At 69.3% G+C, this 115,343-nt stretch carries 99 protein-coding genes and 1 tRNA gene (1 of these 100 running past the window's edge); 59 read left to right on the top strand and 41 right to left on the bottom strand.

Annotated features, from left to right (window positions below; translation table 11 throughout):
- The 9 genes from ACFU5G_RS00500 to ACFU5G_RS00460 form a co-directional block, all read left to right on the top strand.
- A protein-coding gene (locus ACFU5G_RS00500; RefSeq protein WP_377239622.1) for a trypsin-like serine protease crosses the window boundary here: on the top strand, window positions 1-1,379 show its end. It extends 1,855 nt beyond the left edge of the window; only the last 1,379 of its 3,234 coding nucleotides appear in the window; its start codon lies beyond the left edge, outside the window; it ends in the stop codon at window positions 1,377-1,379.
- Window positions 1,380-1,554: 175 nt separating this feature from the next.
- The gene (locus ACFU5G_RS00495; protein ID WP_377239620.1) at window positions 1,555-5,316 is read left to right on the top strand and encodes an ALF repeat-containing protein; all 3,762 of its coding nucleotides are present in this window, start codon (window positions 1,555-1,557) and stop codon (window positions 5,314-5,316) included.
- A 797-nt stretch (window positions 5,317-6,113) separates the two neighbouring features.
- Window positions 6,114-6,482, top strand: a complete 369-nt coding sequence (locus ACFU5G_RS00490; RefSeq protein WP_377239618.1) for a hypothetical protein — start codon at window positions 6,114-6,116, stop codon at window positions 6,480-6,482.
- 87 nt (window positions 6,483-6,569) lie between these two features.
- Window positions 6,570-6,935 carry a TetR-like C-terminal domain-containing protein gene (locus ACFU5G_RS00485; RefSeq protein ID WP_377239616.1) on the top strand — a complete coding sequence of 122 codons (366 nt, stop codon included), beginning with the start codon at window positions 6,570-6,572 and terminating at the stop codon, window positions 6,933-6,935.
- A 212-nt stretch (window positions 6,936-7,147) separates the two neighbouring features.
- Window positions 7,148-7,519, top strand: coding sequence for a hypothetical protein (locus ACFU5G_RS00480; protein ID WP_377239614.1), 372 nt, complete (start codon window positions 7,148-7,150; stop codon window positions 7,517-7,519).
- A gap of 443 nt (window positions 7,520-7,962) precedes the next feature.
- Window positions 7,963-8,757, top strand: coding sequence for a hypothetical protein (locus ACFU5G_RS00475; RefSeq protein WP_377239612.1), 795 nt, complete (start codon window positions 7,963-7,965; stop codon window positions 8,755-8,757).
- A 72-nt stretch (window positions 8,758-8,829) separates the two neighbouring features.
- Window positions 8,830-9,120, top strand: a complete 291-nt coding sequence (locus tag ACFU5G_RS00470) for a hypothetical protein (protein ID WP_377239610.1) — start codon at window positions 8,830-8,832, stop codon at window positions 9,118-9,120.
- A 428-nt stretch (window positions 9,121-9,548) separates the two neighbouring features.
- A complete protein-coding gene (locus ACFU5G_RS00465) occupies window positions 9,549-11,543 on the top strand; it encodes a SigE family RNA polymerase sigma factor (protein WP_377239608.1) in 1,995 nt (664 codons plus the stop codon).
- Window positions 11,544-12,128: 585 nt separating this feature from the next.
- Window positions 12,129-12,665 (top strand): hypothetical protein, encoded by a 537-nt coding sequence (locus tag ACFU5G_RS00460; RefSeq protein WP_377239606.1) that lies wholly within the window; start codon window positions 12,129-12,131, stop codon window positions 12,663-12,665.
- Between the two features lie 785 nt (window positions 12,666-13,450).
- On the opposite strand, the gene ACFU5G_RS00455 is transcribed toward ACFU5G_RS00460, so the two are convergent.
- Both ACFU5G_RS00455 and ACFU5G_RS00450 read right to left on the bottom strand, forming a co-directional pair.
- Entirely contained in the window at window positions 13,451-13,732 is a 282-nt protein-coding gene (locus tag ACFU5G_RS00455) for a hypothetical protein (RefSeq protein ID WP_377239604.1), read from the bottom strand.
- A gap of 233 nt (window positions 13,733-13,965) precedes the next feature.
- Complete coding sequence (locus ACFU5G_RS00450; RefSeq protein WP_377239602.1) at window positions 13,966-14,448, bottom strand: hypothetical protein; 483 nt, start codon at window positions 14,446-14,448, stop codon at window positions 13,966-13,968.
- Between the two features lie 523 nt (window positions 14,449-14,971).
- On the opposite strand from ACFU5G_RS00450, the gene ACFU5G_RS00445 reads away from it, so the two are divergent.
- The gene (locus ACFU5G_RS00445) at window positions 14,972-15,445 is read left to right on the top strand and encodes an NUDIX hydrolase (RefSeq protein ID WP_377239599.1); all 474 of its coding nucleotides are present in this window, start codon (window positions 14,972-14,974) and stop codon (window positions 15,443-15,445) included.
- A 430-nt stretch (window positions 15,446-15,875) separates the two neighbouring features.
- Here the strand turns inward: ACFU5G_RS00445 and ACFU5G_RS00440 are convergent, their stop codons facing one another.
- A complete protein-coding gene (locus ACFU5G_RS00440) occupies window positions 15,876-16,412 on the bottom strand; it encodes a TetR/AcrR family transcriptional regulator (RefSeq protein WP_377239596.1) in 537 nt (178 codons plus the stop codon).
- 72 nt (window positions 16,413-16,484) lie between these two features.
- Here ACFU5G_RS00440 and ACFU5G_RS00435 point away from each other — a divergent pair, with 72 nt between their 5' ends.
- A complete protein-coding gene (locus ACFU5G_RS00435; protein ID WP_377239594.1) occupies window positions 16,485-17,528 on the top strand; it encodes an aldo/keto reductase in 1,044 nt (347 codons plus the stop codon).
- Window positions 17,529-17,551: 23 nt separating this feature from the next.
- Window positions 17,552-17,905 carry a VOC family protein gene (locus ACFU5G_RS00430; protein ID WP_377239592.1) on the top strand — a complete coding sequence of 118 codons (354 nt, stop codon included), beginning with the start codon at window positions 17,552-17,554 and terminating at the stop codon, window positions 17,903-17,905.
- A gap of 200 nt (window positions 17,906-18,105) precedes the next feature.
- On the opposite strand, the gene ACFU5G_RS00425 is transcribed toward ACFU5G_RS00430, so the two are convergent.
- Entirely contained in the window at window positions 18,106-18,390 is a 285-nt protein-coding gene (locus ACFU5G_RS00425; protein ID WP_377239589.1) for a hypothetical protein, read from the bottom strand.
- A 992-nt stretch (window positions 18,391-19,382) separates the two neighbouring features.
- The gene (locus tag ACFU5G_RS00420; protein ID WP_377239587.1) at window positions 19,383-20,453 is read right to left on the bottom strand and encodes an acyl-CoA dehydrogenase family protein; all 1,071 of its coding nucleotides are present in this window, start codon (window positions 20,451-20,453) and stop codon (window positions 19,383-19,385) included.
- A gap of 97 nt (window positions 20,454-20,550) precedes the next feature.
- Here ACFU5G_RS00420 and ACFU5G_RS00415 point away from each other — a divergent pair, with 97 nt between their 5' ends.
- Window positions 20,551-21,486, top strand: coding sequence for an AraC family transcriptional regulator (locus ACFU5G_RS00415; protein WP_377239585.1), 936 nt, complete (start codon window positions 20,551-20,553; stop codon window positions 21,484-21,486).
- 310 nt (window positions 21,487-21,796) lie between these two features.
- Here ACFU5G_RS00415 and ACFU5G_RS00410 read toward each other — a convergent pair whose 3' ends face one another.
- Together ACFU5G_RS00410 and ACFU5G_RS00405 are read right to left on the bottom strand one after the other, a co-directional pair.
- Window positions 21,797-22,570 (bottom strand): SDR family NAD(P)-dependent oxidoreductase, encoded by a 774-nt coding sequence (locus tag ACFU5G_RS00410; protein ID WP_377239583.1) that lies wholly within the window; start codon window positions 22,568-22,570, stop codon window positions 21,797-21,799.
- A gap of 26 nt (window positions 22,571-22,596) precedes the next feature.
- On the bottom strand, window positions 22,597-23,169 hold the full coding sequence (locus ACFU5G_RS00405) for a TetR/AcrR family transcriptional regulator (protein ID WP_377239581.1): 573 nt from the start codon (window positions 23,167-23,169) through the stop codon (window positions 22,597-22,599).
- Window positions 23,170-23,493: 324 nt separating this feature from the next.
- Between ACFU5G_RS00405 and ACFU5G_RS00400 the strand changes: the two genes are divergently transcribed.
- A complete protein-coding gene (locus ACFU5G_RS00400) occupies window positions 23,494-24,255 on the top strand; it encodes a DUF427 domain-containing protein (RefSeq protein WP_377239579.1) in 762 nt (253 codons plus the stop codon).
- Between the two features lie 90 nt (window positions 24,256-24,345).
- Here the strand turns inward: ACFU5G_RS00400 and ACFU5G_RS00395 are convergent, their stop codons facing one another.
- Both ACFU5G_RS00395 and ACFU5G_RS00390 read right to left on the bottom strand, forming a co-directional pair.
- Window positions 24,346-25,632 (bottom strand): MFS transporter, encoded by a 1,287-nt coding sequence (locus ACFU5G_RS00395; protein ID WP_377239577.1) that lies wholly within the window; start codon window positions 25,630-25,632, stop codon window positions 24,346-24,348.
- Between the two features lie 102 nt (window positions 25,633-25,734).
- Window positions 25,735-26,415 carry a TetR/AcrR family transcriptional regulator gene (locus tag ACFU5G_RS00390; protein ID WP_377239574.1) on the bottom strand — a complete coding sequence of 227 codons (681 nt, stop codon included), beginning with the start codon at window positions 26,413-26,415 and terminating at the stop codon, window positions 25,735-25,737.
- A gap of 81 nt (window positions 26,416-26,496) precedes the next feature.
- On the opposite strand from ACFU5G_RS00390, the gene ACFU5G_RS00385 reads away from it, so the two are divergent.
- Window positions 26,497-29,589: an alpha-mannosidase gene (locus tag ACFU5G_RS00385; RefSeq protein WP_377239571.1), complete on the top strand. Its 3,093-nt coding sequence runs from the start codon at window positions 26,497-26,499 to the stop codon at window positions 29,587-29,589.
- 198 nt (window positions 29,590-29,787) lie between these two features.
- Window positions 29,788-30,282: a gamma subclass chorismate mutase AroQ gene (gene aroQ, locus ACFU5G_RS00380; protein WP_377239677.1), complete on the top strand. Its 495-nt coding sequence runs from the start codon at window positions 29,788-29,790 to the stop codon at window positions 30,280-30,282.
- 40 nt (window positions 30,283-30,322) lie between these two features.
- On the opposite strand, the gene ACFU5G_RS00375 is transcribed toward aroQ, so the two are convergent.
- A complete protein-coding gene (locus ACFU5G_RS00375) occupies window positions 30,323-31,129 on the bottom strand; it encodes an alpha/beta fold hydrolase (RefSeq protein ID WP_377239569.1) in 807 nt (268 codons plus the stop codon).
- Between the two features lie 67 nt (window positions 31,130-31,196).
- On the opposite strand from ACFU5G_RS00375, the gene ACFU5G_RS00370 reads away from it, so the two are divergent.
- The 3 genes from ACFU5G_RS00370 to ACFU5G_RS00360 all read left to right on the top strand — a co-directional run bounded on the left by ACFU5G_RS00370 (window position 31,197) and on the right by ACFU5G_RS00360 (window position 34,014).
- The gene (locus ACFU5G_RS00370) at window positions 31,197-31,619 is read left to right on the top strand and encodes a MarR family winged helix-turn-helix transcriptional regulator (protein ID WP_377239567.1); all 423 of its coding nucleotides are present in this window, start codon (window positions 31,197-31,199) and stop codon (window positions 31,617-31,619) included.
- A 748-nt stretch (window positions 31,620-32,367) separates the two neighbouring features.
- The gene (locus ACFU5G_RS00365) at window positions 32,368-33,021 is read left to right on the top strand and encodes a hypothetical protein (RefSeq protein ID WP_377239565.1); all 654 of its coding nucleotides are present in this window, start codon (window positions 32,368-32,370) and stop codon (window positions 33,019-33,021) included.
- A gap of 519 nt (window positions 33,022-33,540) precedes the next feature.
- Window positions 33,541-34,014: a hypothetical protein gene (locus ACFU5G_RS00360; RefSeq protein WP_377239562.1), complete on the top strand. Its 474-nt coding sequence runs from the start codon at window positions 33,541-33,543 to the stop codon at window positions 34,012-34,014.
- Window positions 34,015-34,277: 263 nt separating this feature from the next.
- On the opposite strand, the gene ACFU5G_RS00355 is transcribed toward ACFU5G_RS00360, so the two are convergent.
- From ACFU5G_RS00355 to ACFU5G_RS00320, 8 genes are all read right to left on the bottom strand, one after another.
- Window positions 34,278-34,739, bottom strand: a complete 462-nt coding sequence (locus tag ACFU5G_RS00355) for a hypothetical protein (protein WP_377239559.1) — start codon at window positions 34,737-34,739, stop codon at window positions 34,278-34,280.
- Window positions 34,714-35,322 (bottom strand): PH domain-containing protein, encoded by a 609-nt coding sequence (locus tag ACFU5G_RS00350; RefSeq protein WP_377239557.1) that lies wholly within the window; start codon window positions 35,320-35,322, stop codon window positions 34,714-34,716. Before ACFU5G_RS00350 ends, ACFU5G_RS00355 begins: the two co-directional genes overlap by 26 nt.
- A 70-nt stretch (window positions 35,323-35,392) precedes the next feature.
- The gene (locus tag ACFU5G_RS00345) at window positions 35,393-36,286 is read right to left on the bottom strand and encodes a hypothetical protein (RefSeq protein ID WP_377239554.1); all 894 of its coding nucleotides are present in this window, start codon (window positions 36,284-36,286) and stop codon (window positions 35,393-35,395) included.
- Window positions 36,283-37,308: a hypothetical protein gene (locus tag ACFU5G_RS00340; protein ID WP_377239551.1), complete on the bottom strand. Its 1,026-nt coding sequence runs from the start codon at window positions 37,306-37,308 to the stop codon at window positions 36,283-36,285. The genes ACFU5G_RS00345 and ACFU5G_RS00340 overlap by 4 nt, the downstream gene beginning before the upstream one ends.
- Before the next feature lie 23 nt (window positions 37,309-37,331).
- Window positions 37,332-38,819: an Hsp70 family protein gene (locus ACFU5G_RS00335; RefSeq protein WP_377239549.1), complete on the bottom strand. Its 1,488-nt coding sequence runs from the start codon at window positions 38,817-38,819 to the stop codon at window positions 37,332-37,334.
- The gene (locus tag ACFU5G_RS00330; protein ID WP_377239547.1) at window positions 38,806-39,375 is read right to left on the bottom strand and encodes a hypothetical protein; all 570 of its coding nucleotides are present in this window, start codon (window positions 39,373-39,375) and stop codon (window positions 38,806-38,808) included. Before ACFU5G_RS00330 ends, ACFU5G_RS00335 begins: the two co-directional genes overlap by 14 nt.
- A gap of 2 nt (window positions 39,376-39,377) precedes the next feature.
- A complete protein-coding gene (locus ACFU5G_RS00325) occupies window positions 39,378-40,403 on the bottom strand; it encodes a hypothetical protein (protein ID WP_377239545.1) in 1,026 nt (341 codons plus the stop codon).
- 263 nt (window positions 40,404-40,666) lie between these two features.
- Entirely contained in the window at window positions 40,667-41,689 is a 1,023-nt protein-coding gene (locus ACFU5G_RS00320) for a serine/threonine-protein kinase (protein WP_377239543.1), read from the bottom strand.
- A gap of 137 nt (window positions 41,690-41,826) precedes the next feature.
- Between ACFU5G_RS00320 and ACFU5G_RS00315 the strand changes: the two genes are divergently transcribed.
- Complete coding sequence (locus ACFU5G_RS00315; protein WP_377239540.1) at window positions 41,827-43,650, top strand: serine/threonine-protein kinase; 1,824 nt, start codon at window positions 41,827-41,829, stop codon at window positions 43,648-43,650.
- A 71-nt stretch (window positions 43,651-43,721) separates the two neighbouring features.
- Window positions 43,722-44,516 carry a hypothetical protein gene (locus tag ACFU5G_RS00310; protein ID WP_377239538.1) on the top strand — a complete coding sequence of 265 codons (795 nt, stop codon included), beginning with the start codon at window positions 43,722-43,724 and terminating at the stop codon, window positions 44,514-44,516.
- 1,180 nt (window positions 44,517-45,696) lie between these two features.
- Here ACFU5G_RS00310 and ACFU5G_RS00305 read toward each other — a convergent pair.
- Window positions 45,697-46,089: a hypothetical protein gene (locus ACFU5G_RS00305; protein ID WP_377239536.1), complete on the bottom strand. Its 393-nt coding sequence runs from the start codon at window positions 46,087-46,089 to the stop codon at window positions 45,697-45,699.
- Window positions 46,090-47,108: 1,019 nt separating this feature from the next.
- On the opposite strand from ACFU5G_RS00305, the gene ACFU5G_RS00300 reads away from it, so the two are divergent.
- A complete protein-coding gene (locus tag ACFU5G_RS00300) occupies window positions 47,109-47,645 on the top strand; it encodes a hypothetical protein (RefSeq protein WP_377239534.1) in 537 nt (178 codons plus the stop codon).
- Between the two features lie 382 nt (window positions 47,646-48,027).
- On the top strand, window positions 48,028-51,468 hold the full coding sequence (locus ACFU5G_RS00295) for a DEAD/DEAH box helicase (RefSeq protein WP_377239532.1): 3,441 nt from the start codon (window positions 48,028-48,030) through the stop codon (window positions 51,466-51,468).
- Window positions 51,469-51,621: 153 nt separating this feature from the next.
- Here ACFU5G_RS00295 and ACFU5G_RS00290 read toward each other — a convergent pair whose 3' ends face one another.
- Complete coding sequence (locus tag ACFU5G_RS00290; protein WP_377239530.1) at window positions 51,622-52,449, bottom strand: DUF1963 domain-containing protein; 828 nt, start codon at window positions 52,447-52,449, stop codon at window positions 51,622-51,624.
- A gap of 367 nt (window positions 52,450-52,816) precedes the next feature.
- Between ACFU5G_RS00290 and ACFU5G_RS00285 the strand changes: the two genes are divergently transcribed.
- A complete protein-coding gene (locus ACFU5G_RS00285; protein WP_377239528.1) occupies window positions 52,817-55,120 on the top strand; it encodes a LuxR C-terminal-related transcriptional regulator in 2,304 nt (767 codons plus the stop codon).
- 55 nt (window positions 55,121-55,175) lie between these two features.
- Here the strand turns inward: ACFU5G_RS00285 and ACFU5G_RS00280 are convergent, their stop codons facing one another.
- From ACFU5G_RS00280 to ACFU5G_RS00270, 3 genes are all read right to left on the bottom strand, one after another.
- Window positions 55,176-55,607 carry a hypothetical protein gene (locus ACFU5G_RS00280; RefSeq protein ID WP_377239526.1) on the bottom strand — a complete coding sequence of 144 codons (432 nt, stop codon included), beginning with the start codon at window positions 55,605-55,607 and terminating at the stop codon, window positions 55,176-55,178.
- Window positions 55,608-55,765: 158 nt separating this feature from the next.
- Entirely contained in the window at window positions 55,766-56,245 is a 480-nt protein-coding gene (locus tag ACFU5G_RS00275) for a hypothetical protein (RefSeq protein WP_377239524.1), read from the bottom strand.
- A 475-nt stretch (window positions 56,246-56,720) separates the two neighbouring features.
- Complete coding sequence (locus ACFU5G_RS00270) at window positions 56,721-57,275, bottom strand: hypothetical protein (RefSeq protein WP_377239521.1); 555 nt, start codon at window positions 57,273-57,275, stop codon at window positions 56,721-56,723.
- 257 nt (window positions 57,276-57,532) lie between these two features.
- Between ACFU5G_RS00270 and ACFU5G_RS00265 the strand changes: the two genes are divergently transcribed.
- From ACFU5G_RS00265 to ACFU5G_RS00255, 3 genes are all read left to right on the top strand, one after another.
- The gene (locus tag ACFU5G_RS00265; RefSeq protein ID WP_377239519.1) at window positions 57,533-58,786 is read left to right on the top strand and encodes a helix-turn-helix domain-containing protein; all 1,254 of its coding nucleotides are present in this window, start codon (window positions 57,533-57,535) and stop codon (window positions 58,784-58,786) included.
- Between the two features lie 139 nt (window positions 58,787-58,925).
- A complete protein-coding gene (locus ACFU5G_RS00260) occupies window positions 58,926-59,819 on the top strand; it encodes a hypothetical protein (protein ID WP_377239517.1) in 894 nt (297 codons plus the stop codon).
- Between the two features lie 151 nt (window positions 59,820-59,970).
- Window positions 59,971-60,723, top strand: a complete 753-nt coding sequence (locus ACFU5G_RS00255; protein ID WP_377239515.1) for a hypothetical protein — start codon at window positions 59,971-59,973, stop codon at window positions 60,721-60,723.
- A 113-nt stretch (window positions 60,724-60,836) separates the two neighbouring features.
- On the opposite strand, the gene ACFU5G_RS00250 is transcribed toward ACFU5G_RS00255, so the two are convergent.
- Entirely contained in the window at window positions 60,837-61,793 is a 957-nt protein-coding gene (locus ACFU5G_RS00250; protein WP_377239513.1) for a replicative DNA helicase, read from the bottom strand.
- Between the two features lie 404 nt (window positions 61,794-62,197).
- On the opposite strand from ACFU5G_RS00250, the gene ACFU5G_RS00245 reads away from it, so the two are divergent.
- The 5 genes from ACFU5G_RS00245 to ACFU5G_RS00225 all read left to right on the top strand — a co-directional run bounded on the left by ACFU5G_RS00245 (window position 62,198) and on the right by ACFU5G_RS00225 (window position 68,596).
- On the top strand, window positions 62,198-62,746 hold the full coding sequence (locus tag ACFU5G_RS00245) for a hypothetical protein (protein WP_377239511.1): 549 nt from the start codon (window positions 62,198-62,200) through the stop codon (window positions 62,744-62,746).
- Window positions 62,747-62,939: 193 nt separating this feature from the next.
- The gene (locus ACFU5G_RS00240) at window positions 62,940-63,989 is read left to right on the top strand and encodes a hypothetical protein (protein WP_377239508.1); all 1,050 of its coding nucleotides are present in this window, start codon (window positions 62,940-62,942) and stop codon (window positions 63,987-63,989) included.
- A gap of 35 nt (window positions 63,990-64,024) precedes the next feature.
- A complete protein-coding gene (locus ACFU5G_RS00235) occupies window positions 64,025-64,690 on the top strand; it encodes a hypothetical protein (protein ID WP_377239505.1) in 666 nt (221 codons plus the stop codon).
- Window positions 64,691-64,730: 40 nt separating this feature from the next.
- Window positions 64,731-65,372: a hypothetical protein gene (locus ACFU5G_RS00230; protein ID WP_377239502.1), complete on the top strand. Its 642-nt coding sequence runs from the start codon at window positions 64,731-64,733 to the stop codon at window positions 65,370-65,372.
- 143 nt (window positions 65,373-65,515) lie between these two features.
- A complete protein-coding gene (locus ACFU5G_RS00225; protein WP_377239500.1) occupies window positions 65,516-68,596 on the top strand; it encodes a BTAD domain-containing putative transcriptional regulator in 3,081 nt (1,026 codons plus the stop codon).
- A gap of 194 nt (window positions 68,597-68,790) precedes the next feature.
- On the opposite strand, the gene ACFU5G_RS00220 is transcribed toward ACFU5G_RS00225, so the two are convergent.
- Window positions 68,791-69,879 (bottom strand): hypothetical protein, encoded by a 1,089-nt coding sequence (locus ACFU5G_RS00220; protein ID WP_377239498.1) that lies wholly within the window; start codon window positions 69,877-69,879, stop codon window positions 68,791-68,793.
- Window positions 69,880-70,022: 143 nt separating this feature from the next.
- Window positions 70,023-70,469, bottom strand: a complete 447-nt coding sequence (locus tag ACFU5G_RS00215) for a hypothetical protein (RefSeq protein WP_377239496.1) — start codon at window positions 70,467-70,469, stop codon at window positions 70,023-70,025.
- Between the two features lie 39 nt (window positions 70,470-70,508).
- Here ACFU5G_RS00215 and ACFU5G_RS00210 point away from each other — a divergent pair, with 39 nt between their 5' ends.
- The 3 genes from ACFU5G_RS00210 (at window position 70,509) to ACFU5G_RS00200 (ending at window position 73,370) form a co-directional block, all read left to right on the top strand.
- Window positions 70,509-71,579, top strand: a complete 1,071-nt coding sequence (locus ACFU5G_RS00210; RefSeq protein ID WP_377239494.1) for a DUF2971 domain-containing protein — start codon at window positions 70,509-70,511, stop codon at window positions 71,577-71,579.
- A gap of 444 nt (window positions 71,580-72,023) precedes the next feature.
- The gene (locus ACFU5G_RS00205) at window positions 72,024-72,641 is read left to right on the top strand and encodes a hypothetical protein (RefSeq protein WP_377239492.1); all 618 of its coding nucleotides are present in this window, start codon (window positions 72,024-72,026) and stop codon (window positions 72,639-72,641) included.
- Between the two features lie 129 nt (window positions 72,642-72,770).
- On the top strand, window positions 72,771-73,370 hold the full coding sequence (locus tag ACFU5G_RS00200) for a TetR/AcrR family transcriptional regulator (RefSeq protein WP_377239490.1): 600 nt from the start codon (window positions 72,771-72,773) through the stop codon (window positions 73,368-73,370).
- 296 nt (window positions 73,371-73,666) lie between these two features.
- Here the strand turns inward: ACFU5G_RS00200 and ACFU5G_RS00195 are convergent, their stop codons facing one another.
- From ACFU5G_RS00195 to ACFU5G_RS00185, 3 genes are all read right to left on the bottom strand, one after another.
- Window positions 73,667-74,887, bottom strand: coding sequence for a tyrosine-type recombinase/integrase (locus ACFU5G_RS00195; RefSeq protein ID WP_377239487.1), 1,221 nt, complete (start codon window positions 74,885-74,887; stop codon window positions 73,667-73,669).
- Between the two features lie 245 nt (window positions 74,888-75,132).
- Window positions 75,133-75,206: transfer RNA gene (locus ACFU5G_RS00190), tRNA-Pro, on the bottom strand.
- A gap of 143 nt (window positions 75,207-75,349) precedes the next feature.
- Window positions 75,350-76,222, bottom strand: coding sequence for a hypothetical protein (locus ACFU5G_RS00185; protein WP_377239485.1), 873 nt, complete (start codon window positions 76,220-76,222; stop codon window positions 75,350-75,352).
- A gap of 126 nt (window positions 76,223-76,348) precedes the next feature.
- On the opposite strand from ACFU5G_RS00185, the gene ACFU5G_RS00180 reads away from it, so the two are divergent.
- Entirely contained in the window at window positions 76,349-76,762 is a 414-nt protein-coding gene (locus ACFU5G_RS00180) for a hypothetical protein (protein WP_377239483.1), read from the top strand.
- 37 nt (window positions 76,763-76,799) lie between these two features.
- Here the strand turns inward: ACFU5G_RS00180 and ACFU5G_RS00175 are convergent, their stop codons facing one another.
- Together ACFU5G_RS00175 and ACFU5G_RS00170 are read right to left on the bottom strand one after the other, a co-directional pair.
- Window positions 76,800-77,702 carry an alpha/beta fold hydrolase gene (locus ACFU5G_RS00175; RefSeq protein ID WP_377239480.1) on the bottom strand — a complete coding sequence of 301 codons (903 nt, stop codon included), beginning with the start codon at window positions 77,700-77,702 and terminating at the stop codon, window positions 76,800-76,802.
- Window positions 77,703-77,723: 21 nt separating this feature from the next.
- The gene (locus tag ACFU5G_RS00170; protein ID WP_377239478.1) at window positions 77,724-78,749 is read right to left on the bottom strand and encodes a LacI family DNA-binding transcriptional regulator; all 1,026 of its coding nucleotides are present in this window, start codon (window positions 78,747-78,749) and stop codon (window positions 77,724-77,726) included.
- 133 nt (window positions 78,750-78,882) lie between these two features.
- Between ACFU5G_RS00170 and ACFU5G_RS00165 the strand changes: the two genes are divergently transcribed.
- Together ACFU5G_RS00165 and ACFU5G_RS00160 are read left to right on the top strand one after the other, a co-directional pair.
- Window positions 78,883-79,593, top strand: a complete 711-nt coding sequence (locus tag ACFU5G_RS00165) for a ThuA domain-containing protein (RefSeq protein ID WP_377239475.1) — start codon at window positions 78,883-78,885, stop codon at window positions 79,591-79,593.
- Entirely contained in the window at window positions 79,578-80,669 is a 1,092-nt protein-coding gene (locus ACFU5G_RS00160) for a Gfo/Idh/MocA family protein (RefSeq protein ID WP_377239473.1), read from the top strand. Before ACFU5G_RS00165 ends, ACFU5G_RS00160 begins: the two co-directional genes overlap by 16 nt.
- Before the next feature lie 41 nt (window positions 80,670-80,710).
- Here the strand turns inward: ACFU5G_RS00160 and ACFU5G_RS00155 are convergent, their stop codons facing one another.
- Complete coding sequence (locus ACFU5G_RS00155; protein ID WP_377239470.1) at window positions 80,711-81,274, bottom strand: TetR/AcrR family transcriptional regulator; 564 nt, start codon at window positions 81,272-81,274, stop codon at window positions 80,711-80,713.
- Between the two features lie 119 nt (window positions 81,275-81,393).
- On the opposite strand from ACFU5G_RS00155, the gene ACFU5G_RS00150 reads away from it, so the two are divergent.
- Complete coding sequence (locus tag ACFU5G_RS00150; RefSeq protein WP_377239468.1) at window positions 81,394-83,298, top strand: ABC transporter ATP-binding protein; 1,905 nt, start codon at window positions 81,394-81,396, stop codon at window positions 83,296-83,298.
- 85 nt (window positions 83,299-83,383) lie between these two features.
- A complete protein-coding gene (locus ACFU5G_RS00145; RefSeq protein WP_377239466.1) occupies window positions 83,384-84,409 on the top strand; it encodes a phosphotransferase enzyme family protein in 1,026 nt (341 codons plus the stop codon).
- Window positions 84,410-84,430: 21 nt separating this feature from the next.
- Here ACFU5G_RS00145 and ACFU5G_RS00140 read toward each other — a convergent pair whose 3' ends face one another.
- Window positions 84,431-85,423: a LacI family DNA-binding transcriptional regulator gene (locus ACFU5G_RS00140; RefSeq protein ID WP_377239464.1), complete on the bottom strand. Its 993-nt coding sequence runs from the start codon at window positions 85,421-85,423 to the stop codon at window positions 84,431-84,433.
- Between the two features lie 158 nt (window positions 85,424-85,581).
- On the opposite strand from ACFU5G_RS00140, the gene ACFU5G_RS00135 reads away from it, so the two are divergent.
- Complete coding sequence (locus ACFU5G_RS00135; protein ID WP_377239462.1) at window positions 85,582-87,168, top strand: sulfatase-like hydrolase/transferase; 1,587 nt, start codon at window positions 85,582-85,584, stop codon at window positions 87,166-87,168.
- Between the two features lie 27 nt (window positions 87,169-87,195).
- Here ACFU5G_RS00135 and ACFU5G_RS00130 read toward each other — a convergent pair whose 3' ends face one another.
- Window positions 87,196-90,120, bottom strand: coding sequence for a CBM35 domain-containing protein (locus ACFU5G_RS00130; protein WP_377239460.1), 2,925 nt, complete (start codon window positions 90,118-90,120; stop codon window positions 87,196-87,198).
- Between the two features lie 185 nt (window positions 90,121-90,305).
- Between ACFU5G_RS00130 and ACFU5G_RS00125 the strand changes: the two genes are divergently transcribed.
- Window positions 90,306-91,340 carry a LacI family DNA-binding transcriptional regulator gene (locus tag ACFU5G_RS00125; protein ID WP_377239458.1) on the top strand — a complete coding sequence of 345 codons (1,035 nt, stop codon included), beginning with the start codon at window positions 90,306-90,308 and terminating at the stop codon, window positions 91,338-91,340.
- A 43-nt stretch (window positions 91,341-91,383) separates the two neighbouring features.
- Here the strand turns inward: ACFU5G_RS00125 and ACFU5G_RS00120 are convergent, their stop codons facing one another.
- Genes ACFU5G_RS00120 through ACFU5G_RS00110 form a run of 3 tightly spaced genes read right to left on the bottom strand, consistent with a single transcriptional unit; the run spans window position 91,384 to window position 94,606 of the window.
- Complete coding sequence (locus tag ACFU5G_RS00120) at window positions 91,384-92,271, bottom strand: carbohydrate ABC transporter permease (protein WP_377239456.1); 888 nt, start codon at window positions 92,269-92,271, stop codon at window positions 91,384-91,386.
- Window positions 92,268-93,224 carry a carbohydrate ABC transporter permease gene (locus tag ACFU5G_RS00115; RefSeq protein ID WP_377239454.1) on the bottom strand — a complete coding sequence of 319 codons (957 nt, stop codon included), beginning with the start codon at window positions 93,222-93,224 and terminating at the stop codon, window positions 92,268-92,270. Before ACFU5G_RS00115 ends, ACFU5G_RS00120 begins: the two co-directional genes overlap by 4 nt.
- Window positions 93,221-94,606 (bottom strand): ABC transporter substrate-binding protein, encoded by a 1,386-nt coding sequence (locus ACFU5G_RS00110; protein WP_377239452.1) that lies wholly within the window; start codon window positions 94,604-94,606, stop codon window positions 93,221-93,223. The genes ACFU5G_RS00115 and ACFU5G_RS00110 overlap by 4 nt, the downstream gene beginning before the upstream one ends.
- A 122-nt stretch (window positions 94,607-94,728) precedes the next feature.
- Here ACFU5G_RS00110 and ACFU5G_RS00105 point away from each other — a divergent pair, with 122 nt between their 5' ends.
- From ACFU5G_RS00105 to ACFU5G_RS00090, 4 genes are all read left to right on the top strand, one after another.
- Entirely contained in the window at window positions 94,729-95,763 is a 1,035-nt protein-coding gene (locus ACFU5G_RS00105; protein ID WP_377239450.1) for a LacI family DNA-binding transcriptional regulator, read from the top strand.
- A gap of 45 nt (window positions 95,764-95,808) precedes the next feature.
- Window positions 95,809-97,347 carry a glycoside hydrolase family 32 protein gene (locus ACFU5G_RS00100; protein ID WP_377239448.1) on the top strand — a complete coding sequence of 513 codons (1,539 nt, stop codon included), beginning with the start codon at window positions 95,809-95,811 and terminating at the stop codon, window positions 97,345-97,347.
- 162 nt (window positions 97,348-97,509) lie between these two features.
- Complete coding sequence (locus ACFU5G_RS00095; protein WP_377239446.1) at window positions 97,510-97,887, top strand: ArsR/SmtB family transcription factor; 378 nt, start codon at window positions 97,510-97,512, stop codon at window positions 97,885-97,887.
- Entirely contained in the window at window positions 97,884-98,375 is a 492-nt protein-coding gene (locus tag ACFU5G_RS00090) for an SRPBCC family protein (protein ID WP_377239444.1), read from the top strand. Before ACFU5G_RS00095 ends, ACFU5G_RS00090 begins: the two co-directional genes overlap by 4 nt.
- A gap of 10 nt (window positions 98,376-98,385) precedes the next feature.
- Here the strand turns inward: ACFU5G_RS00090 and ACFU5G_RS00085 are convergent, their stop codons facing one another.
- Together ACFU5G_RS00085 and ACFU5G_RS00080 are read right to left on the bottom strand one after the other, a co-directional pair.
- Complete coding sequence (locus ACFU5G_RS00085) at window positions 98,386-98,835, bottom strand: SRPBCC family protein (protein WP_377239442.1); 450 nt, start codon at window positions 98,833-98,835, stop codon at window positions 98,386-98,388.
- A 198-nt stretch (window positions 98,836-99,033) separates the two neighbouring features.
- Window positions 99,034-99,432: a nuclear transport factor 2 family protein gene (locus tag ACFU5G_RS00080; RefSeq protein ID WP_377239440.1), complete on the bottom strand. Its 399-nt coding sequence runs from the start codon at window positions 99,430-99,432 to the stop codon at window positions 99,034-99,036.
- 64 nt (window positions 99,433-99,496) lie between these two features.
- Here ACFU5G_RS00080 and ACFU5G_RS00075 point away from each other — a divergent pair, with 64 nt between their 5' ends.
- Window positions 99,497-99,931 carry a winged helix-turn-helix transcriptional regulator gene (locus tag ACFU5G_RS00075; protein ID WP_377239438.1) on the top strand — a complete coding sequence of 145 codons (435 nt, stop codon included), beginning with the start codon at window positions 99,497-99,499 and terminating at the stop codon, window positions 99,929-99,931.
- Window positions 99,932-100,058: 127 nt separating this feature from the next.
- A complete protein-coding gene (locus ACFU5G_RS00070) occupies window positions 100,059-100,709 on the top strand; it encodes a hypothetical protein (protein WP_377239436.1) in 651 nt (216 codons plus the stop codon).
- Here the strand turns inward: ACFU5G_RS00070 and ACFU5G_RS00065 are convergent.
- Window positions 100,706-101,803 carry a hypothetical protein gene (locus ACFU5G_RS00065; RefSeq protein WP_377239434.1) on the bottom strand — a complete coding sequence of 366 codons (1,098 nt, stop codon included), beginning with the start codon at window positions 101,801-101,803 and terminating at the stop codon, window positions 100,706-100,708. The two genes, ACFU5G_RS00070 and ACFU5G_RS00065, sit on opposite strands and share 4 nt — an antisense overlap.
- Window positions 101,804-101,979: 176 nt before the next feature.
- On the opposite strand from ACFU5G_RS00065, the gene ACFU5G_RS00060 reads away from it, so the two are divergent.
- Together ACFU5G_RS00060 and ACFU5G_RS00055 are read left to right on the top strand one after the other, a co-directional pair.
- Window positions 101,980-102,612 (top strand): DUF4240 domain-containing protein, encoded by a 633-nt coding sequence (locus ACFU5G_RS00060; protein ID WP_377239432.1) that lies wholly within the window; start codon window positions 101,980-101,982, stop codon window positions 102,610-102,612.
- Between the two features lie 95 nt (window positions 102,613-102,707).
- Window positions 102,708-103,238: a histidine phosphatase family protein gene (locus ACFU5G_RS00055; protein WP_377239429.1), complete on the top strand. Its 531-nt coding sequence runs from the start codon at window positions 102,708-102,710 to the stop codon at window positions 103,236-103,238.
- On the opposite strand, the gene ACFU5G_RS00050 is transcribed toward ACFU5G_RS00055, so the two are convergent.
- Window positions 103,239-104,072, bottom strand: a complete 834-nt coding sequence (locus ACFU5G_RS00050; RefSeq protein WP_377239427.1) for a TIGR02452 family protein — start codon at window positions 104,070-104,072, stop codon at window positions 103,239-103,241.
- 176 nt (window positions 104,073-104,248) lie between these two features.
- Between ACFU5G_RS00050 and ACFU5G_RS00045 the strand changes: the two genes are divergently transcribed.
- The 9 genes from ACFU5G_RS00045 to ACFU5G_RS00005 all read left to right on the top strand — a co-directional run bounded on the left by ACFU5G_RS00045 (window position 104,249) and on the right by ACFU5G_RS00005 (window position 115,293).
- Window positions 104,249-104,701, top strand: coding sequence for a hypothetical protein (locus ACFU5G_RS00045; protein ID WP_377239425.1), 453 nt, complete (start codon window positions 104,249-104,251; stop codon window positions 104,699-104,701).
- A gap of 174 nt (window positions 104,702-104,875) precedes the next feature.
- Entirely contained in the window at window positions 104,876-106,537 is a 1,662-nt protein-coding gene (locus ACFU5G_RS00040) for an ABC transporter substrate-binding protein (protein WP_377239423.1), read from the top strand.
- Window positions 106,538-106,539: 2 nt separating this feature from the next.
- On the top strand, window positions 106,540-107,610 hold the full coding sequence (locus ACFU5G_RS00035) for an ABC transporter permease (RefSeq protein WP_377239420.1): 1,071 nt from the start codon (window positions 106,540-106,542) through the stop codon (window positions 107,608-107,610).
- A 5-nt stretch (window positions 107,611-107,615) separates the two neighbouring features.
- On the top strand, window positions 107,616-108,524 hold the full coding sequence (locus tag ACFU5G_RS00030) for an ABC transporter permease (RefSeq protein ID WP_377239418.1): 909 nt from the start codon (window positions 107,616-107,618) through the stop codon (window positions 108,522-108,524).
- Complete coding sequence (locus ACFU5G_RS00025; protein WP_377239416.1) at window positions 108,524-109,687, top strand: ABC transporter ATP-binding protein; 1,164 nt, start codon at window positions 108,524-108,526, stop codon at window positions 109,685-109,687. The genes ACFU5G_RS00030 and ACFU5G_RS00025 overlap by 1 nt, the downstream gene beginning before the upstream one ends.
- The gene (locus tag ACFU5G_RS00020) at window positions 109,684-110,769 is read left to right on the top strand and encodes an ABC transporter ATP-binding protein (protein ID WP_377239414.1); all 1,086 of its coding nucleotides are present in this window, start codon (window positions 109,684-109,686) and stop codon (window positions 110,767-110,769) included. The genes ACFU5G_RS00025 and ACFU5G_RS00020 overlap by 4 nt, the downstream gene beginning before the upstream one ends.
- Window positions 110,766-111,848, top strand: coding sequence for a LacI family DNA-binding transcriptional regulator (locus ACFU5G_RS00015; protein ID WP_377239412.1), 1,083 nt, complete (start codon window positions 110,766-110,768; stop codon window positions 111,846-111,848). The genes ACFU5G_RS00020 and ACFU5G_RS00015 overlap by 4 nt, the downstream gene beginning before the upstream one ends.
- Window positions 111,845-113,449 carry an FAD-dependent oxidoreductase gene (locus tag ACFU5G_RS00010; protein WP_377239410.1) on the top strand — a complete coding sequence of 535 codons (1,605 nt, stop codon included), beginning with the start codon at window positions 111,845-111,847 and terminating at the stop codon, window positions 113,447-113,449. Before ACFU5G_RS00015 ends, ACFU5G_RS00010 begins: the two co-directional genes overlap by 4 nt.
- A gap of 161 nt (window positions 113,450-113,610) precedes the next feature.
- Window positions 113,611-115,293, top strand: coding sequence for a cellulase family glycosylhydrolase (locus ACFU5G_RS00005; RefSeq protein WP_377239408.1), 1,683 nt, complete (start codon window positions 113,611-113,613; stop codon window positions 115,291-115,293).
- Window positions 115,294-115,343 lie beyond the last annotated feature (50 nt).

The raw sequence follows: 115,343 nt of genomic DNA, 5'->3' as shown, positions 1-115,343 counted from the left end.
ACTTCGACCACAGCGGCCGTGCGGACCACGTGGTCTTGTACCGGCCCGGCGGGCGGCTCGTCGTCATCGCCGAACGTCGTCCGGACGGCGCGTACGCGGAGGTCTACCGCGGCACAGGCATCGGAGACTGGCCGCTCGACAACACCGCGGACAAGATGGTCGCGTTCGATCTGGAGGGTGACGGGAAGCTGGACGATCTGCTGGTCTACCGGCCGGGTGTGGGTTCTGCCGAGGTGCGGAACGTCGCGGTGTACAGCCGGGACACGTCGGGCCAGTTCGTCAAGAAGTACCAGAACGCGTGGGGCATCGTGAACGGTGGGACCGACCCGCAGCTCGTCCCGGTCGACTACGACGGTGACGGCCGCCTGGACGAGATCATGCAGTACGACCCGCGAGCCGGCGGCACCGCCGCCGTGGTGGCCGGCCCGGACTTCGCGTACGTGTTGCCGCACACCACATCGCTGGGTGGCTGGACCTTCGCTGCGGGCGACCGGGTGGTGCCGTTCGACCGGGATCACGACGGGAAGCCGAACGACCTGTTCGTCTACCGGCCTGGTACCGCGCAGAAGTACGCGGTCGTCAGCCGTGACGACTCCTCCGCGTACACCAAGGAGAACGAAGGCACCTGGTCCGCGCTGGGCAGCACGACCAGCCAGGTGATCGCGACCGCGTACGACGATGACGGGAAGCAGGACGACCTCGTTGCGTACACGCCGGGCACGACCCGGACCGGGATCCGGACGGCCACCGCGAGCGGATTCACCGAGATCCGACCCGACCAGGCCGGCGGACTTGGTGGCTTCACCCTGCGGTCCACGGCGGACCGACTGCTCAGCGTGGATGCCGCAAGCACCGGCAAGGCGCACATCCTTGCGTATCGCCCGGCCCAGAAGGTGGCGGTGGTCCTGGACCGCACCCGACAGCCGGACTCGGCCGCCACGGTCTCACGACCGATGGGGGACACGTCGCTGGTCGAGCGGTTCGCCTACCCGGACGCAGAGCGGATCGGGCAGCAGCTCGGCATCGAGCTCATCTCAGGCGACGGGCACATCGTCGTCGACGTCGACTGCGCCACGGTGCCCGACGAGGACGGCGTGGGCGCGATGCGGGTCAGATACACCGTCGAATCAGGCGGCGCCCGGACCCTCTGCCTCGTGGTCCGAGGCGACCACGGCCGGATCGACCTCCGTGTGCCGAACGTGTTCTCCATCCGCGGCGACGGGTACGAGACCGGAACGGGCCACGACTTCACCGCGGTCGTGGACACGCCGTCGGACGAGCCGGTCACCATCACCGGTGACCCCGACTCGTACACCCCGGTTGGAATCGGTGCTGATCCTGCGTCTGAGCCCACGGTTCTCCTGCAGATCAAGGTCTGACACCACCCGATCAACGAACCGACGGTCGCCGCGTCGAGGGAGGACGGACTTCCTCGGCGCGGCGCCACCCTGAAGTCACAAGAACGAGAAAGGGCCCACAGTGGGAAACAACCCCGTTCGAAGAAAGAGTCGCACGGTCTCGGGACTTGCGGCACGTACGGCTCTCGTTGTCGCCGTGGCAGCCTGCCTGATCGTTCCCGGTGTCGCGCCACGGTCCGTTCAGGCCAGCGCCGCCGAGCCGTCGCCAGTTTGTTCACGGGCTGCGGTGCTTGCGGCACGCGACGCGGGCGCTCCGCAGGTGCGGGCAGCTGCTGAGCAGGCCCTCCTGGGAACAGAGGCGGAGGTGTGCGCCTTCGTCCACGGCCAGTGGAGCACCCGTGAGCTCGTTGACCGTGAGATCCTGGCGACCCAGTTGTTCGCCAGCGGTGGCCCGGCGATGCAGCAGACCCTCACGCCGCTCCTGGACGCCGAGGACCCCGAAGCCCTCGGTTCGTTCCTGACCGAAGGCTGGCGCGAGCCGTGGCAGTCCGACCAGGAGATCCGGATCAACCAGCTGGCCGCCATGGGTGGCCCGCAGGTGAAGCAGGCGGCCCAGGTGGCGCTGGATGCGGGCACTCCCGAAGCCCAGGAGCAGTTTCTCCAGAGCGGCTGGGTGACCGCCCAGGAGGTCGACGTCGAACTCCGCGTCAACCAGGCCCATGCCGCCGGTGGCCCCCGGGTCAAGGAGGCTGCCGCCGCGGCACTTGACGACGGCCGGCAGGAAGCACTGATCCGGTTCCTCGACGTCGAGTGGGGCGTGGCCGCGGCCAGGGATCACGAGCAGGCGACCGTTACCGACCTCCTGCACGCCGCGGAGCACGCTGGCAGTCAGGCCCGGGCCGCGATGGGTGCCGCCACCGCGGAGGCTGACCGCGCCGAGGAGGAAGCGGCACTGGCGAAGAAGGCCGCAGCCACGGCGCGCCAGGAGGCACAGGCGGCCGGAGACGACCGGCGTCGGGCGGAGGCCGCGGCGGCAAAGGCGGCGCAGGCTGCGCGTCGCGCCGCGAGTGCCGCAGGCGCCGCTGTGGGTGCGGCTAACGACGCCGCCGCGGCGGCACGCACTGCTGCCAGTGCGGCAGTCCGGGTTGCGATGGCGGCTTCTCTGGCCGAACGCAAGGCAGCAGAGGCATCTTCCGCGGCCGCGGCAGCGCGCACCGACCGGGACGCTGCTGGCACCGCCCGGCAGAAGGCGTACGAGGCGCGCAGAGCAGCCGACTATGCGGACGACGCCCAGACGGCCATGGACGAGGCATTGGCGGCACTGGATCAGGTGACGGCCGCGATCACCGCTGCCGGTTCCGCCGTCAGTCATGCCATTGATGCGGCGTCCGCCGCGCAGCAGGCCGCGGAGGCTGCGGTTGCTGCCGGTGCTGACGCGGCAACGGCGTACGCGGCGGCCGAGCGTGCGCGAGCGGCCGCTGCGCGCGCCCAGCATGCGGCCGAGGAGGCTGTGTCCTTCGCCAGGTATGCCCGGGATCAGGCCGTCAAGGCCCGAAACGCGGCCCGGGACGCCGCAGTACATGCGCGCGCTGCAGCCGAAGCTGCGGAGGACGCCGCCGAACATGCTGGCGAAGCCGCGGACGCGGCAGATCGTGCCCGGCAGCACGCGGACGATGCGACCACTGCTGCAGAGGCTGCGCGAGCCGCCGCACAACAGGCGCAGGAGATCTTCGCGGAGGCACGGCGTCAGGACCGGCTGCGTCTGGACCGTGAACGCGAACAGCTTGTCGAGGCCGCTCGTGACGCGGCCCGGTTCGTCCAGGAGGCGGAGCAGATCGACGTACCGACTCTGAGCACGCCGCGGACGCAGCAGCGTCCGGCGGGGGTAGTCGCCGCGATCGAGGTCGCGACGAATCCGGACACGCCAGGCGAGACCGCGGTCGCTCGGGCACGTGAGGCGGCGCTGGGGCTGGTGGACTCGAGTGGGTCGTGGACGCGGGAAGCGGCGCGGACGGCTCTGGTGGGTCACGACGAGCAGGTCCTCGCGTTCGCTCAGGGCGGGTTGCGTGCGGCAGAGGGCATGGATGACCGCACCACGCTCGCCGGTGTGGCGGCCTCCCGTTCACTGGCGATGCTTGCTGCGGCGCAGGCCGTGTCCGCTCGATCCGATGCAGAGGTCGCGGCATTCCTGGCACACCCGGACTACCCGGAGCGACGCGAGGAGGACGAGCTCGAGACCACCCGGGTCCTGGCAGCGGCGCGCGAAGCGGGCGACGCGCACACGATCGATGCAGCAACGGTCGCTCTCGACGACGGCTCGGCGGCGGTGCTGCACGAGTTCCTGGAGACGGGGCAGTACGCAGCGCGGGAGGCGGACGCCGAGATCAAGGTGTCCCAGATCTTCCAGAGCGCACCTGAGGGTAGCGAGCTGCGGATCAATGCGGAGGTGGCGCTGGAGGGACCGCCGGCCTACCGGAAGCGATTCCTCGAGGTCGGTCGCTATGAGGCCGCAGCCCGTGATCGTCGGACCACCAGTCACGAGGAGACGATGAGCTCCCTGGTGCTCCAGGTTGCCGAGGTGGCGGCTGAAGCGACCGAGAACGAGAAGTACGCCTGGGCGGAAGCCGCGCGGGCCGCCGGTGCGGCCGAGGAGGCTGCGGTGTACGCGGACGAGGCGGCCGACGCGGCATCCACGGCCGGTCGGCATGCCCAGGCGGCGAATGAGGCCGCGGTTCGCGCGAGCGAGTCGGCGGTGGCCGCGAAGAACTCGGCCAACATCGCACAGAAAGCAGCCGCCCAGGCCAGAGGATCGGCAGAAGCGGCCGCGCGCTCGGCCACCTGGGCAGCGGCCTCCCACAGCAGGGCCATCGGGTTCGCCCAAAAGGCGTCCGGAAGTGCGCTGCAGGCGTGGAACGACGCGATCGAGGCGGGTGAACACGCCAGGGAGGCTGCGGTTCATGCCGAGCTGGCCTACCAGTTCGCGTACGACGCGATGATCGACGAGGTCATGGACGACGCGGCCCAGAAGATCAATCTCCCAGCCCTGCACGGCGGATGCTTCGACCGTCCAGCCGAGGAGGCAGAGGCATGCGAGAAGAAAATCTGGGAAGGGGTCGTGAAGTTGGTCGAGGCTGACTTCGAGCCGTACTACATGGTCTACATCAACGCGGACCTGTGCACGGCGATCTTCGGAGAAGGGCTGGTGGCCGAGAGATGTCTCTCTCACGCCGGGGACTACGGGTTCCTGGACTCCGTGTTCGCCGGCCTCCTGGGGGACTCCATCTGGTCAGCCGTTCACCTCGCGGAACCGTTCGCACTGTTCTTGCTGGACATCGAGCTCAGGTACTTCCCTGACGAGCTGTGTGGGAAGTCCAAGGCGTGCAGCGATGCGATCGGTGAGGTCATGGGGTACGCAACCGGCGAACTGCCTGATATCTATTCCCAGGAGTACTGGGACGCCTGGCACGCCGCCTGGAAGGAGTACTGGACCACACCCGGCCTGACGGGCCTGGCCCGGGACAACGCCCTGCTCATCGCGAGCTACCGGGCCAACGCCTGCCTGGATGTCGAGGACAGCGGCGGGATGTCGCCGGCCCAGTGCGTTCAGCAGCGCATCCGTGACGCCCTGGACGATCTGTCATGGTCCCCGCCGACCTTCGATGTCGGCGGGCGAACCGTCCACATGTCGACCGACCAGATGGTCGACGTGCTCAGCCGCCAGACATGGGACTATTTCGGGGCACTGCCCTCCAACGTGCAGCGGTACTTCGCACCCACCGACACCGTCACGGACCTGGACCGCTACCTGGCGCAGGTCGTGCAGCACAACGAGGCCGGGATCCGCGAGTTCCTCGAGGGGCACAGCTCGGTCTCGGCGTTCAGCTACCAGATCGACGGATACATCTACGTGATCTCGTTGCAGCGGGACGGGACGATCGTGCAGTTCTATCGACGGTGACGACCAAGAGCGTGTCCGACAACCTGCTCCCGAAAGCACATATGGTGCTGGGGGCAGGTTGTCCGTCGCTAGGTGGATAGCCATCTGGGGGGATCGGACGGTCACGCCAGTCCACGTCGTGTGGCCAGCACCGGCAGCAGCCGACTCCAGATCGGCAACGCACGTCGTGACTGCTTGGCCCGCGGGAGAGCAGCGACGACAAGAGAGATCAGGGCGAGCAGGATGTCCGACGCTGACAGGGCGCATGTTGGGCTACAGCACGGACGTGTGAATCCGGAGTGTCGAGCCGAATGGATCTGAGTCTCGTCGTGGTCTTCGACACTGTGGCCAGTTGCCATCAGTGTGAGCACACACGGGTCCTGCTCGTCGAGGATCACGACAGCACGTCGCAGTTCCCAACTACTGCCCTCGTGGTGCCGGCACGCCGGTTCGATTCCCCACGGTTCCCCACGGGTGTCAAGCCAACTGGCGAACCGCGAGGCCAGCGCCACGTGACACGCTGGGACTGCCCCAGGAACGGTTGACGTGTCTTCTGAAGGTTCAGGCCGCGAGGGCCAGGGCTGGTCAGCATGACGGTCTTGTACTCGATAGGTGCCATCCTGCCCAGGTGGCGTTGGCGCGCGGGGGCGGTGCGCAGCGCCGAGCGCGGGTCGAAGCCGCTCGTTGTGCCTGCAATGAGACGTAACAGTGCCTATCGGCCCTGGATTGATGCAGGACCGGCACTTCAGTCGCTGCAGGGGTAACGTGCGAAGCACGTCAGAAATCACGCGACCGACCCTCGAAGCACAGGAGGAATCGTGACTGAGACGACGGGCAAGACCCCTGCCGAGCGCATAGCGGAACTCGAGAAGGAACTGCGCACAGAGCGGGTACTGCGAAGAGCTGACCACGAGGTCATGATGGTGGCGCTGGAAGAGCACCCCTTCGATGACGCCCTCTCCAGGTTCTTCAATCAGCGCGACTCTTCGGATCCTGCGGACTCCCAGGCGGAGTTCGCACTGCCTCCGGGTGAGCAGGCGCCATCCTCGTGCCGCAAGCTGTGCAGGGAGCGATACCTGAACGGATCGTTCCTCAGTAGTACCCCGGCGAACTGGATCCGCGCGCGCCAGGAATACCTTTCCTGCGTGCTGCGATGCGAGACACCGGGCCGCCTGGCGCCCGAGTAGCTGGCGCTGAAGCCGCAGCGCTCGTCCATCGGAATCCTGCTTGGCTGGTGGATCGTCGCGAGTCTCGTCGCGAACCCGATGTAGCAGGTGCTCCGTGTCCCAGTTCGCGTCATCCGAAGTGCCGCGTTTGCCGGGAGCGGCGCCGACCTCGCCGGGGTCTACCGCGAGTGGCTGGACGGGCCGATACAGGAGCTCAAGAAGCGCAGGCTGGGCCGGGCGCAGGAGCCGGGGCAACTCGACCCGGACTCGGACCTCGACCTGGCCGTGGACCTGGTGTTCTCGCCGATCGCCCAGCGGCGGTTGGGCGACCTGGGGGTTGACGGTGCGCGGGCGGTCGGGCGGCACGCCCTGCGAGGTCCTGCCGTCCGATGCCGCTGGCCGACACGGGTGGCCGTGACGAGGTGCTCGCAGTCCTGCTATGTATCACATCAAGAAATACTGCCTGACGCGTGACCTGAAAGTGGTCTTGTCATGACTGTCGCCTGAGGCTAGCATGTGTCCGATATGTTCCACGTCTTCGCAAGAGAGGAGCTACATGAGTCGACGTGCTTTGCACCACATCCTCGGCGCACTCATGGTTGATGTGTGCTGTCGTGGCAAGCTCTGCCACGCCCGCAGCGGCGAGTGCTGATCTCGCCCCGGGCGGATCGGATGGCGTCTATGTGTTGAGCAGCGACGAGCGCGCAGTTCTTGAGCAGAGGTTTATCGATCTGGGCATCGACAACGAGGCCCGCCCGCGCCTGCTCGCGCAATTGGAACGGGGTGAGCTCCCAGACTCAGCCACGGGCTCCAATGAAGTGAGATCTTGGACCGAGGAACGCGATGGTGGTACAGCCACGATCGTCGAATACGCAGACGGCTCTCGCGCGATCTCCGGTTCACGGCCGGCTACGAGTGCCGATGGAGTCATCGTTCCCTGCACCCATAACTGCGAATCGCGAGATGGCGCGGGGATCTGGATCCATGGTCGTTGCCAGATCTACCTCGAAGACGTGATCGCAGACCTGATTCCGGAGTGCCCCAGATTGCATCGTTGATGCAGAGTGTCGCAGAAACTACTCACCAGCCCTGCGGGATGAAGCGCCCGAAGCCCGTGCCCTCAACAGGAGGGGATGGCTCGTATCTTGGCGAGTCAGTCCTCTCGCAGATCTACCCGCGCGATGGCTCGGAGCGGCACGAGGCAAGTGGCGCCACTTGATGTTGTGATGCGAAGGCAGGGCTCATCCCATGTCTCCACCAGGCCGAACGTGAGCCGGTCGAGTGTGGCACTTCGAACCTTAATTTTGGAGCCCGCCACCGTCTCGACCCAGGTTATGCGCGAGAGGTCCATCTGGTCGGGCGCGCGGTTCGCTGCCATAAAATCAATCCTCCGTCAAGGGGCTGCAATCCTGCCATGTCCGGTACATCCTAATTGTACAGTCTGTGAGCGAACACAACGACGACCGGGGGATGGATGGGGAAACGATTGATTGTCACGGGCGTGACGGCGGCGTTGCTTGCTGTGGCAACGGCGTCGGCGGCTAATGCGAGCCAACCGCCGACCGGGGATCAGCACGCTGGCGCTGGCCTGTCCTTCGTAGAGTACATGCGCGCGAACCCAGGAGACTGGGAGGGTGCTGCAGCCCTTGTCGAGAGCTACGGTGGATCGATCAATATCTCGGATGGTACGGGGCGGTCGGTCACCCCGGACGAGGCCGCTGACCTCTCGAACAGGCTACCGTCAGGGGTGGCTGGCCCGCTGGACTGGCCGGCCAACGCCTTCACGACCCTGGTGTCAGTCGTCGATCTTGGGTCTTTCGATCCGAACACGGTGCAGATATACGGTGAGTGGAACTGGCGAGATGACTTCATCGGCCAAGGTTCGCCCGAGGACATAGCCTCTCTTCAGTTGAACAAGAACTGTGGGACGTATAGCAACTACTTTGGCTCAGCCGCGACGTGGAACGGCTTCTTCACGACTGATCGTCTCTCGCTGCGAAGCGGGGGAACCGGCACGGCTGGTCCGGTCTGGAACGTCTACGATCAAGTCTCGAACTTCGAGAATCTCACCGACCGAGGTATGCTTGGGGTCGATTACGACATCAGTTCATGTCCTGCCAACGTCAAGGAGTCGTTGCAGGCTGAGACTCTGTTCGAAGGGAACGACGGAGGTACCGTTGTTTCGGTGTCGATCGCCTGGGGCCTGATCAATATCGGATACAACAGCCCTGGATTCTCTCAGACTCGTTCGAGCGGCGCCGCCAGCGTTGGCGAAGTCTCGGGTACCGGCTGGTAACTCAACTTGGCGCGGGCCTGGCTGTGAACCGGCTAGGTCCGCGCCCTGTCCCACCCGCAGTGGATATCCCTCATGCTGGTCTCATACGCAGGATTCACCACTTCGTGGAAGTTCAGTCTCGTTGATGGCGTCTCCAACGAGATCCTGCGCGCCGATTCGGACGATTGCCACGTCTTTCTCGGTTCCGTTAGCGAGTGCGAGTTGACTGTCAATCGCGAAATCCCAATCCCCGGAGATTCGGCGATCGCCAAGCTGGATTACACGGCGTCCCCGCTCGACGATCTCGGCAGTGTGTCGGGTTCGATCTGGCTCGAGATCCTCGTTGATGGCTGGGGAATCAACTGGACCAATCCGCCGCTCTGACGATCGGCACCCTCCCGAAGAGGCTGGCATGAGGGGGAGAGCGGGGCAAGCGTGGATGACGTCGGGGCGGGCACGCTGTGCTCGTCGAAGTGCCGCGGACCTGTGATGCTGAGTTCACGGCGTTGCGCGGGGACCGGGACCGGCGGAGGAACTGGTCCATTCGACGTTCGAGCGTGTCTACCGCACGTGGGCGAAGGTCCGTCCGACGGCGACCACGAAGGGAGTCCAGGCTGCGCGCATGCCGACCGGGTACTACCACGCTGCCTACATGATCTCCGGCGTCTTCGCTAGTGGACCGCTCGCCCGGGACCCTCGACGCCACCGAACCGACCATGTCTTCGATCGAGGTGCTGGCGCAACCTTTGTCAGAAGCTTGCCGTAGTGGAGGGTATGAGGCGGGAGAGCGTAGCGATGACGAGCGAGTTCGGGTGAGCGCGCCAGCGAGCGACGGCGCGGCAGGCGGCGATGCGCCGCTCGACGTGCGAGTCGAGGTGCCGCGGACTCGGGACGCGGAGTTCACCGCGTTCGTCCGCGACTGCAGTACCTACCTGCACCGCACCGCGTACCTGCTGTGCGGTGACCGGCACCGGGCGGAGGAGATGGTGCAGTCGACGTTCGAGCGGGTCTATCGCACCTGGGCCAGGGTCCGGCCCGGCACGGAGCGTGCCTACGCCCGGCGGATCCTGGTGAACCTGCGCATCGACGCCTGGCGCCACGCACACCGTGAGTCGTTCCCGGGCGACGACAACATCCCCATCGCGCCGACGGCGGACCATGCCGGACACGTACTGCTGCGCGACGAGCTGGTCCGCGGGCTGGCACAGCTGCCGGTCAACCAGCGGCGGGTCGTGGTGCTGCGGCACCTGCTGGACCTGCCCGAGGCGGAGGTCGCCCGCGAGCTCGGGATCGCCGTCGGCACGGTGAAGGCGGCCAACTCGCGCGGGCTGGCCCGTCTGCGGGACCTCCTCGTCGCGCAGGCCGAGGTGGTCGAACCGGTGGTCGTCGACGAGCAGGCCGTGCTCGACCGAAGCCGGGACGCGCTACGGCGACGCCGGAAGCGGCAGGCCGCCGGGGTCGTGTGCATGGCGGCCCTGCTGGCGCTTGGGATGCTGACCGGTGGGCCGGTCCCGCTGCCCTGGGTCGGCCCGGTGGTACTCCCGGGCGGGGAGCTTATCGCCCGACTGCTGGACGGCCGCATCCCCGGACCCGACCTCGACCCGACGGGGAACACGCCCGTCGTTTGCCCGGAAGAGCTGCCCAGGCCCACGCCGACCCGTCCCTCGGAGACGGGCGAGGACGTCGGCCCGCTGGGCGATCCCGTAGTGGTGGACGCTGCTGATGCGCGCTCTCTGAGCTGCTACGACGTCGACGTCGAGCCGGCGACGCCCGGCTACCGTGACCGGTCGGGGGTGCCGGTCTCCGCTGACGGGGAACCACTGCCCGAGCCGCGAGGGCTGACCGATGCGGGCCTGCTCTGGCAGTTCGGCGAGAACCGCAGGACCGGCAGCCCGAGCATCGTGCAAAACTCCTGGGCGCTGGGCGCAAGCAGTTCGGGTACCAGCTTGACGTCATACCAGGGCGCTACCGTGACCCCGACCGATCTCACCGTCACCGGGAACAGAGTGGTCTGGAGCGAGTACGCGGCCGAGAACACCTCGCCCCGCGCGAGCTTCGTGCGCACCTTGATCGACTCCGACGGATTCCTGACCACAGTGGTCGACCCCCTAACCACCACGGAGGAACGGCTGTGGCTGATCGCCACCACCCAGGAGCACGCCCTGTGGACGGCCGGACCAACGGCCGACGACACCCGCCTGTACGCCACCACGCTCGACGGTGACGGAACCCCGGTCGAGCTCGCGATCGGGGTCACCGCGCTCGCCGCGGACGACGACGAGGTGATTGCCGCGGTCCGGACCCCAGGGGGCGAAGGGACCAGCACGACCTCGATCCGGCTGTTCGACGGCCTAGCCGGTGGGGACGTGACGGGAACCGTGCTGGTCGAGATCGACCATGACCCGTCCGCCGAGGTCACCGCAGCGGCCGTCTCGGACGACGTCGTCGCGTGGACGGTCGTACCCATCGGCACCAGGACCGGCGGCGCCCTCTACGTCCTGGACCGCACCAGTGACGGTGACAGCGTCGTGCGGCTCGACGGCGGCGCCGTCGACAACCTGCGCGCCTCGGGCAGCCTGCTCTCCTGGACCAGCACGGACATCGAGTCCGACAACCCGGCGGACACGTCCTACCTGTACCGCGCCAAGGCGTCCGCATCCGGCTACGACGGCCCGGACCTCGCCCGCTACCCGGGCAGCTCGGTGGCGGCGAGCCTGTCCGGCGACCGCACAGCCTGGCTCGAGGACACGGGCTCACGCCAGTGGCTCGTCGAGGCCACCGTGGTCCCTACCCTGGGGCGTGGCTGAGCCGGCGAACACTCAGGACACCGGGGAGCAAGCCGCGGAGCGGCGAGGTGCACGAGGCAGGGGCAGATCCCGGGCAGGGACCGCGTTCTTACCTCGGGCGGACGACAGGACACTGATCGCCAAGAAATCACCCACTACCGACCACTCACTACCCGCGTGTGATTCTGCCCTGGTGAGTGATTTTGGGTGCACTCGTGCGGTGGGCTCGTTTAGCCTCTTTACCGCAACCGCCGAGCGCTGCGGCCCCGCCGCGGCATTTGGATCTGGTGTGCGTTTGGAACTGCCCAGCTGCTGTCCTTGTTCGCCATGTCAGGGCGGCGTGAGGTGTGGAGGTAGTGGTGCGTCGTTCAGGGGCCCTCAGTGGGTTGGTGGTTGCCTCACGGGGGTTCGCATGGCAGGTGCCTGTCGCGGCACCTGCCGCAGCAGTACAGGTCGCCGCAGAGAACGAGCGGGTTGAAGCTGTCCCGACTACACCGCCGGCCGGTGGCACGCGCGCCCTAGCTCCCGCCGTCCCGACGTTGCCAGCGGGGTCTTAATCCGCGCCCAGCATCAAGTGATGGCCTAATGTTTGGCTGGAGATAATTCGTGGAACCCTTTGTTGCTAAGCTGGTTGAGAGCGATCTGCCTAAGACTCAATATTCTATCGACCTCGATTGGGCTGAGGTTCGGCGGGTACTAGAGATGGAAGTTCCGCAGGACTTTCGGGAACTATTGGAGGCCGGAGGTGGTGGCGTTTGGTTCGATTACATTGCTGTCTACGTCCCGGGTTCTCAATGGGGGGACAATAACCTGCTGGACTCGGTCTACGGTTTTGGCGATCTGGAGGATTTCTGGCAGGGAGGCGGGTCTCCCCCTGCCGATCCGATGCCCGAAGGCGTCCGGCTCATTTCGTGGGCGTCGACGGCTGGTGGCGAGGAAATATACTGGTGGGTCGACGCTCGTGAGTCTCGGGCTACGTATCCGATACTGATCGGCAGCGAGGAGGGGTTGCGCTGGGAGCGGTATGAAATGGGGGTCGCAGAGTTCCTCTGGAAGATTAAGGCGCGGCAGATCGAGCCAGGCTTGTTCTCGACTTTTTTGCTCGACCTCGACGGCCCTGCGTTCAGGGCTTACGAATCGTGAGGTATGGTCAATTTTTTGCCCGCATAAATCGCCAAGAAATGATCGTCGTCAAGCCCGCGGGGTGCGTCGTTGGCCCTGACCCTGCGCAGCCGCAAGTCCCGACCAGGCAACTAGTTCGACCTCTTCTTCCTGGACCCAAGTAGTACTTCCGTCTGGGACGCGGTCACGGCCGACGACCAGGAGTTCGGCATCGTGATCCCGCATGCCTGCGGGCCCGCAGGCCCGCAGGCCCGCAGGCCCTCGTCGCCGAGCAGCTACCGGTCGCGGAGCTGGCCACAGCGTAGCCGGACGGGTTGGCGCACGAGTAGAGCCCGGCGGCAGGCAGACGCCTCGCCGCCGGGCCCTACTTGTACGAGCGAGCAGCCTTACGCCGACCCGACCAGGGCGGCGGCCTACCGGGCTATCGCCAGTTCCTCGTTGGTGGGGACGACCATGACTACGGGGTCTCGATAGGCTCGACCAGCAATGGCCCGGCCTGCGGGGTCTGGGACTGTACGTTTTCCGGCTCTGTCGCACTTTCGGCGGTCGGTCCTGGGCGGGCTTGATCGCGTGTCGTGATCTGCCGTGGGTGATGCGAAGGCGCCGGTCAGAGTGGCCCTCCGGGATCTGGAGGGCCCTCGATGAGGCGTAATGGACGCGGAATCGGAAACTCAGCGCATAGAGGGCTTGAGTCGAGACACACGAACCCGGGTACCGGCTGGTAACTCAACTTGGCGCGGGCCTGGCTGTGAACCGGCTAGGTCCGCGCCCTGTCCCACCCGCAGTGGATATCCCTCATGCTGGTCTCATACGCAGGATTCACCACTTCGTGGAAGTTCAGTCTCGTTGATGGCGTCTCCAACGAGATCCTGCGCGCCGATTCGGACGATTGCCACGTCTTTCTCGATTTCGTTAGCGAGTGCGAGTTGACTGTCAATCGCGAAATCCCAATCCCCGGAGATTCGGCGATCGCCAAGCTGGATTACACGGCGTCCCCGCTCGACGATCTCGGCAGTGTGTCGGGTTCGATCTGGCTCGAGATCCTCGTTGGCGGCGCCGTGATCTCCGTCCGTCAGGTCCTGAACCACACCAGCGGCCTATTCACAACTACACGAAGGGCGAGGGCTGGTCTATCAACCGGTAACGCAGCGATGCCCGGCTCATCACCTACACGCTCGGGGAAGTCCGCCCGGACGGCCGACGGCGCGAGGGGTAACCATCCGAGAAGGTCGCGCCGTCAGCCGCCCGAGATCATCGGACCAGCCGCTAATTGAGGCATCCCGGCTAGGGATCTCTCTTGTGCGTCGCGGCTGGGAAACCGTCAGCCGCAGAGCGAGTGGACGGTTACCACCCGTGTCTTGCCGCGCCACTTGATCGAGCCCTTTGCGCCGGCGCAGACGCCGTTGACGCCGCCGACCGATGCTGGACCGGTGTTGTATCGGTAGTCCCCGCCCACACTCGACGCGCTGCTCCTCGTCCAGATATCTACCTGCGTGTAGGCCCACTTGCCCCAGGTCCGGCTGCTGTGCGAGGTGATCGCGCACTTGGTGCCGCTGCTGCGGTCGTGGAACACGTTCAGCCACGCGACCGTGGCCGAACCCACCTTGATCGCCTTGTGCACGATGCGGTTGCCGGAGCACGCGGTGGCCATCGCCGCGGCGGGCGTCGTCTGCGTCGCCACGCTCTGTACCGGGGACGCCGCTGCTGGGACCGCTGCGGCGGCGGTCACAGGCAGCGCGACGGTAAGCGCTGTCACCAACGTCACAGCCTGCCGTCCCCATGTCCTGCGAAGTGCGGTGATCATGCCAGTCTCCTTCGATCGACGTACGTGCCGGTCGCACGCGCAAGCACCGTAACGACGCGCTCTCGGGACCGCTCCCGGGCAGCTCGGTACCGCACATTCATCAGCCCACGCAGGTCGTCGAGGCGGGCGGCAATCTGCTACAGCATGTGACGAGCGCGAAGTTCAAGTTGCAGGGTGGTTCTTTGGCTGACAAGAGCAGTCCGCTATGCGGTCACCTCGACGTGCGATGCCCGAACCTCAGGCCGGTCCAGGCCGACTACCCGGCCGGTGTCTGACCGTGGCCTCCTCAGCCGCTGGAACGGGAGGTTTCTGGCAACCGGTCAACCGTGGCCGTCTCGCAGCGGTGCAGCATCAGCAGGTCGACCGGGTTGTCCTGCAACGGTGCTTGGTGGAGCGTGCCGGCGGGCGGCTACGATCTGGTCGGCGTGCTTGGCGATCGAGCGTTTGCCATGTATCTCGACAGCTTCGTGAGGGTCTGGGCTCTCGGATCCTCCCTTACGCGCCCCGCGAGAGGGTGAGTTCCATGGCGCGCATCGACTATTTCAACGATCCGTCCGCTCCCAAGCCGAACTCAATCGTTCCAGCGGTGAGCGTGATCGCACGCGATGAGGTGGACCGCATCTTGCTGATCCACCGCACGGACAACGACCTCTGGTCGATCCCTGGTGGTGCCATGGAGCCGGGGGAGTCGGTCCGCCAGGCGGCAGTCCGCGAGACGAAGGAGGAGTCAGGCTACGACGTCGAGATCACTGGGCAGGTCGGCATCTACACAGATCCGAACCACATCGTGGCGTACTCCGACGGAGAGGTCCGTTCCCAGTTCTCGATCTGCCTGACCGGAAACGTGATCGGTGGTCAGGCGCGAACGTCGTCTGAGTCGTCGGAAGTGGTCTGGCAGCCGCTCGATCGCCTCGACGCCCTCAATATTCACTCGTCGATCAGGCTCAGGATCACTCACATGCTCGACAACTCGCGAATGCAGCCCTGGTTGAGCTGACGGGCGTAACCCGACACAGTCGTGCCGGCCCTGTAGCGGGAATGATGCGGGTGGTTTCGCCGCTGGCGACCTTCGGCGCTTCCAACCATGGCAGTGCCTCCGGCTACCACGGGAAGATCGTCCGCATTCATGTTGCGCGATCCAGGTGGGCGTCGCGCGAGCGCACCCAAGCGAGGCCAGGCTGGGCGATCATGTGCGGCAGATGCGGCAACGCGCGTCCTGACCAGGACCTCGCCGACCGGTTCCACACCGCCGAGCCCATCAGCGAGGAGCTCGGCCCGTTGTGGAAGTGTCGCCTCGCCCGGCGATGTCCGCGCGGTGCTGGAGCGCGACGAGGACGGCCCCACCATGCGGCAGCTGCGCAGCCTGTGCTGGGGAGTGGTGCCGTCCCGGCGCCCAGATGATCGACTGCTGCGTCGAGACCAGTGCCTCACGGGGCCGTGAGCGTGTTCAGTGCGGCAGCGAACGGGGTTGGGTCGAGATCACCGCGAACGGCGAGCTGTCCGATGTACCCCTGGCACAGAGCCACGAAGACTTCCGCGAGCTGCTTCCTGGGAGCCTCCTCATGGCGCGGCAGGAGTGCCTCGATCGCGTCACGAAGGTCATCGAGCTGGCCCGCGACGAGTTGCGCGAGCACTGGCGTGACAGCTGCCTCGGCGTAGATCTGGGCGATCAGCCGGGCATGATCCTCGTCCCGCGCTCGGGCGCGGATGTGCTCGAAGAAGTCACTGATCGCCTCTGGTGTGAGCTCGGTAGGAAGCGCCTGTCTCGACTGCTCGCAGATGGCGACGATGACGTCGTCCTTGCTCTCGAAGTATCGGTAGATCGACCCGACCGAGAGCCCGAGTGCGTCCGCGACGTCGGCCATCGAGGTCCGAGCGAAACCGCGGGACGCGAACAGCACGCGGGCGGCGTCGATGATCTGCTGACGGCGCGCGTCGAGGTGGGCCTGACTAACTCTTGGCATAGTGAATGAGCCTTCATTTTATTTGCTAGGGTCCTCAGGGTAACCACAACCGTGACCCAGGAGGCGACCACGATGCGCTATCAGACCTTCGGACGACGAGTGGGCCTGCGGGTCTCGGAGTACGTGCTGGGCACGGCCAACTTCGGCACGGGGCCCACCGCGACGGGCGCGGAGGGCGCGCGGGCGATCTTCGAGAGGTTCGTGGAAGCCGGCGGCACCACCTTCGACGCCTCGAACATCTACCGGAACGGGGAAGCGGAGACCCTGCTCGGCGAGCTTCTGGGCAACCGGCGCGACGACTTCGTCGTGATCACCAAGTACACCGGCAGCCGGAGCCACGAGGTGCGACCGGGTACTACGGGCAACAGCCGTAAGGTCATGATTCGGTCGGTCGAGGAGAGTCTGCGCCGCCTGCGAACTGATTACATCGACGTGCTCATGCCGCACTTCCCGGACGGGGTGACGCCGATGTCGGAGATCCTGTCCGGGTTCGAGGACCTGGTTCGAGCGGGGAAGATCCGCTACGGCGGGCTGTCGAATTTCCCGGCATGGCGGACCGCTGGTGCGGCCGTCCGCGCTGAGCTGACCGACCCCGCACTGCTGGTTGGTATCCAGACCGAGTACAGCCTGGCCGAACGGTCCGCCGAGCGGGAGATCTTGCCCATGGCGCAGGCTCACGGGCTCGGGGTGGTGCTCTATTCGCCGCTGGCCGGTGGGTTGCTGACTGGGAAGTACCGTCGTGGCGAGTCCGGCCGGCTCACAGCCGAGGGAGCGGTCGACGAAGGCGGGCAGCGTGCCGCTGTCGTCGACGTGGTGCTCAGGGTCGCTGATGAGGCGGGGTTGAGCCCGATCCATGTGGCCCTGGCGTGGCTGCGCCGGCGTGCCGGGCTCGCACAGACATCGTTGATGCCCATCGTGGGGCCGCGCACGATTGAACATCTGGAGACGTACCTCGGCGCGCTGGACGTCGACCTTGATCCTGAGCACTACCGGCTGCTCGACCAGGTGAGCATGATCCGGCTCGGCGCGCCGCACGAGGACGTGGCCGCCGCGTTGTCGCACGGCACCGATGGGGACCGTTCCCTTCTCGACGTCCCCACCATCCCGGTCGCCTGACCGCTCTCTTCGAAGGAGTCACCATGTCTGCTGCTGTCGCTGCCATCAATGTCGACTGTGCCGATCCGTCCAGCCTTGCCTCTTTCTGGGCACGCCTCCTTGGCGCGGACGTAGTCGTCGAGACCCCCGACTACTGCGCCGTCCAGGCGGGAGGTCTTTTCCTGGGCGCTGTCCGCGTCGAGGGTTACCAACCCCCGACCGGGCCCTCGTTCGGTGGCTCCCGGCAGATGCATCTGGACGTGACTGTCGACGATCTCGACGCCTCCGAGCGCGAAGCCCTCGCCTTGGGCGCTACCAAGGAGGAGCGCCAGCCGAACCCCGAGCGGCACCGTGTTCTGCGTGACCCTGCCGGACACCCCTTCTGCATCCGCGCTTGAATTGGCGGCTCGGGTTTCTGCGCTGGCACGATCACCCATCTCTGGGCGTCTGCGCCGGTTCTGCAGGGATCGCCGTGCGCCTGGTGCGGCCCATGGCCCAGATCCTTGCTCGGGCTTCTCGCTGCACCATTGGGTCGAGCCTTGAGCACAGCTGTCCTGCACGCGCACCCCGCACGTGCCGGTTCAGAAGCCCACCAAAGTCACAGTGTTAGGACAAGGGCGCCGATCATGGCCACCATTTCGAGGACGCCCAGGACGGCGAGAGCGAACCCACCATCAACTGGTCTGTTGTTGCTCCGGCGGATGTCGATTCTCCACACCACAAAGATCCATACCGCGAACAGCAGGCACATGAACACCGCGGTGTCGAAGGCCCTGCGTTCACCGGGCGTGGCGCCCTCGATGCGATTGCTCAGTCCGGATCCGGACCACAGGCTGATGTACCAGACGAACGGCCCGACAAGGAACATCGCGATGCCGAGCAAGCACGCCACCCCGTAGAACCAGTCGACGGACGGTGATCGCTTCCTGTAGGGGCTCTCAGACATCTGAAGTCATCGCCCTTCTCATTCGGAGGTTCTTCACTTCAACCCTGATCGGTCGGTGGGAGACGTCCGCGAAACCCGACACCATGGCTGCTGTCGCTTGCTCGGCGCGGTGCTTCCGTGTCTGAAATGTCGTGGCGCAACGTAACGTTGCCCACCCTGCACGGTCGAGCAATCTCCGCAGACTTCACCCCGCTGCGTACTGAACGGCATCCACCGCGGGACGCATCCCGGGACCAGACGAGCAGGACCTGCTCAGACAGCACAGCCCAGGGGTGTCAGGGCCGTGTGGTCGGCCTCCGCCCGGCGCGCCACCCCAGTTGCCGGTCTGGGGGATGCCGAGGACTGCCACAACCCGTCCACGTCCCATTGGTTGACCAACCGTACATAGCCCGTCCCCTCGAGTCCTCTTCCGCGGCACCGCGCGGTGGTGTGCTCCTGTCGGTGGCAGCCCCTGGGCTGAATGCGCCGTTTGTCCTTGATGGGCCCTTCTCAGAACGAGGTCGCTGTCGATGCCGTCGTCGCCTGCCGCACCGGAACCATCGGCACCACCCGCGGAACCCGGGTCGGAAGGTGCTACGCGCCGGGTCCCGCACGAGCACTGGATGGCGATCGTCACGGCGGTCGCCACCATTGCGACGGTGGTCAGCGAGACGCTCGTGGCCGTGGACGCAGGGACCGTGGAGGTTCGCGTGGTGGGCGACAGCCCGGGCAGCGCGGACCTGCAGTCCGCCGTGGACCGTACCGCTGGGGTGCGGGTCGCCGTAGGTCGCCGCCGACCCGCATCGCGCTCCTGCTCTCGCCCGGGCGGGTATCTTCGGTGGACGCGCGGTTCGCACGTCGCAGTGCCCCCAGGTGAGGCTGTGTCGCTGCCAGAACCGAGTGCAACCAGCGATGCGCTCGCCCGCGGCCAGTACGAACGGACTGGTCGCCTAGTCTGGGAGCTGTGCCACCAGCGCCGCCCCCAGGTTCTCGGTGGCGAGGTACGGGTTCAGGTGGGGGTGGCGGCTGCCGACGGCGACGTCCCGCCAGAGCCGCTGGAGCCGGCTCGTGGTGCGGAAGCCGCTCGCGCCGTGCAGGTCGAGCATCAGCTCGACTGCAGCACGGCAGTCCCGTGCGGCATCGGCAAGATCCAGGTGCAGCCGAGGACTGTCCAGGTCGGACAGCCCGCCCGTGTCCGCCCTGCTGGCGGCCGCGAGCATGGTGTTCTCTGCGCGGTGCACAAGATAAGCCGCCTCTGCTAGCCAATGCCGTGCGCCGGGCGATTCTCCCATCCGAGAGTACGCAGTCATGAACGGCTTGCGGTCCGAACCGAACATCGCGGTTGTCGCGTCGAGCGCTCCCTGCGCAGCCCCTACCACTGGGCCCAGCACGGTCATTGCGTACAGAATCCGGTCGCTGGGCCCGAACGGAACCGCTGCCGCCAACCGCTCGTCCGGCACCATCAGGTTCTCCGCGACCAGGGTGTGGCTACCTGTTCCTCGCATGCCTGCCATGTGCCAGGTCCGGTTCACGCTGAGCTCTGCCACCGGTACGACGGCGAAGCGGACTGCACCGTCGACTATCAGCGCGACGCCGGCCCATACGGCGTCCTCGCACCCGGAGACGTTCGGCCAGCGACCGGTGACGCGTATGCCGCCGGGCACGCGCTCGCCGCGGCCGCCCGGGCTGCCGGAACCGCAGAACAAGGTGTCCGGATCGGCGAACAGCTCCGCTGCCGTAGCCTCGGGATAGGAGTGGGCGGCGAGATTCTTCGCGGTCGCCGAAGTCCCGGCCACCCAGGCAGACGACGGGCATGCTCGCCCGATGGCGGTCAGCTGCCGGGCGACGGCCACCGTGTCCGCCCAGGCGCCGCCGTGGGCACGTGGCGCTCGCAACGCGAGAGCCCCGAGGGCCCGCAAAGCGTCCAGGCTCTCCGGCGAGGGGCGCTCGTCCTGCTCGGTCTTCTCGGCGTGGGCACGCAGGACCTCGAGGAGGCCGGCCTCCGTGGCGTCTTCTGTCACAGTCCGACTCAATCAGCCGCGACGCAGAGGCGCCATACGCGATCAGTGCGGGTCCATACGAGGCCGTGCGCCGGGCCCGCGCCGTAACATGCGATATATGGATCTGATCGGCGAAGTAATCCGCTCGGTCCGTGTGGGCTACCCGGGCGCGCGCCTTATGCGCCAGACCGACCGGCGTGGTGTCCGGTTCTCCGCCTTCGACGGCAGCGGATTCCACATCATCGTGAGCGGCAGCTGCTGGCTGATCACCGAGCATGACGACCCGGTCGAGCTGCGACCCGGCGACGTGGTGCTCGCCTCGTCAGGTGCCGCGCACGGCCTTGCCCCCGTCCCGGGCCAGCTGCGGGACCTGCCTGCCGTCGTGCTGGGCCCGTTGCCGCCGGAGCCGGGACCCGCAGCCTTCGAGTTCTTGTGCGGTGCCTACCGTCTTGAGCACGGACCGGCCCCGCAGTACCTACGCTCGCTCCCCGACCTTGCCGTCGTGTCACCGGACCACCGCGGCAGCCCGCGGCTGCGGGCGCTGACCGACCTGCTGGGCGCGGAGGTGTCCGCCACTCCGGAAGGGGACGACACGACGCTGCCGGCGCTCCTTGACCTGGTCCTCGTCCACGTGTTGCGGCAGTGGCACGAGGAGCACGACCTGGCGGGCCGGCCACTCACCGACGACCCGGCTGTCGCTACCGCGCTTCAGCAGATCCACCAGAAGACCCAGCACCCGTGGACCGTGGACAGCCTGAGCCGGGTCGCCGGGTTGCCCCGGAGCGCGTTCACCCGGCAGTTCGCCGCGGCCGTCGGGCAGCCGCCGATGCGCTACCTGATGGGCTGGCGGCTGGAGCGTGGCGCCAGCCTGCTACGGGAGACAGATGCCCCCCTGGCAGCCATCGCCCGACAGGTCGGGTACTCGACCGAGTTCGCCTTCTCCGCCGCGTTCCGCCGTGAGTACGGTGTGCCGCCGGGCAGCTTCCGACGTAACCCGCCTGGCGTTAGGCCCGAGAACGCTCAGCCACCGTCCGGTTTCGCGGACGGCACCTGAACCTAGCCCCCGGGCCCGCCAGCCGTGCCCGGCAAGGCCCGGGAGGAAACGGGCGGGGCTATGCGCCGGCAAGGTCGAGCTGTGATCAATTACGCAGGAGCGCCTCGCGAGGCCAAGGACCCCGAACGAGGACGAGAGCGATGCGGTCGCAGGGGAACCCGCCCGCGTTGTCGTCAATGGCCTGCTGAACTGTTCTGGTGCAGCGTTAGCAGACCTGCACGAAGGGTCGCCGGCTCGCTGGCGGCCTGGGGCCCGGGTCGGCGGCTGTGGCGCGCTGTCTGAACTGGGCGGCGGTGCGGCTCACACTGACTCAGTGCGGCCAGGGGGCTGTGCCTCCGTCAACACCGAGCGTCATGCCAGTGACATAGCTCGCTCGGTCGCTGAGGAGCCAGGCCGCAGCTTCGGCGATCTCCTCAGGTTGGCCGGGACGACCGAGGGCGGAGAGAGAGCTGAGGCGCTCGACGATGCCTGGGTCCCGCTCCTGCCAAGCGGTCATCATCTCGGTCATCGTGGCGCCGGGCGCGATGGCGTTGACGCGGACACCATCGCGGCCGTACTCGGCGGCGGCAGCTCGGCTCATGGCGATGACAGCGGCCTTCGTCGCCCCGTACACACTCTGCCCGGCAGCACCGAAAGTGCCGCCGATGCTCCCGATGTTAACGATCGACCCGCCAGGCGTGCCTTCCGCGGTCATCGCCCGCAGCTCGGCGCGCATTGCCAGCCACACGCCCTTGAAATTGGTCTCCAGTACAGCGTCGAAGGTCTCGCCAGTGACCTCGGCGAGCCGCCCGCCGCCCTGGGTACGGCCAGCATTGTTCAGCGCACCGTCGAGACGCCCCCACCTCTCGACCGCGGCAGCAACTGCTCGTTGAGCGTCACCGGCGTCGGTGGTGTCAGCCTGGACGGCCAAGACGTTGCCTCCACCGGCCGCGATGTCCCCGGCGACCCGGTCGAGCTCAGGCTTGCGGCGGGCAGTGATGACGACGTTCGCGCCTTCGCGGGCGAACAGGCGCGCGGCGCACTCGCCAATGCCGGCCGAGGCGCCGGTGATGAGGATGGTCTTGCTTGCGAGCAGATCGGTCATAATGTCGGTCCCTAGTGAAGGTCGGGTCATTGATCCGCGACGAGCGCCCGGATCAGCGCGTCACGGACGACGGCAGACATTGCGACGTTGTCGGCGTTGTCGGGGTTCGCGGTGACGGCGTGCGCAACACCGCGGAGAGCTGCGCGGAGCGCACTCGTCGCCAGCGCCGCAGTGATCCCTGGCCGAAGCGCACCTACCCCCTCAAGGTCGTCGAAACCGGCGCGCAGAAGCGCGCCACTTCGTTCTACCTGGCTCGGCAGCGAGCCCGATGTCGGGTACATCGCCGAATAGAGACCCGGGTAGGCGAGCGCAAAGCCGATGTGCGCATCCCATCCAGCAGCAATGCGGGCACGCGCGTCCCCACCATCCGCTGCTGTGGCCGCGTCCTTGCTGCGGAAATACTCCTCGAACGCCGCATCGACGACCGCGCGGACCAATCCCGACCGGTCACCGAAGTGGTGGTACAGCGACGGAGCCCGCACACCCGCAGCGGTGCAAACCGCGCGCGTAGAGACCGCGTCGACACCGTCACGGGTAGCGATCTCGAACGCGGCAGCGAGTAGGCGCTCGCGGGTGTCGCCATGAGCGTTCTGTAGCACCGCTATAGGGCCGTGGCAACACCGTGTTCTCGTTGTTCCTGCAACTCGTGCACTGCGCCAAGACACGCCGCATCGCGCTCGCAGCACTCTGGTTGCCTGGTGTCGGGCTCGGCCTGGCTGCTGACGTGTCGTCCGCGCGTTGTCCGGCACTGGCAATGGGTGAGCGCGCGGCGAGCCGGTGCTGGCGCTGACTGCTGGTGAGGGGTGGGGCGCGTCGCCGTCGGGTGAAATAATGGGATGGTTTGTCCGGTTGGTGTCTGGGTGAGGTGTCCGTGGCCGTGTTGGTGAGGTCGCGTGACGCAACCGACATCGAAAGGCGAAGAAGTGCCCGACATCGTGCAGAGCCCGTTCGTGATCCAGCCAGGGGCGGTCCAGCGCGGCCAGACCCGGATTCGCGCCTTGAGTGCGGGCGAGACAGTCGCGGACGCCGCCATACCGCTGCTGGTGTGGGAGTACTCGTACGCTCCGCAGTACTTCTTCTCACCCGGTGACGTCAAAGCCGAGTTGCGCCCAGCTGGCCCGGGCAAGACGTCTCGCGTCCTCGGGCCGAGCGAGCTGTTCGACGTCGTGCTCGGCAATCGCGTGCTCGCGGGCGCCGCCCAACGGTTTCCCGAGGCGCCTGTCGCGGGCATGCGCAGCACTTACCGGCTGACCTGGTCGGCCATGGACACCTGGCTCGAGGAGGACGAAGTGATCCACTTCCACGGGCGCAGCCCATACGTGCGGGTCGACGCCCTGCACTCCAGCCGCCACGTGCGGGTTGTGGCGAACGGCGAGGTTGTCGCCGACTCGCACCGGCCAGTGGTCCTGACTGAGACTGGCCTGGTGCCCCGGTACTACCTGCCACGGGTTGACGTGCGTATGGACCTGCTCAGCCCGACCGACGCCGTGAGCTACTGCCCCTACAAGGGGACGGCGCGGTACTGGTCGCTGACCGTGGGTGACCTCGTGGTCCCCGACGTGGTCTGGGGGTACGAGTCCCCGCTGCGCGAGGCGGAGAGGGTTGCGGGACTGGTCTGCTTCTGGCCGGAGATGGGTGCCGGCGTGGAGGTCTACGTCGACGGGGAGCGGATCGGCCAGCCGTAGCCCCGAGATCACCCCGCCCTAGACGGTCCGATCAGTCCTGTTGCTGGACTGCCAAGGGCGGAGCGGCTCTCCCGTGGATACAGGGCAGGGTCAGCGCACCTGCTTGACCCGGGTGACGCTGATCGCGCCCAGGACGCCGAGGAAGGCGCCGGTGAGGAAGAGACCCGGATAGCCGAACGCGGCGATCAGGCCGGGCGCCGCGACCGGGATCAGCGACTGGGGGAGCGACTGCGCGAGGTTGGCCACGCCCAGGTCCTTGCCCGCGGTGTCCGAGCTGGGCAGCACGTCCGCGATGAGGGCCAGCTCGACGGCGAAGAACGCGCCCAGGCCAGCGCCGAGCACGAGCTCGCCGAGGAACACCACCTCGATCGACGGCGCCAGCGCGATCACCGTGAGCCCGACGATGGCGATCGCCGCCGAGATGATCACGAACGGCTTGCGGCGCCGGAGCCGGTCGGAGAGCCAGCCGAGCAGGGGCGCGACGAGGACGATGCCGACCGCGTTGGCGAGGATCGCCTGGAAGACCAGGGTGGGTGCCTCGGCGTCGGACACCCCGAACTGGGCGATGAGGAAGTACGTGAGGTAGCTGGTCGCGGTGAACTGCGTGGTGGTCAAGAAGAACCGCGTGAGCCACGCCCAGCCGAAGTCCGGGTTCTTGCGCGGGTCGAAGACGAACGAGCCGAGCAGGGCCCGCAGGCCGAAGGGCTCCCGGGTGCGCTCCGTGCGGACACGGTCCTTGACGGGTGCCACCATGACGACCATCAGCACCACGCCGATCAGGCTGGGTACCAGGTACTGCACCAGCCCGGCCGGGAAGAGCTGCACGAGGAACGTCGCGGCGACGCCGCCCACGTTCTGCGCCAGGCTGATGAACGACGCCACCCGTCCGCGCCGCTCGGGACCGACCTGGTCCGGGAGCATGGCCACGAGCGCCGCGAGCGCGAAGTTCAGGCCGACCTGCGCGATGCTCCAGCCCACGAGCACCAGCGGCACGCTCGGGGCGAAGGCGATGATGACGATCCCGGCGTAGCCGACGGCGGCACCCGAGAAGATCCACGGCTTGCGCATGCCGAGGCGGCTGGTCGTCCGGTCCGAGAACCGTCCCGCCAGGGGGTTGGCGATCAGCGAGAAGACCGCGCCGACGCCGAGGATCAGGCCGAGGTCGGCGGCGGAGTTGTCCAGGTCCAGCTCGCGCAGCCGCAGCGCGATGGTGATGACGAGCGGCGGGACGAGGGCGATCGAGAATCCGAGGATCGCCAGCGGGATCGCGACCTGGGGATAGCGCGAGCGCAGTGTCCCGGCGGACGCCGGGGTCGGGGGAGCGGCGACGGCCGTCGGGCCGGCGTCGGTGGGCACGGGATGGGGGTTCTCGTCCACGTCGACTTCTCTCTGCGAGCATTCCGGGCTGCGGTGCCCGGGCAGGAGTCAACGTAACACCAAAAAGTTCCGCGTGGAACTTTTTGGTTGGCCCGGCTGGTTCTACCCCTCGGCCGGCCCCGCTGCCGGCTGCAGGAGCTCCTCCAGGAGCCTCATCCCCTCGAGCATGTCCACGTCCGGGTCGAGCAGCCACTGCGTGGAGAGCCCGTCCATGGCGGCGATCACCAGGGAGGCCGCCACCTGCGGCGAGATGTCGGACCGCACCGTGCCGGCGGCCTGCGCGACGCGCAGGATCGCCAGCGCCTCGTCGCGCAGCGACCGGTAGCGCTCGACGAAGAACGTGCGGGAGTGCTCGTTGTCGGACTCCAGCGCCCGGGCCACCATGCTGTGCCGCAGCGCCATGAGGCCCGGCGTCCGCCGGGCGTAGGCCTCCAGGTGCGCGGTGAAGTCGGTCGGGGCGGCGCCGCTGTCGCGGGCGTCGGCCAGGGCCTGGCGGTCCTTCTCGCGGAGCACCTCCAGGAAGAGCTCCTCGCGGGTCTCGAAGTACCGGCGCAGGGCGGCGTGGCTCACGCCGATCGCCTCGCCGATGGCGCGCAGGCTGGTGCCCTCGGACCCCAGCTCGGCGAACACCCCGATGGTGCGGTCGAGGATCTGTTGCCGGCGCAGGATCCCCTTGGGGTACCTGCCGCGCGGTCGTGACCGGCCCTCCGGTCCTGTGCTCCCTGGCCCCGTGCCCTCCGGTCCCGTGCCCTCCGGGGCCTCGGCGCGCTCGCTCTGCGACACGTCCCACCTCCTGTTGCTCGCCGGACCTCAACCTATCAGCGCGAAAAGTTCCACGTGGAGCTTTTCTGTTACGGTGCCCTCATGAACGACAACGCCGTCCAGGTCGAGCACCGGGTCAACAACACGGTCCGCGACCTCCTCGTCCCCGCCCTCTTCCCGCACCGGGCGCCCGTCCAAGTCACGGCCTGGGAGGTGCCCGACGAGCCCGTGCCCTTCGCGGAGGCCGTAGAGCACGAGTTCACGCCGTTCGAGGTGGGCCAGGCCTGGAGCAAGCCCTGGGGGACCACGTGGTTCCACGTCACGGGCTCCGTCCCGGACGGCTGGGGGCGGGCGGGCACGACCGTCCAGCTCTTCGTCGACCTCGGCTTCTCGCGCCTGATGCCCGCCTTCCAGGCGGAGGGCCTGCTGTACCGTCCGGACGGCACGATCATCAAGGGCGTCGAACCGTTCAACCACGTCATGGACGTCGACGGCGGCGCGGTCGACGTCTTCGTGGAGGCGGCGTCCAACCCGAACATGCTGGAGCACTTCTTCGCCTCGGCCCCGCCCACCCCTGCAGCGGGGATGGCGGCGGCGCTCCCGGGGACCTTCCTGCCCGCCGGCACCTCCCGCATCGCGCGCCTGGGCCACAAGGCGACGGCCGGCACCGAGCCCGTCTACACGCTGCGCGACGTCACGCTCGTCGAGCGCGACCTCGACGTGGACGCGCTGCTTGCCGACATCACCGCGCTCGTCGGCCTCGTGCGCGAGCTCGACGCGGGCCTCCCGCGCCGGGCCGAGATCCTGGCCGCGCTGGACCGGGCGTGCGACGCGATCGACCCGGACGAAGTCACGGCGACCGTCGCGGCCGCCCGGAGCGAGCTCGCGGGCGTGCTCGCCGCCCCCGCCCACGCGACCGCCCACTCGATCGTCGCCGTCGGCCACGCGCACCTCGACTCCGCCTGGCTGTGGCCCACACGGGAGACCGTGCGCAAGGCCGCCCGCACGTTCTCCAACGTGCTCGACCTGATGGACGCCGACCCCGAATTCGTCTTCGCCTGCTCCAGTGCGCAGCAGCTCGCGTGGGTCAAGGAGTTCTACCCCCAGCTCTTCGAGCGTATCCGGGCTCGGGTCGCCGAGGGGCGGTTCGTCCCCGTGGGCGGCATGTGGGTCGAGAGCGACACGAACCTGCCCGGCGGCGAGGCGCTGGTGCGCCAGTTCCTGCACGGGCAGGGGTTCTTCCTCCGCGAGTTCGGGACGCTCTCGCGCGAGGCGTGGCTGCCCGACTCCTTCGGGTTCACCGCGGCCTTCCCCCAGATCGCGCGCTCGGCCGGCACGGACAGCTTCCTCACCCAGAAGATGTCCTGGAACGACACCAACCGGATGCCGCACCACACCTTCCTCTGGGAGGGCCTGGACGGCACCCGCCTCTTCACGCACTTCCCGCCGAACGACACCTACGGCTCGGACCTGGGCGCCGCCGACCTCGCCAAGGCGCAGCGGCAGCACGCCGAGAAAGCGACGTCGAACACGTCGGTCACCCTGTTCGGCTGGTCCGACGGCGGCGGCGGGCCCACCCGCGAGATGATCGCCGCCGCGCGCCGCACCCGGGACCTCGAGGGCTCCCCGCGGGTGACGCTCGGCGCGCCGGCCGACTTCTTCGCGGCGGCCAAGGAGAACCTGCCGCACCCCGCCGTCTGGACGGGGGAGATGTACCTGGAGACCCACCGGGGCACCTACACCTCCCAGGCCCGGACCAAGCTCGGCAACCGGCGCAGCGAGCACCTGCTGCGCGAGGCCGAGCTGTGGAGCGCGACGGCCGCCGTCCGCGGCCTGCTCGACTACCCCTACGAGCGGCTCGACACGATCTGGCACACGGTGCTGCTCCAGCAGTTCCACGACATCCTCCCCGGCTCGGCAATCGCGTGGGTCCACGAGGAGGCCGAGGAGGCCTACCGGCGAGTCGGCGAGGAGCTGGAGGGCATCATCGCGACCGCCCAGCGGGCGCTCGCCGGCGACGGAGAAGCCACCGTCGTCTTCAACGCAGCGCCGTTCGCGCACGGGGACGTGCCGGCGCTGGGCGCCGCGGCCCTCGCCCCGCAGGACGACGCCGCCGGCCCGACGTCGGACGTGACCCCAGCTGCCGTCCCCGGCGGCTACCGCCTCGACAACGGCCGCCTCTCCGCGCGCTTCGACGCCGCGGGCCTGCTGGTCTCCCTGGTCGACCTGGCGTCGGGCCGCGACGTCGTCCCCGACGGCGAGCAGGCCGCGCTGCTGCAGGTCTTCCGGGACCGCCCCAACATGTTCGAGGCGTGGGACATCGACCGCTCCTACGCCAACGCCGTCACCGAGCTCCGCACGCCGGACGCCGTCGAGATTGCGGGCGACGCCCTGACCGTGACGCACACCCACGGCGGCTCCACGATCGTCCAGCGCTTCCGGCTCGCCGCCGACGCCGCGGAGCTGCAGGTCGAGACTGAGGTCGACTGGCACGAGCAGGAGAAGCTGCTCAAGCTCGCCTTCCCCGTGGACGTGCGCGCCGACGACTTCGCCTCCGAGATCCAGTTCGGGCACGTCATGCGGCCCACCTTCGCGAACACGTCCTGGGACGTCGCGCGGTTCGAGGCCGTCGCCCACCGGTGGGTGCACGTCGGCGAGCCGGGGTTCGGCGTGGTCGTGGCCAACGCGTCCACGTACGGGCACGACGTGACCCGCTCCACGCGCGCCGACGGCGGCACGACGACCCTGGTCCGGCAGTCCCTGCTGCGCGCGCCGAAGTTCCCGGACCCCGAGGCCGACCAGGGGTCCCACGTCTTCCGGACCACGATCGGCCAGGCCGCGACGGTGCTCGACGCCGCGGCCGCCGGCTACCGGCTCAACCTTCCCGTGCGGCACGTTCCGGGGGACCCGGGCGCCGCCGTCGATCCGATCGTGACGGTCTCGGCGCCGTCGGTCCTGGTCGAGTCGGTGAAGCTCGCCGAGGACCGGTCGGGCGACCTCGTCGTCCGGTTGTACGAGGCGGAGGGCGCGCGGACCGCGGTCACACTCGGGCTCGGCACGCCCTTCTCGACGGCGTGGCGCACCGACCTCCTGGAGCGCGACCTCGGCGAGCAGACCTGGACGGGCGGAGAGCCGATCGACCTGGAGCTGCGCCCGTTCCAGATCGCGACAGTTCGGGTGCGGGCGGCCGCCTAACATCAATACACGATCGGTACCGAGTTCAAGCCGGCGTCGCGGGCCGATGGCAGGCACCTCAGTCACTGGAGTCGCTGGTAGCCGACTCGACGGCAAGTCAGCCCGGTCCGGCGGCCTCGACCAACTGGACCCATGTTCAACGTGAGAAGAAGACGACCGTGACCGCTCAGCCGCTCTCGGTGCCCGATGGGCTGATCTCTGGTCGGGATCTCGGCCCAACGGGTCCTGCTTGCTGACCAGGTAGCCGTCGCCAAGTTCGGTACCGACTCCTCAATCGAGGAGACTGGTCGGGAACGGCGAGTACTTGATGATGCGGTGGCCCGCGCCGCGGAGGCGGGAGTCAGCAGACAGGGAGTGCTTGAGTTCTTTCGGGCGCAGATCGAGGCGAGCGAGTTCATCCAGCGTGGCCTGCGCGACCCGTGGGCGTGGAGTCCCGGGCTGGCGCCGACCCGACACCCCGATCTGGCCATCGAGGTCCGGCCAGGGCTGGATCGGATGACGGTCGCGCTCATCGATCATCTGGCTGCGACCGAAGGGCTCCGACGACTCACTCGTCTCTGCGAGCACTCGCTCGCGCGTGCCGAGATGGAGACCAGGGTCGCCTTTGGTCTGGACCAGCTGCATGCGGGGGTGCCGCAGGGCGCGACCTCAACGGTGTGTGGCCGATCCGGACCGAACTGCGCCCGGCAGTGATGGGAGGCGTCCTGGTCAAGGCTGTCGGCGGCGGGTTGAGCTATGCGCGCAGGGTGTCTCGTCCCCGCTCCCAGATCGCGTCGAAGAGCTCTTGGGGGGTCTCGAGCTGCGGGAGATGTCCGGTGCCGGGCAGCAGGGTGAACGATGATCCCGGGATGGCCGCGGCGTAGGCCCGTCCGTAGCCGGGATCGACGATCCCGTCGCTCTCGCCCCACACGACGTGCACGGGCAGGTCGAGGTTCCTCAGGCGCCCGAGCAGGGTGGGGTCTGCCATCTGGGGCCCCGTGTAGGCCAGGAGCGCCGGTAGGTCAGGACTCGGTGCGGGGGCGCCGGCCGGGGCCACGGGGATCTTGCTTGAGTCGTGCCAGGAGATCGCGGTGATCTCGGTGGGCGAGAGACCGCTGACGTCGGTCACGGGATGGCCCGGGATCTCGACGCCGATGCCGTCGACGATCACGGCACCACTGACGCGAGGGCTGCCCAGCAGGGCGATCTCGGCTGCGAGCCAGCCGCCAAACGAGTTGCCGACAAGCGTCACGTCGGAGAGGTCGAGCCGTTCGACGAGATCGACGTACATCGCGGCCAGGTCGCGCGTGGAGCCCAGTTCCTCGGGCCGTGGTGTGCCGGCGAATCCGGGGTGGGTGGGTAGCAGGACGCGCGAGTGGGTGCGTTCGGCGAGAAGGTCGGCGAAGCCGCTCATGGTGCGCGGGCCGCCACCACCGTGCAGGAGCACGAACGGCCGAGTCCGATCCCGGTCCTCGACGGTCACTGGTGTTCGTCCGGCGGCGACCGAGACGGTGACGTTGCGGGTGAGGCGAAGGTCCTTGACGGACGCGAGAGGCGGCATATCAGGAACCTTAGATCAGGAGACTGATATAAGCAACCATAGATAAGTAAGTTGATACGATGGGCGGGTGAACCACAGTCCTGCCGAGGTGGCCCTGGCCGTCAAGCGCCTCCAGTACCGGCACCACCGCGCACTCTCCGCCGTGCTGGCGCCGCTCGGGCTGTCGCTGGTGCAGTGGGACACCTTGCGCCATCTGCATCAACTTCCGCAGTCATCCCTGCACGACCTGGCGGTCCTGACGTTCCAGACGGATCAGTCCTTCGGTACGCTCGCGGCCCGGATGGTCGACAAGCGTCTGATCGAACGTGTGCCGGGTCCTGGGCGTGCGGTGCGGCACCGGATCACTGTCGAGGGCGAGCGTCTACGCGCGGCTGGGCAGGAAGTTGTCGACGGGGTTTTCTCCGCCTCGATGGGGGAGCTCAGCGGCGCCGAACTGAACCGGCTCGGAGATCTGCTGGACAAGGCGCTGGGTTCTGGCTCGAGTCGGTAGCGCACCGTGGCCGCCGCCGACGCTTAGGTTGCCTGGAGTGCGGGGGCAGCGGATCGCGGAATGGGGGCTGCGGAGGATCGAGGTGCGTACGTGCGTGCTGGCGTGGCAGTTGGCAGGCGACCTCCACGCGCTCGACCGGGAGAAGCGGACCGTACAGCTGATCGATCTCGACGGGGAGACCACGGGGATCGACACAGGCGGCCGCGCGGTGGTGTGGACCAGTGTGCTGGACAACGTGGGGACCGGGTATGTCTTGCTCGACGGCCAGCCGCATCGGCCAGGGAGTAATGATGTGGCCGAGGCTGATGGCCCGGGCGTTGAGAAGTCCATGTCTTGCACGACGTCTCGTGGCGACACAAGTGAACGCCTGGGGCGTATCCCTGGCGCGAACACCCCTGACGTGGGCGGACGGTTGCGCGCGCCCTTCGGGTGCATAGAGATCGCCCGGCGCCCGTGCCGCCACGTGCGACGGACCTGACCCTTTCGGGATCTTGGTGACTGGTGCGGCGCGATCGCGCGCCAGACGCCCCAATGCTGTGGCCAAGGTAAGTGGTGGGGCCCGACGAGCGACGTCGGCTCCGCGAAATTCTGCCGGCGCACGGGTGTGTTCGTGTCGGTGGCACCCCCTAGGCTGAATGCGCCATTTGTCCCCAGTGGGTCGTTCGAAAAGAGGTTGGTGCCGATGTCGCTGTCGCACTCCGCACCGGAACGGTCGGCGCCACCCGCAGCACCAGCTTCGGAACGCACCGTGCGGCGGGTCCCTCACGAGCTCTGGATCGCGATCGTCACGGCGGTCGCCACCATCGTCACGGCGGTCATCGGCACGCTCGTGGCCGTGGACGCAGGGACCGTGGAGGTCCGCGTGGTGGGCGACGGCCCCGGTAGTGCGGAGCTGCAGTCCGTCGTGGACCGGCTGGAGGCAGAGAACGCCGAGCTCAGGTCCGCCAACGAGGACTATCGCGCGCAGGTCGACGAGCTGCGCGGGGAAGCGGATGCGACGCCGGCTGGGTTGGGTGAGAGTGCGGCGAGCGGTGGGGATGAGGACGGTGTTCGGCGCGCGACGACTGAGCCCATCACCCTGGCCGAGTCGGGGTGCCTCGACCTCGACTCGCTCGAGGCCGACGCGCCCAACTGGGACGTCGGCGACGAGGGCGACGTCTGCGTCGACATCCTCTACAACTTCATCGGCACGGACCTCACCGTTCTGGACGAGGAGCCGTCACTGGCCGACTGTGAGGCGCAGACGTACCTGCGTGACGACGTGGGCGACGTCGCGGCGGTCGTCGGCAGATACATCTGCGCGTCGACGGACGGCGGGCGCCTTGCCCGCATCGAGGTAGTCGGCTCGGAGCGGTCGGAGCGGACCGACCTGTCCGTCACGGTGTGGGAGACGCGACACTGAGGTGGTCACCCACCTCTCCGAGTTCGCACTCCATCGCGTTCGCCCAGTTGTTCCGCGAACCAGCTGGCATCGCCTAGTACTACAGCTATGAGGCGTCCGGCTACGCCCTCCCTGGGCAAACGGACTCAGATCGTCCTGTAGGGCCTGCTCGCCCACGGACAACAGCAACAAGTCTGGTCTGTTCGTGGTCTCAAACGTGGACGTGGACGAAGTCTCCCGCCCGTCATGCCGCACCCGTGAAAGTTCCCGTCCTTGCTGGGGTGCAGGCCGAGCAGATCGATCGCTGCGCCACTACCGGGGTCTTGGCTCCTGCTGCCCGAGGAGGTGGGCCGGTGTCTGTATCCGGGGTCCGGCCCGATCCGCCCCGGACGAGGCTCCCGACGGGCTTGCAGGTTCCTGCAATCTGCCTGGGCCCCGCTGGTATTCACTGCGGCTCTACGAAGCAACGGCCAGGTCGACCGCGTTCTGCCGGCCGCTACATCCCCTATGTCACGAATCGCACACAATCAAAGGAACAACGTGAGCACACCCCGCACCGCACTCACTTCTTCAGGCCGACGCCTGCCCTCGGCCGCCCTCTCGCTGGTCATGGCGGCCACCATGCTGCTCATGGCGCCGTCCAGCGCAGATGCCGCGGGCAGCAGCGGCGGAGACGGTCGGTACGTGAACAGTACCTGCGGAGCCCTCGGGTACACCACCGACAACCGGATCCGAAACGAGACGGTGTCGAACGGCGCAGCGCGGCTCCAGGTCTTCTACAGCCGTTCGAAGAATGCCAACTGCGCCCAGCTCATCAACCTGACCGGCAGCAGTACGCACATGACTGTACGGATCGAGCGCTCCAGCAACACTGGGGACTACGCCGTGGACAGCGGGTCCTACTCGAGTTACGCAGGTGCCGTGATCCTCACCGACGCCGGATCAAGCTGCATCAACCTCGGCTGGTACATCAACAGTGGCGGCGGTTGGCGCTACAACGTCCACTGCGGCTGACCTCGTCGAAGCCGTGTGAGTGGCAGGGCGCGGAAATCTTTCCCCTCCCAGTCCCACCTGAACAGCCTTTCGCCCCCAGGGTCTCCGTCCATCTGGACCAGAGATCCTGAGGGCGAAAGAGCGCTCGGACCGGCGCGATCAGACTGCATGGTGCTCGGCCGACGAGCGCCGATCGTGTCGCTCGGGATGCGACCGCCGAGCAGGCTGGTGTCGCGGCCGACCCAGTGGGGTGTTGACCGACGCTGTGGATGAGGACGTCGGCGTCACTGGTCCTGAGGATGGTTTGAGGGTTGAAGACCTTCGCGTCGTTGGTAGTGGGCGCGTCGGGCGCGGTGTTGGTGTCGTCTTCGCTGGCCGGACCAGGCCAGGACGCGATCGCTGGTGATGGTGACCGTGGCGGCTAGGGCGGCGAACAGTCTTCGCGCCTCGCCGAGGGTGATCGCTAGCAGGCCTGCGACGTCGTCGACAGGTTCGGCGTCGTTCATCACTGTGGCGAGGATGGTCAGGAAGGCGTGGGCGAGCATCGCCAGGGTGGTCCACCGGTGCCAGGAATTCCAGCGGCGGACCGGGTGCTCGTCCAGGCCGGCGTGGCCCCTGGCAGCTTGGAAGTTCGCCTCGACGGTCCATCGGCGTCCCACGACCCGCACGAGGTCGCCGATCCCGGCCGGGCATGGGGTCCAGCAGCGGTACCAGGCCAGCTCACCGGTGGTGTCGTTGCGGCGCACCAGCAGGCCGTGGTGACCGGACCCGAGGTCGGGCCCGTCGGCCCCAGGCTGCAGCAGGTAGCGGCGGTTTCCGCCGACGTTTCACTTCTGCCGTGACCACACCGGACGGCTCCCATACCTGTCCGCGTCGGGCACGCCACGCCTCCTGCAGGTCGGCCACAGCCCACTCGACATCGGCGGTGCCACGATCGTTGAGGTACGGCAGCACGATGCGCTTGCTCGTGGCGTCATACATCACTGCCTGTACGGTCGGCTGGTTCTTGACGGCCGCTGCGGCAGGGTTCGGCTCCAGCTCGACCGCCTGCACCTCCCGCCACGGGACCGACCGGCTCCTGAACACGCCGCGCACCGTGAGGTGGTCTTCGTCGGCAACCGTCGCGGTGCTGACGATCACCCGGATCACGAGACCGAAGAAGAGCACGAAGAACAACCCGACCAGCAGTGCTACCCAGCTCGGCGCTTTGTCGTCGGAAGCGATGTCCCAGACGAGTGCGACGGCGCCGACGGCGGGCACCGTGAGGGCAGCGAGGACCTTGCCGAGCGCGCGGATCCGGTACGTGCGGCGGTAGCCAGAGTTCGTCATTGAGTGAATCCTCGTGTGGTGGAAGGGGCCGCGAAGGGTACGGCGTTGCGCGGTGCCGTGAGCGCCATGGTCAGGGAAGCAGCTCTATCGTCACGGTGACTGTCTGGTTCCTGGCCTGGTTCGTGCCCGGGTGCGGTGGGTCGGTGTCGCCGGCCGTCGCGAGGTCCAGTGCACCGAGCGGTATCCCGCCGCCGTCTGAGATCACCTGCGCGGCGGCGAGCGCGCGTGCCAGGCCGACCTCGGCATTGCTGGTGTACGGGCTGGTTGCGACGGGTGTGGTGCTGCTCGTGTGTCCCACGACGGTGAGCGTGGTGGCGGTCAGGTCTGCGAGCCGTGCGGCGAGGTCGGTTAGGGCGTCGGCTCCGTCGGTGGTGGTGTCGGCGCCGCCTGCCTGGAAGACTGGGTCGCGGAACGTGACGACGACGGACCGGGTAGTGCGCGTGACGGCCCACTGTGGGTCGGCGAGGTCGTCCTGGATGGTCCGCAACCGGTTCGTCGCGTCGTCCGACGGCGGTGGGGGAGTGGGGTCGGCCGGAAGGTTGGTGGCGAGCTGGGCCATGTCTTCGCGGAGCGAGGCGAGCTGCTCGGCCGTTGCCGCATCGCCATGGACGGGCTCCGTCGATGCGGACACCGACCAGCTGATGGCAGCTCCGGTGGCCACCAGGAGCACGCTGAGGCCCGCCGCGCCGGCGGCTGTCAGGATTCCGGGTCGCCGGCCGGACCAGATCTCGTGGATCTTCCGCCGGCCCTCGCGTGCGCCGAGGTGCTCCGGGTCGAGACGTTCCACCCTGGCCCAGCAGGTGTCGGCCTGCCTGAGGTCGCCGGTCTGGGCGTGGACGCGTGCCAGGAGGTCGACGACCTCGACGTCGTCGCTCTCCTGGCCGCCGAGGTCTTCGAGCAGGTGACGTGCGGCGTCGTACCGGCCTTGCAGGGCGTGCCGGGCCGCCGTGTCGACGGCGGTCATCGCCGGCGGCCCTCTCGACCAAGACGGCCCTCGTGCTCAGGGCGGTGTTGCGGGGCAGGTTCGTGGTCGATGAAACGGGCGAGCCGAGCGTTGATCCGCTCGATCTGGGCGACGTCCCCGGCCGCGACCGCCGTCCGGCCGTCGGCCAGCAGTCGTTGCACCTCGTGGCGGGGGTCGGCGTCCAGCTCGCCGGCGAACCCGCTGAACCGTGCGAGCGGAAGCTGTCCGCTGTCGTGGAGCGCGATGATCGCGATCTGCCGGATCGCTGCCGTGCGCCGTTCGATCACCGTGCGGTTGCCGTCGGCGATGGCTTCTTCGAGGTCTGCCTCTGCTCGACGTAGCTCGGCTGCACGGGCTCCGCCGCCGGAGTCTTCCACGACTTCCCGCGCGATGTCTTGCGCGGTACGCCCCTCTTCGATGGTTCGGGGCAGCGCGAGCAGCTCGTCCACCTCGTCGAGCGCGGTATCGGCCTGGAGCAGCCGGCTCTGGCACGTCGCAACGGCGTCCTGGTCGGCCTCGGCCTGTCGGAGCAGGCGGTCGATCTCGTCCAGCAGACCGTCCGAGTCCACGCGGTCAAGGCGGGCGGCAGCCACGACCGCTCCGATCTCGTCCGCCTGGCCGCGCAGATCGTGGTAACGCGCCTCGAGCGCTGCGCGGGCGGTCGTCAGCTCCTCGAAGGTCGGCAGCACGGGGCGTGCGAGGTCCACCTCGATGGGGAACTCGGCGTCCAGGAACGGGATGAACGCGTCAGCCTTGATCCGGAAGCTGGTATCGACGTGCACGGTCACCTCGACCTCCGTACCACGCGGGACGTCACGCACCATGTCGTGCGCGCGCAGGTCGAGCTGGCCGATCACCGTGTTGCGGTCGGCCCGGGAGTGCTCGCCGGACAGGATCGGGATACTGATCAGACCGGCACCGGACTGCCGGTCGACGGCCTGGGTGGTGCGCAGGCCGTGGATCAGCCCAGTGGTCGGCAGCGGAGTGTTGCGGAGCACCAGCGGCTCGACCGTACCGTCCACGAGGCCGATGCCGATCGTGTGGCTCATGGTCGTAGCGCCACCCATCCCGCCGCTCTTGCGCTGGTAGGTGAGGTGAGACCGGTGGTATCCGTCTCCACCGGAGAACCTGCGGGGTCATGGAGCACCACGGTGACCGTGTGGGTCGTGAACTCTTCGGCACGGATCCGGACCGCGAAGGTGCCGTCGGGCCGAAGCGGCAGCGACCCGGTGCTCCACACGGGGGCAGCCGTGGTGTTGCGGAGTTCGACGGTCCACCCCGACCAGTCCTGGACACTGTCGGCCCTGGCCCGGCCGCCGACCAGCGGGTCGGGATCCAGCCCCGCCGGCTCGTACTCGAGGTACAGATGGGTCTGACCGGCGGCCACAAGCATGCTCTTCCGGACCTCCGAGGGGATGCGTCGGGTCGCGGCGTAGACGGCCGCGCCCCGGGCCACGACCGTCATCGGGTCAAGGCTGTGGTCCAGCGGGATGCCGAGGCCGTCCACGGGGTCGGCGAGCATCTGGCGGACCAGCGCGAGCTGGGAAGAACCACCGACCAGCAGAACACGGTCGAACGACTCCGGCCCGAGCCCGCTCTCGGCCAGCGACTGCCGGCACAACCGGACCGAGCTGGCCACCAGCGGTCTCGCGACGGCGTCGAGGTCGGCCTGCGTGAGCACGCAGGAGAGCTCGACGGCGCGGCCGGTCGTGATCGTGATCTCGGCCTCGACCTCGACGGACTCCTGCTGCGACAGCTCGACCTTCGCGCCTTCCGCGAGCTCCTTGAGCTGGGCCAGGACGCCGCGATACCGAGGATCGTCCAGCGTCACGTCACCGAGGTCAGATACCTGACGTAGCCGCGGGAGCAGGTGGTCCTCCACGAGTGCCCAGTCGATCCGCTTGCCACCCAGCGAGTTGTCCCCGGCATGGTTGACGACGAGGAACTCGCCGTCCTCGATCTTCACGACGGCGGCATCGAAGGTGCCGCCACCGAAGTCGTAGACCAGCGAGAACCCCCGGTCCGGCAGATCCGTGGCATCTGCGGTGTAGGCCCATACCGCGGCCGCGGGCTCCTGCAGGAGCAGCGCGGCGCGCAGTCCGGCAAGCTCGGCGGCCCGGCTGGTCGCAGCCGTCTGGTCCGCGGTGAACGCCGCAGGGACGGTGATGACGGCGGTCTCGATCTGATCACCGGTGCGGCGGGCCACGTCAGCCCGCATGGCCTTGAGCACCTCGGCCGACATCTCCTCCGGGGACATCGAGCGGCCCGAGTCCTCGAAGAGCTTGTCCTGGTCGAGGCGGCCCATCCGCAGCTTGAACTCAGCACAGGCGTTGCCCGGGTCGGCCACCACGCGGTCGCGGGCGGCCTGACCCACCCGGACGCTACCCGAACCGCTCAGGTACACGGCCGAGGGCGTGAACTCCAGGCCCCGGCTGTTGCGCACCACCTCGGCGCTCGCCCCCCTCGCGACGGCTACCGCGCTGTTGGTGGTGCCCAGGTCGATCCCGACGTCGATGGTGTCACGCATCGTCATGTCCCCTCTGCTCAGTCACTGCTCGTCCTGCCCCTGCCTGCCGCGTCTCTGGCGCGTGCGTGCGTTCCACGTTCGCCGGCACCGCCACGATGACCTCGCCCTCCTGAATGACCCGGCCCTCGCGGCGCACCGACGGCCGCACGGTCTCGATCACCGTCTCCTCGGTCACGTCGGCGGCGTCCTGATAGGCCAGGACACGCAGCTCCATCCCGACGTCGAACCGGAGCCCGTCGTGGCCGTCCGCCTCGATCCCGGCGGCGGACAGCCGGTCCGCCGCGGCGCTCAGGTACCGGCTCGCCCAGCGCACCGCACGTGGCGCGTCCTGTTCCGCATCCGGGCCATCCACCTTGCGACGGGCGCGCCAGATCTCGGTAACAAGGTCGGCCACGGTCTCGTCAGCCAGCTCGCCGGGGGCCGCACCTGCCTCGGGCTCCTGGTCCGACGGTGGGGGCGTACCGCCCACCACAACGGCCGCGTTCGCAGCGCCCTGCGCGGGTGGCCGTATCCGGAACTCAGCGGGGACCTGCCGCTGCCGAAACCAGGCTCTCAGGTTCACGGTCACCTCCTGGATCGATCCACGAAGAAGTCGACGATCTCGCCCAGAACGCCCAGGACTATCAGGCCTCCGAGGAGAGAACCGCCGATCGACCAGCCGAGCCCCAGGTCGAGCCGGCCGGACAACACCCAGAAGGCCGCCGCCGCCCCCGCGACGAACAGGACCAGGTATGCCAAGCACCCCCCCAGAGCTGCCGAAGCCGACGGGTCGGCGACGGACGGTACGACGACGGCGCCGGAACGCCCCGCCGTCCGTCGGTGGTACTGGAACTGCAGAAGATCGGCGATGTTCGAGTCCAGGAGCGCATTGAGCGACGACGAGTGGGCGAGATGACGAGCTCGGCGTAGAAGCTCGACAGCATCCGTGACGTGGATCTCGTCCGATCTCGAGGATGCGGCCACTGCGTCGTTGAAGTACGCGATCACCCTGTTGTTGATCGTTTGCGCCACCTGGTCCCTGCAGGCACCCACCAGGTCGTCCTCGCTGCTCAGGAGCATCGACAGCGTGGCGAGCGCATCGGACGTCCCGAAGAGCAGACCTCGCGAGTCCGGCAGTCCGGACTCGGGACTCGAGTGCTCCACGGACTCGCAGGCGTCCTGGATCAGGGCGACGATCGGCTCGGTGGCCGCGCGGGCGGCCTCCCGCACCTGACGGGTCTCGAACCCGGCCGAACGTACGAGTGCCATGTGCCGCTGTGCCTGGTCACGGTCGACGGCTGAGGCACGGACCGCCAGCGCGGCGGACACACCGATGACGTGCTCCGGCAACCGCCTGCGCAACGCCCTGAGCACGGCGACCGTCAGCCGGGGGTCGTCGATCTGCGCCGCGCGGCGCCAGACCCAGTCCCAGGTGGCCTCCGCCGTGAGCGCCCGTGCCATGAGCTCGAGGCCGGTCGTCCAGTCTGCCCAGGTGGCTGCGTCTGTGACGGTTCCGTCCGCGTTCGTGTTCTCCAGCGCCCGAGAGTGGGTGACGAGCGCGTGCTCGTGCCAGCCGGGTTGGTCAGGCTGGAACCAGAGCAGCTCGTGCACCAGCCGTGCCACGGGGTCGCGCAGCACCTCGATTGCTGCTCGGCCTGCGTTGGCAAGGTCGGACGGCGACAGCGGGCGGTCGGCATCGGGAGCGGGTGACACGTGGTACGGGTTTGCCAGCTCCGCCTGGTAGCGGCGGATCTGTCGGGACGTGGCGTCGGTGGGCAGGCCGGTGACCCGGAACGCGTTGTTCAGGTAGAGGTTGTGGCCTTCGAGAGGGCGTAGCACGCGGCCGATCTCGCGTGTGGTCTCGGTCGAGCTGTTCATGACATCAGCCCGCGGTCGGGTGCGGGAGCGGCGTCGGCGCGGCGTCGGGCGCACCAGGCCGTGAGGACGTCTGCGAGCTCGGCTGCGTCGGCTGGTCGGTCCGCAGGGTGCCGCTCGAGGGCGTGGAGCACGGCTTGCGCCAGGTGTTGGTCGACGTCGTGGTTCAGGTCGTGGGGCGAGATCGGCGGCGGGCGGTGCCGCGCCCCGAAGACGGTGACAGCAGTCTCGGCGTAGGGCAGGACATCGGTCAGCAGGAGATAGGCGAGGGCACCGATGGCATAGACGTCCGCTGCCGGGGATGCTCCCTGGCCGAACCGCAGTGCCTCGGGTGCCATGAACGCGAGCGTCCCTTCCGAGCCGGCCAGCCCGGAGCGGGCGTCGACGCGGCGGGCCAGGCCGAAGTCGCCGACCCGGACGCGCAGTCCATGTGGCTCGTCGCCGACCAGGACGTTCCAGGGGGTCAGATCACGGTGCACGATCGGCGGTTGCTCCCTGTGCGCGACGGCGACTCCGGCGCAGATCTGCCGGACGATCTCGACGGCGTCGTCGATGTTCGCTCCCCGGCCGGGACGCGACCGGCGATAGTCGTCGAGGTTTCCCGCGGCTACGTACTCCATGGTGAAGAAGCCACGGTTGCCTGCCGCCGTGGTCACGGTGCCTGCGTCGAAGACGCGCACGACGTTCGGGTGGCCGAGCTTCGAGAGCAGGATGGCCTCCTCGAGCATGCGGCGGGTCTGGGCGAGGGTGCCGACGCGCTTGAACACCTTCATGGCCTGACGGCCCAGAAATCGGTGACGTACGCGGTAGACCTCGGAGTAGGCCCCCTGCCCGAGATAGCGCTCCACCTCGTAGGTGTCGCCGATGTGCAGGCCAGCGGTGAGCAGGCGCACTGATTCCTCCTTCCGAGTCAGGTCCCGGATCGTGGTTCGCAGATCTTTGCCTGGCTGATCCGGGACCCCTCCCGGGTGGTGCGGCTGACGTCGGCGATGGTGGGGGAGGATTCGGGTGTTCTGGATCAAGAGTGGTCCCCGAAATCCTGTTGCCGCCGGTCGCAGTGCACTAACGTCGGTCCGGCACAGCGCCAGGCGGGGCGCGTCATCCAAGGGGGACATGGCGGGTGTCAACGGGACAGGTCATCGGCGGCAGGTACCGGCTGGTGGAACGCCTCGGGGCGGGCGGCCATGGCGAGGTGTGGCGTGCCGCGGACCTGCGTCTGGACGAGCGCCCGGTGGCGCTCAAGCGCACCCACCAGGACGGTGACGCCAAGGGCGCAGACCGGGTCAGGCGCGAGGCTCGCAGTCTGGCCCGGATCAGCCATCCGCACGTGGTCGCCGTGCACGACGTCGTCGACGACGACGGCGAGGTCTGGGTGGTGATGGAACATGTCGCCGGTAGGCCGCTGTCCGAGCTGGGGCAGCTCTCGGTCACCGAGACCGCCCGGTACGGCGCTCAGCTCGCCGGTGGCCTGGCAGCGGCGCACGCCCAGGGCATCCTGCACCGCGACGTCAAACCTGCCAACGTGCTCGTTACCGAGAATGGGTTCGCGAAGCTCGCCGACTTCGGCATCTCACGTCCCCTGCACGCCGAGGAGACCGTGACCGCGACCGGTGCCCTTACCGGCACACCGGGGTATCTTGCCCCGGAGGTCGTCAAGGGTGGCCGGTTCACCGAAGCGGCCGACATCTGGTCGCTCGGCGCCACGCTTTACCACGCGCTCGAAGGCACCACCCCGTTCGGTGACGACAACGCTCATGCCCTGTTGTGGAAGGCCGCCACCGAGGAGATCCGGCCACCTCGCCGGGCCGGTGCGGCCGGCCCGATCCTGCTCTCGATGCTCGCGAGGAAGGCGGGAGACCGACCACACCTCGAACGGGTGCGTCAAGACCTCGCGGGCCTCGCCGGCGACCCGTCCGCAGGCAAGGGGGCTGACCGCGACCGGGACTCCAAGCGCCGCGGTAAGGCTCTCCTCGTCGCCGGGATCACCGTCGTGTCACTCGTGCTGCTCTCGGTAGTGGCCCGGGTCGCCTTCGACAAGTACGAGGGCACATCAGCTGCACAGGCAGGGGCGAACGGCACCGCCGGTACCGAAGCCTCGGCCCTCACCGCTCCGGTTGGCGACCCAGCGACCGCGGACCTGTGCGCGGTGCTCGACGTCGAGGCGCTCGGTGCGTTCGGCGCGACCCGCATCCGTACCGACAGCGGCGCCCTCAATACCTGCGATGTCGTCGTGACGAGAGATGACGGCGCGCTGATCGCGGTCAGCGCCATGTTCAAGAACACAGGGGAGCGGCCCGAGGAACCGAACCGGCAGTTCGGGTCGGTCACCGTGGTGGACAACGAGTACGAGATGCCCGATCAGTGCAGCCGTGATCTGTTCCTGGCGGACAGCGACTACAGCATCTCGGTGGACGTGTGGCAGGAGACGTGGGACCAGACGTCGCAGACGGCGGGCGAGGTCGACAACCTCTGTGAGATCGCCCAGTCGAACGTCGCCCACGCCACCGCAGTGCTGAACGCAGGCGAGCTCCCACGTCGAGCCCGGCCGTTCGCGCAAGGCTCGCTCTACACCCAGAGCGCCTGTGACCTGCTCGAAGGAAAACAGCTCGAGGTGCTGCCCGGTGCCGAGGCCGCGCGGCCACTTGCCGGGTTCGCGGGGTGGGACTGCCGGTGGACGACCGACGACGGCACGGAGCTGCATGTGCAGTTCGAGTACGACCGCCCGCCCACCGAGAGCGACGGCGATCGGTACGTCTTCAGCGGGCGCGAGGTGTTCGAACGGGGCAGCCTGTGGTCCGAGGACTCCTGCTTGGTGGACGTTGTCAACCGTGTCGCGATCAGCGTGGATGGTGACGGCTCCATCCGAGCTGAACTGGTGCGGATCCAGCTCACGGCGGGCGGGAACGAATCGGTCGACGAGCTGTGCGGTCTCGCTCTCGACATCGCAGAACCAGTGGCGGCCGCACTCCCACCAGTGTCCTGAGGCCCGGCCGGGAGGGGTCCCCGAGCCGTGATGCGATGATCACGTTCCACAGCACTCGGAGGCAGATCGCCATGAGGGACATCTCCCGGCCGGACCGCGTCGAGCCACTGGCGAACCACCATGCGAGCTTGGCATTCGGCGTACCGGACTCGGCGCCCGGCACCATCTACGCGTTGTCGGTCTCCGGGGGCGTCCGCCTCAGTGCGGGGGAGGAGCGGGCCGTCGTGTTCGGCCGCAACCGGCCTGATGTTGACGTCTGCGTCGGCGAGGACGACCTGCGCATCAGCCGCAGCCAGGGGGCGGTGACGTACCGAGCCGGCCTGTGGTGGCTCACCAACACCGGCCACCGCGCACTCCAGCTACCTCATTCATTGATGCTGTTCCCTGAGGACGACCCCCACCCCGTCGACCCCGGGTACACCCCCGTCTTCGTCAGCGGTACCGCCCGCAGACAACACCTGCTCGAGCTCTATGTCACGGGCGACGACGGCCGGCGCCCTCGTCCCGCACCCAACTCCGCCACCCTGCGGGACAAGCCATGGGCACTCAGCAGCGACGAACGGCTGGCACTAGTCTCCCTCGCCCAGAAGTACCTGCTACACGAGGCCTACCCACAACCGTGCACGTGGCAACAGGTTGCGGCGGACCTGAGCGGCATGCAACCGTCACAGCAGTGGACCTCAAAGCGTGCCGAGCACCTCGTCGCCGGCGTCAGGCGGCGGCTATCACGCGGGGGAGTGCCTGGCCTGACCCGCGAGGAGGTCGGCGAGCCCGTGGGCAACATGCTCAACCACAACCTCGTGATGGAACTACTCCAGACACGCACCTTGGTTCCACCTGATCTGCTGCTCCTGGACGACATCTGACGGAACGCCCCTGAACCAGACGGCGCCGTGCCGGCCAGAACATCCGCCCGGGCGGACACGTGCTCGATGGAGAAGCAGGTCCGGGAAGACGACCGGCTCGGTCCGACCGGAGTCGTCACCTCAACTGTTTCCGTGTGACGGCTCAGTGGTTCGGCACCACCGGCGAGCGCTGCCTGCCGGGAGGACGCCCTGCGCGGTTCAGCGTTTCCCTTTCTTTGGTCTGCGTCTGGGTGGCCAACGGTAGGACGCCAGAGCCGTCCCGCCGGCAAGTTCTCCACGTGCGGCGCGTAGGCGGCGAACTTGTCGATAATGCCGGACTCCAGCCGTAGAGAATCCGACAATGCTGGTGGTGGCAAACCCGATCCCTGTGTACCCAATGGCGAGATCCAAGGGCTTTACGTCGGCCTGCTCGGTGTACGACCGCTCGTCGACGAGACCACGGTCTGAACTCACCAGCTGGCAAGTGTCGCCCATTTGCATCACGTCGTCACCGCACATGACCGCGTCCGGGTTGAATACCGTTGAAGTCGTGCTGAATAGACACCCGAGGCCAACGGCGAGCGCGACCCCCGAGATCTTGGCCAGTGTTGCTGGCGTCAGGCTCACGGAACCGGACGATAGTGCACGGATTTCGCCATCGGCAAGAGATGTATGCGGACACGGACACCGCACTCTCATGCTCTTTGGGATGAGTCCGTTGGTGGCGGGCCATCCCCGGACCGTATGTGGGTCATGGCTGGCGTGGCGAGCACACCTGGTTGGCGAGACCCGCTGGTGACGATGTTCGTCGGCAAGTCCTACTCCTTGTTAGCCGAGGCCTTTGCCCCGTCAAGCCGACCTGCGAGTCGTTGTGTGACGAGTCGGCGTAGGCGAGGTCACATGCGGCGTAGGTAGTCGCCGCGGTGGTACCGAAGGTCTGAGCTGGCAGGCGGGTCAGCCGCTGGCGGCGTTCCGCCACGCCTTGGCGGCAGTTGTCCGGGTGTGCGTGAGGACCGTCTCATGTGTGTCCGGCACGATCTCCCGTTCGATGTCGATCCGGGCGGCAATCTCTGCACCGGGCGCGGCGAAGGCCTGGTCCCGTTCGGCCAGGACGTAGCTCAGGGGAACACCGGGGGCATTTGCGGCCTACCTCGTCCAGCGCGTCAACGTAGCTGCCGGGCTGCTGGAGGGGCTCTGGAGGTTACGGCGTGGCGATCTCCTTCACGTACGCATGAACTACCGCCACCTTATGCGTCAGCTTCACGAGCGCCTTGTTTACGCTGCGACGTTGCAGCCATCGGAGGAGGCGACCGGGCGGAACGACCGCGCTGTGGGCCTGAATCATCCGGAGTGTGCCTCTGCCGACATTCGCGACCGCGTCGATCAGGGCAATAAGGGCCTCGGCATATTCGATGTCGGACTGCAGTGCCCTGCTCAGCTGCGTCGCGAGCGCGCTGGACAACGCTTCACTGAGATCTGTCAAGCGGGCTGTCCCTTCCTGAGCCAGATTCGTGAGCTCGCCATCAACGCCAACGCCTGGTGCCGAATTGGGGAGCGCTTTCGCGTCTTGCGTGATCGTCGCGATGTCGTTCATCACAGTTGAGTGTCGAGTTCGCATCTTGGACGCCACACGTTCCATCCGTGCGCGATCTGCGTCGATACGTTGCAGTGTTGCCTCGGCGTCGTGTGCCGCACTAGCGATCCATGACGTGTGCGCCATTCTGTCCACGGCGGAACCATATGAAGACCCGCTTGGGACCGGTCCCGGCTTTCGCCGTGATTCACCACAAGGAGCGTCGGGCGCCTGGCCGCGGCTTCCCGAATCTGCCGCGAGGTGCCTATCGCTCCCGTCCTCGTGCGCGGCTTTGCCTTGACTGGTCACGTGGACCGTGGTGGCTGGCGTGCGCGCCGAGCTCGGCACGCAGGACCTGGACCTGGGACCTCCGACCCCGGGCCGACGACGACGTGCCGGGCCCACAACCACACAGCCGACGTTCCCGCGGGAACGACGTCTTCAGACCGGGCACCCCAGTACGGGGACGGCGCCCGGAGCTTCGCGATAGTGCGTCCGGCGAAAGTCGAGCAGTGCCCAGCCTTGGTCTCCGCAAGCGGCGCAGGCGCCCGAAGGGCCACACGAGTTGTGACTCTGTCGAGCCTGGCCCGAATGGCACGTCCGTCGGCGTTGCGACTTCAGACATTTGGTGTGGGCGCCTGATTGGGCAAGAGCGTCCGACGGGGCTGACGAGGACTCGCGGCTCACGCCCTTGGGCATCCTCCGTGCGAACTGTATCTCGAGTCCGAAAGTCTCAGGGCATCGCCCTTGGGGTCGTCGAGCAGGATCCTGATCTTTCGCACTGGGTGTCGGCCTGTGCTGCCGACGCGGGTGGCGTCGACCCCACACGTCGTGCACCATTCGCGCGACGGGAACGGCCTGGGGCGAGTGCGCGACGATTGTCCCGAGAACACCACGGCAACGTGCCGCAGCTACTGGGGCCCAAGTCATGCCGTCCGAGCTCGACGGTGCCGAGGACTCTTATCCGCATCAGACGCTCCCATCAGTGCCTGGCTAGCGACCCCCTAACGAACGGCCGGAGCGCCGGGCAAGTATGCCGGATGGCGATGACCCTGATTGTCTTCGATCCGCGCAGGTCAGAGGTCGCCGCGAGTGATGGGGAGAAGCTGCGCCCGCAGCTCACCGACAAGCCCTCTGTGGTTCTCGATCTGTCGGGTTTCGACCCCGCCCGGCTCACAGGATGGTGGCCACGGACAGCGCTGCGGTGCATGCTGGGAGGCGTGAACGTCACCGACTGGCAAGGTCAGATCCGGGCCTTGCAGGACCAAGTTGCCATCTTGGAACAACTGGCCGACTTGGCCAAGCGCGAAGCCTCAGGCTTTCCAAGTGGCCACCCCAGCTGCGAGGTACCGCTCTCCCGAGCGGAGGCCGACCTGGAGGAAGTGCGCCAGCTGCTGGTGGCGGCGCAGGTGTTCGGCGTGACCGAACGCGATGGCCCCGGGCCGTATCCGTTCGCGGAATTGATTGCGATGACTGGCGCGGACCCGGACCGCTTGCGGGAAGTGCTGGGTCAGATGGTTGCTGACGGCGTGATGGGATCATCTGCCGACGGCCACAACTACTCTCTCGTGCTCTAGTTGGAGCGCCTGGGCACGGACGCCGTCGCCGGTCGTGACCACGGCGTCATTCGTGCCAAAGCGCTACAAAGACCGGAGCCGAGTCGGTTACAAGCCTGCCGGTCGGCGCGACAGCTACCGCTGTGCCCAAGGGGGTCCCTGGTCAACCCGCTCGAGTGATGGCGCCGATCCCGAAGTCCCTCTACCTTTGGCGCGGGTGGGGTGGAAAGGGGCCGGGATGGGTTCGGGAACTGTTGCGCAAGTCGCACGTACCTTGTGGGGCGTCGAGCTACCGCCAGCTCCGGTCGCGCGCTTTGCTGAAAGTGGCTGGACCTACGAGGGAGCGGTCCCTCACCCCTGTCCGAGGTGCGGCGGTGAGCTCCACGTCCTGCGCAAGCCATACATGACCAACGGCAGGCAGCAGCGCTACGTCGCCGTCGTGTGCCCGACGTGCCCGGAGTCGTTCAGGCTCCACGACCTCGGGCTGAAGACAGCCCGGGAACTGCACCTTCCCCAACCGTCGGCGGTGCACCCAGTCGGCCAGCCGGCAGCTCCCGTGATGGAGACGGCTCACGCGGACGTCGACGCGCCCCGGCGTGCCCGCGTCCTGAGGTTTTGGCGGGCAGTCGAGTTCTTCGGGGCACAGGAGGTCAAGCCTGCGAACCCCGGGAAACGCCGCTATGACATCGGCTGGGACGGGCCTCTTCCGTGGCAGACCGGGCACCACCTGCAGCGAGTGAAGAAGTCGAAGCCCGAGAATGTGTGGCGCCACACGGTCTACGGCGGGATCTTCGGGCGGGACCGGATCCACGACCGGATGGCCGAGGTGTTTGGCGAGAGCGGGTTCGACGTCGACGAGCGCACCCCGCGCGGCCAGAGCGCCTTGTTCGCGGTCGAGGTGTCACCGGACGGGCGGTTGCTGCTGGATTCGTTCACGCTGTCACAGGCCGCGTGGGCGCTGGGCAGAACCGTCGGCGGTCCTGGGCCTCGCGCGTCGGACTGGCTCGATGAGTTCGACAAGGCTCAGAAGCAGTTCGCGTCCGACGTCGAGGAGGTCGTGCAGGCGCACGTCGACGACAAGCAGGCTCGTGATCTGGAGGAGAAGGGCATCGCGGTGAGCCGCCGGGCGGACACGCGGCTGCTGTACGCGCTCGTCCGGCTGGCGGCGCAGACGCTCGGCGTCGTCGATCTCCTGGCACCCAGAGGGCTGCGGGTGCAGAGCATCGAGGTGTCGCCGCGGCGGGCGTATGAGCCAGATGCCGACTTCTTGAACAGCTTCCTGGCCGAGGACCTCGGCAGAGTCGCTGACGCCGTGCTGGCCGGCGAGGCCGGACCTGCGTTGGCAACGTATCTTGCCGAGACGCCGAACGGCGACAGGTTCGACGTACGCGCACCGCAGAACCTCGACGCCGTGCTGGACATGTTGGCGCCCCGCCACGTCCCGCCAGGGCGCTGGCCGACGAACCCCGAGCACTCGCTGGCCACGTCTCAGCAGCTGGCCGTGAACCAGTCCCTCGCACGGCTGGGCAAGTCGGCCGGGCTCTTCGGTGTGAACGGACCACCGGGCACCGGCAAGACGACGATGCTGCGCGACCTGGTAGCTGCGCAGGTTGTTGCTCGCGCGGAGCAGCTCGCCGAGCTGGCCACCCCGGCGGCCGCGTTCGAAACGGTCAAGAAGGGATGGCGCATCCCGGGTCATACGGTCGAGTTCCAGGGCCTGATCTCCGCGCTGACCGGGTTCGAGATGGTCGTTTCGTCGTCGAACAACGGCGCGGTTCAGAACGTCACGCGCGAGCTCCCAGACGCGGAGAAGGCTATCGATGCCCCCTGGAAGGACGCGGACTACCTGAGCGAGCACGCAACACGGGTTCTGCAGGACAAGGACGACGAGAGGTCGCCCGCCGGCCCGCGAGCCTGGGGCCTGGTTGCTGCGACGTTGGGCAGGCGCAGTAACCGCAGCCGGTTCGTCAGCCGTCTCTGGTTCACACCGCGGCCGAAAGAAGAAGGGGCGGAGCCGGAGTGGGGCGGCCTCAAGGACTGGCTCGCGGAACAGAGTGAGCTCGTCGGACCCTCCGCATGGGGGACGAGCGTCGACGCTTTCCGAAGTGCTCTGCGCAGAGAAGGCGTGATCCGCGCTGAACGGCAGGCAGCACATGAAGCGCTGCGCGCCCTGCCGGGGCTGCTCAGCGCGAGCCAGATCGCCTGGGAAGCGGTTGAAAACCTGACGTTCGAGCTCGGTCAGGTTCAGGCCGACTGGGGGCGCGCGGAGGCTGCCCACGACGAGGCTACATCCGTAGCGGACGTTGCCCGCCGGCGTCGCCTCGAGCACCACGAGCGCAAGCCTGCCTGGTGGGAGACGGTCTTCACACTCGGGGCCTCGATCCGCCGGTGGAACGTGGAGGACGCTCCGATTGCCGACCGCCAGCGCGAGGCCGAAGCCATTGAAGACGCTGCCGCCGCTGCACTGAGGACCTGTCGTACGGCCCTTGGCGCGATCGAGGACCGGCTCGAGAACGCACGCCAGGCCCTGAAAAATGCTGAGCGAGACGTCTCCGCTGCGCGCTCCGTCGTCGAGCGGACGCGGTCTTCCATGACGGGCCAGCACGTCCGTGAGCACGTGCCTGATGCCGGCTGGCGCGAGTCCGAGTACATGCGCGAAACCTTCGCGCCGTGGCTCGATGTCTCGTGGAACATGGCCCGCACCGACGTCTTCCTCGCCGCCCTGGACCTCCACCGCGCCTTCGTGGTCGGTGCTGGGCGCCCGATGAGTCGCCTACTGGGTGCTGCGATGGACGTCGTCCAGGGAAGCGCTCCGAAGGAAGCGGCAGCGGATGCGGTGCGGGCCGCCTGGCAAGGCTTGTTCCTTCTCGTGCCGGTCATCTCGACGACGTTCGCGTCGGTCGGACGTATGCTCGAGCAGGTTGGTGCTGAAGCGTTCGGATGGCTCCTGATCGACGAGGCAGGGCAGGCCACACCGCAGGCTGCTGCCGGCGCGATCTGGCGGGCAAGGCGAGTCCTCGCAGTCGGAGACCCGCTCCAGTTGGAGCCTGTGGTAACGGCTCTGCACTCTGCCCAGGCGCAGTTGCGTGACCACCACGGCGTCAGTGACACCTGGCTGCCCGACCAACAGTCCGTTCAGACCCTGACCGATCGCGTGACCACGCTCGGCACCAGTCTCTGGCGCGGCGACGAGGAGATCTGGGTCGGTGCGCCGTTGCGTGTGCACCGTCGCTGCGACGAGCCGATGTTCTCCGTCGTCAACGACGCGGTGTATCGCGGGCTCATGATCCAGGGTGACCCCAGTCGTCCTGACCGTTTCGGGCTCCTGCCTGAAGACGAGCCAGCGCCGGAGCCGCCGGTCTTGAATCGGCCGGTTGAACAGAGCCTGTGGCTCGACGTGCGTTCTGACGCTACCGACGGGAACTGGATTCCAGCCGAGGGCGACGCTCTGGCTGAGTTCTTGCACGAGGTCATGCGGCGCCACGGTCTCCGAGCCGAGGACATCCTCGTTGTCAGCCCCTTTCGAGTTGTAGCCGACGAGATCAAGAAGATCGCCGAGCGAGTGTCCAAGGAGGTGACCGGCAACTCGGACATCAAGGTTGGTACCGTCCATGTGTCCCAGGGGAAGCAGGCTCCGGTCGTCTTCCTTGTTCTTGGCGGCTCCACGGCCGGTGCTCGAGCCTGGGCCTCGGGCCGACCGAACCTCTTGAACGTCGCCGTGTCCCGCGCTGAGCACCGTCTCTACGTCATCGGGAATCGGGACGCGTGGAAGGACCACCCATACTTCAGCACCCTTGCGGGCCGGCTTCCCACTCGTACGGTCGGGGGCAACGCACTGGCCTGAATATGTGAAGACCGAGCTGTTCTTCTGTCAGACAGGACGCCGAGTTCCAAGCGTTCCAAGCCAGCAGGCGGAAGCCTTGCTAGAAGTCGACCACTTCACTGGTCACGAGGCTGGAGCGTGGACCACCGTGGGCTGGGCTGGGCTGGGCCGCCGTCAGGGGTTGGCGAGCATCCACGCGAGCACCCGGTCGAAGCGCCTCACCTCGAGGTCTTGTCGGGTGATGGTCCAGTACAGGATTCCCATCGACACCCCGACCCACTGGGCGAGCACCACCCAGTCCTCCGGGCGAGAAGGGTGCTCGTCCGGGCGCTGGAACGCGGAGGCCCAGGCGGGGTCCCCGTAGCCGTCGAAGTCGTAGGCGTGCCCGCCGAGTTCCCACTCGCCTCCGCCGTCAGACTGCTCGGACCAGACGCTCTGGAGCGTCTCCCAGTGGGGGTGGGTGGCACGGGTCTCGTCATCGGGTGGGCAGGAGGGCAGCGATATGCCGGGGACCAAACGCAGGTCTGGCGTCCGCCGCAGGGCCTCGTCCAGTTCCTTAGGCGAGTCGTACTCGTAGGGCTTGTAGTCGGGCGTGGTCGCCCGTTCCTCGACGGGTGTTCCGGCCGGCACGTATGCGGCGCCGCCGGGTAGGAGGGCGTCGTCGAGTTGGATGTTCGCGAACAGGAGGACATGGCCGTCGGGTGGCAGCGGCAGGTCGGTGGCGCTTGGCGGGATCGCTGCCAGGTCGAGCGTCACGACGAGCTGGTAGTCGGTGGGCCGCCCCTGCGTCCTGGCTGGGGTGGGTGCGTCGGGCGGGAGCATGAGCGGGGTGCCGAACCGGCCGACGACCGCGCCGCCGCCGTCGGGCGCTGTCCGAAGTGTCGGGCGCGCGAGGGCGAGCCACCGGTCGACGTCGTCCGCCGGGACGCCCCGGTCGAGCGCCCGGTCACGGAACTGGTCGGCGACTCCCTGACCAGCCGCTTCTCCATCGAGTATGCGCATGGCGGGATCTTATGAGCGGTGCCTGACACGCCCGCCAAAGAGCGGTGGTGTTGCGTGCCGATCACTGCACGAGAAGTGACCGTACAACTGACCCACAACGAGTGGTCCGTTGTGGGTCGGCCTGACCCGAGTTACCCGTGACGGACCGACAAGCAAGGCGCAGGCGTCCACGAAAGCAGACGGACAGTGCTCCTTCGCACATGGGAACCCTGAGCGCCCGCTACTTAGAGTGCACAAGTTTCATCCCCTACGTACGCTTCATCCCGAGACGAATGATCGAAACTCATGCAAATCCGTCGTTCACGAGAGTTGAGGGGTGAGCATGTCCCGAGGTGGCCCTCGCGATGCCGCATCCGAGTCTGACTCCTTGGGAATCGGGCTCGGTGGGAGCGGCGTTCACGGTCGGGACAGAGAACTGCGGTCGATCAGATCGTTCGCTTTCGATCTGGACCCGACGACCCTGGTGGTCAGCGGTCTCAGTGGCGCAGGCAAGACGACTACGGTCCTCACCGCGCTCGAGCGGGCCGGTCTGGGGGAGCAGGTCGTCCGGATCGTGCGTTCGATCTCGCCGAGACCTCACGCGCAGCTGTCGGCCAAGGGGCCAAGGCTCGATCTGTCGGGACTGGTTGCCGCCAAGGGTGGGCGCATCGCGCTGGACCCGGACGGATTGTTCGAAGCGCTTGGACCAGGTGCCGCCTCCGGTGGGCCTCGAATACTTTTCGTCGACGACGTCGAGGTGCTCACTGCCGATCGGGTCGCATGGTTGCGGCGCCTGACTGAGACGGCCTACGACAACGGGTGGCGGGTGATCGCCGCTGCCTGGCTCCTTCCGGATCATCCGCAGCCGAGCGGGATGGATGTGGTGGCTCTCGGTCCTCTGAGCTCGGTATCACTGCGACAGGTGCTGCAGGAGGAGCTCCACCAGCCGATCGCTGAGGACGTCGCGGAACGGTTGCGACGGTGGAGTGGGGGAGTGCCGCAGGTTGCGCTCGAGCTTGCGGCCGGGCTAAGCCCCGAGCAGTTGCGCGGCAGCACCGGTTGGGCGGGTCCGGTGAGCGTCGGGCCGGCAGCGCGGCGTGCATACCGGGTCCTGCTGGACGGACTGACCGACGCTGATACCCGAGACCTCGCCCGTGCGACCCCTCGCTCGGGTGCACCTGCGCGCAGTACCGACGAGCTGGGCGCGCAGCACCCGCTCCTTGCGCTCCTCTGCCAGGACGAGTACGGCGCCGACCAGGCTGCGGGCGTGGACGACGGACTCGGCCCGGCCGACCTGTTTGCCGCAGCCTTGGACGGTCTGCACCTTGAGGACCTGGCAGGCGCGACCTCGGCCGGGATCACCCCGCGCATCACGGCGGGCGTGGTCGCCGTCGCGCTCCTGACCGGTACCTCTCTCGTGGCGGGACGGACCGGAGAGCGGCTGCTGCGGCACATGAGCCCTGAGTGGACCGACCACTTGTGGTGGCACACCGCACCGTCCGACCAGGCGATTCGAGCCGCGGGCGCGCGGGTGACCGCCACCCTCGTCGTGCTGGAGGGCTGCGGCCAACTGCTCGATCCCGCTGGGTTCCGGTCTGACCTGGACCTGCTCGACCAGGTGCCCGACGCGCACTGGGTGGGAGTGTGCATCCGGGTGCGTGGCCGTTTGCTGCTGGGAGACGTTGCCGGTGCCCGTTCATTGCTGGATGCTTCGACCGGCTTAAGGCACGAACCGACGATCGCGGAGATCGTCGCCAGGGATCTGGCCGAGTCCAGCATCGGGATCACCGAAGGCCGCCCGGCCGGCGCGCGGACCTATCTCGAGCACGCCACACGGCTGCGGCCCGGTATCCGAAATTGGCTGCCGGTGGCAGGTCACGAGGCCCTGGTGGCCGCCATGCTCGACGGGCAGGCACCGGTGGTCGGCGCGTTACGGTCACCGAGTCCGTGGTCAGAAAGAGCCGTGGGTGAATACACCCTCGACCTGGGGGCGGCGCACCTCGTCGTGGGCCAAGCAGCGCAGGCGAGCGAGCTGCTCACGAGCGGACTGGAACGCTGCGCGTGGCCCTACCGCGGCCGGGCGCAGGCACGGGCCGACGCGGTCGAAGCCGTCATGGTGAGTGACGGCAAGCTCAGGCCGCGGTCGCGGCGTCTGGTCCGACCACCGCTGGCAGCCGAGGAACAACTGCATGTCACTGCGGCTGCGTCGGCGAAGCGGGCGAAGACCTTCCTGACGAAGGACAGGAACACCACGAGTCTCGATGACTGGTTGCCGGTCGGGCATACGCCGTTGACTCCCTGGCTGCGCCTACGAGCCCTGATTGCCTTCGGGCACCACGGTTTGGGTCACGGGGACGACTGGACGCTTCAACACATGGCGCGAGAAGCGCGGATTCTTGCGGATCTGGCGGGTACACCTGGCTGGTGCGGTGCGATCGACGCGGTTCTGGACACGGAGAGGTCCGTCCGTCCGGGATGGGACCTGCTGAGCGAGAACGAGCGCACCCTGCTCCGACTGGTCGTGCAGGGCGCGACCAACGAGCAGATCGCCGAGGCCGTGTATCTGTCAAAGCGATCGGTGGCCAACCGTTTCCGCCAGATCTACACCCGGCTACGCGTCCGGGACCGCAGAGAGCTGATCGAGCTCATGGTGGCCGAGCCGCCTGATTGGATCGGCGAGTCAGGCTCGTGAGCCACTGCCTCTCCCCGCGTGTAGCAGGGGGAGGCAGTGGCCCGTGTTCGCTGCTTCAGCTCGACCAGGAGAGAGTTTCAGCTGCGGTCGCGGCGAACTGGTTGGCGAGCGTCCGTAGCTCGGTGCGCTCGTAGACCTGGCGCCCCAACAAGAGCGCGAGCTCCTCACCGCCGTGTTCCGGGCAGTACGCCCGGACCTGTGCTGCCTCGAAGAGGTCCCAGGACGGCGTGAGGTTCGACATCCGGCCGGCGCGGGCGAAGCTCGCCGCGGTGGCAAGGTCGTCGAAGAATGCCCACCGGTCACCGACATCGACTGCGGCGCCGCGCAGCACCGTTGCGTGGTCTGATTCCTGCTGCGCGGGCAGTGGGGCGAGGTCGAGAACGGCACAGTACGTTCCGTGCTTGCTCGGCACGGCAGCGCGTGACATCGAGCCATAGGCGCGGCAGATCACCGCCCCTGGCTGATCGTCGAAGAGGGGTGCGGTCATGGGGTACACCAGCATGGGCTTCTTTCATGTTCGAGTGGTCGAGAGCGGGCAGGTCTGAGCTGCGCGTCACGACGCGTAGTGGGCCGCGAGGAATGGTCATTCCATGCGCAGGAGCGGTGGATGCCACCTTTGCCGCGCGCGGGACTTGCTTGTCAGCGTCAGTGAGCGCCGGCCGGTGCTGCCGCCGCGAACTCGGCCCAGTCGATCGACGAGCCCAGCAGATCGCTCAGACCGACCCGTCTGACATCGTGCTCCGGCCCGTCAAACACAGCCTCTGCCGCGCTGTCCCAGTCGTCGGTGGTAGTGACGACAAGACGACCGGTAAACGATGCCTCGAGAGATGCCGCAAGGAAGGGCTCGATCTCCGCCTTCGTCAGAGGCTCTCCCGGGTCGTGAAATACGCACCGGACAGCTACCAGGCTGTCGGGCGCCTCTCCACGACCGACCAGATCGACGGCGGACGTCTCTTCTTTCTTCGCGGGCCAGTCCTGCCACGACCAGATGGTCTTGAACTCGGAAGACCATTGCGCATCCGTGCAGAGAAATTCTTTCACGAGTTCCTCGAATCGCCGATCCTGATCGGTGGGCGAAGAGGAATTGAACAACATGTCGTCGAGGAGGGTGCCGAGCGCTTTCACGGGTCAATCCTGTCAAGAAACGGGCTGGCCAGCCGCCTGTACAGGGGAATTGTGCACTCGCTTGCGCTCGCCCACCGATACTGCCGTGTCGACCTCGTGAAGGCGCCATGAACGGGATCACCCAGAGAATCAGGCGGATGCGCCGGGATCAAATGGCCGCGGGCAGTCTGAAGGGACTGAGACGACCCGGCGTTGTACAGCGGGGCGTGGGTCAAAGTTGGGGTTTGGCCCCGCCTACGGGCTTGATCCAGGTCGTGCCATAGTCCCCGTTCGAAGTGCGTCGCACGGCAAAGCGCTCACCGGTCGGCGTCTCGAGAGTGACGACAGATTCCCACGACACCTCGCCACGGCTGGACTCCCATCTGGCCGGCAGACCACGCCGAACCATTGGTACTGACAGACTCCGTCGCTCAGCTATGACGAGGAGGAGTACCCGCAGGAGTGACGCCGCGAAGAGGTCGCGGCCGCTGCGTCCCTATCGCTCCTCCATGCCGTCGTCCGCCGCGTCGAGATCACGCGGCCGGTCCGTGTCTGTGTGCTCGTAGACGGTCGGTTCGCGTTCGAATGAAGCAGGACGTGCGTCCTGGTCGGTTTCCCAGCGCTTGTAGAAATCCTGAGCACCCTGCTTCGTGATCCGCAGGGCCCGGCCGATCTGCTCCCAGGTAGCGCCGTCCTCGCGTGCGGCCCGCATGGCTTGCCAGCGACCGCCCATCAGATCCTGCACAACGGCGGCGTTGGCGCCCAGCGCATAGAGCGCAGGCACCACGGGCATGCCGTCGAGCCGGCGACGTAGGACAGCATCGGCGGCCGGATCCGGAAACCTTGGTCGTTCGAGAGCCCGGGCGTACCTGGCCCGCGCTTCGTAGGTCTCCCACACCTCGAGGTATTGGCTGGGGACAGGCCCGGCAGCACGAAAGTATTCCGGCTCCCCTGGAATCTCTCGAGGATCAATCGCGTGAGTCAACTGTTCGAGCCGAAGCACGTCGAACTCGTGGGGGTCAGGTGCCGTCATGTCATCGTCATCCTGCATGCGCCAAGTGCACGTGACGAGTGCGCAATCGTCAAGCCAACTTGACGGGGATGCCCCTGTGGTCCGAAACGGCCGACTCGTAGGTCAGTAGACCGAACAGGTCGCCACGCTCCTCGCATCCAAGTCCTCAATGCCTCCCGGGCCGGCGATTGCGGCGGCTGGGGGCTAGGTACGACTCGAGCCAGAAAAGGGCTGGGGTGCCAGGCAGGGACCGAAAGTAGGGTCAGACGTTACGAGCATCTTTGATGGAGGTCACGGTGACGTTCAGCGCACTGCACAAGTACCTGGGGCGCAAGTCCGGTCCGGTAACGGACGAGCTAGTGGCAAGTGCTGTCGAGGAGCATCTCGTCGAGACCAGCGATCTGGACTGGAAGCGCGAGCTGCCTCCGGAAAAGGGCGCCTCCGGCAGTGACTTTCCGAAGGACGTCGCGGCGATGGCGAACAGTGGCGGGGGCACGATCGTCTTCGGGGTGTCCGAGGTGCAGAAAGCCGCGACTGGCCGGCGGGACGTCGGCGAACTGACCGAAGCTCATGAGCGGGCGCTGCGCAGAGCAGCGGTCACGGCGATCATGCCGCCGATCTTCGGGCTCGAAATCTACCGCGTCGGGGTCGAAGGGGAACGTGCCGTTGTGGTCGTCGTGCCGCCGTCGGTGGACGGCCCGCACCTCATCTACAAGAACGATCTCTTCGGCGCTCCGGTCCGCAATGACGCCGACACGGTGTGGATGAAGGAACGGCAGATTGAAGCGATGTACCGGGCACGGCTCGACGAGCGTCGCCACGCGGGCGAGGCACTCCGAAGGCTCTATGACGACACCGCAGCAGGTCACGATCTTGCCGAGCGTGCGTGGCTGATCGGGGTGGCGCACCCCAGAATTCCTGACGTGGTAGCGGCGCGCCCCACTCAAGAGCAGGCACGCATGACCTTCGAGCGAGCGGCGACAGTCACCCTGCAGTGGTCGGACCGCACCGGCATCCATCCCTTGGAGAACGTCACGCTGAACAATCCCCGGCCAGGCCTACGCCGGTGGACCGCTCCCAACAAGGCGACCAGCGACCGACAGCGATTCCGCCAGGCGTGGGCATCGATCCATCACGACGGGTCGATCAGCATCGCAGCTGCGGTCGGCGGGCCGCCGATCAACAGTGATCGCGAGCCGTTGCCAGGCAGCCGGATCCCGTCCAGATCGATTGAGGCTGCGGTTTCCGACCTCGTGGCCTTGATCGCCTCGGCCGTCGAACGCCGTGGTGGGGCCTGGGAGTACGAAGTCCAAGTCGGGGTCGAGTACCAGGGGACAGACCCGATGGTCATCCAGACCACCGACCAGCATGGCTTCATCTACGACGATAACTCGACACCTCTTGCTCGCTTCGTGCCAGTAGCCGCCACGATCGTCGCAGGCGAAGGCGTCACGGACCTGCACCAGCAGGTCTACGGCCTCGCGGAAGACTGCGTCAACCAGGGCGGCATCACCTACCTCCGGACAATCAAGGAGCCGCCGAGCGAGTGACACTGCCTGACCAGGGTGTCTTGGGCCACTTTCAGAACCCCTGATCTTGATGCTGATGTCCCCAGACGGCCGGTCGTTCTCGCGGTCCTTCGAGCACGCCTGGCGCGGAGTGTCAGTGTCCAGTGGCAGCATCCTGGTCATGGCTGCAGCCGATGGGTACCGGTACACAACCCTCACCAGGGCCGTGAAAGACAAGAGCAGTCCGCTGCGCGGTCATCTCGACGCCCGGTACCCGAACACCAAGCCGGTCCGGGCCGACTACCGGGCCAGCGCAGGCGACATCCTCGTTGACGGCACTGGCGCCGACCCTGGCACCGTCGGTGCAGCGTTCGACTTTGCTGTCCGGTTCGCCCTGGACCCTGGCTACGACCCCGAGCCCGCGACCGCGATGTTCGTTGGCGATTCGGCCGCATACGCTGCCGTCTTGGGCGTGGTCGAGCTGGCGGAGACGGCAGATCCGTCATCCGACGACTTCCTACGCGCTGCCTGGGCCGTCGCGTTGTGCACCGAGGTCTACCGGACCGGGCGGCTCATGCCCGGGTCCCCGCTGGTCGCTCTCGTCGAGCAGAGACGGTTCACCACTGAGGGCCTGGTCGCCCTGGCTACCGATGACGCCCTGGTCGAGCTTCGCGCGTTGCGTGAGGTTGCGGGCGTGCGCCTGCATCCCCGGATCGAAGATGCCAGGGCGGTGGCGATCGGGCCACGCTTCAAGGCGTCTGCGCTCTGCTCGGCCGACGCGGACCTGATCTACGACGGAACGCTCCTGGAGCTCAAGAGCCACCTCGGCACGAAGAACCGCACGACCGGTGCCCGAGCGGACAACCTGGAGCTCCACGACCTGTACCAACTGATCGCCTACGCCCTGTTCGACAAGGACGACGAGTACGGCCTCGACACCATTGGCGTCTATTCGGCGCGATACGGCCACTTCGTCTCCTGGCCCCTCCAAGAACTCCTCGACACGATGGCCGGGACCACCATCGACCTGCGGTCCGAACGTGAGACTGTCTGGCGGCTTCTCGGCGGCTGTTGAGACACCATGGCGTCGCGCCGCCGGCCGCACCTGGCCACATCAAGCCCGCTTGCCGGTCAGAGCCTGCACCGCGGCTTGGTCATGACCGCAGACGGCATCGCATCACGATGATCCACCTGCCTCCAGGGGCTTGGAGCAAGGAGACGAGCACGTGACACCACTGCTGCCCCCTGCTGGGCTCTTCCGCGACGAGAAGCAGCTCGCCGACCACGTCCTGGACAAGCTGGGCGAATGGTTCGACATCGAGCGTGAGGTGACCGGACGCTACTGGACCGGCGAACAAGTCAGGATCGACGCCGTCCTGTGCCCGAAGGACACTACCGGGTGGCACGACCAAGCCCCCGCGCTCGGCATCGAGTTCAAGCAGGCAGGAGGCACCAGCCACGACTCGATCGCTCAGGCTGTCTCCTACAGCCACTGCCAGTGGGACGGGTACGACAAGATCGGGATCTTCCTGTGCCCAGGACCGCTGACTGTCGCCACGGAGCGAGCGCGCGAAGCCAACGCGCGACGTCAGGAACGGCTCGGCCCGCAAGAGTTGGAGCGGTACCGGCAGGACGCACGCAACTACGGCCTGCAGTTCGGCAAGGTGTACACCGAACGGCGGGTGGAGTACCTGGCACGCAAGCGCCACCGGGAAGAGCTGGGCGACCTTCGGTACGAGGAGTTCCTCGCCCGTGCCGAAGGGTTCGACAACCTTGCCGCTCACGAGGACGACGTTGCGCTGGGCGTTCAGACCGCGCAGCTGAAACTGGTCGGGCATCTCGGCGTCGGCGAGCTGCTTCCCTACGAGAACCACGGGTGGACGTTCACCCGATCCGAGCACCGGATCTGGAGCCAGCACGGCGGAGTGACAGATGTCCCCTGGGCGCTCGGTCCCAGGATCGGGTCATCACGTAGGTAGGTTACCGACGGCACCCGGAGTTGTCTGCAGCACTGCTTCGTGCTGAAGTCGGGACTGCCCCAGGAACTCCCGATGTCCCCTGCATGGTGGTGGAAGGCGGGTCCCGCTAAGTGCTATAGCGCTACGTCCACGAACCGTTGGAAATGGCCCTGGAACGCCAGTAGGAACACGTCGGTGGGGCCGTGTTTGGACTTCAGGAGGTGCAAGTCTGCTTCTCCGGCTCGTGGTGACTCCCGTTCCACGAGGTCTTCGCGGTACACGCCCAGGACTAGGTCGGCGTCGGCGACATAGGCGGGGGAGTAGGCGACATCGCCGAGTCTGGGGCGCGGATCAGCCCGGCGCATGACGTCCACGATCGTGGGGACGGTGTAGACGATTATGAGCAATTCGGTCATGGCTAGGTGTTTGACCTGGGCGGAGATCCGGGTGTGGGCGTCCCACACGCTGGTCTCCGTGTTGGCTGGCGACAGGCGCGCGAGGTGCGGAAGTCCGTCCAGGACCAGAAGGCGGCGCTGGCTTGGGAAAGTTGCGGTCCATTCGGAGACTCGCGCGGACAGCACCTCGAACGTGGGAGGTCCGGCGGTCATCGAGAGCGGCGTTTCTGCGATGCGCCCCATCGCTGCTGCGAGCTTGCGCCAGTCGTCGTCGTCCAGAGCCCCGGCCGTCAGCCGGGTCAGGGGGACACCCGCCGTGTGGGATAGCACTCGTCGTACCAGTGCGTCGCGGTCAGATTCCCATGACACCACCAGGACTGGCACGTCACAGGCGGTAGCTGCGTGAGTGGCGAAGTTCAGGGCCAGAACCGATGAACCCATGCCGGAGTGCCCGAATACCGCCGTCGTGGAGGCTGCGGCCAGGCCTCCGCCGGTGACACGGTCCAGGTCCATGAACCCGGTCGGAACGACGTCCTGGGGTGTCTTGCCCGGGGAGCTGGCGCGGGCATCGATCGCATCGAACGCCGGTCCGATCAGTTCATAGAGAGCGGCAATCTCTGAGCGGGGCACTTCCTTCACGCTCTGCGGGGCTTCGGGCCCGGGCTCGGTGGGAGCACCTTCCAGATCATCCGTCATGTTCGAAGTCTCTACCGTCAACGAAACAGTTGCTGGGCGCGGCAGCGATGGGGTCTGTCTCGTTAGTGGCTTAGTGGAGGCTTGGTTCTGGCGGGTCGATGCGGTTCAGGGCGATGGCCGCGTGGTGAGCCACTGCCGCCAGTAGGAGACGGCGTCCTGACCGGACTGCATCGCGATGACATCCGGAGACCGCCATGCGAGAAAGGCGCGCGCTTCGGCTTGCTGGACGTAGGCCTCGATGCCGAGCTGGAGCGCGCCGCTACTGAGGAAGGTCGCGTACTCAGGCAGCGGCCGGGCTGCTCGCGGAGGCCGCCGTCGGGCTCATGTGGTTCTCCCGCGATACCGGGTCGATAACCCGTACCGGGACGACCGACGACCAGCCGGGGGCGGGGCTCGGCGGCAACATGCCCGGGCTCGTGGTGCCCGCCGACGGCTCGGTCGCCCAGAAGTACGACCTGGAACCGGGCGGGATGAGCGAGGTGATGCTCACGGACTTCCACCCGCTCCCTCCCGAGGACCAGTACGCGCTCCGCGCCGGGGTGCCCCGCCTCGCACCGGATGCGGAGGTGGCCGACGGGATGAGCCGGTCGGCGTACGACCGGATGCGCACGCAAGCCGACGTCGTGAGCGCTGTCGGGGCCCTCGCCGCCGGAACGGTGGTCCTGCTCGGGGGCGGGCTGGCCATCCTCGCACAACGGCTCACCGGCCGAACTCTGGTCGATGTGGGCTTCTCTCCCGCGCGCCGGGCAGCGCTGGCACTGTGCTGGTCGCTGGTGCTCGTTCTCTCCGCGGGCCTCGCGCTGGCGCTCACCTTCCTAACGGTCTCGGTCGGCGGACGCGCGCTGGACGTCTCCTTCGGCGAGCTCTGGTACCTGCCGGGGATCGCGGGCACCGTGGCGAGCAGTCTCCTCTGGTTCGACTTCGTGCGGACGCCCGGTCCGAGCCGCGCCTGAGCGACCTGTCAGCCGAGGCAAGTGCCCAGTAGATCCTCGCTGTCCGCTGTCCGCTGTCCGCTGTTCCTGTTCGGATCAATGATCCTGCAAGCCGCGCACAAGTTTCATGCAATCCCGGCTGCCTACGTTGTGTATCGGCGCTGATGGCGCCGCACTGCCGACGTCCGGACGTGCGAAGTGAGAGGAGGCGCGAGTGGGCGACAACATGTATGGCGCCGACATCGAGGCGTTGCGGCGGCTCGCGGATCGCATCGCCCGAGGCGGTGAGGTGCTGGACGGCGTCGTGCGCGTCGTGGAGTCCGCCATGCCCGTCCCAGAGCAGTGGGGCGGCATGGACGCCGAGAGCTTCCGGGACGAGTGGTACGGGTCCCACGGCCCCGCGATCGCGGCGTCAGCTCAGGCGCTGGCCGCGGTCGCCGACACCGTGCGCGGGAACGCCGACAGTCAGGAGGCGACCTCGGACGAGCTGTCCGGTGTCGGCGTCGACACGGGACAGGGCATCGGCGTCGATGAGGGACGCGGCATCGGCGTGGGACCGGGGGTCGGTGTCGACGGCGGACAGGGCATCGGTGTCGATGCAGGACGCGGCATCGGCGTCGACGCCGAACGCCCCGCGGAGTTCTACGGCGAGGAGCCGGGTTGGTTCCGACAGCTCATCGACGACCTCGGACCGATGACTACGCCCCCAGGGTTTGCTGCCAATGCGCTCGAGCTGTTGGGCGAGGGCGCCTGGGCGGACGCCGGCAAGGGTGCCGGCGGAGTGTTCGGCGTCGCCGGCGTGTTCACCGGCCTGTATCAAGCCAGTGATTCGTTGGTCGACTTCGTGTTCTCGGGCGACTCCGGCGACCTGTACCGCGCCGGCGATGGCTGGGTCGGCGCGGCTCTCTCCGGAGCCTCGTTCATCCCTGTGGTGGGCGTGCCCTTCGCCATAATGGGCGCGATGTGGAGCGGGACGTCCCTCGTCAACGGCCTCGTGTCCGACCGCCCGCTCACACAGAACCTGATCGACAACAGCCTGGCCGGCACGATCTACAACGAGACCCATGACACGCAGTTCTCGGAGGAACTCGCAGACGCCGCCCACGACGCCTACGAACCCATCTTCTGGAAGGGCATGGAAGTCACGGGCGACGCCATCGACGGCGTCGAATCCGTTGCCGACTCGGTCAGGGATACCGCGAACGACGTCGTCGACGGCGGTCGTGACCTGCTCGACGACGCCGGCGACCTGCTCGAGTTCTGACGATGACCAGACAAGAACCGCGCCGGAGGAAGGGCATGACGATCACCGAGACCACTGTCGAAGCACCAGGAGCCGATCCGAAGGGCGATGGTGCCCGGATCGAGCTCGCCACGGTCGAGCTCCTCGCCCTCGTCTCCATACGCCGTAACGCGGCGACGGATCGGGCCCGTGTCCTGCTCAGCCTGCCCGAGGACGGTCTCGACTCGCCGGTCACGGCGGCGGGTGTCGGATCGCTGCTCGTCCGGCGCATGGCCCAGGTGATCGAGGGACGTCTTGCGCCGCAGGGCGCGGTGAACGAGATCGCGTCGATCCTGATGGACGGCGAGGAATGGGCCGAGGCGATCGGGACCACCGGCGACGCGTCGAACGTCGCCGCGCTGGTCCGCTCGCGCACGGGAACAGTGCTGTTCGAGCCCCGCCCGTACGACGTGTGGCATGTCTGGCCGATGCCACAGGACGTCCCACTGCCGGTGATCGGGTCACGCCTCGTGGCGGCGACGTTCGGCAACCTGCCAGGAGGCCAGTCGTTCGCCGGCAGCGTCCGGATCATCAGTTACGACGGCACGACGAGGTCGGCCGTCGTCACGGTGGCCGACGACGAGTCATGGAGCGTGTCGAGCGGCCTCGGCGGCGAGATCTTGGTATCTGCCCGCACGTACCCCGACCCGACGTTCCAGGTGCTCGCGTCGAGCCTGGCGTGACGACGACCTCCGCCCCAGCACGCACGACGAGAGGCAGCTCATGACGAACCAGACCACCCCGCCTGGCCTCCGGAACATCGTGACGGAGCTCACCGGGTTCGAGATCACCGCGATCCTGTCCGCTACCGGGTCCGAGGCCGCCCTGCGCACCCGCGAGCTGCTGCACCTGCCCGCGGTGGGCGCCGACTCACCGACCGTCGGCATCGGGATGAGCACGCTGATCGCCCGTGGCGAGGTCGACACCCGCGGCGACACCGTCCTGCCGGTGGGCGAGGCCGCGGCACTCGCCGGGATCTGCGGCACGGCGACGACATGGGTCGAGGTAGTCACGATGTCCGGCGACAAGAAGTCCGTCGCCGTGTTCGTGTCCGCACCTGACGCGACCGTGTTTTTCGAATCTGCGCCACACGGGCTGTGGATCGTCTGCCCGGTCAGGTCCGGCGCACCGGTCGAGCAGGCGGCGGCCTACGTGCGCGCGGGGTTCGAGAAGGCAGGTCGCGGTCCGTTCGGCGGGAGCATGAAGGTGACCCGGTCGAGCGGGACGGTGCGAACGGCCGCCGTCAAGATCGACGCCGAGCGCGTGTGGCGCCGGCAGACCGGACAGCTCGACAGGCTGCAGCCGCCGGAGCGGATCGACGCCGATCCGACGTTCACCGTGCTAGCCCGGGCGGTGGCCGCGTGAGCGGGACGACGCGGGGAGACGGGGCCACACAACCTCTGAGACCGTCCGGCTGACGTCCCGCAGACCGAACCGAGCCCCTGTATCACCCGCCGCACCGCCTACTCTCTTTCCTTCGGCGGCTCGATGCGGAGGTATGGGCGGACATGGTCTGGTTTCAAGTGCTCGGCCACGTCTCGGCTCGGAGCGAGCGCGGTCCGGTCCCGCTCGGATCGGCCCGGCAACGAGCAGTGCTGGCGGCACTGCTGGTCGAGCCTGGTGCGCACGTCTCACTCGATCAGCTCGCCGACCGGGTGTGGGGCACGACGCCGCCCCGCAGCGCCCGGCAGACCCTGCACAGCTACGTGTCGCGGCTGCGGAGCGTGCTCAACGAGCACGACGGGCCCCTTCTCGAACGCCGGTCCGGCGGGTATGTGTTCCAGGCGGACGAGTCCGCTGTGGATCTGCAGCGCTTCCGTGCGCTCGTCGCGCAGGCCAGGCGAGTCGACGACGACCGAGCCGCCGCTCTCTGGCAGGAAGCGATGGGCCTGTGGCAGGGCCGGCCGTTCGCCGGCCTGGACAGCGACTGGCTGCGGTCGACGGCGGTCAGGCTCGAGGCAGAGCGGTTCGCGGCCGTCCTCGACCATAACGACCTGCTGCTGCGCTCGGGAGAGCACGCGCACCTGTTGCCTGACGTGGTTGCCGCCGCGGAGAAACACCCGCTCGACGAACGCCTCGCCGGGCAGGTGGTGCTCGCCCTGTACCGGTGCGGCCGTCAGTCCGACGCGCTGGCCCACTACCGCCTGCTCCAGGAGAGCCTGGCCGACGAGCTCGGCAGCGATCCCGGCCCTGGGCTGCGCGAGCTGCACCAGCGCATCCTCCGGCACGACGCGGAGCTTCCAGTGCCGGATGGGACATCGGATGCGGACCGGAGCGCCCCGGCATCCGCCTCGCTGGCACGCCCGGCGTCCGACGCCGCGGCCGGCAGACCGCCCCGACCCGCACAGCTACCCCTCGACGTCACGGGGTTCACCGGCCGCTCCGACGACCTGCGGCGCCTGGACGAGCTGCTGCCCGGCGTTGACGACGGCCGCGCGGGGCAGACGGTGGTGATCACCGCGATCCGGGGGACCGCGGGCGTCGGCAAGACCGCGCTCGCCGTGCACTGGGCGCACCGGGTCGCCCACGGCTTTCCCGACGGGCAGCTCTACGTGAACCTGCGCGGGTACGACCCAGAGCAGCCGATGCGACCGGCCGATGCGCTCGCCCGCTTCCTCACGGCGCTCGGCGTCCCGGAGCGGGACATCCCCCTGGAAGACGACGACCGGGCCGCCCGGTACCGCAGTGAGCTCGCTGACCGTCGCCTGCTGATCGTGCTGGACAACGCGGGCAGCGTCGCCCAGGTGCGACCGCTCCTGCCTGGGAGTGGCGCCTCGACCGTGGTGATCACCAGCCGGGACAGCCTGGCTGGACTGGTCGCGGTGCACGGTGCCCACCGGATCGACCTCGACCTACTCCCCGCCGCTGATGCTGCTGACCTGGTACGGCGGCTGATCGGCGAGCGGGTCGACGCCGATCCGGCGGCCGCTGAGCTGCTCGCCGAGCAGTGTGCCCGCCTTCCCCTGGCCCTCCGGGTCGCGGCGGTGCTGGTCACCTCGCAGCCGGACCGGCCTCTGGCCGACGTCGTGGCGGAGCTGGCCGACCTGCAGGAGCGGCTCGAGCTGCTCGACCCAGGCGGCGACCCGTACGCGACGGTGCGCGCCGTCTTCTCGTGGTCGATCCAGTACCTGCCTGACCAGGCGGCACGCACGTTCCGGCGGCTGGGCCTGCACCCGGGTCCTGACCTTGACCAGTACGCCGCCGCGGCCCTGACGGGCCTGGCGCCGAACCGCGCCCGGCGGGTTCTGGAGACGCTCGTCAGCGCACACTTGTTGCACCGGACCGGCCCCGGCCGTTATGGCATGCACGACCTGCTACGCGCTTACGCCATCCATCTGACAACAATCGAGGACACCGACGGCGACCGGCACGAAGCAGTGGAGCGGCTCCTCGGTTACTACCAGGCCTCAGCTCTTGCGGCGGTGGACACGCTGTACCCAGCCGAGGTCTCGTATCGCCCTGCCGCTGATCCAGGAAATCCGACACCTGACCTGGCGGAGCCAGCGTCGGCGCACGACTGGTTGCTGGTCGAATGCATCTGTCTGGTCGCGATCGCGGAGCACGCGGCTGATCACCAGAGATCGGACTATGTGGTCGGGCTCGCCCGTATCTTGTACCGCCATCTGGTAGAGACCAACCTGACGGGCCTGGTGGCTCTCAGCGGCCACGCCCTGCGCGCCGCCGAAGCCGTTGGCGATCTGAACGGTCAGGCTCACGCGCTTTGGCAGCTGGGCAGCGGGCATTTCTGGATGGGCAAGGATGAGACAGCTGGCGACCTTCTTCGGCGAGCCATGATCTTGTACCGGCAGATGGGGGACCTAGTGGGTCAAGCCCGCGCTTTGACCGGTCTCGGCCAGATCAGCAATCAGCGTGGCAGGTACGAGAGCGCGCTCGAGGATCTGTGGCAGGCGACCGCCCTGTACCGCCAGGCTGGCGACCGGCTTGGCGAGTTGAAGTCGTTGAATGGGCTCGGCCTGGTCGAAGAACGGCTGGGTAACTATGCCCAAGCTGTCGAGATCCATCATCAGTGCCTTGAGATCGTCCGGGAGCTTGGTGCCCGGTCCCTCGAGCCAACGACGTTGAACAACCTTGCCGGTGCTGAGCTGGGCAGAGGGAGACGTTCTGCTGCGGCTGAGTACGCACACCAGTCGCGCGCCATTATCGAGGGGCTGGGCAACCCGACCAGCAAGGCCCATGCCCTGGACACGCTCGGCGAACTCTATCTTCGCTTGGGTGAGGTGGGGCCAGCCGGCGAGTGCTTCCAGCGGGCGCTCGCTCATTTCTGCCAGATCGGCAAGCGTGGCGATCAGGCCTGGTCGATCAACGGCCTCGGCGAAGCCGCTCGGCTTGCCCATGACCCGGCCGCGGCGATAGCCCTGCACACTGACGCGCTCACGATCGCTATCGACGAAGAGCTCCTGCATCAGCAGGCTCGCGCGCACGCGGGGCTCGGCCACGCGCACCGTGCCTTGGGCGACCTGGACCTGACTGGGACTCATTTCGAGCACGCCTACGCCATCTACACCAAGCTCGGTATGCCCGAGGCCGAAGAGGTCCTCGCCGACATGGAGGCGGTCTCGGCCGCTTAGAGCCGTAGAAGACGCCGCGCGAACGCTTGCGGATCTTGGACCGTCGATGGCCCCCGGGACCAGATGCTGGACCAGGGGAAGGTCAAGGACGACTCTGTCCTGCCTCGGCGTGTGTGCACCGACGCCTTCGGAACACCTTCGGTGGCGCTTGTTGAACCCAGTGCGAGATCCCAGGCCCACGGATGCACCGCAGGTCATGCTGATGGTCTCTGCCGTCGAGCTGGACTGGCCAGGCGCCCGACGCGGTTGTTGGTGCGGAGGCGGCCGGAGTGTGTTGACAGCCGCCGTGGTTGTCTCGTCCTGGATCGGACAGGGAGCGGCTGGCTAATCGGTGTCGGTGTTGGTGTTGGTGGGATGAGGAAGAGCGAGATGGCTCCGCCGAGCAGGATGAGGCTCAGGTCCCGTGCGATCGACAGCAGCGCCAAACCGCGTGGGAACCGGTGCTCGACCATGGCTGTCCAGTGGTCGTCGGTGGGTGTCTGCGCCTCTGCGAGGAAGGTGACGTCGTATTGGTCGACGGCACCGGTCCCGAGGAGGGCACGGTCGAAGGTTTTGGCGTCGGACGGTGAGTGGGTCCTGAACGTGACATCGACCGGTAGCGCTGTGACGGGCAGGTCGCCGATCTGCGTGGGGCCGCTGGTGGCGATCTCTACTCCGCCGGCTTCTCGGCCAGCCCCCGACCAGGAGTACGACGTGGCATGGTCGATAGGCACGGACGTGGGTGCGACGCAGGTGTAGGCCGTCGAGGTCTCGAAGTCGGCATACTCGCCGCAGCCGTATTCGGGTGGGACGGGCGTGACGATGATGACCAGCGGTGACGAGCCGGGAGCCGCCTCGAGGTGGAGCCATGCGTCGGTGTCGTCGATGGTCAGGTGCGCTCGGGTCACCTCCTCAGCGTTGCCGGGTGTCTGGACGGCGAACACCCCGAAAGTTGGGGATGTGACCGTATGGAGGTTGGGTTCGAAGGTGGTTGACATCCACAGGTACGTCGCCGCGGCGCCGACGAGGAACCAGGAGGCGGCGAATCGGCTCATGCCGACGCGCCTGAGCACGATCAACATGACGATCAGCAGGGCAGCGACGACGGCGGCGACTACGAGCAGTTCCCGTTCAGTCCTGCCCGGCGTGTAGAAGGTCAGGATCCAGCTGGACAAGTACCCGAAGGAGCCGCCGAACCCACACATCGCGAGCGATAGGACCCATATCCCGGTCACGCGTCCCGCGCGGCTTGCCGACCACTTCGTAACGCGTACCAGCAGATCACTGTTGCCGATGGCCCTCATCCGAACCGTCCGTCCTGCCGAGCCACCGACCCGGTGTTGACCTGCATGATCGGCATGGATCGCACCTTACGGCCGCCGACCGCGGCCGGCAGGGTAAACGGACAAACCTCACCCAAGGTCGCCACGCTGATCGCCGCCCGGGGTCAGCGCGTGGTGCCGTCCACGTGCGAGGTGATGTTTGCTCCGTTGGGACCGGGGAACGCGGGCTCGACGACGACCCGAGAGTCTCCTGGCGGTGAGATGCGGGCGCGTCCGTCCGAGTAGACACTCATGCTCCAGCCGTTGAGCTGGACGCGGACGTTGCCCTCCCGGGTGTACTCGATGTTCGACGACTTCTGCTGCATCGTCGCGGTCTCGACGAGCTTGACCGGGTTGGCCTGACCCTGCGGCCAGCTCACGGGGGTCTTGGCCGAGGAGACCTTGAACTTCGTGGTCGGGTTGAGCTCGAAGGTCGCTCGCCCGTCGTCGTCGCGCTCGACGTGCGCGATTTTCCACACGCCGACGACGATGTTCTTGCGGACCGCCATGAGGAAGACCGTGTACTCCTGCTCTGAGCTCTCGGACAGGGACCCAGGCTCCTTGAGCTGCATCCTTGATCTGCTTCGCTGCCAAGTTCATATCCTGATCCGGTGACCTCACAACAACAGGCGCCGCGGTTCTGGAAGCCGGCATCGATCCGGGAGGCGAGCGGGCGGGTCTACCATTACGGCTCCGCCAGGACGCTGCTCGGCGTGGTCGAAGACGGTGTGCTGTGGGCTTCGGAGACGGCGGGTCTCAACGACGTCGCTGAGATCCGTGGTGGCTGGGACTTCATCGAGAACTGGCTCGACGCGCAGCCATGCGCCGAAGCGTCCTGGCACGCGGACGGTGAGTGGGAGTGGAACGAGGACTTCGACTGGTCCGGCCCAGCGGTTCTACTCTTGCGCAGCCTGATTCCCGGGGCGGAGCTGGCGAGCAAGGAGCGACGGCAAGCCGTGGCTCGGACAGCAACGCAGACATTCGTGCTGTGCGCGTCGACACGTGACGACGACGCGAACCAATGGCGCCTGTACGGCGGGGAAGGGCGAGGCTACGCGATCGGACTCGATGCCAGTGTGCCGCTGGCCGTCCTGGGCGATGAAGCCCTCGTTCCCGAGAGCCCGCATTTGGCTTCCGTCGATGCCTTCTTCAGCGCCGTGCAGGTGACCCCGTGGCTGCACGTCCTCTACACGAACGACCAACGGGAAAAGGCTCTCCGGGAACTCGTTAAGCACGTCGCCGACGAGATCAAGAACTCTGCTCAGAGGACCGATGTCGTCAGCGAAGAAGAGGAAGAGATGGGTGCGACTCTCGAACAGGACGCCAGCACCCACCTGGAGACAATCGCGTGGCTCATCAAGTCTCCTGGCTTCCAAGGCGAGAACGAGGTCCGCGTGGTCGTGACCGCCTACTCACCGGAGAACCACCTGCACTTCCGCGAAAGCCCGGTCGGGATCGTCCGGTACTACCAGCTCGTCGGTGTACAGGACCGGACCTGGGGCGTGGCGTGGCGTCAGTTGGTGTCACCAGACCTCGGCAGGCTCACGGCCGGAAAGCCACCTGTCACTGACGTCTGTATGGGACCGTTGCTCCCGACATCGAATGAGGAGACAGTCCGTGCGCTCCTGAGGCGTCATGGCCTGCCCGACGAGGTGCGCGGGTCAGGGGTACCCCTTCGCTGACCAGAGGCAAAACTAGATCAGTAGGTCGGGCTAGAAGCGTTCGTGGAGCCACTGGGTGCCTCGTGAGGTTCGCGCTAGACCGGGCTACTGACACGCGGGTCTGCCGTCGGCCGGCGACCCGCCGCCGCACACGGTGGGGTGACGAGCAGCGTGGCCGTGCCGTCTCCGGCACCGGAACGATCTCAGACGTCTGCCCACCAACCGGCCATCGCTGCGGTCCGCGGCGCGTTTTCGTCCGTCGATGTCAGACCCACTCGCTAGCGTGCGCGGTCAGGTGGCAGTCGTCGAGCATCAAAGTGGGGGAGTCGCGTGGCTATGCACACAGCACGAGTGGGTCGGGGGCGTCGACGGCGGGACGTCAAGCAGCTGCGGAAGCTGGGGTTTACTGAGGACGACCTCGCCCATCTCTTTGTCCCCGAGCAGCGGCGGCTGGCGAAGTGGACCGTGTCGACCTATGAGTTCGGCTTCATGCTCTTCGGGCTCGGCTACGGAGTGTTGCTCGGGACCGTGGCCTTCTTCAGTCTGTGGTACACGTCCGCCGGGCTGGCCAAAGCGGTCCTGGCGTTTCTCGCGTGCGTGTGCGCGTCGGTGTGGGTGGGTGGGCTGGGCGGTGCTCGCGCGGCGTACTGGTTGATGTGCTTGGCCGACCGCTACCAGTCATTCGGGGACGCGTCCGGCCAGATTCTGCGATGGATCCGTCCCCCGGTCACCCAGCGGCTGGCAGTCAAGGAGAGGTGCCTGCGGCTGACGCGACGCTGGGCGGCGCAAGGGCGCCGCAACGGCCTGGAGCTCTCAGGGCAGGAGCAGCGGATCTTGGACATCCTGACCGGCGAGCTCACACCGACCGCGATCGAGGAGGTCCACGACATCGTCCGAGGCTCGTTGCTCGGTGCGGCCACCACCGGTGACTTCAACCCGAACACGTACGAGGTCGGCAAGCCTCGGACGCTGCGGCAAATCCTGCAGCTCGTGGGTGAGGTTGCCGGTGTCATCACCATCACGTCGGCCGTCGCCGCGTCGGCCTATGCGGGCCTGGCGTACATCCTGCGCGGAGGCAGCTGATCCTCCCTGCGGTCAGATATCGATGCGGCAGCACGTCGAGACCCCCTGATGCTAGGACGCTCGCGTCTGTCGTGTCAGTGGCCACGGGTAGCGTCGTCCTCGTGGTGATCGACTGGCGGCAGGTAGGCCGTGAAGCGCCGCGCGATCCTCGACGCGGCGCTGCTGGTCTTCGCTCGAGACGGCTTCGCCGACGCGTCCATGGACGAGATCGCCCGTGACGCGGGTGTGGCCAAGCCGACGGTCTACAACCACTTCGGTGACAAGCGCACGCTCTTCCTCGAGCTGATCACCGAGTACGCCGCGCGTGCGGGGGAGCGGGTGTCGCAGATCGTCGACTCGGTCGACGTGGAGACAGACGACCTGCGCGGCGAGTTGGAGCGGCTCGGGGCGTCGATCATCGCGTGCGTCACGGACGCCGAGGGGGCGGCGGTGATCCGGCTGCAGTTCGCCGAGTCGCCACGGTTCGGCGACGCCGTCGACTCCGTCCGCGACGCCGGGCGTGACCGCACCCTGGACCGCCTGGCGGGCAAGTTCGGCCAGTTCGCCGCGACCGGTCGGCTGCACACCGACAACCCGGCCCGGGCCGCCCGGCACTTCATGGCGCTGGTGCAGGACGAGGTGCTCACGCGCAGCGCCTACGGTGCCCGCCCGATCGACCCGGCCGAGGCCGTCGGCCCGGTCAACGCCGGCGTCGACACGTTCCTGGCGGCATTCGGGCCGAGGGGCTGACTGGCCGGAGCTCGAGGGCACTCCGGCGGACGTTCAGCCTTTGTCTCCACGATAGTGATCTCACTCGGCTGGAGTGCGGTGACGCTGATCTTGTTGACCGACGGCCGAAGTTCGGTGGTCGCGGCGGTCTGGGCACTGTGTGGCCTAGCGATCCTGGGCGTCCTAGCGGTCCAGTTCGTTACGTGGGGCAGCGTGCGAAGCTGAAACGGCGGGTGCGTCTCCCGCTCGTTCGATCCAGCGCTGGAGGAGCGTGCGGAGACCGAAGCCGCAGGCTCCTCCAGATCTCTTGCTGCGAACTAGGAACTAGCCGTGCCAGGCGATGTATCTGCGAGAACCGCAGTCTCGGCGGGGGTGAGTGTTTCGAGGATGGTGGCGGTGCGGGTGTCGACGTTCGTGTCGGGCTCGATGTAGTGCAGCTTCGTGATCTCGGTTGAGGTGTGGCCGAGGAGTTGGGCGGCGAGGTCGGCGCCGGCGGCACGGTTGATCGTGGTCGCCACGGTCCGTCGGAACGAGTGAGGCGTCACTCCCGTGATCCCGGCTGTGGCGAGGACGTCGCGCAGGCGGCGGCGGATGTTGTTCGTCGTCAGCGGCGTCCCGTTTCGGGTGCGGAAGACCAGGGTGTCGGGTTCGTGGCCGGCGAGGCCGACCATCCGGGCCCTGAGCGCGGTGGCGGTGTAGGTCGGGATCGCGATCCGCCTCACCGATGTCGGTGTCTTCGGATGCGGCTGCCGGTAGGTCGGCTTGCCCTTCGGCGACACGATCGTGCCTGAAACCTGCAACGTGGCAGGGGTGGTCGTCAGGTCGATGTCGCACTTCCGCAGGGCGAGGACCTCCCCGATGCGCAGCGAGGAGCCGAGCATGACCTCGATGATTACCTCCAGCTGCCCGTCCGGCTTGGGCCCAGGCGCCTTGGTCTCGCGGCGCCAGGTGCGAGCCGCGGCCCGGATCGCCTGGATCTCCTCCAGGGTCAACGCCGTGGCCTGCGTGACAGGTCGCTTGAGGCGCTTCGTGCCGGTCACGGGGTTCCTCTCGATCGCTTCATACCGGTGCGCCATCCCCAACGCCAGGTTCAACACAACCTTCGCGTGCTTAGCCCGGGAGTAGGACTGGTGCGCGAGGGCGCGCAGGAACCGGTCGACCTTACTGATCGTGATCTCCCGCAGCACAAAATGCTCGAACACCGGCAAGACCAACGTGCGCATGTCCCGCTCGTACAGGTCCTTCGTGCCCTGGGCGAGGTCGGGGTCCAGGTCGAGGTCTTCGAGCCAGACCCGGACCAGGTCGGAGAAAGGGCTGTGGGAGTGCAGATCGCTCACGCCCGCGATGATCCGGGTGCGATGGGCAAGCTTGACCTTCAACTCCTGCTCGGCGGCTTTCGTCGACGCACCGCTGGCCTCGACCGGGCGCAGGACTCCGTCCGGGTCGCGGAACCTCGCCCGTGCGGTCCACGACCTGGGGCTGTTCTTAGTCGTGTTGATGCTGCCGAAAGTCCCGATCGGGATCCGGGACCTACCCATGGCGAGTCACCAGTCCCACGGACTGGAGGAGGGGAGGCCGCTGGGACTCGCAGACGAGGGTTGTGTTGCCGTTCGACGCTGGGGTCCTGGTGAACCCGACAGGACCCGATGAAACCCGAACCAACTTTGGTGCGGGGGAGGGTCCACCTGCGTCGGAGCGCTCAAAGTGGAGAGTAAATGGAGAGTGGTTCAAGTCTCAGAAACCCTTCAGGCCCGGGATTCGTTGGAATCCCGGGCCTGATCTGTCGGGCTGACAGGATTTGAACCTGCGACCCCTTGACCCCCAGTCAAGTGCGCTACCAAGCTGCGCCACAGCCCGCGGTGTTCTTGAGCATGCTCAAGGCTACCGGTTTTGGCCCCTTGGGGCCGACGGAAATACTACCCCACCTCGGGGGCTGTGCCTGACCAGAGCGAGTGCGCGTGGCCACCCGGGATCCGACAGGCGCCGATCCGCACCCGAACCTACTCGCTCGGCGCGTACCGCTCCTCCGGCTCGAACGTGACACCGGCCTCCAGGTCCAGCTCCAGGTGGACGGCGCCCCGCAGGTCGGCGAGCACGATCATGCTGCTGCCGTTGCGGGGTACCCGGTCCGGCGAGGTCCGCATCCGGGCCGCCACCGAGTGCCGCCCGGCCGGCGAGTCGTAGGTGACGGTGACGTCGAGCTCGGGGTCGCTGTGCAGCCAGTAGCTGACCTCGCCGAGCGCGAGCCGGCCGGGGTAGCGCCGCCCGTCGCGCCGGAGCCGGGCGATCATCTCCTGACGTCGTCGGGCCAGGCGCAGGGCGCCCGGCAGCCGCACCAGGACGACGACACCCCACAGGGCCGCGAGCACCGCGACGACCGCCGACACCAGCACGGCCTCGGTACCGGGGACGCCGTCGAGCACCTGACGCACGCGCTGGTCGGCGCCCAGCGCGAGGTCCGCCCCGGCCGCCGCGCCCACGGTGATCCCGGTCAGCAGGGGCGCCAGGACGAGCATCGACGCGGCCCGCCGTTGCCCGAGGTGGTCCTGCGCCCGCTCGCCCAGGTCGACCGCGGCGAGGATGGCGAGGTAGCCGAGCACGAGCGCTCCGCCGATCAGCCAGCCCTGGCCCACAGCCACCGTGCACTCGGTCGACGTCGCGCCGCAGAGCACCGCCGAGCCGGCCAGCGTCGCGGCGGTCCAGGCCACGAGGCACAGCAGCGCCGCCGCCAGCATGCGCGGCGTGACACGTGCGGGAGACCGGCCCGGGGCCAGCCAGGTGATCCGGGACCCCTTGTCGGTCGCGGAGAACATCGGCCGGTGCTCCCACACCTCCGTCGAGGCCGCGTCCCGTGGTGCCACAGCGTCCGTCATGACTGCCTCCCGCTCGGCACGTCGCTCGGCGACGACCGGGCGGGACTGCCCTGACCCTCGTTGGTCCGCGAACCGTGCGGCCCCATCCTTGCCCTTCAGAAGTGCGCTGACCAGTACAGTCGGCCCATGCCCGTCGCCAGTGCCGACCGCCCGGTCGTCAGGACGCCCCGCACGCCGGTGCTCGAGGTGGTGGCCGCCGTCCTGATCCCGATCGGCGTGCTGGCCCTCGCCGTGAACTGGTTCACGGCCTACGGCTGCTTCATCCATTCCTGCGGCACCCCGGAGCCTGGCAACAAGGTCACCTATGCCGTGGTCGCCCCGGTCGTCGTGGCCGCCGTCGTCTGGACGTTCGTCAGCGCCTGGAGGCGCGAGGCGAGCTGGATCTACCTCTGGCACGGTCCGATGGGCCTCGTCGCGCTCATCGTCGCGGTCCTGTGGGCGGTGCCGTCGTTCGAGGTGTCGCCTCCCGAGCCCGAGCACACGCCGTGGACCGGTTGCGTCGAGTACTCGGGCGGCGACAGCGACTGCCCGGGCGGCTGACCCGCCCGGACAGGGCCGTCGTCCGCGCCCGATCAGCTCACACGGCGACCTCACCCACCGTGGCGAGGAAGGCCGAGACCGCCGCCGTGAACTTCCCGGGGCTCTCGATGTGGCCCAGGTGACCGGTCTCGTCCAGCACCGCCAGCCGCGAACCGGGCACCGCCTCGTGGATCATCCGGGCCCACCGCACGCCGCAGATGAAGTCGTCGTCGCCGACCAGCACCAGCGTGGGCGCCGTGATCGCGGGCAGCTCCTCCCGGACGTCGAAGGCCGGGCCCTCGCCCCACGCCGGGGCGGCGTACATGCGCAGCGCGTCGCGCCCGACGGCGAAGTCGGCCTCGTGGCCCCAGTAGTCGTGGAAGTAGGCCGGGGCGATCCTGCGCAGCACCTCCGTCGCTCCCTCGTCGTCGGACGGCGCGGTCCGGCCGGTCAGGCCCGCGACGTAGCCGGCAACCTCGGGGTGGTCGGCCTCGTGGCGGCGCGCGTACCGCTCCATGTTGTCGACCGCCGTCGACCAGAAGACCTCGCCGGTCACCGGCGAGGTGTCGTACAGGACCAGCGAGGCCACGCGGTCCGGGTGGTCGAGCGCGTAGCGCTGGGCCACGAACCCGCCGTGGGAGTGCCCGAGCACCATGACCTCAGGCAGGTCCAGGTGCTCGACGACAGCGTGCAGGAAGTGCGTGTAGAGGCCCAGGTCGTAGCCGCGCGGGTCGGCGAGCCGGCCCGACGCCCCGGTGCCCACGGGCTCGACGTACACCATCGTCATGCGCCGTTCCAGGTCGGGCATGCGCAGGTAGTCCCAGCCGATCCCGGGACCGCCCGGGTGGACGACGCACACGGGGCCGGTGCCCGCGACGTGGTAGCGCTGCTCGATGACGGAGGTCCCGTGCTGGACGGAGATGGTGTGTGTGCCGAGGGAGACGGTGATGTTCGAGGTCACGCCCCCATGACCGGGTAGGGCTCAGCCCTGTGACACCGCGGCGGACGCCGTGGACCCTCGCACCACCAGCCGCGTCGCGAGCTCCTCGCGTGGCGCCTCCCGCGGCACGTCCCCGCCCAGCCGCAGCAGCATGCGCAGCGCGGCCGCGCCCATCTCCGCGATGGGCTGATGCACCGTCGTCAGCGCCGGGCTGAGCCAGCGCGCCTCGGGCAGGTCGTCGAAGCCGACGACGCTCACGTCGTCGGGAATCCGCAGGCCCAGCGCGGCGGCGGCGTCGTACACGCCGAGCGCGATGGTGTCCGAGCACGCGAAGACCGCCGTCGGCGTCGGGGTAGCGCGCAGGAGGCGCAGCGCACCCTCCGCGGCCTGCTCGCGCCGCCAGTCGGTGTGCGCCACGCGGTTGTCGGGCAGGTCGAGGCCCGCCTGCGTCGCGGCGGAGCGGAACCCGTCGATCCGCGCCTGGCTGTACAGGTGGTCGCGCTGCCCGCCCAGGACGGCGAGGCGCCGGTGACCGAGCCCCAGCAGGTGCTCGGCGGCGGCGCGTCCGCCGGCCCAGTTGGCGGCCCCGACGCTCGCGACGGACGACGGCGGCTGGCGCAGCGGATCGAGCAGCACCACCGGGAGGTCGGCGGCGGCCAGGGCCGCGAGCTGGTCGTCGGTCGTGTCCACGAGGGCCAGGACCGCGCCGCGCAGCCGGCGGGCGAGCAGCCGGGTGAGCCAGGCGTCGTCGGGCGGGCGGGCGACCGAGACGACCACCTCGATCCCCGCCTCCTCCGCCGCCTGCTCGACGCCGCTCAGCGCGCGGTTGGCCCAGGTGCCCTCGATACCGCTGAGCACGAGGTCCACGAAGGGCCAGCTCTCCGGCCGTGACGGCGCGTTCCGGCCGGCGCGGCCGCGGTAGCCGAGCTCCGCGACGACGTCCAGCACCCGGGCGCGGGTCGCGGCCGAGACGTCCGAGCGGCCGCCGAGCACCTTGGACACGGTGGGCACCGTGGTCCCGGCGGCCTTCGCGACGTCCGCCAGCGTCGTCCGACGTGGGTTCGGCATGTCGCGACGGTAGCGACGGTCGCAGAAGTTGCGCAACTTATTGGGGGTTGATCCGGCAAAAGTCCTCGGGTATCAAAGGTGGGCGGCATTCCATCGGGCCGCAGTTTGCGCAACTTTCGGGAGCGGAGCACCCATGACGACGACGTCGAGCACCAAACGCGCGCTGGTCGTGCGCGGCGGCTGGACCGGGCACGAGCCGGTCGAGACCACCGACTCGTTCCTGCCGTTCCTCGCGGAGCACGGCTACGAGGTCCGGGTCGAGGAGACGACGGCGGTCTACGCCGACGCCGACTACCTGGCCGGCGTCGACGTGATCGTGCAGACCGTGACCATGAGCACGATCGAGGCCGAGGAGCTGAGCGGCCTGATCGCGGCGGTCGCGGCGGGTACTGGGCTGGCGGGGTGGCACGGCGGCATCGCCGACTCCTTCCGGAACAGCTCCGACTACCTGCAGCTCATCGGCGGGCAGTTCGCCACGCACCCGCCCAAGGCTCCGCGTGCGGAGCTGGCGGGGGAGGCCGCCGACAACTTCCTGCGGCACACGATCGACATCGTGCCCGAGCGTGCCGACCACCCGATCGTCGCCGGGATCTCCGACTTCGAGCTGACGACGGAGCAGTACTGGGTGCTGTCCGACGAGTACAACGACGTGCTGGCGACCACGACGCTCGCCGCGCGCGAGTTCGACGCGTGGCACCGGCCCGTCACGTGCCCGGCGGTCTGGACGCGGCAGTGGGGCGAGGGTCGCGTCTTCGTCTCGACGCCGGGCCACGAGCTCTCCGTCGTCGACGACCCGAACGTCCGCACCATCATCGAGAGAGGCATCCTGTGGGCCAGCCGCTGAGGGTCGGGATCGTCGGGGTCGGGGCGATCGCCGGCCAGTACCTGTCCACGTTCGAGCGGCTGGAGGCCGTGCGCCTCGTCGCGGTGGCCGACCTCGACGAGGCGCGGGCGGCGGCTGTGGCCGCCGAGCAGGGCGTACGCGCGCTGACCGTCGACGAGCTGGTGAGCGACCCCGAGGTCGACCTCGTGCTGAACCTGACGATCCCCGCCGCCCACGCCGAGATCGCCCTGCGCGCCATCGCCGGCGGCAAGGCCGTCTACGGCGAGAAGCCGCTCGCGGTCACGCTGGAGGACGCGCGCGCGATCCTGGACGCGGGCCGCGCCGCCGGGGTGCGGGTGGGCTGCGTCCCGGACACGGTGCTCGGCACGGGCGTGCAGACGGCGCGCAAGGCCATCGACGACGGCGCGATCGGGCAGCCGGTCGCCGCCACCGCGACCATGACGACGCCGGGCCACGAGCGCTGGCACCCCAACCCCGACTTCTACTACCAGCCGGGCGGCGGCCCGCTGCTGGACATGGGCCCGTACTACGTGACGGCGCTGGTCACGCTGCTCGGCCCGGTCGAGTCGGTGGTCGGCGCCGCGAGCCACACCCGCGCGACGCGCACCATCGGGTCGGGGCCGCGGGCGGGGGAGACCGTCCCGGTCGACGTCGACACCCACGTGACCGGGGTGCTGCGGCACGTCTCGGGCGCGCTGTCGACGCTGGTGATGAGCTTCGACTCGGTCGCCACCCGCGCGTCGAACATCGAGGTGCACGGGCAGACCGGATCGCTCGTCGTGCCCGACCCGAACGGGTTCGACGGCGACGTGCTGCTGCACGAGCTCGGCGGCTCCTGGGGGACCCTGCCGCCGAGCGCGGGCTACCGCGGCGCGGGACGCGGCTACGGCGTGGCCGACCTGGCGACGACGGCGCCCGGCGGTACCGCGCGGGCGGACGGCGTGCTCGCTTACCACGTGCTGGAGGTCATGACGGCGCTGCTCGCGGCGGCCGACTCGGGGACGACGGTCGCCGTCGAGAGCCGGTGCGAGCGGCCGGCGGCGGTGCCGTTGTCGGACGGGCCGGCGCTGGGCTAAGGGTGATGGTGGGCTGACGATGGCGGCGGCGGCGCGCCGGTTCAGGGCGCGACGCTGCGCCGGAACGACTGCACGGCCAGGTCTGCCGCGACGTGTCGCGGCAGGTCCTGGTTGCTGACCTCGGCGGCGGTGTAGAGCAGCGCGTAGTACAGGTTCAGGGCCCAGGACGTCGGGATTCCCGCGCCGATCGCCCCCTCGGCGCGGGCCCGGTCGACGAGCGCCCGCATCTCCTCGTCGCCGTCGTCGGAGGACCAGTGCGGGTTGCCCTCGAACCGCTTGGGGTCCGCGAACAGGAAGATCACGCGGTCGCCCATCTCGACGCCGGCGCGCAGGAAGTGCTCCAGGGTCTCCATCGCGGGGACGGCCACCGCCGAGCCGTCGTCGGCCGTCTCCAGCCGGGCCAGCGAGTCGAGCAGCAGGGCGTCGATGAGCGCCTGCCGGTCGGTGAAGTAGCGGTGCAGGGTCGAGCGGCTGACGTCGGCGCGCAGCGCGATGGAGCTCAGCGAGGCCGAGAAGTCGTGCGCCCACACGGCCGCCGCCGCGTCCAGCACCGCTGACCTGGTGCGAGCCCGCGCCCCGCGCTCGTTCTGCTCGGTGGTCGTCACCAGGCCGAGGGTAGGCCGTAGTACCGGGCGGCACAATACGGTTGCGAAATGCGACAGTGGTGTCGCAGAATGGATCGCACGTGTTGAACGAGCGGGACGCGAGCGGACGGAGCGGTGACGTGTCGGACGGAAGACCACAGGCAGGCCGGCAGGCCGAGAAGGCCGGGGGCGCCAGGGACCGGACCACGGGGGAGAAGGTGCGGTCCCTGTGGGCCTACGCCCGCCCGCACAAGGCGGTGCTCGTCGTCGCGCTGCTGCTCGGGGCGATCGGCACCGCCACGGAGCTGGCCACCCCGCTGGTGACCAAGGCGGTGCTCGACGGGCTGGAGGCCTCCGCGTCCCTGGCCACGCCGATCACGATCCTCGCCGTGCTGCTCGTGGCGGGCACCGTGGTCGGGCTGGTCCAGGGCATCATGCTGGGCACCCTCGCCGAGCGGATCATCCTCGCGGCCCGCACCGGCCTGGTGCGCCACCTGCTGCACGCCCGCGTGCCCGAGGTGACGGCCCGCCAGCCCGGCGAGCTGGTCACCCGGGTCACCTCCGACACGCTGCTCATCCGCGAGGCGACCACGTCGAGCGTCGTCAACTTCGTCAACGGCGTGATCGGCCTCGTCGGTGCGATCGTGCTCATGGCCTACCTCGACGTCGTGCTGCTCGGCGTCACGGTCGCCGTCCTGATCCTGGCCGGCGTCAGCGTCGTGGCGCTCATGCCGCGGCTGTCCCGCGCGCAGCAAGAGGCGCAGGAGCACGTGGGCGCGCTCGGCGGCCGCCTCGAAGGGGTCATCCGCGCGCTGCGGACCGTCAAGTCCGCGCGGGCCGAGTCGCGCGAGACCGGCCGGGTCGCGGCGCACGCCGAGGCCTCGGCCCGCAGCGGCATCCGCGCCGTCAAGCTCGAGAACGTGTCCTGGACCATCACCGGGGTCGCGGTCAACCTGGCGGTCATGCTGCTGCTCGGCGTCGGGGCGTGGCGCGTCTCGACCGACGCCATCACGGTGAGCACGCTCGTCGCGTTCCTGCTGTACGTGTTCCAGCTGATGATGCCGGTCATGCTCCTGACGATGTCGCTCACGTCCCTGCAGTCGGGCCTCGCGGCGGCCGCGCGGATCAGCGAGGTCGAGGAGATGGCGCTGGAGGCGGACGACGACGCGGCGGTGCGGGACGGCGGTCGGGACCTCGACCGGGACGGCTTGGACGGCCTGCCGGCCGCGCCGCGCGCCGGTGCCGAGCCCCCGCTGGTGCGGCTGCACGACGTGACCTTCCGGTACGCCGGAGCGAGCGGCAACGGCACGACCGGCGGCCGGCCGCCCGCGCTCGACGGCGTCACCCTGGAGGTACCGCGGCGCGGGCACACCGCAATCGTCGGGCCCTCGGGCGCCGGCAAGACGACGATCATGTCGCTCCTGCTGCGGTTCCTCAGCCCCGACTCCGGCCACGTCGAGCTCGACGGCCGGCCGTACGCGGGGTGGACCACGGACCAGATCCGCTCCCGTATCGCCTACGTCGAGCAGGACACCCCGATCGTGCCCGGCACCCTGCGCGAGAACCTCGCGTATGCCGCCCCGGACGCGACCGACGCCGAGATCCGGGCCGCGGTCGACGCGCTGCGGCTCACCGAACGCGTCGCGATGCTGCCCGACGGGCTCGACACCCAGGTGAGCGCGTCCCAGCTCTCGGGCGGTGAGCGCCAGAGGGTCGCCGTGGCGCGCGCCCTGGTCGCCCGGCCGGAGATCCTGCTGCTCGACGAGGCGACGGCGCAGCTCGACGGCCTGACCGAGGCGGCGCTCGCGGAGGCGATCCGCGACGTCGCGAGCACGGGGGCGGTCGTGACGATCGCGCACCGCATCTCGACCGTCATGGACGCCGACCAGATCGTGCTGCTCGAACGCGGACGGGTCCGGGCGATCGGCCGGCACACGGAGCTGCTGGAGTCGGACGAGCTCTACCGCGAGCTGGTCGCGGCCCTGCGGCTCGACGCGAACGTCACCGTGCCGGGGGAGGAGGAGCGAGCCCCGGCGGGGGCATGAGGGTCGGGGCGATCGGCTGGTCCTGGAGAAGGATCGGCTCGGGCCGCCGGGATCCCGAGGCTTGGCCGCGCGACATGATGAGGGGATGACCTCCGTGGCCCGCCCCTCGACCGGCCGGGCAGCGTCCGGCGCGATGATTCCCGAGATGATCCCGAGGGACCTGTGGGCGCGGTGGCGCCTGTCCGACGCGACCGATCTGGGCGGCAGCCGGTCCCGCACGTGGCGGGTCCGGCGCGGCTCGACCGTGTTCGCCCTCAAGTGGCTGCCCGCGAGCGTCCGGGCGGACTGGCGGTACGAGACTCAGGTCATGACCGCGTTGCGGTCAGCCGGCTGGCCGGCTCCGGTCCTGGCGGAGGAGCCTCTCGTTCGGGACGACGGGATCTGGCGGCTCTTCGCCTGGCTCCCGGGTGGACCCGCGCCCGACGAGGGCAGCGACGACAGTGAGGGGTTCAACCGTGGGCGACTCCTCGCCGAGTTCCATGCCGCGAGCTCCCCGCTCGGCGCCATCAGCCGACGGGACGGGTTCGAGCTTCCCCGCGAGGCCGTGAGCGATCCGCTGCTCGACCAGTGGCTCACGGTGCACGAGCGGCATCTCCCGGAAGAAGGCCGGACCCTGCGCGCCTATCGCGAGGCGGCGGCCGCGTTGCTGGCCGAGAACGGGTCCGACCTTGCGGCCGCTCTCCCGGCTGGCGTCCCGGGCGGCGCCGCCCCCGGCCTTCCGTCCGGCGTCCCGTCCGGCGTCGTCCACGGCGACTTCACGCCGTGGAACCTGCTGTTCGAGTCAGGCACCCTCAGTGGGATCCTCGACTTCGAGGCGTGCCACCACAACCACCTCGTCGCGGACTTCGCCCTCGCCTGGCGCGGTGACCACGACGACGTCATCCGGGGGTACGACTCGGTGCGACCGCTCTCGGAAACCGAGTGGCGACTGGTGTGGCCGACCTATTGGGCGTGGCTGTTCCTGGGCGTCAAGGAGATCCTCGCCGAGCACTACTCGCGGCCGGGCGGCGCCTCGCGCCCCGCGGACCTCGACTGGCAGGTGCGGCACCTGCTCAAGGACTCCGGCCTCCTGGCCGCAACGTGCGGGCCGAAGCCGGTCGACCTGGCCTGAGATCGCGCCGCTGCCCAGTGTTCAGCCCGTGCTCTCCCGCTCCACCAGCCGGTGCGGCGCCAGCACCCGCACCGCCTCGCTCTCGTCGCCGCCGATCCGCCGGACCAGGGCGTCCATCGCGGACTGCGCGATCGCCGCCTTGTCCGGCGAGATCGTGGTGAGGCTGGGGTTCCCGTACCGGCCGTCCTCGATGTCGTCGAACCCGACCACGGCCACCTGCTCGGGCACCGCGACCCCGGCGTCGTGCAGGGCGCGGAGCGCGCCGAGGGCGAGCAGGTCGGAGAAGCAGAACAGGGCGTCCGGCAGGGTGCCGCCGCGCAGGAGGGCGCGGGTCGCGTCCGCCCCGCCGCGCCGCGTGAACGTGTCGACGTAGGCGACCTGCGCCGTGGCGTGCGGAGCCGCCGCCATCGCCGCCTCGAACCCGCTCAGGCGCAGCGAGCTGGACGACTTCTTGTCGCGCTGGGCGCCGACCGCGACCACGTGCCGCCGTCCGGCGGCCAGCAGGTGCTCGACCGCCTCGCGTGCGGCCGCGAAGTTGTCGATGTGCACGTGGTCGAAGCCGGGGTGCGGCTCCTCGCCGAGCAGCACCACGGGCCGCTGGGTGCGCGCGGACCGGCTCAGGTCGTCGTCGGTCAGGCCGAGCGGGCTGACGATCAGGCCGTCGAAGATCGCCTTGGTGTCGGCGCGGGCGAGCAGGTCGCGCTCGCGGTCCCGGACGCCGTCGGTCTGCTCGACCATGAGCGTGTACCCGTGACCTCGGGCGGCCTCGATGAGCTTGCGGGCCAGCTCCGCGAAGTAAGGGTTGTCGAGGTCGGGCACCACGAGCCCGGCCATGCCGGTGCGGCCCGAGCGCAGCATCCGGCCGATCTCGCTCGGCCGGTAGTCGAGCTCCTCGATGGCGGCGAGCACGCGCTCCCGGGTGCCGGCCGCGACGTTGACCGTGCCGCTCACGACGTTCGACACGGTGCGGGCCGAGACGCCCGCGAGGCGTGCGACGTCCTCGCGTCGACCCACGTCGGCCTCCTCGCGTCGTACGGCTCGCCGCGCCGCACCTGCCGGACGGTGTCCTGCCTGCTCAGCGGCGCTGCTGTTGCATCGCGGCAAGCCTACTGGATAGTGTGCGGGCCGACCGGCTTGCATCGTGGCAAGACCGCCCGCCGCGAGGGGAAGACATGGAAGCGCCGAGAGCGCCGCACATCGTCCTGATCATGACCGACCAGCACCGGGCGGACCTGTCGGCCCGGTCGGGGTTCCCGGTGGACACCACCCCGTTCCTCGACGAGCTCGCCGCCCGCGGCACCGACTTCCAGCGCGGCTACACCAGCTCGCCGCTGTGCGTCCCGGCCCGCGTGAGTCTGCTGACCGGACGGTTCCCGTCCGCGCACGGCGTGACCCAGAACAGCACACCCGGCGCCGCCCGGTTCGACCGCGACCTGCTCGACGTGCTGGGGGAGGCCGGCTACCACCGCATCTTCGCGGGCAAGCCGCACATGCACCGCGGCCCCGACGACTTCGACGCCTACCGCGGCCCGTACTGGCACACCGGCGGGCCCCAGCACAGCCCCGGCCACGCGGCCTTCGACCAGTGGCTCGACGACCTCGACCACGGCGTCTCACCTGAGCCGACGCCGCACCCGCTGGAGGACTCGCTCCCGTACCGCATCGTCTCCGACGCCGTCGAGGCCGTGACCGAGGCGGTGTCCGGGGCTGCGACCGAGGCCGTGACCGAGGCCGCCGGCGAACCCACGGGCGCCGACCGCCCCACCTTCCTCTGGGTCTCCTTCCCCGAGCCGCACAACCCGTACCAGGTGCCCGAGCCGTACTTCAGCATGTTCCCCGCCGACGAGATCCCGGAGCGCCTGCACGGCCCCGACGTCGCCGCCGCCAAGGGCGGGCACTGGGCCTGGCTCCGCGACCTGGCGGAGGAGAAACGCCCCGGGTACGACGACGAGAGCTCCCGCTACCGCGCCAACTACTGCGGCCAGCTCCGCCTGCTCGACGACCAGGTGCGCCGTCTCATGGAGCACGTCTGGGCCACGCTCGGCGACGACGTGCTGGTCATCATGGTCAGCGACCACGGCGACTACGTGGCCGAGTACGGGCTGCAGCGCAAGGGCGCCGGCATGCCGGAGGTGCTGATGCGTATCCCGTTCTTCCTCAGCGGCGGACCGGTCGCGGCCCGCACCCGCGGCGAGCTGGTCTCGATCGTGGACATCCTGCCCACGATCGCCGAGCTGGTCGGCTCCGCCATCCCCGACGGCGTCACCGGCCGCAGCCTCGCGCCCCTCCTGCTCGACGCCGGGCGCACGTCGCCCGAGTTCGACGACCTCTACGCCGAGCGCGGCTTCGGCGGCCTCACCTACGGCGCCGACGAGCGTCCGCCCCTGCACTTCCCGTACGAGGGCCGCACGTTCGACGAGCTCAACACCGTCACCCAGAGCGGGCGCTCGCGGATGCTGCGCCGCGGCGACCTCAAGCTCATCGTGCACAGCGACGGCAGCGGCGAGCTGTACGACCTCGCCGCCGACCCGACCGAGGTGCACGACCTGTTCGACGACCCCGGCTATGCCGCCGCCCGCGCCGACCTGCTCTGGCGCCTGACGCAGTGGATGCTCCGCGCGCAGGACGAGCTGCCCACCGGCGCGTACACGGCCAAGCGCGCACCCCACAACTGGGCCTTCGACGCCACTTCCGACGACGGCACCGCGCCCACCGGCACTGCACCCGACGACGGCACGGCCCGGACCCACCAGAGGTGAGCCCGGGCCGTCCCAGCGGTCAACGGGTCAGAACCCCGAGTTCCCGCCCTGCCGGTCCAGCACGAACCCCATGTCGTTCAGCAGCCCCGCCGTCCCGGACCCGGAGACGGTCGTGTTCGCGAACGACGCCCGCCCGGCGGCGTGCAGCTCGATGCCGTACGTGCCCGACCCCGTGATCGTGACCCGGTCCAGGCTCACCTGCTGGATCGACTTCTGCCACGACATCAGCACGCCCGCGTAGGTGCTGTCCTGGATGGTCATGTCGCGGATCACGATCGGCGCGTCGATGGCGTGCACGTCGGCGTAGATCCACAGCGCGCCCAGCTCGGCCGGCCAGTTGGGCTCCCGGCTGCCGGTGCGGGTCAGGGTGTTGCGGGCCACCGTCGTCGTGCCCGTGAAGGGGACGCCGAACCGGGTGCTGACCGCGATGCCCGCGGCCGCGTTGACGGTGTCGGCCACGAGGTTGTCCTCGACCCGGTTGCCGCCCCCGCCGCCGTACACGGCCAGGCCGTTGGCCAGCGCCGGGGCCTGGACCGTGTTGAACGAGAACACGCTGCCGCTGACGGCGGCGCCGTCCGACCACATCGCCAGCGAGTCGTCGCCGGTGTTGCGGAACGTCGACTGGGTCACCTGCGTGTTGGTCACGCCGGAGCGCAGGTTCACGCCGTCGGCGTACGTGTCGCGCACGCGCAGCCCGACCGCGAGCAGGTCGCGCGAGCCCGGCCGCACCCACAGCCCCACCTTGGTGTGCTGCACCCAGATGTTCTGCAGCAGCGACTCGCTGGTGAAGTCGCCCTCGATCGCGGCCTGCCCGTCGGCGTCCTCGCGCACGGTCGCGGAGCCGAAGATCGCGACGTCCGCGATGGTGACGCCGCCGCCGGTCGCGTAGAACCCGCCCGCCCGGCCGGTGCCCACGATCGCTGAGTGCCAGGGTCCCGCACCGAGCACGGTCACGCCCGCGACCCGGACGGCGTCGTTCACGTGGAAGGTGCCGGCCGGGATCCAGACCGGTACGCCCGCGGCCTTGGCGGCGGCGACCGCCGCCGTGATCGCCGCGGTGTCGTCGCCCCCGCCCGACGTCGCCCCGTGCGCCGTGATCGAGACGGCGCCCGACGGCGCGGTGAGCGCCGGGGCCACCCGCTCCGCCTCGACCAGGTCGACGTCGATGTGCGCCACGGCGCCCGAGTCCTTCTGCAGCCGCAGCACCGTGCCGGCCGGCTGCTCCGGGATCTCGAACCGTAGCTCGTCGTAGAACCGGTGGGCGCCGCCGAGCGACGGGTCGTTGTGGAACGGGTACTCGCCGTACTGCCAGGCGTGCGCCGAGGTCAGCGTCACGTCCTTGAGCTTGGTGCCGTTCGCGTACACCGCCAGCGGTGACGTCTGCCCGGTCCCGGCCGCGTTGTCCGGGATCGAGTAGCGCACCACCAGCCCGCTCGCCGGGGCGGTCAGGGTCAGGTCCACCCGTTCGCCGACGGCGTCCAGCCGCACGGCGCTGCGGCCGCTCGACTCCGCCTGCACCGTGCCGTAGGTGCGCGACGGCGTCAGCTTGGTCCCCGTGGTCGATCCGGCCTCGGCCTCGTACTGCGTGTACGACGTCGACGCGCCGCGCGCCGCGAGGTCCGTCTCGCCGGACACCGCGATGCTGTCGACCAGCACGTCGGCGCCGCCGCTCGCGGCCCGGATGCCCACGGTGTTCACGCCCGCCCGCACCGGCACGCTCGCCGTCACGGTGCGCCACCCGCTGCCCGCGGCGAAGCTCACCTGACCCGTGACCCGGCCGTTGACCAGCAGGTCGAGGGTGCGCGCGCCCGCGGGCGTCGCGAACCGGATCGTCGCCGTCGCCGTGCCGGCCGAACCCGCCTGGATCGTGCGCAGCACGCGCGCGCCCGTCGTCGTGAAGCCGCCCACGTAGCCCGCGCCCGTGAAGCCGCCGGTGGCGGTCGCGACCGCGGCGTTGCCGGAGCGGTAGGCGTTCTCGGCCTCGCCCGGGCCAGCGGGCTGCGGTGGCACGTTCGTGCCGACGTCGAGCCGGTCGATGTTCGCGTTGCCGTTGTCGCCCGAGGCGTAGGCCAGCCGCAGGTCGTGGTTGCCCGCGGTCAGCGTCACGGTGTGGGTCACGGTTCCCCAGGTGTCCCAGCTCGCGGTCGCGGGCAGGGAGAGCTGCGTCAGCCGGGTGCCGCCGTCGTACAGCGAGAGCGTGCGCGCCGAGCCGGTGCCGTTGGCGTACCGGAGCGTCAGGTCCTTCGCCCCGGCGGCCGCGAACTGCACCTTGAACGTGACCGACGCCGAGCCCGCGTTGCCGTCCGTGAAACCGCCCACGAACCCGGAGCCGGAGAAGCCCGTGTGGTCCGTGGCGGTCACGGCGCCGCCCGCGAGGGTGGCGGACTCCGCCTCGAACGTCGGGCCGGGGCCGTAGTCGGCTCCGGTGGAGCCGCCCGAGTCGCTGACGTCGAGGGCGTCGAGGTTCACGTTGCCGGAGTCGGCGGAGCCGAACCGGTACGCGACCGAGTGGCTGCCCGCGCTCAGCGTGACGGCCGTGCTCTGGGTCGCCCAGGTGGTCCAGCCGGCCGTCGCCGGGAGCGTGACCTGCTGGGCGGCGCCGTCGACCAGGAGCGTCAGGGTCTTGGCCGAGCCGGTGCCGTTGGCATACCGGAGAGCCAGCGTGTGCGGGCCGGACGACGCCGCGGTGACCGCGAACGTCGACGTCGCGGAGCCCTTGTTGCCGTCGGTGAAGCCGCCCACGAAGCCGGAGCCCGTGTAGCCGGAGTGCTCCGTGGAGACGACGGCGCCGCCGGTCAGGGCGGCCTGCTCGGCCTGGTACCGCGTGGTCGCGGCGCCCGCCGGGGCCGCGGTCGCGGTCACGAGGGCGGCGCCGGCGACCGCGAGGGCCGCCAGCAGGGCCAGGCGTCTGCGCCAGGCGGGGATGGTGCGGGTGTCAGTTCTGCGCGGCATGAGATCTCCTTCGACCGGGATGCGCATCAGCAGTGAGGTCTACCGACCAGAGGTTCAGCGACCCGAAGGTCTGGCAACCGAAGGTTTAGCGGTAAACTTCGCTGGAACGGTACGGGCACGCCGACCGTCCGGTCAAGAGCGACCTAGGATGCGGCTGGAGCCGGAAGCCGACGGGGGAGGGGCGCGTGACCACGCGACTGAGCGACATCGCGGACGAGGCCGGCGTCAGCGTCATGACCGTCTCGAACGTCATGAACGGCAAGCGCGCCCGCGTCTCGCCCGCCACGATCGAGAGGGTCCTGGGCATCGCCGCCCGGCTCGGCTACGTGCCGAACATCCCGGCCCGCAGCCTCGCGGCGAACAGCTCGCACATCGTGGCGGCGCTCGTGCCGGTGGGGGAGAACAACAGCCTGCTGGTCAGCCCGCACACCGTCGCCGTCGTCGGCGGTATGGAGACCCACCTGCGGCACCGCGGCTACCACGTGCTGCTGCGCGGCATCGAGCACGAGGACCAGGTGGCGCAGACCGTCCGCGGCTGGTCGCTCGACGGCGTGGTGCTCGTGGAGTTTACGGACGAGCAGATCGACCGGCTCCGCGTCGACACGGTGCCGCTCGTCGCCATCGACAGCTACTCCGCCAACCCGCGCACCATCGGCGTGCGCAGCGACGACCACGGTGGCGGCCGCCTCGCGGGCGAGCGCCTGGCCGACGCCGGGCACCGGCACGTGCTGTTCGCCGGGCCGCCCTACGCGGGCCTCGGCGTCGTCGGCCAGCGGTGGGCCGGGTTCCGCGAGGCCTGCCTGGCCGCCGGGCTCGACCCCCGGCACGTCGAGGCCGTGGAGGTGCTCACGTCGTTCGAGGACGGACGGCGCCTCGGCCTGCGGCTGCACCGCGACCACCCGGACGTGACCGCCGTGTTCGCCACCGCCGACCACCTCGCCGTCGGCATCATGGCGGGTATCGCCGAGGCGGGCGGGTCCGTGCCCGGCGACGTGTCCGTCATCGGCTTCGACGACCTCGACTTCGCGCGGTACACCACGCCGGGCCTGACCACGGTCGCGCAGAACATGCCGGCGAAGGTCGCCGAGGCGTCGCGCATCGTGCTGGAGGAGATCGAGGGGACCGGGCCCGGGGCCGGCGAGGCCCGGGGGGCCCGCGAGCCCGTCTCGCTCGACGTCCACCTGGTCGAGCGCGGTTCGGTCGGGCCTCCCCGGGGCTGACGCCGCCGTCGTCCGACGACGTACCCCGGGGAGACCCGGCCGGTCAGCGGAACGAGCCCGCGGTGATGCCCTCGACGAACCGCCGCTGCGCGACGACGAAGAGGATGACGCTCGGGATCATGGACAGGATCACGCCCGCCAGCACCACCGAGATGCTGCCCGTGCCGAAGGTGCCCTGCAGGGTGACGAGCCCCAGCGGCAGCGTGAAGTTCTCCTGCGACTGCAGGAAGATCAGCGGCCGGTAGAACTCCGCCCAGAACCCGGTGAACGCGAGGATCGCGAGCGTGGCCATGGCCGGCGTCGCCATCGGCGCGTAGATCAGGCGGAACACCTGGAAGCGGGAGGCGCCGTCGACCCGCGCTGCCTCGCCGAGCTCGACGGGCATCTGCAGGAAGTACTGCCGCATCAGGAACGTGCCGAACGCGCTGCCGATGGCCGGGAGGATCAGCGAGGCCAGGCTGTCGGACAGTCCCATGCGGCTGATCAGCACGAACACCGGGATGATCGTGGTCTGGACCGGCACCATCATGGTGGCGAGGAACAGCGCGAAGATCGCGCCGCGCCCCGGGAAGCGCACCATGGCGAACGCGTAGCCGCTCAGCGTGCAGGTGATGATCTGCGCGCCGACGATGAGGCCGGTGACGATCACGCTGTTCAGGAAGAACCGCCCGAGCGAGACCTCCGAGAACACCTTCGCGTAGTTGGAGAAGTCGGGGTCCAGCGGCAGCCAGACCGGCGGGTTGGTGAACGACTCGGCGGGTTCGCGCAGCGACGTCGTCAGCGTCCACAGCAGCGGGCCGAAGGCGACCATCGCGGCCAGGACCAGGACGACGAGGCCGACGCCGCGGCCGATCCGGCGGGTCAGGGCCGACCGGGAGAATTGGGCCGACGGGGAGCGCTGGGCCGACGGGGAGAACGAGGGAGCGGTCACGAGTAGAACACCAGCCTCCGGGAGAGAGTGAACTGCAGTCCGGTGAGCGCGATGAGCGCCGCGAAGAGCACCATGGAGATGGCCGACCCGTACCCGAACTGCAGGTTCTGGAACGCCGTCTGGTAGATGACCATCGTGATGGTCGTGGTGGCCGTGCCGGGCCCGCCCTTGGTCATGATGAAGGCCTGGTCGAAGAGCTGCATCGCGTTGATCAGGCCGATCACGCAGGCGAAGAAGACCGTCGGGCTGATCAGCGGCAGCTTGATCCGCAGCAGCGAGCGCACCGGCCCGGCGCCGTCGATCTCGGCGGCCTCCATGACATCGCGCGGCAGCCCGGCCAGGGCGGCCACGAACAGCACGAACGTGAACCCGACCGACTGCCAGACCGCGACGAAGACGATGGTCACCACGGCGCCGGCGTCGCTGGTCAGCCACGGCACCCCGCTCCCGCCCAGCAGGGTCAGGTAGTAGTTCACGACGCCGAACCGCTCGTTGAACATGTACGTCATGAAGATGGACACCGCGGCCGTGGACGCCAGGAGCGGCAGGTAGAACACGGTGCGGAAGATCGCCTTGGTCGAGGCCCGGCGACGCTGGTCCACGAGGAGCGCGAGGAACAGCCCGATCGCGACCTGGAGGGCCACGATCGAGAACGCCAGCACGGCCGTGACGCCGAACGAGTGCACCACGCGCTGGTCGCTGCCGATCGCCGCGTAGTTGTCCAGGCCGACGAACCGCGGCGGCGTGATGACGTCCCAGGCGAAGAACGACAGGCCGAACGACGCGAGGATCGGGCCGATCGTGAACAGGAGGATCGCCGCCCCGGCGAGGCCGATCATGCCGTAGCCGAACGCGGCCTCAGCCCGGCGGCTGCGGCGTGCGGCGGGCGTGCGGCGGACGACGTCGCCGGGCCGGGCGGGTGCCGGACCCCGGACCGGAGTGACGGCGCTCATGCGACCGCCCCCGCCGCCGTCTCGAGGTCGATCTGCAACCCGTCGAGCGCCGCCCGCGCATCACCGGTGGCGATGGCCTCGGTGGTGCGCTGGTTGAGCGCGGTGGACAGGGCGTTGAAGTAGATCGGGGCCGGGATGGGCGCCGTCTCCGGGAACTCGGTCAGCGTGCTGCTGAACACGTCCCAGTGCTCCGGGCCGGTGGTCTCGTACCGCTGCGCCGTCGACAGGGACTGCCGCGCGGGCGTCGTCACGTTGCCCGGGAACAGCACGTCGAAGGCGTCCGGGAAGGTCAACCGCTTGATGACCTCCCAGGCCAGGTCTTTCTTGTCGGAGGTCTCCAGGATGGAGTAGCCGGCCGTGCCGAACAGGTGCCGCTGCGACTTCCAGCGCGGGAAGTACTGGACGTCGAACGAGCCTGGCGCCATGCCCGCGTTGTGCAGGCCGCCGGCCCAGAAGCCGCCGCCCACGCTCATGCCCACGCGGCCCGCGGCGAACAGGGCCTGGGAGGTCTGCCCGCCGCCGACGTCGGGCGAGGGCGCGATGCCCTCCTTGCGCAGCTCGATCATGAGCTCCAGGGCCTCGACCGCCGCCGGGGAGTTGGCCACGGGGTCGCCCCAGGCCCAGCCGCCGCCGCGGCCGGCGGCCGCCGGGTTGCCCGCGTACGCCGCGTCCCACAGCCACTCACCGCCGGGCGCGCGGCCCTCGGTCAGCAGGTTGCCGTCGTTGGCGTACAGGAACGAGGTCCAGCTGCCCCACAGCCGCACGACCCAGTCGTAGGCGTTGATGTCGGGGATGCGGGCCATGGCGCGGCCGGCGTCGTAGAAGTCGTCGACGGTCCAGTCCGGCGCGGGCAGGTCGAGCCCCGCCCGTTCGAACAGGACCGGGCTGTAATACATGTTCCCGGCGTTGTAGTCGAGCGGCAGCAGGAACAGGCTGCCGTCGTACATCATCGCCTCGACCAGCGCGGGGGAGACGTCGTCGAAGTAGTCCTGGAGCTCGGCCAGGTCGCGGGTCACGTACTCGTCCAGCGGCGCGGCCAGGCCGCGGCCGGCCATGAGCTGCACGCCCTCGGTGGCGACGCTGACGATGTCGGGGCGGCTGCCCGCGGCGATCTGCGTGAGCAGCTTGGCGAAGAACTCGTTCCAGTCGGTGCCCGGCGTCGCGTTGATCTCCAGCCGGATGGTCGGGTCGAGCGTGCGGACCGGCTCCTCGAGCCGCGCGCGCAGCTCGTCCGCCCCGCTCTGGTCCCCGAAGAACGCGATCTTCAGGGCCTTCGGGTCCGACGGCGGCGCGCACGAGGTCAGGGCCGTCGTCGCGGCGAGCGCGAGTCCGACACCCCCGGCCCGCAGCAGCGACCGTCGGGACAGTGGCGGCAATGGCATCCGTCCCCTCCTCTCTGAGGTGGTCAATTCCTATTGGGCGATGAGTGAAGCAGAGGGGTCGCGGCGTCGTCAATAGGTATTGACCGAATCGCGCGACGGTAGTCTGCGGACGGGAGGTACCGATGACAGAAGTGCCGAGGACAGTGGCGAAGGCCGGACGGCCGACGATGAACGACGTGGCCCGCGCCGCCGGCGTCTCGCAGTCAACCGTGTCGTTCGTCCTGAACGACCGCCGCGACATCCCGGTGGCCGCCGAGACGCGCGAGCGGATCCTGGAGGCGGCCCGCTCGCTCGGCTACCGCCTGAACCGGCGCGCCCAGGAGCTGCGGCTGAACCGCTCGACGACCCTCGGGGTGGTGTCCTACGGCGTCGCGTCGCACCCGTTCGCGGGTGCGCTGCTCGCGGGGATGCAGACCGCCGCACGGGCGGCCGGGCACGTCTGCATGGTGATCGACGTCGACGGGCACGACGGCGACGAGGCTGTGGCCGACCTCCTCGACCGGGGCGTGACCGGCATCGTGCACGCCTCCGCCGGCACCGGCCCGGTGACGGTGAACCGTGAGCTGGGCGAGACCCGGGAGCTGTTCGTCGGCTGCTGGCCCGAGGCGGGCGGCGCGGGGGAGGGCACCGTCCTGCCGGACGACCGCGAGGGCGGACGGCGTGCCGCGGCCCATCTGCTCGACCTGGGGCACCGCGACATCGCATTCCTCGGGGGGCCTGCGGACGACTTCGCCGCCGGCGAGCGCGCGGCCGGGCTGGACGACGCCCTGCGTGCGGCGTCGGCCGACCCTTCCCGTGTGGTGCGCCGGAACGGCGACTACGGCTCTCGGTCGGGCTACCGGATCACCAACGAGCTGTTCGACGCCGGCCGGCCCACCGCGCTGGTCTGCGGTAACGACCAGATGGCGCTCGGCGCGCTGCTCGCCCTGCACGAGCGCGGCCTGTGCGTGCCGGACGACGTGAGCATCGTGGGCTACGACGACCAGGAGGCGCTGGCCGACGCGATCCACCCGGCCCTGACGACGGTGCGCCTGCCGCACCGCGAGATGGGCCTGCGGGCGGCCGAGCTGCTGGTCAAGCCGCCGTCGGGCACGCCGCACGAGGAGCTGGTGGACTGCCCGCTCGTGGTCCGCGAGTCGACGGCGAGCCCGCGATAAATACCTATTGACGACCCGCATGGACGCTGATTAGCCTCAGCGTCCATGCCCACGAGCGAACCTGCCGCCACCGAGCCCTACCGCCCGCGCCTGCACTTCTCGCCGGCCCGGAACTGGATGAACGACCCCAACGGCCTGCTCTTCCACGACGGCACGTACCACCTGTTCTTCCAGCACAACCCGGGCGGCCCGGAATGGGGCGACATCGCCTGGGGGCACGCGACGTCGTCCGACCTGCTGACCTGGACCGAACACCCGGTGGCGATCCCCGCCACGGACCACGAGATGATCTTCTCGGGCTCTGCCGTGGTGGACGCCGCCAACACCTCGGGGCTCGGTTCGGCCGGGGCCGGGCCGCTCGTCGCCCTGTACACGAGCGCCTACCGGGACCACCCTGTGCACGGCGACAACCAGGCGCAGTCGGTCGCGTACAGCACCGACGGCGGGCGCACCTGGGAGAAGTACGCGGGCAACCCGGTGCACGACCGGGGCCGGACCGACTACCGCGACCCCAAGGTGTTCTGGTTCGGCCCGCCCGAGGGTGGGCACTGGGTCATGGCGGCCGTGGACGCCGATGCCTCGCGGCTGGTCGTGAACGTCTCGGACGACCTGCTGCGGTGGCGCACCACGAGCACGTTCGAGAGCGCCCGGCTGCCGGAGATGTGGGAGTGCCCGGACCTGTTCCCGCTGGTGGTAGAGGGTTCTCGGGCCGACGGCGGGGCTGCTGGGCCCGGAGGCGACGTGCGCTGGGTGCTGGTGCTCAGCACCAGCGGCCCGGGGCAGCACTACGTGGTCGGCGACTTTGACGGCGAGCGGTTCGTGGAGGACGCCGCTGTGCCGACCGGCCGGGTCGACCACGGCGCGGACCTGTACGCGGCGGCGACGTTCAACGGGCTCGCGGGCGAGCCGGGCGGCGTCGGGCTCGGCGTGGACGCGCCGGCCGGGCGTCGGGTGCTGATCGGCTGGATGGGGCAGGCCTTCCGGGCGCCAACGTCGCCGTGGCAGGGCATCATGTCGGCGCCGCGTGACCTCGGGCTCCGCGCCGTGGACGGCGTGCCGCGTCTGGTGAGCCGGTTCTCGCCGGAGGTCGGCGCGGCCGAGCGGGAGGTCGTGTCCGTCGAGGGGCTTGCCGTGGACGGGGCTGGTCCGGGCGGCTCGGGCGCCGGTGCGACCGCCGTCGTCGGCCGGGGCGGCGGCCTCCAGCAGCGGGTGCGGGCTCGGATCGTGCCGGGTTCGGCGTCGTTCGCGGGCGTCCGGGTGCTGGTGGGGGAGGCGCGCGGCACGACCATCGGCTACGACCGGGCGACGGGCGAGCTCGTGCTCGACCGTTCGGCGTCGGGCGTCGCCGCGCACGACGGGTTCGCGACGCCGCGCCGGGTGCCGGTGCGGCTGGTCGACGGCGCGCTCACGCTCGACGTGCTGACCGACGCGATGAGCGTCGAGGTCGTCGCGAACGACGGCGAGGTCGTGGTCAGTGAGCTGGTGTTCCCCGGGTCCGATGCGGTGGGCGTCGAGGCCTTCGCCGAGGGCGGGGGTGCGGTGCTCGACGTGCGGGTGGCCGACGTCGTTCCTGAGGGCGACTGAGCCCGTCCTGGCGGGCAAGGACCACTCCGCCGAGGGGGTAACGCTGAGCGAACATTGCTAGCTCAGCGTTACCCCCTCGGGGGCGTAGGCGTTGCCCCGAGGCGCCGGTCCGGTGCGGTGGGCTACTTCGCCAATTGGTAACCGAGAGGTTACCATTGCGATATGGACGTCTTCGGGGCCATCGCTGATCCGATCCGGCGCGAGCTGCTGCTGCGGCTCGCGGACGGCCCGGCGCGCGTGGTGGACCTCGCGGCGGAGCACGCGGTGTCGCGCCCGGCGATCAGCAGGCACCTGCGGGTGCTCAGCGAGGCGGGTCTGGTGCGGGGGACCGACGAGGGCCGCGAGCGGCGCTACGTGCTCGATCCCGGCCCGTTGGAGCAGGTGAGCGAGCTGCTGGCGGCGCTCACCCCGCGCCGGGCGCCGGTCTCCGCCGTGCACCTCGACGCGCTGGGCACCGAGGTGCGCAGGGCCGCCCGGGACCGCCGTCGGGGGACGTCCGCCTCAGGCACTACCGCGAACGCGAAGGAGCAGAGCGCATGAACCTGACCGGAACCCTGGAGGACGACGGCCGGACCCTGGTGCTGGTGCGCCGGTTCGGTGTGCCGATCGACGACGTGTGGGCGAGCGTGACCGAGTCGGACCGCCTGGCCCGCTGGTTCGGCACCTGGACCGGCGACCCGACCAGCGGCACCGTGCTGGTGACCATGAACGCGGAGGCCGAGCCTGGCGCACCGGCGCCGTTCCGCGTCGACGCGTGCGAGCCGCCGCGACTGCTCGCGGTGAGCGCCGAGGACGAGTTCGGCAACTGGCGGCTCAGCGCCGAGCTCGCGGAGGTCGACGGCGGCACCACGCTGACCCTGCGGCAGAAGGAGCTCGACCCAAAGATGCTGCCCGAGACGGGCCCGGGCTGGGAGTGGTACCTGGACCGTCTTGCCGCGGCGATCGAGGGCGGCGAGCCGCCGTCGCTCGCCGACTTCGACACGGACTACCTGCCGCTCGGCCCGGGCTACGCGGTGCTGGCGCAGTAGGTCGACGGGCTCACCAGTGGGTCGGGCCCGAGCCGTCGTCCCGGTGGGCGAGCGTGGCGAGCGCGTCCTTCCAGTGCCCCTCGGACGCGGTCGCGTGCTGCGCGGTGTCGATGTTCTCCTGGGTCACGGTGACGCGGGTGCCGCCGTCGTCGGGCGTGAGCTCGATGCGGATCTCGTGGTAGTTCTCGGGGACGTCCGCGAGGCCGCTGAGCGGCGCGAAGTGCGTGAAGTGCAGCAGGTGCGGCCGGTCGACGGCGATGACCGTGCCCTTGTCGGCGAAGACCCGGCCGAAGAAGTGCCCCTCGAAGACGATCGGGCTGCCCGGCTGGTAGTCCGTCTCGACGTTCGCGCCCAGCATCCACCGCGCCCCCGGGTGGGTCAGCTCGGCCCAGACCCGCCCGGGCGGCTCGGCGATGTGGGTGCTCGCCGTGGCGGTGTGACGCGGGGTCTCGATGCTCATCGCTGTCCTCCGTGGTGGTTCTCGGATCTGACCGTAGCGTGTCGGCCGGCATCCCTATCGTGCCCGGGAATCGGCGGGGCGCATGACGGGATCGCGGGAACGAGCAGGACCACGCCGGGCGACCAGTCCTCGGCGGGCGGGGGCCGATCCTTTGACAGGAGCGGTCCTGGCCCGGCCGAGGGTGATCGACCCGCGAGTCTACGGCTGTCCGTTGCCCCAGAACTGGTCCTCGGCGGCCTGGTCCTCGCTGACGAGCCAGACCTCGGCGATCTGGTCTCCCGCGACCCGGAAGACGTCGACACCGTGCTGGTCGAGGTCGGGCTGGTCGGCTCGCGAGGCGGTGAACCGCACGGTGGTCGAGACCAGGGCCCCGGCGTCGGCCACGGACTGCGTGGTCAGTACAAACGTCCCACCGCTGAGCTCCATGAACCGACCCAGGTGGGCGACGATCGCTTCAGGGCCCACGTGGTCGCCTGAGAGCTGGTTGGAACCGGGCTGGTGCCACACCGCATCGTCGCTCAGCACAGTTCGGAGGGCGGCCATGTCGCCTGCCGCCATGGCGGCGCCGTATCGCGCGATCACATCACTTGCCGACATCATTGCTCCCATCCTCGGGTTACCTGGGACCTCAGCATGCGGACGGAGAGGCGGTTACCTCAACGTGACCACGAAGGAGCCCGGGACGCGGCAGTGGACCGTCTTCTCGGCCAGCTGTCCGTCCCGCGAGTCCCTCGCACGGATCGCCAACAAGTGGACGGCGATGATCGTCATCCTTCTGCACGGCGCTCCGCTCCGCTTCTCGGAGTTGCACGCGCAGGTGGGCGGAATCACCAAGAAGGTGCTGATCGACACGCTGCGTGCTCTCGAACGGGACGGCATGGTCGAGCGCTTCCGTGACGCTGACGACGCGGCGCGCTACCGGCTCACCCGGCTCGGCCGGACCCTCCACGAGCCGCTGCTCGCCCTGGAGGTCTGGGCCGAAGCACACGTCGGGGAGGTGCTGGAGGCCCAGTCCCGGTACGACAGCGTGCTCGACGACCAGATCCTGACGAACCTGGGTCCGGCCGACGCCGCGGGGCGGCTGCCTCCGTCCTGAAGCGGCGGCACGGCGGCCCGAAAGGGTGACGCCGGCCGTCGTTCAGGCGGTCCGCGGATGGGTCCCGCTGTATCGCTCGAACTCCGCGATGCGGGCGTCACATAGCTGCGAGAAGTAGTCTCGCGCGGTGAACCAGAGCGAGGCCGATACGCGGCTCAACGCGATCATGACGGCCGCGGCCCGGCGGGTACTGGAACCGGGCAGCGGCGCCTACGAGATCGGTGTCGAGACGTGCGGGCTGATCCTCGACGAGGTGATCGATACGGCCGAGAACGGTGGGGTCGCGTACGGGGTGTGGGCGGAGCTGACCGACGTCGCCTCGTCGCCCTGGACGGGGGCACACGCGTGGTGCGTCGCGCTGACCGGGCTTGCGTCCAGGGAATGGCTGAGCGTCGATACGGCCGACGGCCTGGCCATGGCGGGTTGCTTCGAGATCTGGCAGGACCCGATGCTGCTGACCACTCGGCTCTTCGAGGACGATGTGCCCGGAGCCTGGCGGACCGAATACTTCTCCTACCTGGAGCGGGTGCTCGGGGACGTGCTCCACGACCTCGCCGGCCAGATCAGGCCCTTCGACCTCGCGACCTCGGCGAGCTACGTGGAGCATGCTGAGTACGGCCTGGCGCTGGAGCACGTCACCTATGCGGTCAGCGAGCTCGAGCCGTCGATCAGCGAGGAGGCGCGGCGACTGCTGACACACCTGGCCCGACTGTTGGGCAGCGACACCGCGATGCGAGACCTCTCCCGGGTACCGGAGTCGCGGGGGACGGTCTTCTAGTTGTTGAGCGCCCGCTGGCTCAGCACCGATCCTTCCCGGGACTGCTCGACCGCCCCGGTGTTGCGCAGGAACACGATGATCCAGCTGAAGATCAGCACCGCCGCGACCAGCTCGACCGCCGTCAGGTTGTAGTACCCGGTGACGAAGAAGATCACCAGCACCACGATGACGGCGACGTAGACGTAGCCGAGCAGCACGAACACCCGCGGCATCGAGGGCAGCAGCCGACGCAAGCGTGCGACCAGCACGACATAGACGACGACCATCCCGCTCGCGGCCGTGGTGTGCACGGCGAAGAAGTCGTCGACGGGGAAGATCCCCACGCAGGCCAGCAGCACGCCGATGAGGATGAGCGCCGTCCGGACCCGACGGCGTCCCCGTGCCTCTCGGTGCGTGGAGTGCGGGAGGTAGGCGGTCGCGTAGTGCGCGATGGTCGTCACCATGGCGCCGGCGATGATCAGCGTCAGGTTGAACGCCAGCGCCGAGACGTCGTCGCTCATGCCCAGGGCACTGAGGTTCATCTGCCACCAGAGCGGGTCGGTGGCGCTGAGCATGCTGGCGAGCACGCCGACCGCCAGGAACACCGCCAGGACCAGCGCGAGCATCATCGGCGTCAGGTTCACGGCGGAGAGGAACACCAGGTAGGCGGTTACGGCCAGGGTGACCCCGCCCAGCACGGCGGCCGACGTCGAGTATGCGGTCGCGCCGATGAGGCTCCGGCTCACGACCGACGCGGCGCCGATCCAGCCGAGCAGGGCGATGACGCCGTGTGCCAGGGACAGGGCCGCGATGTCGAACCAGCGCAGTCGCGGACGGGCGTCGTCGTCCGCCTTCTCGCGTCGGGCCTGGCTGCGCCGCAGGGCGCAGCCGAGGAGGAACGCGACGACGCCGACGAACGCGCCGCCGAGGGCTGCGAAGTCGCCGATCGAGCCGCGGCCGGCGATCGGCACGTCCTGGCCCCAGAAGACGACGAGTCCTACGAGGGTTCCCAGCACGAAGGCGCCCGCGCCGACCAGGAGGGCCGTCGACTCGCGCGACTCCGTACTGTCGACGGGGCGACGGAAGATCCGGGGGAGGGGTGTCGGATCGCTCATGTCGGTTCTCCTTGCGTGCCTGCCGCCGGGCTCAAGAACCAACATCGCCGAAACGCGGGGAGTCGACGTCACCCGAACAGGATGATTGGCCGGCACCCTGTACTCGGTCGGCCCAGGGCAAGTGGTGGCGACATCCCTCGACACGGGTGTCAGTCAGGATGGCTACTGTCCGTGCCATGGATGCGGAGACGTTCTGGCTGGTGGTCGATGAGATCCGGGGCCGGGCAGAAGCCGTGGGTACCCAGCGTGAGGCGGCGTTGTCGGATTGTGTCGTCGATGTGCTGGCCGGGCGCCTGGACGCTCAAGGGATCGTCGCTTTCAACGGTGTGGCCTCAGCGTTCGCCCATCAGGCGGACACGTTGGCGATGGCAGCGGCGATGTTCCTGATCGAGGGGTATGTCAGCGACGACACGTTCATGGACTTCCGTGACGGGGTGATCCTCCTGGGCAGGAGGACGTTCGAGGCGGCGCTGACTGATCCGGACTCGCTCGTCGACCACCCGATCGTGGCCGGCGCGACTGCCTCGGCTCGTGGTGCCGGGCTGCGTCGGGAGGTCTCGTTCGAGTCGATCGTGTCGTCTGCCGTCGATGCCTGGGTACGCGTCACGGGTGCTGAGGACGAGGACGATTTCTGGGTGGCTGGGTCTGAGCCCGAGCACGAAGCTCGAGCCGCACAGGTCGCACCAGCGCAATCGGATGAGCCATGGGACGTCAGCGATGCAGACGAGATCCGTCGACGACTGCCTCGCTTGGCAGAAGTGTTCGCCGAACGACTCAGGCCCAGAATGCCGGCGGCCCGCCTTCCCTAACGGACGGCTCGTTCTTGCGAGGCGCTGTTCTGATCCGTTGTGCCTGCCGCTGGCCGTTCCGCGGCCGCCTCGCGAGCGCCGCATAGCCTTGCGCCGTGGCTCTCTACCTGGTCCGGCACGGCCGCCCGATCATCGACCCGGCTGTCCCGGCATCGACATGGGTCCTGGACCCGGAGCACGAGCACCAGGTGGCGGACCTGGCGTCGCGGGCGCCGTGGTCGGCCGACGCCGTCTGGTTCACCTCGCCCGAGCCGAAAGCGCAACGCACCGCGCTCCTGCTGGCCGGGCGGGAGGTGCCGGTAGTCGAAGACCTCAGGGAGCACGACCGCATCGGCAACGGATGGGTGCCGAACTTCGCGGACGTCGTCCGCGAAGCATTCGCGACCCCACACACCGAGGTGCGTCCGGGCTGGGAGCCGATCAGCCGGACGCGGTCACGGGTGGTCGACGCGGTGCGGCAGATCGTGGTGGAGCATCCTGGGCGCGACGTCGTCCTGGTCGGCCACGGGACGGCGTGGACGCTGCTGGCCGCCGAGCTCACCGGGACCGAACCGGACCTGGAGAGGTGGGGGACCCTGGCGATGCCGGACGTGATCACCGTGGGCGAGGCGACGCGTGGTGGGTAGCTAACGGGTCCGAGCCACCGAGGTCTGCAGGCGCCCCTTGAATGCACCCAGCACCGGCTGCCCAGGTCGCGCGTCGAGGATCGCGAAGGTGACGTGTTCGAACCTCGGCCGCTCGGCCAGCGCTTCCGCGAAGGCAGAGGCGACCTCTGCCGCGTCGTTGCCGAACACCCCGCAGCCCCACGCGCCCAGGACGATGCGGCGGCTGCCGTGGGCTGCAGCGACGTCGAGCACGCGGGCCGCCCTGCGGACCAGCGTCGCGGTGACCGCGCGCGCGTCGTCGGGCTGGTTGCGCTCGATCGCGGCCCGGTTCGGTGCGGCCGCCGTCAGGAACGTGACGGGGTGCGGCTCGGCGAGCAGGGCGCCGTCGTCGTCCCGGAAGACCGGGACGTCGGGGGAGACGATGACCCGGTCGCTGTAGAGCAGGGACGTCTCCCGCCGGTGGTGCTCGTAGAACTCGGGGACGACGGTCTGGGTCGCGTGCAGCGCCGAGCTGCGCGCGATCGCCTCCTCCTGGGCCTGCGCGCCGTTGAGGAACCCGCCGCCCGGGTTGCGCGCCGAGGCGAAGACCAGGCACGCGGTGCCCGGGCCGAGGCGCCGCGCGGCGGCGAGGCTCGACTCGTCGCGCACCTCGACCGTGGTGGCGCCGGACCAGGGCGCGCCCTCGGCCAGCGGTGCGTCCGGGAGGATCAGGCGCGTCCCGGCGACGGCGGCGGCGACCTGGTCGGCTATGTCGACGCGCCGCCCGTGTGCGCTGTAGCTTCCGGCGCGGACGGCGTCCATGGTCTCGGCCGCGAGGGCGCGGAACCGGTCCCGGTTCCTGTTCGACGAGGTCACGGCGGCAATACTGGCCGCTGGAATCGTGGCCGGTCAATCGAGATGATCCGCGAGACGAGGAGGTGCGCTTCTACCCAGTCATTGGGCCCGAAATCGCGCTGGTTCCGGGCCTAGTCGCTGGGTAGAAGCGCACCTCGCCGGCCGGGCGGGCACCGCCACCCTGGCATCATGGCCGCATGGCATGGTGGCGCAGGAAGCCCAAGGGCACGGACGACGTCCGCCCGCCCAGCGACGAGGAGACGGCGGACCTCATGCGCCGGCTCGCGGACGAGTTCGTGCTGAACTCCCGTGCCGCCGACCTCTTCGACTACACCGTCGAGTCGATCACGGCGCTCGAGGTCCTCATCGGCACCCTGCTGGAGTCGGCGTCGCCCGCCGACCTCGACAAGGGTTTCAGCCTCGGCATGGGCGCCTACGTCGGCGAGGTGATCGTGCGCCACGGCACCGGCGCGCGGTGGTCCTACGACGCCGAGCAGCGCGCCGCCGTGGTGCAGGGTGCTGAGTTCGCCGCCTACCCGGTCTTCAAGGTGTCCAAGCGCTTCACCCTCGGTCCGCAGCACTCCCTGGTCCAGTTCGTCCGCGCGGCGATCGACGACGAGATGCCTCCCGAGGCCCGCGAGCTCCCCTGAACCTGTCGCTCGAAAACCTCCAGCCCAAGGTGTTGACACCCCGCCCGAACCGCCCCTAATGTCCTCGCTCATACGTAAGAGCAACCCTTCGCACCGTTGCGGGCCACTGCTCATACGTATGAGCATCGCCTCACCAGCGATCGATCCACCTCGACGAAGCGGAAGGGATCTGGCATGGGACACGCACGATCGTTCGGACGGCGCGTTTCAGCGCTGGTCGTCTCACTCGTCCTGCTCACCTCGGCCTGCGCGGGCGGCTCGCCGTCCGGCGACGGGACCGCCGGCGGGCGCGACGACACGATGATCTACGGCAAGACGGACGGCGGCACCACGTTCGTCCACAACTACAACGTGGTCGGTCCCGCGGTCGACAAGGCACCCAACATGGAGCTGGTCTACGAGCCGCTCATGCGGATCGACTACAGCAACGGCGCGGTGGTCGAGCCGTGGCTCGCGGAGAGCTGGGAGTTCGACGACGCCGGCACCACCCTCACGGTCCACCTGCGCGACGGCGTCACCTTTTCGGACGGCGAGCCCTTCACGGCCGACGACGCCGTCTTCTCGCTGAACCTGCCGATCGAGCAGCCGGAGTTCTCGATCGCGGGCGTCACCTACGAGAAGGCCGAGAAGGTCGACGACCTGACGCTCACGGTCACGTTCGCCGCGCCGTCGTTCGCCACGGTCAAGCAGTTCGCCAACATCCTGCTGCCGATGGTGCCCGAGCACGTCTGGCGCGACCAGGACCTCAACACCTGGACCAACCCCGAGCCTGTCGGGACCGGCCCGTTCACCCTGGCCGAGTTCAAGCCGCAGCAGGTCACCCTCACCGCGCGCGACGACTACTGGGGCGGCGAGCTGCCGATGTCGACCTACAAGATCATCCCGACCAGCGCGGACGCCGCCAAGGCGCAGCTGCTGCGCGGGGACATCGACATCGCGCAGGGCTCCTGGGCCAACGGCGAGCAGGAGTACACGGCCAAGGACCCAGAGCACAACCTGTACCAGCTCTACCCGAACGGCGGCGCGATGTCGGCGATGTTCAACGCCGGCCGGCCCCCGTTCGACGACGTCCACGTGCGCCGCGCGCTGGCCATGACCGTGGACCGCACCGCCATCACGACCACTCTGCAGCGACCCGACACCGAGTCCGGCCCGACCGGGCTGAACGCGACGGTCTACGCCGACTGGATCAACCCCGAGCTCGCCGACCCGTGGCCCGTCGACGTCGAGGCCGCGAAGGCCGAGCTGGCCGACGGCGGCTGGACCGTGCAGGACGGCGCCCTGGTCAAGGACGGCGAGAGCTACAAGCCCACCATCCTGTTCAACAACGACTGGGCCTGGGGCAGCTACGCCGACATCATGATCAACGGCTGGCGCGACTCGCTCGGGATCGAGGTCGAGCCCGCCGGGCAGCCCACCGCCGGCTACTACGACGCGATGAACCTGGGTGACTTCGACATCACCGCGGCGTCCACGGGCGGGGCCGGCGTCTACGGCGTCTACGGCTTCCTGGACAGCGACTTCGTGGTGCCGGTGGGGGAGTCGGCCACGCTCAACCAGGGCCGCTGGTCCAACGCCGAGGCCGACGAGATCATCGCCGCGATGGAGAGCACGGACGACGAGGCCGAGCTCAAGGAGCTGGGCCTGCGGATGCAGGACCTCGTGGTCGACGAGGTGCCGTTCAGCCCGCTGTACGACAACTTCTACTTCGTCGAGATCAACGCGAAGCGCTGGTCGGGCTGGCCCACGCCGGACAACTTCGACCACATCCCGTTCGTCGGCATGGGGCCGGACCTCATCCTCACGATGCTCGACCTCGAGCCGGCGGAGGACTGACCATGACGACGACGGAGGCGCTGGCCCCGGTTCGCCCGGCGTCGGGCGGCCGGCCCACCACGGTGCGGGCCGTGCGCCGCTGGGGGTTTCTGTTGCGCCGGCTCGGCTTCTACACCGCCGCCGCGGCCGCCGCGATCGTGCTCAACTTCCTGCTGCCGCGCCTCATGCCGGGCGACCCGTCGTCCGCCATCGTGGAGGAGCTGCAGCGGGTCAGCGGGCAGCAGGTGCCGCCGGAGACCCTGGAGAGCATCCGGGCCATCTTCGGCGACCCCGACCAGAACCTCGCCGAGCAGTTCGTGGGGTACCTGGGGCAGCTAGCGCGGTTCGACCTGGGCGTCTCCGTCGTCAACTTTCCCGTCCCCGTGAGCGAGCTGGTGCTCCAGGCGCTCCCGTGGACGCTCCTGCTGGTCGGCACCACGACCGTGCTCGCCTTCGTGCTCGGCACGGGCCTCGGCGTCATCGCGGGGTGGAAGGCCGGTAGCCGGCTCGACTCGATCCTCACGCCGCTGACGGCGTTCCTGTCGTCCGTGCCGTACTTCTGGGTCGCGCTGCTGGCCCTGTGGGTGTTCGGGTTCGTGCTCGGCTGGTTCCCCCTGTCGGGCGGCTACGACGCCAACCTCGCCGAGGGGTTCAACCTGCCGTTCCTCGCCTCGGTCATGCACTACGGGGCGCTGCCCGCCGCGACCATCGTGTTCTCCGCGTTCGGCGGCTGGCTGCTCGGCATGCGGAACATGACCGTCACCACCGTGCGGGAGGACTACGTGCTGCTGGCCCAGGCCAAGGGCCTCTCCCGGGGCCGCGTCATCCTGCGGTACGCCGCCCGCAACGCGATGCTGCCGAGCTTCACCGGCTTCGCGATGGCGCTCGGCGGCGTGATCGGCGGCGCCCTGCTCACCGAGACCGTGTTCAGCTACCCCGGCATCGGCTACCTGCTGTTCGAGTCCCTCAACAAGCGCGACTACCCGATGATGCAGGGGGTCTTCCTGATCGTGACGCTCGCGACCCTGCTCGCCAACCTCCTGGCCGACTCCCTCTACGTGGTGCTCGACCCGCGCATCCGGGAACAGGGGTGAGCGCCATGAGATCCGGACTCCTGAAGGGCTGGAAGGTCCGCGTCGGCCTGTCGGTCATCCTCTTCTTCGTCCTCCTGGCCCTGCTCGGGCCCTGGCTGACGTCGAGCATCCCCGGCCTCGACCCGCGCGCCAACGACCTGACGGCCATCGGCCAGCCGCCGAGCGCCGACCACTGGCTCGGCACCACCCAGTTCGGGCAGGACGTGCTGGCCCAGACCATCGAGGGCGCCCGCGGCTCCCTGTTCGTCGGGTTCCTCTCCGCGGTGATCGGCACGGCGCTCGCAATCCTGGTCGGGCTGCCCGCCGGGTACTTCGGCGGCCGCACCGACTCCTGGCTCAACTTCCTCTCGAACCTGTTCATCGTGATGCCGGTGCTGCCGCTGATCCTCATCGTCGCCGGTTACATGCAGGGCACGGGGCTGTGGGTCATCGCGCTGATCATCGGGTTCTTCGGCTGGTCGGGCGGTGCCCGCACCATCCGGGCGCAGGCCATGAGCGTGAGCAACCGCGACTTCGTGCTCGCGATGCGCACGCTCGGCGAACCGCACCACCGGCTCCTGTTCCACGAGGTGCTGCCGCACCTGACCGGCTGGATCGCCGCCATGTTCCTGTCGGGCGTCATCGGCGGCGTGATGGCCGAGGCAGGCCTCGCGTTCCTCGGCATCTCCGACTCCGGCGCGATCAGCTGGGGCACCATGATCCAGGCCGCCCAGCAGCAGAGCGCCGTGCTGCGCGGCATGTGGTGGTGGTTCGTGCCGCCGGGGCTGTGCATCGCGCTGGTCGCGACGGCCGCGACGCTGGTGAACTTCGGCGTCGACGAGCTGGCCAACCCCAAGCTGCGCACGGTGCGGAGGTCCGTGGTGCGCCGCACCCGGGACCGCGCCAACGAGACCGCCGTAGGGAGCGATGCCTGATGGTCACCCAGATCATGTCCGACACCGACCACGACGACGCCGGCACCACCGCCGCGCGGGAGGCTCCCGGCGACGTCCTCCACGTCACCGGCCTCACCGTCGAGTACGTGACCGACGGCGACCCGGTGCGTGCCTGCGCCGACGTCACCTTCACGCTGCGCCGCGGCGAGATCCTGGGCGTCGCCGGCGAGTCCGGCTCCGGCAAGTCCACCCTGATCACTGCCCTCACGAGGCTGCAGCGGCCGCCCGCCGTCACCACCGCGGGCAGCATCGTCTTCCACCCGCGCGACGGCGGACCCGCGATCGACCTGGTCGCCGCGAGCCCGAAGGCCCTGCGCGCGCTGCGCTGGACCTCCCTGTCGATCGTGCTCCAGAGCGCCATGGACGCCCTCAACCCCGTGATGCGGCTCGGCGCGCAGTTCGCCGACGCGCTGCGCACCCACGACCGGTCCCTGAGCAACGCCGCCGCCTGGGCGCGCGCCGCCGAGCTGCTCGCCACGGTAGGCATCTCCGGGGACCGGGCACGCAGCTACCCGCACGAGCTGTCGGGCGGCATGCGGCAGCGCGCCAGCATCGCGCTGGCGCTCGCGTGCGGTCCGGAGCTGGTGGTCATGGACGAGCCGACGACGGCGGTCGACGTCGTCATGCAGCGGCAGATCCTGGCCCAGGTGCTGCGGCTGCGCCGGACGCTGGGGTTCGCCGTCGTCTTCGTGACGCACGACCTGTCCCTGCTGCTGGAGCTCGCCGACCGCATCGCCATCATGTACGCGGGGCGCATCGTCGAGCTCGGCACAGCGCGGGAGCTGTACGACGACCCCCGCCACCCCTACACGCGCGGGCTGCGGGACTCGTTCCCGCCCCTGCACGCGCCCCTGCAGCGGCTCACCGGGATCCCCGGCACGCCGCCCGACCTGCGCCGTCCGTCGTCGGGCTGCCCGTTCCACCCGCGGTGCGCGGCCCGGTTCGAGGGGTGCGACACGCACCTGCCGGAGCTGGTCACCCTCGGGCGGACGGCGGAGGGCGGGCACGCCGTCGCGTGCCGGCTGCACGAACCGACCGGGAGACCGGACCCGGCACCTGACTCGGCATCCGGGCCGACCAGCGTCGCGTCCGGCTCGGCGTCCCGCCCGGCGTCCGTCCGCACCGAAGGAGGATCGCGATGACCGCGACGACCGTTCCCACGCCGTCCGCGACCGGCGCCGGGGCGCCGTCCGTCCCCGTGCTGGCCGCCGTCGACGTGACCAAGCACTTCGCCGTCCGCTCCGCCGTCGGCGCCCGCTCCGTGGTGCGCGCCGTGGAGGGCGCCACGCTGGACCTGCACCGCGGCCGCGCGGTGGCGCTCGTGGGGGAGTCGGGCAGCGGCAAGACGACGCTCGCGCGGCTGCTCGCCGGCTTCTACGCCCCCACCAGCGGCGAGATCGCCCTGGAGGGCACGCCTGTGCGGCAGCGGCGCGGGCGCGTCGAGCGCGGCTACCACAAGGACGTGCAGCTCATCTTCCAGGACCCGTTCGGGTCGCTGAACCCGCTGCACCGGGTGCGGCACAACCTGGAGCGGCCCCTGAAGCTGCACCACGGGGTGCGCGGCAAGGCGGAGCTGGACCGGCGGGTGCGGGAGCTGCTGGAGCGCGTCGCGCTGACGCCCACCGAGCAGTTCGTGGACAAGTTCCCGCACGAGCTCTCCGGCGGGCAGCGGCAGCGCGTCGTCATCGCCCGGGCGCTCGCCGTCGAACCCAAGGTGCTGCTCGGCGACGAGCCCATCTCGATGCTCGACGTGTCCATCCGCCTGGAGATGCTCAACCTGCTCGACCGGCTGCGCACCGAGGACGGCCTGGCCCTGCTCTACATCACGCACGACATCGCCAGCGCCCGCTACCTCTGCGACGACATCGTGGTGATGTACGCCGGCGAGATGGTCGAGGGCGGGCCCAAGGAGCAGGTCATCGCCGACCCGCAGCACCCGTACACGAGGCTGCTCGTGGAGTCGTCGCCCGACCCGGGCCGGGGCGCGCGCGACCGGGAGGCGGTGTTCGACGCCGACGCCGACGGCCTGGGCGAGCCGCCCAGCCTCATCGACCCGCCGGCCGGCTGCCGGTTCCACCCGCGCTGCCCGTTCGCCATGGACGTGTGTCGCACCCAGGCCCCGCCGCGCGCCGACCTCGGCGAGGGCCGCTGGGCCCGCTGCTGGCTGCACGCCGACCGTACCCTTCCGGAACCCACCCCGGAGCCCACCCAGGAGAACGAGTGACCACCACCCCGCGCCGCGCCCGGGCGCCCCGCCAGTCCGACGTCGCCCGGCTGGCCGGCGTCTCGCAGTCCGCCGTCTCGCGCGTGATCGGCGGGGACACGGACGCCGCCCGCATCCCCGAGGCCACCGTCCGGCGCATCCAGGAGGCCATCAAGGAGCTGGGCTACGTGCCCAACCCGACGGCGCGCAAGCTGCGTACCGGCCGCAACCGCATGCTCGGCGTGCACACCTTCGAGGCGGTGTTCCCGCGGGCGCGCGAGGACTTCTACTTCGAGTTCCTGCTCGGCATCGAGGAGCGGGCCGAGGAGATCGACCACGACCTGGTGCTGTTCACCTCCACGGGCGGCAGCGACGGGCGGCGCCGCGTCTACCGCGACGGCGTCAACCGCCTCAACGTGGCCGACGGCGCGGTGCTGCTCGGCGTCGCCGCCGACCGCGCCGAGCTGGCCCGGCTGGAGGCCGACGGGTACCCGTTCGTGCACATCGGCCGCCGCGAGGTGCCCGGCACCCGCATCACGTGCGTCGTGCCGGACTACGAGTCGGCGGCGGCCGCCATCGTCGACCGCCTCGCCGACCTCGGGCACGAGCGGATCGCCTACCTGAGCGCCGGGATCGACGAGGAGTCGTACGCGGACCGGCGGCGCGGCTACGAGTCCGCCGTCGCGCGGCGCGGGCTGCGGGACAGGTCGCCGGAGCAGCCGGGGCTGGCGGACGGCGCTCTCGACGCCGCCTGGCTCGACGCCGTCGCCGACGGCGCGGTCACCGCCGTCGTCGCCGACGCCGAGTGGCTGGCCAACCCGCTCGCGGAGCGGCTCGCCGAGCGGGGGCTGACCGTGCCGCGCGACGTGTCCGTCGCCGTCCTGGAGGGGGTGGGTGCGGACGCCGCCGTGCACTGGGACTGCCTGCAGATTCCGCGCCGCGAGGTGGGCCGCCTCGCCATCGACACGCTCGTCGGCCTGCTCGACGAGCCCGGCACGCCGGTCGCGGACGTGCTCGTGCCGTGCGTCGTCGTCGAGGGAGAGACCGTGGCCGCGCCGCCGGCCGGACCGCCTGCACCGACGAAGGGGAGCACCGCATGAGCGTGAGCGAGCGCAAGACCGACGTGCTGATCGTGGGCGGCGGCATGGGCGGCGTCGCCGCAGCCCTGACCGCGGCCCGGCTGGGCCGGCGCGTGGTGCTCACCGAGCCCACCGACTGGCTCGGCGGCCAGCTCACGGCGCAGGCCGTGCCGCCCGACGAGCACACCTGGATCGAGGAGCGGTACGCCCCGCCCGGGTACGCCGAGCTGCGCCGCCGCGTCCGCGGCTACTACCGGCGCAACTACCCCCTGACGCCGCGCGCCGCCGCGGACCCCCTGCTCGACCCCGGCCTCGGGATCGTCAGCCACCTCTGTCACGAGCCGCGCGTCGCCGCCGCCGTCCTGGAGGAGATGATCGCGCCCTGGCGTGCCGGCGGGCAGATCGAGCTGCTGCTGTGCCACGAGCCGGTCGCCGCCCACACCTCCGGCGACGAGGTCGACGCCGTCACCCTGCGCGACACGCGCACCGGCACCGAGACGACCGTCCAGGCCGCCTACGTCGTGGACGCCACCGAGCTCGGCGACCTGCTGGAGCTCGCCGACGTCGAGCACGTCATCGGCGCCGAGGGACAGGACCAGACCGGCGAGCCGCACGCCCCCGCCGTCGCCGACCCCCTCGACCAGCAGGCCATCTCCTGGTGCTTCGCCCTGGAGCACCGGCCCGGCGAGGACCACACCGTCGACCGGCCCGCCGGGTACGACCACTGGCGCACCGCCGTCGCCCCCTTCTGGCCCGGCCCCCAGCTCTCCTTCGACGACGTCGTACCCATCACCCTGCAGCCGCGCACCTCGCGCCTGTTCGAGGCCGACCACGCCCGCAACGCCCACTTCCCGCTGTGGACCTTCCGCCGCGTCCTGGCCCGCGAGAACTTCGCCGACGGCGCCGTCCGCGACGTCACCATCGTCAACTGGCCCCAGATCGACTACTGGGCGGCGCCCCTGCTCGGCCCCGGCGTCGACGACGCCGCCCGCGCGGCGGCGCTCGCGGGCTCTCGGGACCTGTCGTTCTCGTTCCTGCACTGGCTCCAGACCGAGGCGCCCCGGACCGACGGCGGCACCGGCTACCCCGGGCTGCGCCTGCGCCCCGACGTAACAGGCACGCCCGACGGCCTGGCCAAGACCCCGTACATCCGCGAGGCCCGCCGCATCCAGGCCGAGCTCACCGTCACCGAGCAGCACGTGGGCGTGCTCGCCCGGCCCGACGGCGCGGGCAGCGAGATCTTCCCCGACACCGTGGGCCTGGGCCGGTACCGGATCGACCTGCACCCCAGCACCGCCGGCCGCTCCTACGTGGACATCGAGGCGTACCCGTTCCAGGTGCCGCTCGGCGCGCTCGTGCCGGTGCGGGTGGAGAACCTGCTGCCCGCCGGCAAGAACATCGGCACCACGCACATCACCAACGGCTGCTACCGGCTGCACCCCGTGGAGTGGGGCATCGGCGAGGCGGTCGGGGCCCTGGTCGCGTTCTGCCTGGACCGCGGACTGCCGCCGCGCAAGGTACGCAACGACCCCGCCCGGCTGGCCGACTACCAGCGCCTCCTGACCGACACGCTCGGCACCACGCTCGCCTGGCCCGACGACATCCGCACCCACCGCGAGTGAGGGGGAGGTGACCAGAGGCAGGGGACCGAACTCATCGACATCGGTCCGATGACCTGAGATCGGTCAGTCAACCGACCGGTCTCAGTGCAGCCGACCGATCTCATCTGTGCCATGCCTTGTACCAGCTCGACCGCTCGTTCGACGAAGAACGGAGAACCATCGTGCTGCGAAACATCCTCTTCAGGGGGCGCGAGCCCCAGCCCATCAGGCCCGCTCCACCCGTCTCGCGGCCCGCCGCCCGGCCGCCGCGGCGGGGACGGACAGCGGGCCGGCACGCAGTCGCCGCCGCGGCGCTCGCGCTCGTCGTGGCCGGCCTGGGGCTCGCGGTTCCGGCGTCGGGAGCCGTGGGTGCCGCACCCGCCGGCATCGCGCCCGCCGACGTCGAGCGGGCCAAGGTCGCGCCCGCCCCCCTCTCACCTGATGTCGCCTCGCCCGCCGCCGGCCCTGCGCCCGCCGCCGGCCCTGCAGCCGACGCCGCAGCCGACGCCGCCCCCGCCGCCGTCTCCCGCCTCGGCACCGCGGGCAACAAGATCGTGAACGCGTCCGGCACCCCGGTCCAGCTCCGCGGCGTGTCCGTGCTCGCGCCCCGGCACAACGCCGAGTGCCCCGAGTGCAACCCGCGCCCGATCTCCGACGTGATCGACATGACCGTGTCCGACGGCTGGCAGTCCGACGTCGTGCGCCTGCCCGTCACGGTCTGGGGGTCGCTCAGCGTCGAGGACAACGTGGCCCAATACGTGGACCCGTACGTGCAGCAGGCAGTGGACCTGGGCATCTACATCATCGTGGACCTGCACTACGTGTCCGACTACGGCAGCACGGGCGTGCCGCAGTCCACCGTCGCGGAGTTCTGGGACTACGTGGCGCCCCTGTACGCCGACGTGCCGAACGTGATCTACGAGGTGTTCAACGAGCCGGTCGCCCCGGCGAGCTGGGCCACGTGGAAGGCGTACATCCAGCCGGTCGTCGACGAGATCCGGGCGGTCGCGCCGGACACGCTGCTGCTCATGGGCGGCCCGCAGTGGAGCACGTACGTCAACCAGGCGGCGGCCGACCCGATCGCCGGCAACGACATCGCGTACGTCTACCACCTGTACCCCAACCAGGGGGACGCCACGGCGGCGAACCTGGACGCCAAGTTCGGCAACGCGGCCCAGCAGATCCCGGTGATCCTCACCGAGTTCGGCTGGAACCCGCCCGGGGAGTTCTCCGACCCGGTGGTCACCCAGGGCACGACGTCGGGGTGGGGCATCCCGCTGCGTCAGTACCTCGACGCCCGCCCGCACATCAGCTGGACGGCGTGGCTCTTCGACAACTACTGGAAGCCGCAGATGTTCGACCACGACTGGAACCTGCTCGGGGGAGAGCACCAGGGCGCGATGATCAAGGCGTGGCTCGCGGACCAGCCGTACGCCTCCCCGTGCGCGTCCCACGCGGCGGTCGGGGCGACGGCGGTCGCGTCGTCGTCCAACAGCGCCACCAGCGGGGCCGACAAGGCGGTGGACGGCGACTGCACCAACGCCGGCCGCTGGCTGTCGGCGTCGGGCGACACCACGCCCACCCTGACGATCACGCTCGACGCGCCCACCGTCGTCGACCAGGTCGACGTGTACAGCGGGTTCGTGGGCGGGGGATCGGTCAACGTGCTGCGCGACTTCACGGTCGAGGTGCACACGTCCGCCGGGTGGCAGCAGGCCGCCGCCTTCGACGACAACACGCTCGGCCTGGCCAGCGCCCCGGGCCCGGCCGCCGCCGTCGACCAGGTGCGGCTCGTGATCACCGACCCGTCGAACTACACGCCGGACGTCGCCCGGGTGTTCGAGGTCGCGGTCCGGGCCGGCTAGCGGCGGGTGTCAGACGTACAGGTCACCCGAGCGACCTGTACGTCTGACAC

Origin of the sequence: Promicromonospora sp. NPDC057488 (genome assembly GCF_042802395.1) — a bacterium.
In the GTDB taxonomy this organism is placed as follows: domain Bacteria; phylum Actinomycetota; class Actinomycetes; order Actinomycetales; family Cellulomonadaceae; genus Promicromonospora.
This window is presented reverse-complemented; position numbering and strand designations above follow the sequence as displayed.

Coding starts and splice junctions, on each gene's coding strand:
- ACFU5G_RS00195 (WP_377239487.1), bottom strand. CDS start 74,887: ATGGGTAGGTCCCGGATCCCGATCGGGACTTTCGGCAGCATCAACACG.
- ACFU5G_RS00185 (WP_377239485.1), bottom strand. CDS start 76,222: ATGACGGACGCTGTGGCACCACGGGACGCGGCCTCGACGGAGGTGTGG.
- ACFU5G_RS00040 (WP_377239423.1), top strand. CDS start 104,876: ATGGGACACGCACGATCGTTCGGACGGCGCGTTTCAGCGCTGGTCGTC.
- ACFU5G_RS00105 (WP_377239450.1), top strand. CDS start 94,729: ATGACAGAAGTGCCGAGGACAGTGGCGAAGGCCGGACGGCCGACGATG.
- ACFU5G_RS00130 (WP_377239460.1), bottom strand. CDS start 90,120: ATGCCGCGCAGAACTGACACCCGCACCATCCCCGCCTGGCGCAGACGC.
- ACFU5G_RS00300 (WP_377239534.1), top strand. CDS start 47,109: ATGGCGATGACCCTGATTGTCTTCGATCCGCGCAGGTCAGAGGTCGCC.
- ACFU5G_RS00445 (WP_377239599.1), top strand. CDS start 14,972: ATGGCGCGCATCGACTATTTCAACGATCCGTCCGCTCCCAAGCCGAAC.
- ACFU5G_RS00215 (WP_377239496.1), bottom strand. CDS start 70,469: ATGCAGCTCAAGGAGCCTGGGTCCCTGTCCGAGAGCTCAGAGCAGGAG.
- ACFU5G_RS00115 (WP_377239454.1), bottom strand. CDS start 93,224: ATGAGCGCCGTCACTCCGGTCCGGGGTCCGGCACCCGCCCGGCCCGGC.
- ACFU5G_RS00310 (WP_377239538.1), top strand. CDS start 43,722: ATGAGGGACATCTCCCGGCCGGACCGCGTCGAGCCACTGGCGAACCAC.
- ACFU5G_RS00060 (WP_377239432.1), top strand. CDS start 101,980: ATGGATGCGGAGACGTTCTGGCTGGTGGTCGATGAGATCCGGGGCCGG.
- ACFU5G_RS00385 (WP_377239571.1), top strand. CDS start 26,497: ATGAACGACAACGCCGTCCAGGTCGAGCACCGGGTCAACAACACGGTC.
- ACFU5G_RS00045 (WP_377239425.1), top strand. CDS start 104,249: ATGGCATGGTGGCGCAGGAAGCCCAAGGGCACGGACGACGTCCGCCCG.
- ACFU5G_RS00260 (WP_377239517.1), top strand. CDS start 58,926: ATGGCTGCAGCCGATGGGTACCGGTACACAACCCTCACCAGGGCCGTG.
- ACFU5G_RS00350 (WP_377239557.1), bottom strand. CDS start 35,322: ATGACGAACTCTGGCTACCGCCGCACGTACCGGATCCGCGCGCTCGGC.
- ACFU5G_RS00225 (WP_377239500.1), top strand. CDS start 65,516: ATGGTCTGGTTTCAAGTGCTCGGCCACGTCTCGGCTCGGAGCGAGCGC.
- ACFU5G_RS00010 (WP_377239410.1), top strand. CDS start 111,845: ATGAGCGTGAGCGAGCGCAAGACCGACGTGCTGATCGTGGGCGGCGGC.
- ACFU5G_RS00470 (WP_377239610.1), top strand. CDS start 8,830: ATGCTGGTCTCATACGCAGGATTCACCACTTCGTGGAAGTTCAGTCTC.
- ACFU5G_RS00100 (WP_377239448.1), top strand. CDS start 95,809: ATGCCCACGAGCGAACCTGCCGCCACCGAGCCCTACCGCCCGCGCCTG.
- ACFU5G_RS00035 (WP_377239420.1), top strand. CDS start 106,540: ATGACGACGACGGAGGCGCTGGCCCCGGTTCGCCCGGCGTCGGGCGGC.
- ACFU5G_RS00145 (WP_377239466.1), top strand. CDS start 83,384: ATGACCTCCGTGGCCCGCCCCTCGACCGGCCGGGCAGCGTCCGGCGCG.
- ACFU5G_RS00165 (WP_377239475.1), top strand. CDS start 78,883: ATGACGACGACGTCGAGCACCAAACGCGCGCTGGTCGTGCGCGGCGGC.
- ACFU5G_RS00450 (WP_377239602.1), bottom strand. CDS start 14,448: ATGATCACCGCACTTCGCAGGACATGGGGACGGCAGGCTGTGACGTTG.
- ACFU5G_RS00135 (WP_377239462.1), top strand. CDS start 85,582: ATGGAAGCGCCGAGAGCGCCGCACATCGTCCTGATCATGACCGACCAG.
- ACFU5G_RS00020 (WP_377239414.1), top strand. CDS start 109,684: ATGACCGCGACGACCGTTCCCACGCCGTCCGCGACCGGCGCCGGGGCG.
- ACFU5G_RS00065 (WP_377239434.1), bottom strand. CDS start 101,803: ATGAGCGATCCGACACCCCTCCCCCGGATCTTCCGTCGCCCCGTCGAC.
- ACFU5G_RS00090 (WP_377239444.1), top strand. CDS start 97,884: ATGAACCTGACCGGAACCCTGGAGGACGACGGCCGGACCCTGGTGCTG.
- ACFU5G_RS00250 (WP_377239513.1), bottom strand. CDS start 61,793: ATGACGGATGATCTGGAAGGTGCTCCCACCGAGCCCGGGCCCGAAGCC.
- ACFU5G_RS00230 (WP_377239502.1), top strand. CDS start 64,731: ATGACGAACCAGACCACCCCGCCTGGCCTCCGGAACATCGTGACGGAG.
- ACFU5G_RS00095 (WP_377239446.1), top strand. CDS start 97,510: ATGGACGTCTTCGGGGCCATCGCTGATCCGATCCGGCGCGAGCTGCTG.
- ACFU5G_RS00305 (WP_377239536.1), bottom strand. CDS start 46,089: ATGAACGACATCGCGACGATCACGCAAGACGCGAAAGCGCTCCCCAAT.
- ACFU5G_RS00440 (WP_377239596.1), bottom strand. CDS start 16,412: ATGCCAAGAGTTAGTCAGGCCCACCTCGACGCGCGCCGTCAGCAGATC.
- ACFU5G_RS00270 (WP_377239521.1), bottom strand. CDS start 57,275: ATGCAGGATGACGATGACATGACGGCACCTGACCCCCACGAGTTCGAC.
- ACFU5G_RS00280 (WP_377239526.1), bottom strand. CDS start 55,607: ATGACCGCACCCCTCTTCGACGATCAGCCAGGGGCGGTGATCTGCCGC.
- ACFU5G_RS00170 (WP_377239478.1), bottom strand. CDS start 78,749: ATGCCGAACCCACGTCGGACGACGCTGGCGGACGTCGCGAAGGCCGCC.
- ACFU5G_RS00345 (WP_377239554.1), bottom strand. CDS start 36,286: ATGACCGCCGTCGACACGGCGGCCCGGCACGCCCTGCAAGGCCGGTAC.
- ACFU5G_RS00110 (WP_377239452.1), bottom strand. CDS start 94,606: ATGCCATTGCCGCCACTGTCCCGACGGTCGCTGCTGCGGGCCGGGGGT.
- ACFU5G_RS00080 (WP_377239440.1), bottom strand. CDS start 99,432: ATGTCGGCAAGTGATGTGATCGCGCGATACGGCGCCGCCATGGCGGCA.
- ACFU5G_RS00415 (WP_377239585.1), top strand. CDS start 20,551: ATGGATCTGATCGGCGAAGTAATCCGCTCGGTCCGTGTGGGCTACCCG.
- ACFU5G_RS00430 (WP_377239592.1), top strand. CDS start 17,552: ATGTCTGCTGCTGTCGCTGCCATCAATGTCGACTGTGCCGATCCGTCC.
- ACFU5G_RS00235 (WP_377239505.1), top strand. CDS start 64,025: ATGACGATCACCGAGACCACTGTCGAAGCACCAGGAGCCGATCCGAAG.
- ACFU5G_RS00245 (WP_377239511.1), top strand. CDS start 62,198: ATGCCCGGGCTCGTGGTGCCCGCCGACGGCTCGGTCGCCCAGAAGTAC.
- ACFU5G_RS00410 (WP_377239583.1), bottom strand. CDS start 22,570: ATGACCGATCTGCTCGCAAGCAAGACCATCCTCATCACCGGCGCCTCG.
- ACFU5G_RS00375 (WP_377239569.1), bottom strand. CDS start 31,129: ATGCCGCCTCTCGCGTCCGTCAAGGACCTTCGCCTCACCCGCAACGTC.
- ACFU5G_RS00180 (WP_377239483.1), top strand. CDS start 76,349: ATGCCCGTCGCCAGTGCCGACCGCCCGGTCGTCAGGACGCCCCGCACG.
- ACFU5G_RS00335 (WP_377239549.1), bottom strand. CDS start 38,819: ATGACGATGCGTGACACCATCGACGTCGGGATCGACCTGGGCACCACC.
- ACFU5G_RS00290 (WP_377239530.1), bottom strand. CDS start 52,449: ATGCGCATACTCGATGGAGAAGCGGCTGGTCAGGGAGTCGCCGACCAG.
- ACFU5G_RS00295 (WP_377239532.1), top strand. CDS start 48,028: ATGACCAACGGCAGGCAGCAGCGCTACGTCGCCGTCGTGTGCCCGACG.
- ACFU5G_RS00435 (WP_377239594.1), top strand. CDS start 16,485: ATGCGCTATCAGACCTTCGGACGACGAGTGGGCCTGCGGGTCTCGGAG.
- ACFU5G_RS00030 (WP_377239418.1), top strand. CDS start 107,616: ATGAGATCCGGACTCCTGAAGGGCTGGAAGGTCCGCGTCGGCCTGTCG.
- ACFU5G_RS00025 (WP_377239416.1), top strand. CDS start 108,524: ATGGTCACCCAGATCATGTCCGACACCGACCACGACGACGCCGGCACC.
- ACFU5G_RS00085 (WP_377239442.1), bottom strand. CDS start 98,835: ATGAGCATCGAGACCCCGCGTCACACCGCCACGGCGAGCACCCACATC.
- ACFU5G_RS00220 (WP_377239498.1), bottom strand. CDS start 69,879: ATGAGGGCCATCGGCAACAGTGATCTGCTGGTACGCGTTACGAAGTGG.